The sequence below is a fragment of the Leptolyngbya sp. CCY15150 genome (assembly GCF_016888135.1).
Taxonomy (GTDB): Bacteria; Cyanobacteriota; Cyanobacteriia; order RECH01; family RECH01; genus RECH01.
This window is the reverse complement of the sequence record NZ_JACSWB010000157.1, coordinates 1-115,343: the sequence shown is the minus strand read 5'-3', so window position 1 is coordinate 115,343 and position 115,343 is coordinate 1. Positions and strand designations below refer to the sequence as shown.

Genomic DNA, 115,343 nt, shown 5'->3' with positions numbered 1-115,343 from the left:
TTGGGGCAAAATGCCAAATCCGCCCAAGCTCCACACCGTCAGCAGGGCAATTAGGGCACCCAGAAAAATCGAGACGCCGCCAAGGCGCACCATGGGTTGATTGTGAACCTTACGTCCGCCGGGCAAATCAACCTGACCACATTTCAGCCCGATCGCTTTGACAATAGGCGTGCTAATCAGCACAATAACAGCCGAAATGATGAATGCAGCGAGATGGTAAAACTGGGGAGACATCTAAACTCGGTGGGTGCAAACGTAATGGGCGTTTTGGATGGCCACTTGGCCAAGGCTACTATGAACTATACACGCTGAAGACAGTTTCATACCCTAGCAGGTTTATCCTCAGCCGATCTATTCAGCTAACCTTGCCCGGTCATGACATAGGATGCTAGACGCATCCCTTTACCCTACACAGATGATGGAGCTAAGCCGGAAAGACTGTGGGACATTTCCAGCCCCCTATACAAGAGGCGCACGGCTCCTCCCAGAAGAGCGGTGCGCCCCGTAACCTAGTCGCGTCTGAGTCAGTCGCGATCGCCTTGACGTTACACCAACGCCGGTGCGGGCTGGGTGGCCTGCAGGTGGGGGTAGAGGGGGAAGCGATCGCAGAGGGATGCTACGCGCTGACGGCATTGCTCCGCTACGGCTTCATCGTCGGGATTCAGGAGGCGATCGGCGATGATGTTCGCGATTTCGGTGAATTCCGGGACACCCATGCCACGGGTGGTCATGGCGGGGGAGCCAAGCCGTAGTCCGCTGGTCACGAAGGGAGATTCGGGATCGAAGGGTACGGTGTTTTTGTTGGCGGTGATGTTGACGCCGCTCACCAGTTGGTCGGCGCGCTTGCCGGTCATGCCAATAGAGCGCAAGTCTAAAAGCATGAGGTGGTTATCGGTGCCATCAGAGACAATCTTGATGCCACGAGCCTGGAGCTGAGTGGCCATGGCCTGGGCATTTTGGATGACCTGGGCAGAGTAGGTCTTGAAGGCGGGCTGGAGGGCTTCGCCAAAGGCCACGGCTTTGCCGGCAATCACATGTTCTAGGGGGCCACCTTGGGTACCAGGGAACACGGCTTTGTCAAACTGTTTGCCCAGTTCGGGATCGCGGGTGAGAATTAGACCGCCCCGAGGGCCACGCAGGGTCTTGTGGGTGGTGGTGGTGACGACATCACAATAGGGAAGAGGGTTGGGATGGTGACCGCTGGCTACGAGCCCGGCAATGTGGGCAATATCTGCAAGCAGGTAGGCACCGACTTCGTCGGCGATCGCCCGGAAGCGATCGAAGTGGATGATGCGGGGATAGGCGGAGTAGCCGCAGATGATCAGCTTGGGCTTGTGCTGCAGGGCTAGCTCGCGAATGTTGTCGTAGTCGAGTTGCTCGGTTTCGGGGCTGACGCCGTAGTGGCAAACCTTGAACCATTTACCCGATACATTCACGGGCGAGCCATGGGTGAGGTGGCCGCCATGGGATAGATCCATGCCCATGATTGTGTCGCCGGGCTGCAAAAGCGCTAGGAAGACAGCGAAGTTGGCTTGTGCGCCAGAGTGGGGCTGGACGTTGGCATGGGCTGCACCAAAGAGTTCCTTGGCGCGATCGATAGCAACTTGCTCAACGCGATCGATAAATTCACAGCCGCCATAGTAGCGTTTACGGGGTAGCCCTTCAGCATATTTGTTGGTTAAAACCGAGCCTTGGGCTGCTAGGACGGCAGCAGAGGTAAAGTTTTCGCTAGCAATTAGCTCTAGGTGTTCGCGCTGGCGCTGTAGCTCCTGCTGAAGAATTTCTGCTACAACTGGGTCGGACTGGTTCAAAAAATCTGCGTTAGTCTGAGTCACAAGTAAGCTCTCCGAAACTCTTGGTCACAATGATTAGGCGTAGCCGATCTCTCCCTATAGGCGGTGGGTGATAGGCAGATGACGATATCGGGGTGGCATGGGGGTTTTAGGGATGCATCTTGCCTTGGAGGTGCCATGTAAGCTAGGGGCGATCGCCAATGTCAGGTAGGAGAACCCTAGGTTTAGACTGGCTCACCCAACCTTGGCAGTACATGGTGCGATCGCTCAAGTCTTTCATTGTAGCGTCATTTTTTCAGGGCACAGCGGCTATTTTTGGTCGGAAGGATCGGTTTTATGCAGCAGAATCGATCTCTAATTGGTGACCTGATCGTGATCTAGGTTACGACAGCGATCGCCTTCCCATGGAATGCTGAAAGACCTTAGCTGATGGCTTCAAGTCCTTGCAAACCTATTGTAAATGTATGGATATGTATGGATTGCCCAGTGTTCCTTGATCCCCTCCCATACAATAGGAAGAGAATGCTACTGCAGGTGGCACTCTCAAGACACGTTATCGACATAGGGAATGGAGGTGGCTGATGTTAGTCATTCTCACCGAACGTCAATTACTCTCACCGCAGCATGTGTGTCAAGGATGCTTGATGGCAGATCAAAGCGGGCAGCCCCGCTGGCACGATGGGCGATTGATGTGTGGTCGGGCGCTGGGGAAAGGGGGTGGCCCTGCCAACCAGTATGAATGCCAGATGGGTTTCCGGGTTGCCAATATTGATTAGCCGGTTGATGAGTTGTTGCGCTGATGGACGAACAACACTCCTGCAATTCTGCTTCTCTGATCAATTGGGTTAGCGTTAGACGTTAGCGTGCCCCAACAGAATCTAAACGGAATCTGAGCTGGTGCTGGGTTGAGCCCCGTGAAACCCAGTCTCCATAAAACGATGGGTCAGTCAACCGGGTCGGTTAGATGAGTCGGCAACCAACCCGCGATCGCCCCTACCGCAAGTCAGCTATTCAAGACGGTTCTCGGGAATCCGCCCATCGGCCGTTTGGGGAAACCTGTTAGATTAAGCCTAGGGCGCTGTGCTGTAACGCATGTCACGAAGAGCAGTACGGCCGCCTCATAACCCTTTGTTTTAGAGGAGCTTGAACGCATGACGTGGCGTAGTTCAACAACCACCGTGAGCGATCGCATTTTTGCTTGCCTACCCTACCTTCTACCGTTGATTGAAGGGCTGATGCTAGGGCGCTTCATCTTCGCTCAGTTTCCAGCGCTGCAGGTGGTGCTCATTCCCATTTTCCCGATCCTGCAACTGTATAGCAGCATTCCCTTTGCGGGGCTGATCATCTTCTTCGCCCTACTGCTGTTGGTGGTGCGTAACCCGTCCATTAGCCACTTCATTCGCTTCAATACCATGCAGGCGATCATGATTGATATCATCATCATCGTCAGCAGCTTGATTCTCAACTTGCTGGGCAATGGTCTGAGTACCGGGTTGATTGGCGAAACCGTCAACAACGTCCTGTTCCTAGGCATGATTGCGGCAGTGGGCTATTCGGTGGTGCAGTCGGCCCTGGGTCGCTATGCCGAAATCCCAACGATTTCCGATGCGGTTAATCTTCAGGTGCGCTAGCGGCATCGGGTTCAGCCGGGGGCATGGTGTAGCTCATGAGGGCGCGATGGAAGACCACACCCCCGCGAGTCACGGTTTCCGTGGCATCGGTGCGGAACCCGAACTTGGCAAACAGGGGGCGACTTAGTTCGCTAGCTTCGGCGCGCAGGTTAAGGAGATGGTGCTGTTGAGCCCAGGCTATGGCCGTAGACAGCAGGCGTGATCCAATCCCTTGCCGTCCATAATCGCCATGGACAAAGAGAGCACTCACCAAGCCGTCGTCCATAAGCCCCACAAACCCTAGGATGCGATCGCCCTCCTGCGCCACCCATATCCGGCCGTCTTGCAGCCAATGCTGAAAGCGATCGCTGTCTTGGGGAGGGGCGGCCCAGGCTTGAACTTGCTCGGGACTATAGTACTCGGGAGCCAAGGTCGTCACGGCGTGGACGAAGATTGCTTCGAGCTTAGGGCTATCGTCGATAGTGGCGGTGCGAATGATCATGACAGGCGATCGCGATGGATTACTGCAGGGTGATAAATCGTCGGAGGGCATCCACCATGGTGGGCGGCCAGCGGCGAGTGGTCTCTACCCACTGAATATCTTTATAGCGACGATCAAGACCGATGGCAGCCACCCAATTGCTCTCGGCTTCGCCTAGTTGCCCGGTAACCCAAAGGGCAGCGGTGAGAGCAGCGCGCATGTCGGCAAAACGGGGATATTTGCGTACCAGATTGCGCATTTGCCGCAGGGCGTCTTCGGTTTCGCCCACTTGGTACAGGGCAAGGGCGTGATTCGCTTGGGCAAACGCGTATTCAGGGGCGAGGTCGGCGGCAATTTTGTAGTCGGCGATCGCTTCTTGCCAGTTGCCCAGACCCGCTTGGGCATTACCGCGATTGTTGTAAGCGGCGGGATCGTTGGGTTCGAGTTCTAGAACGCGGTTATAGTCAGCGATCGCCTCTTGGAATTTGCCCAACCCTTCTAGGGCCGTACCGCGATTCAGGTAGGGATCCGGGGCGCTGGGGGCCAGGCGAATGGCTTGGTTATAGTCGGCGATCGCCTCTTCGAGTTTATTTTGGCTCACCCGAGCATTGCCGCGATTGCTCCATAGGGCAGGATTATCGGGCAGTTGCTCTAGTAGGTCTGTCCAATAGGCTTCGGCGGTGGCAAAGTCGCCAGCATTAGTGGCGGTGAAGGCCTGATCGCGGAGTTGTTCAACAGCGTCTTGGTCGGCGCTGGGTAGCTCTTCGGGAATGGCCTGCCCCCAAGCAGCGCCTGGCATCAGCCACAGGAGGCAGGCGAGCAGCAGGGGTAAAACGGTGGGTAGAAATCCCAGATTGGGGCGTTTGATTAGCATCGTTTCTTAACGTGGAATGAGCGGTAGGTTGGGATCGCAGTCAGTCGGGCGATCGCTACTATGATTGTAAGAAGATTGTAAGACCTGTGCTGGTTGGAGCTAGGGTAAACCAGGGCGATCGCGTGAGGAGTTGGGAACCGTTGATCGATTCATCGCAAAACTGGGCAGCATCTGGAGATTCGGCGGATGATCTGCATGATTTGGATGCGGTCATTGACGATGTGCAGTCCCTCCAGCATGACCTCAGCTACCAGCTCGCCCAAGATACATTACGGCAGCTTGTGCAGCAGCTTGACCTGACACCCCGAGAGCAGGCGGGGTTGAGCCACGAGATTGAACAACTCACAGCGATGCAGACCAAGCTAGAACAGCAGGTAGTGCATATTGCCGTATTTGGCATGGTGGGGCGGGGGAAGTCATCGTTGCTGAATGCGCTGCTGGGGCAGGAGGTGTTTGCCACGGGTGCCGTCCATGGAGTAACGAAGACGGTGCAGGGAGCAGCTTGGCAGGTATCCCAAGAGGCGATCGCCGGCTGTGATCAGGATCTATGGACAGTCTCCCTACCGGGGGTTGGTGGATCCCGGATTGAGCTGCTGGATACGCCGGGTCTGGATGAAGTGGGCGGCGAAGCGCGGGAGGTTTTGGCGCGGCAAATTGCCCAACAGGCGGATCTGATTTTGTTTGTGGTGGCCGGGGATATTACCCAGGTAGAATATCAGGCCCTGTCGCAGTTGCGGGAGGCCAGTAAGCCGATGCTGCTGGTGTTCAACAAGGTGGATCACTACCCACCGGGCGATCGCCAAGCTATTTATGAAACGATTCGCGATCGCCGCGTGCGAGACTTGCTATCGCCCGAAGAAATTGTCATGGCGGCGGCGGCTCCAGTGGTGACCCAAGCAACGCGGCGAGCAGATGGCAGTCTGGCCATGCATCAAACCCAGGGCACACCACAGGTGGATGACCTGAAGCTGACGATTCTCAACCTGCTGCATCGGGAGGGGCGATCGCTGGTAGCGCTGAATACGCTGCTCTATGCCGATACGCTGAATGACCAGCTCGTGCGTCGTAAGCTGGAGATCCGCGATCGCAGTGCGGAAGATATGATCTGGAGTGCGTCGATTGCTAAGGCAATGGCGATCGCCCTCAATCCAGTCACGGCGCTGGATCTCCTGGGGGGAGCAGCAGTGGATTTGACGATGATCTTGGTGCTCTCGAAACTCTACGGCATTCCCATGACGGAGCACGGAGCCCTGAATCTGTTGAAAACCATTGCCCTAGGCATGGGGGGAATTCCCTTGAGTGAGCTACTGGCCACCTTGGGACTCAGTTCCCTCAAGGGGCTGCTTGGCCTCGCCGCTCCAGCCACCGCCGGGCTGTCTCTGGGGCCCTATATTCCCGTGGCGATCGCCCAAGGCAGTGTGGCGGGAGTCGCGTCCTACAGCATTGGCCAAGTAGCGAAGGTGTATTTAGCCCAAGGGGCAACCTGGAGCGACACGGGGCCCAAGGCGGTGGTGCAGGATATTTTGGAAACCCTGGATGAAACGTCGATTCTCAACCGGATCAAAACGGAACTAGCGGCTAAGCTGGGGCAGCCTCGGGCAAGGTCTGATGGATGAAATTATGAATGAAATTGGGGCTTCGACTAGCTCAGCCCGAACGGGGTTGGGTGCGTGAGCTGGCTGGGGCGATCGCTGTAGTATCCTTCGGCGAGTCAAGCTTACCGACGATGATCCAGAGGCGATCGCTCCTAGGACTCTCTATCCTGTCTAGCAGGATCTAGCCATTCAGCACCTTAGCCGCAGCGCTGACCCCGGCACCGGGGGTGAAGCCTTCAGCATGGAGGGCTTGCAGGGCTGCTTCGATGGCGGCGATCGCGGTTAAGATATCGCGATCGCTGACAAAGCCGAGGTGACCAATGCGGAAAATCTTGCCTTTGAGGTGATCCTGACCACCGGCCAGGGCAATGTCAAACTGCTTGCGCACGATCGAGCGAAGCTGTTCGGCATCCACGCCGCTGGGCATGACAGCCGTAACCGCTGGGCTAGCGTGGGAATCTGGGGCAAAGAGGGGCAAATTGAGGGCAGCGATCGCGGCACGGGTGGCGGCACGCTGACGGGCGTGGCGGGCAAAGATGGTCTCCAATCCTTCGGCTTTCATCATCCGCAGGGCGGCTTGCAGGGCCACGATCAGATTGATGGCGGGGGTGAAGGGATTGGTGTTTTTAACCGCTGATTTACGATATTTGCCAAGATCTAAGTAGTAGCGGGGGAGCTTGGCGGTTTCGTAGGCGGTCCAAGCCTTAGGGCTAACGGCGACAAAGCTGAGCCCTGGGGGAATCATGTAGCCTTTTTGGGAACCGGAGCCAACAATATCCAAGCCCCATTCATCGATGGGCAAGGAGCAGGCTCCAAGGCTGGTGACCGCATCAACGATAATCAGCGCTCCATGGGCTTTCACGACTTGGTTAATGGCTTCAAGATCATTCAGCACGCCGGTGGAGGTTTCGCTGTGGGTGAGAATGACGGCCTTAATCGTTTTCTCGGTATCCGCTTCTAGCAGGGTGCGGAACTGCTCTGGATCAAGAGGCTTGCCCCATTCCGCAGACACCCGCTCGACGTTGAGACCATAGGCTTCGCATACTTCGGCCCAGCGATCGCCAAATTTACCATTGCAGCCCGCCAAGACGCGATCGCCAGGGCTGAGAACGTTAATAATACCGGCTTCCATGGCTCCGGTACCGCTGGCGGTGAGCACCAGTACATCATTTTGGGTTTGGTGCAGCCATTTCAATCCCTCCGTCACCTCCGCCATAATGGCGGAAAAGTCGCCGCTGCGATGACCAATAGGATGTTTACCCAGGGCTTGCAAAACTTGTTCCGGAACGGGTGTGGGCCCCGGAATCATCAACATCAACTTATCGTCCATCTGTCCATCCTACTTCTAAGCAAACAGTCTATGCCTTCTGCCGTAGCGCGTGACGCTGGGCTGGCGATCGCCCCCTCGGGTGACTGGAAGGCAAGCGAGTATGGGTACCTTTCCTATCCTCTCGCCCCTTGTCCTCGGTTGGCATACTTCAGGATGCCATAAGTTAGGAAGTCCATAAAGATTCTTCCCGAAAGAATTTATGCTACGGCGATTTGGCTAGACCTGAATAGATGGGATCAGGCACTGCTAACTGGGGTCTGCGTCGCTCTGATCGGCGGGAGGAATGGAGTCAGAGGAGGCTGGGGGCGCTGGGGGGCGGGAACTCGGCCGCCGCAGGCGTCGCCGAATCAAGAAATCGGGAACAGCTAGGGTACCAAAATGGGAGCTGAGGGTGGCGTCTTCCGCATCATCACCATCACTGACGGGCAGGGTTTGCATGGCGTCGAGCAAGTCTGCCAGAGCCGGAATGATATCGGGGTTGGGCGTGCCGCTGTCGGTGAGGGTCTGCTGCAAAGCATCCCGTAGTTGGCGCATCTGACGCTGACTGACCGTATAGCGATCTTTCCAGTGCTGAACCGCGGCTTCATATTCGCTGGCCTGCTTAGCCTGTTTCAAAATCTGCTCTTGCATTTCCGCATTTTGGCGATCGCGCTCTGTCAGGCAAGCATGTTGGCGATCGCGTTCACTTTCCAGCTCTTGGCACTGCTGCTGGAGTTTAGCAATTTGGCGGGCTTGCTGCTCCATGTGCTGTTCCAGGCTTTGGCGCTGCAGCTTTGCACGGGCCAGTTTTTGAATCGGCGTTTGCCCATCCTCATCGGCCGGGGATGGATCTGGAGCACCTAGCCAATGTTCGGCAGCGGCATCAGAGCTGGTGGCGGCTTGGGAAGGAGTAGGATCCGCCTCGGTTTGCAGCGATCGCTCTTCTAGACGCAGGTACAGTTCCCGAATGCGCTGATGGCAGGCGCTGATTTCCATCTCCAGTTCCACCACGCGGGAATGGGCGGTGAGGGCTTCGGCTTCAAGGTCGAGAATCTGCCGCTGACGTGCTTCTAGGGCGGTTTGCAGATCCTTAATGGTGGTATCGAGGCGCTGGTAGTGGGCGCGGGTTTCATCCCGGTCGGTCTCAAGGCGATCGTGGAGACCTTCGAGGACGGTGTGGTGATCATCCGCGAGGGTATTGATGCGCTCTAAGAGCTGGAGGAAAAATTGATCGCGATCGCCCATACCGGCCCGATACATCTCGATGGCCTGCTGCTGGCGTTCGAGCTGCATTTTCAACTGGGCGATCGCCTGCCGTTGGATACTGGCATAGGCTTCGGTGGTCGCCAACTGGGTTTCTAAAATGCCCTGGTCTCGTACTTTCAGCCGCAGTTCATCCAAGTACAGGAGCGCTTGGTCGAGGGCTTGCTCTAGGTGATAAATGCGCGAAAGCTGTTCATCATTGAGGGAACAAACCTGGGCAATTTCATGCACGAGGGTCTGCTGATCCACTCCAGCGCTAGAAAGCTGCAGCAAGGCTTGGCTAGCCACACGGCTCCACTGATAGCGCGACTGGTCGTCCACAGACCAAAAACCATGAGGGCGAGATACCTCTGGTTGCGACACTCAGAACCTCCGAAACGTTGCTAATACTAGTTAGGGCGTGATAGGGCAAGGTCTGGACTTGTCTGCTCAATCCAGCTAGCTCTAAGATCCATGGTCGGCGATGGTTATAAGCCTACAAGCACCCCGCGCCTTCATGGTTAGAACCAAATGATCAGAATCGCATGGTCAGAATCGCATGGTCAGAACCGATACAGCTACCCCTAGGGGATATGACCATGCTGTAAGCTTACTATACTCTCTCCCTAGAGCTACAGGCATGTGTTTGCTAAACTACATTTCCCACCGTTGCCAGAGCATTTTGCTCAGGATCGGCTGGGGACTGGGAGAACCCTGGTTGACGAACCCACCTTGAAGCCCCTCACCCCAAACCCTTCTCCCAGTCGGCTGCTAAGGACATACCAATCGATCTCTGACTCATGGTCTCAAAACCCCATACTCTAGGGTCTTGATTTCTCACTAGTAGCCTGCCTATGACCTGCAACATGGCTTCCGCATCCAGTCGTCACAAGGCGGTGCATTACGGCTTCAAGCACCCTACCAGGCAAGGATTTCAGGACTTGTGGTCACCCAACCGGGAAAACAATGCGTCAGCCCATCCGGGAAGAACCTTGCTCACCGAGAACCTGGTTTAGAGTAGTTCGATTTTGGAGAGGCATGTTTTTTCCGAGGCGGACGCTGATAGCGGGATGCCTTATTATTACGGCGACGCTCCCTGCGCCACTGGGATAGGCGTTTCTGGGCCCGGGCCAGGGGAGAAAGGTGATCGCTATCCGGGGGCGGGAGTTGAGTATCTTTGGTCTGCCACCAAGCGCCAGCCAGCCCCCCGGCTGCTCCACCAATTACCCCCAAAAGCAAGGTTAAAACCGGATTGTAGCCTAAAATTCCAAATCCCAGAATGAATACAATTGCAAATTTAATGCCTGTACTAACAGCGGTTCTGGTCATGCTGTCGCTAGTGATCGGTTGCCTTTAGTGTAGCAAGGGTTTGTTGAAGCAGGTCGGCGGGGGATTGGGCCGCATCGAGGGAGATCACATAGGGCTGTTCGTCGCTACTGAAGGGCTGGAAGGTTTGCTGGCGCAAGATATCCACGTTGGCATCGGCAATGTCGCCGGTGCGAGCTTGCAGGCGAGCTGCCAGCAGATCTAGGGGAGCGTCGCAGTGGACAAGGTGCAGGGGCAGTTGGGCGGCTTGGGCCTGGGCGATCGCTGCCTGTCGATAGTCTTGGCGATCGTACTTGGCGTCTAGAATCACGGTATAGCCATCCTGGGCCAGCTTAATGCCCAGGGATAGGAGGCGATCGTAGGTTTGGGCGGTCATGGCGGGGGTATAGAGATCGTCGCCACCGCGTTCGTAGAGCGGTACGCCACCCAGATGTTTGCGCACGGCGTCGGAACGAATGTGGATACCCTCTAGGGCGGTGGCGATCGCTCGTCCGAGGGTGGTTTTTCCCGATCCCGATAGCCCAGACATGATGATCAACCGGCCAGTTCGGGGTTGGCTGAGCTGCCAGGCCAGGCGATAGTAGAGCGCGGCTGTCTCAGAGATAGATTGCTTGTCTTCTGATGGGATACCCGGATCGTTGAGCAGGAAGGAGGTCACCTTGGCGCGAACGTAGGACTGGCGGCTGACGTAGAGGGGAAGAATGTGCAGTCCGTCCCAATCGCCAGAGGCTTCTGCATAGGCATTTAAGAAACAGGTGCTGAGATCGGGGCGCTCTCGGGCCAGCAAGTCCATGACAATGTAGGCAATGTCGAACATGACATCGACAAAGCGGAAGGGTTCGTTGAATTCAATGCAGTCGAACAGCCAAAGCCGTCCTTGCCAGTCGCAAATATTCCGCAGGTGTAGGTCGCCGTGGCATTCTCGGATGCGATCGCTCTCCATCCGGTCTTGAAACAGGTCTTGCCGTTCAGCAAAGAAGCGATCGGTGTAGTGGCGGGTTTCGTCAAACTGCTGCTGGGTTTGGGGGCCGCCGATGTACTGTTCGGTTTGGTCGTAGTTTTCGTCGATGGATTGGCGGACGCTGGCAATCTCCCCAAAGCTGCGAATGTAGTCGCTGGTGACGGTGGTTTGGTGGAAGGCAGCGATCGCTTGGGCCAGTGCTTGCAGACGGCTCTCGGTGAGTTCGCCGCGATCAAAGCAGGCGGTGAGCAGGGCGTCTTGAGGAAACTGCCGCATTTGTACGGCATAGTCGATGATGGACTCGGTGGGCGGGTTGGGCTGGCTAGCAAGCTGGAAGCGATCGCCCGCTTGGACAATCGGCAGCACCGCTAGGTAAAGCTCAGCGGCGGTGCGTTGATTCAGCCGCAGTTCTTCTTGGCAAAAGTGACGACGCTTGTCCAGGGTGGCATAGTTGAGAAACCCAAAGTCCACCGGCTTTTTCACCTTGTAGGCATAGTCTCCAGTCAGCAGCACGTAGGACACGTGGGTCTGGATGAGCTGGATGGGTTCCTGCACGGGATGGGGGTAAAATCCGGGCTGGAGCATCTGTTGAATGAAGACTGGCAGCGTCGTCTCGGTCATGGGTTACAGGCCACGAAGTTAGCGAGACGATTGTAGCGAATTATCGGTTACCCAAGGCCAGCACAAGGCTAATAGCGGCGATCGCCCCCAGCAAAACCCAACCGCCCCGTTGACCGATCCAACCCCGGAAGCGATTACCCCAGCTAGGCCGGTAGGCGATCGCCTCTGGGCTCTGCTCCGTGGAAGTATAGAGGGTGCAGCTTTCAGCATAGGGGCGCTGGGGGAAGGTGCAGGTATCGTCGGCGTGGTAGAGGCAGGTGGCGCAAAGAGAGCCGCTGGGGGATTGGTACAGCGGAATACCAGGATGACCAAAGGCCTTGAGGGGAGCACGGCAGAAGGGGCAGGCGATCGCCTCCTCTGGAACGGACTGGTGACAGTGGGGACAGTCTGGCATGGGCTGGGTTGGTATCAGCAGAACTGTCTTTATCCTAGCGGTTACCCAAAGATAGACACGCTCCCAGAGATCCATTAGTCCCACAGATCCATTGGAGTCCATTGGAGATGTATAGCCCAGGGATGGCCTTCAGGAATTGCTCTCCCAGGAATTGTTCTCCCAGGAATTGCTCTCCCAGGAATTGCTCTCCCAGGGATCGATGCAGGGATGGATGAGGGGATCGATGATCAGGTGGGGCCTACTCTTGGGCAGGCGGCACGGCTACGGGAGCAGGGCGATCATGTCTGAGAGATTTGCTCAGAAGATATTTGACAGCGAAGACCATGCCCACTCCCGATAGCCAGTAGGGACTGAACACCAGCAGCCAGATGATCAGCTGAACAAGGTCTACAGTCAGGTCACCGACCGCAACTTTGGCCTGCTGCCAGGTGCGGCTAATTTGCGTGCCTGCGGATGGATCACCCGAGGCGATCGCTCCTTCCGTTTGCAGGGTGAGGCGAATGGTGGAATAGCTGACCTGGTTGCGCAGGGCGCTGAGCTGGGCGTCAATTTGTTCGATGGAGGCGCGAATGGTATCCAGTTCGCGAGCCACGGTGAGCACGTCGTTCATATCGCCCGATCGCTCCATGATGCCGAGGACAAGCTCCTCGGACTTGCGCAGGTTCCGCAAGCGAGCGTCATAGTCTACCAGTTGTGCCGATACGTCTTGGGCGGAGAGGCTTTGCTGCTGAATGTCACCTAGTTCAGACAGGGCGGCGATCGCTCCATCCAGTTGGGCTTGGGGCACCCGTAGTTCTAGAGAAGCAGAGCGGGGCTGTTGCTCATCCCGAGGGCGTGTGGTGTTCAGGGAGAGGAGATCGCCTTGGTATTGGCGGGCGATGGCATTGACGGTAGCCAGACTATCATCGATGGACTCGACTTGGATGATCAGGTCAGCCTGCTTGATCAATTGGGGCTGCGATCGCGGCACGGTGGTAGCGGCGGCGAGGGACGGGGCACCGGCTTGGTTCTCTGCACCGGGAACGGCCTCGGGGCTGCTGGGAGCCACCATGTCTCCACTAGCGGGCGCTGCAGACTCCGCCATCTGGCTCTCGTTGGAGGGAGCTGCCGCACAACTGACCATGAGGGTACCGCTAGCTAGTATGAGACCTAGGAGCGATCGCCCTTGCCGCTGAATTGAATAAACCATGACTCTCATCCTCTGCTTGTAAACCATCGGTGTTAATAGCTACAGCTATTCTGGCTGGTTTGCCGAAGAGATGGAGTTAGGTTACAAAAATGGAAACCTAGGCCAGGGGCTGGGCTGATGGACTGGGCTGATGGACTGGGCTGATGGACTGCCCCATCGTTTCCCCTTATGAGTCCCACCAAGACGAGCAAGTACAACTCTCTCAAAGCCCCTCTACCGACCTAGGAGAAGGCTTTGGGGTGAGGGTCTAGGTTTGCTTAGCACAACCTCTAGTTCAACCTTGCTCAGGCTAGCGGGGATATCAGCTAGGGATGCAGTTGTCTGAGGATCACCTGCAGGCGATCGTAGTCGTCTTTCAGCAAAATGCTCAGGGTGCGGCCAACCTGCACCAGCCAGTCGCGATCGGCTTGACGGACGCTATAAATCTGCCGGATGGACGCGGCAATCAGGGCATCGACGGGGGTGTTGTTGAGGTCGAGGAGCGATCGCAAAAAGTCGAGGCGATCGGTGAAGCTGATGATCTCCTCGGGTTGGCAGTAGTACACCGCTTGGTGAACTTGCGGCGGGCGCGGCGGTAGATATTGGTAGGTGACGGTGGCGGGGCGCTTGCCGTTGGCGGTCTGGGGCGGTTGGAAGCCAACTAAGGCAGCGTTAAACTCGGTTTTGAGCATGGCAAAAATCTGGGGCTGCTGCTCTCGTAGTTCTTGCAGCGATAGCCCCAAGGCCCGAGCCCGATGGACAGAGTCGATGGGGCTGGTGGTGGCATGGTAGACCACGGCGTAGATTTGGTTGCCGGATTCTTCGTCCATAGCTTTCACCCAACTACCGAAAGGTGGCATGGCGGGGAAGCTGAGGTCATCCGGATCTAGGCACTGGGCCAGGAATTGCGTGGTTGACGTTTCGACCACTTCTGCAAAGTGACCCGGTGTGCGGCGCTGGGTGGCAAATTGGGGGAGAGGCAGTCGCATGGTGGGGAATGTTGAGGGGCGATCGCCTCCTCTTGCCTCTTACCTTGGGCCATGGGGGCGATCGCTCAGACCACCCCAATCATACTGAATGGCTAGACATTTGGCGATTTTTGCCGATTCCCCTAAATTCACCTAGACCGGTCTATTTCTTACGTCCGGCGGTTGCGTCCACAGCTTCAAGCTCAGACAGGGTAAACGTTACGAGTTTGTCCCAGTTGCCACCTTCAAAGAGTACAGCGGCTTTGCCATCGCTGATGCGCTGCACTAAGCCTTGAAATCCATAGTAGGTATCATCAAGATTGGTGACCCGAACGGCTGATCCAGGGAAAATCATGGTGTGTCTAAACCTTTAAGCTAGCGTTTCCATAGTTCAATGTAGACGATTCTAGGACGAGAGCGATCGCTGGGAGACATGGGATCGCTCCTAGCATGATCAGTGGGTAGACTCAATGCAATGCACCTAGGTTGCCGAGTTTCGACGTCGCTCAACCCTCGTCTTGCAAGAGTTTGAGCTACATTGCCGGGTTTTGACTTCGCTCAACTCTCTTCTTATAAGAGTTTGAGCTACATTGCCGGGTTTCGACTTCGCTCAACCCTCGTCTCATCAGGGTTGGAGCATTGAGCGACGTCGAAATGAGTGACGTCGAAAGGCTTGCCAATAGCTACCTTCTCCCACTTCGTCAAAATCGTAGACGCTGACTGCGATAGTTGGCAATGGATTCCACGATGCCTAGAGCTATAAAGTTCGTCAGCAGCGCCGATCGCCCATAGCTAACCCACGGGAGCGGAATGCCGGTGACAGGCGCTAGACCAATGGTCATGCCCACGTTGACGAGCACCTGAAAAATGAGCATGGATAAGACGCCAATGGCAATCAAGGAGCCGAAGTTATCCTTGGCATTTTGAGCAATAATCACCAATCGCAGGCAAATCAGCCAAAAGGCAACCAGCATGACCATGCAGCCAATAAAGCCGAGTTCTTCACCGACGGCAGAGAAAATGAAGTCGGTGTGTTGTTCTGGAATGAAGCTGAGCTGGGTTTGGGTTCCCTGGTTCAACCCACGTCCCCATAGCTGCCCAGAGCCAATGGCAATGCGCGATTGAATGAGGTGATAGCCACCGCCTAGGGGGTCTTTATCGGGATCCAGAAACAGGATGAGCCGATCTTTTTGATAATCTTTCAACAATCCCCAGAGCACCTGCCCCAAGCCACCAGAGACAAGGTTGACGACGGTGGCTCCCAATGCCCCAAAGAAAGCCCAAGGCAGGGTACGCCAGCCAATGACACCCATAGCCACAACCCAGATGACCCAGACTGGAAAGGACATGTTGAACAGAATGGCGGCAGCTAGGGGAGAAACGAGCAGCACCAGCCAGCCTGGATTGGCATTGCCCCAGTAGAGCATGCCCAGGGTGATGGCTCCAAAGACAAGGGACGTCCCGAGGTCGGGCTGGATGAACACAATGCCCCAAGGAACAGCGATCACGGCCAGAGCCTTGATCATCATGGGCAGCGTAGAGGCAGTACGTTCATGCAGAACGCCTGCCAAGGTGATAATGGCTCCGATTTTGGCAAATTCGGAGGGCTGGATATTGAAGCCGCCGATGGTAATCCAGCGCTGCGCACCCAGGGCCTCGGTACCCATGAACATCACGGCTAACAAGGAAATATTGGTGATCAGATAGATCAGCCAGTACCACTGGATGAGGTTGTCATAGCGCCAGCGGGCCAGGATCATAACGACCAGTAACCCAATTCCACCAATCACCCAATGTTGCCACCAGTCTGTTAAGCCTTCGCTCAACTCGGTGCTGCGGATGATGATCCCAGCAAAAAGGGTCATGCTAGTCACAATCATCAGCAACAGCCAGTCCATGTCCTGCCAAGGCTGGACGATGCCTCGTAGACTGAAGCGCTTTGAGATGGATTTATACGTCATAAAGGGTTGAGAGCGTGGGAGGAGCAGGGAAGCGATCGCGTTGTTGATCGCTCAGAATAGTCTTCACGGTCTAGGCTAGGCACTCAGGGCAGCTACAGAAACTCGGGCGGCAACCTGTTGAGTGATGGCGGTCAAGGCCTTGGCGGAAGCGGACTCAGGAGCTGCGAGCACAATGGGAATGCCGCGATCGCCCCCTTCGCGAACAGCAGGTTCGAGGGGCACACAACCCAGTAGGGGCACTCCTAGCTCTTGGGCCGTTTTTTCGCCGCCACCGGAGCCAAAGATGTCATATTGGCGATCGGGTAGGTCAGGGGGAATGAAATAGCTCATGTTTTCCACGATACCAATCACCGGCACGTTGAGCTGTTGGAACATTTTCAGACCGCGCCGGGCATCGCTGAGGGCCACGGATTGGGGGGTGGTGACAATGACGACACCGGCCATGGGAACGGCTTGGGCCAGGGTAAGCTGGGCATCGCCGGTGCCAGGGGGTAGATCAACAATGAGGTAGTCCAACTCGCCCCACTGCACTTGGTAGAGGAATTGACGGATGATGCCGTTGAGCATGGGGCCGCGCCACACCACGGGCTGATCGCGATCGATCAGGAAGCCCATGGAGGCGACTTTGATGCCGTGGTTGAACGCAGGCGCGAGGACGTCACCCTGGGGGCTGGCCTGCACCATCACTTTAGCGTCAGATAGACCCAGCATGATCGGGGCATTGGGGCCATAGATATCAGCATCTAGGAGACCGACCGTAGCTCCGGCAGCGGATAGGGCAGCAGCGATGTTGACAGCGACGGTACTTTTCCCGACGCCACCTTTGCCACTGGAGACGGCGATGATGTTGCGAACGCCGTCGATGCCTTGGCGATCGGGGAGGGATTTTTGTTGGGGGGTTTCAGCGGTGACGTCTACGTCGATGGTCTCCACACCGGGCAGGGTTTTAATCGCGGCTTTGCATTCGTCTACGATAAATTCTCGGAGGGGGCAGGCGGGGGTGGTGAGCACCAAGGTAAATTTCACCTGTCCTTGGTCGATGGCAACATTGCGGATCATGTTGAGTTCGACCAGGCTCTTTTGTAGTTCGGGGTCTTGTACGGGGCGCAAAACCTCTAAAACAGACTGAGCATCAAGCGTTTCAGGCATTGTGTTCTCCAAGCTCGGCGGGCGATCGCCCTTAGCTAGCAATCACCCCATGATACGGTTCTTAATGATCAATCTTAACGCTAGGGGCGATCGCTCTCTCAAGGGACTGTCGATGGTTAGCATATGGCTTCGTCCCATGGCGGATCTTGGCGTAGCTAGATCCGGTTACTGCACCCTGATGGAGCGATCGGATGAGCGATTAGATCAGGGTGCTTAGCCTTGACTCCTGCGCTGGGTGAGGATGAGTTCGGCGATCGCCAAGTCAACCGGGGTAGTGACTTTGAGGTTCGTATCTTCGCCCATGACAATCTTCACCGCTCGTCCGCATTGCTCGAAGAGTGCCGCATCATCGGTGACGTCCCAGCCGTTGCGCTGACCCTCGGCATGGCAAGCTTTCAGGTCATCCACGTGGAAACCTTGGGGTGTTTGGGCGGCCCAGAGCTGGCGGCGATCGGGTGTGTCGAGGATGAGCTGAGAGCCGGGGTCAACCACCTTGATCGTATCCTTGACCGGGATGGCAGCAATTAGCCCGGCATGGACTTGCAGGGCCTCTGCACAGCGATCAAACAGGTCGGGGGTGGCCAGGCAGCGGGCCCCATCGTGGATGAGAACGCGGTCGGCGATCGCGGGTAGAGCTTTGAGGCCGTTGTAGACCGACTCTTGGCGCGTGCTGCCGCCGGGGATGAAATGGACGAGTTTGATGATGTCGAGCCGGGTGGCGATCGCCTTAAACTCTTGCCAATCATGGGGTTGACCAATAATGCCAATCCAGTGAATAGAGCGAGCGGCAACAGCGGCCTTCAGAGTCCAAGCAAGAATTGGGTCTCCCAAGAGCGGTAGGAGTAATTTGTTGCGATCGCTGCCCATGCGCCGCCCTGATCCGGCGGCCGGAATGAGTAAATACACGGCTTGTGTTCAGTCCTCCCATGACGACGAGACGTATAACGTGAAGCTGCAAAATCCGTTGCAAAATTCCTACAAGCCAGCCCCCTCTAAAGAAGTTTTCTAAGGATGGAGCAGGATTGAGCAATATTCCCCCCTATCTTCCCCTAAAATAATGAGCGGAATAAGCGTCATGAAACATTCTTATGCGAGTAGTAGCTCTTGTCCCTGGCGGGATTGGCGATCAGATTTTGTTTTTCCCGACCTTGGACAGCCTCAAGCGAACCTACCCCCATGCCGTGATTGACGTGGTGGTTGAACCCCGCGCCAAGGCAGCATACCGGGTTTGCAAGTCTGTGAACGATGTATTGCTGTTTGACTTCAAAGATCGAAACAGTCCGGCTGACTGGGCAAATTTGCTCGGTGTGATTCGCGATCGCTACTACGATGTTGCTATTTCCTTAGGGCAACGCTGGGGAGTTGGTTTTCTCCTCTGGCTGACTGGGGTGCCCAGACGCCTCAGTTATGAAAGTACGGCCTCTTGGCTGCTGACCGATCCAGTACCGCTCAACGAAGAGCAGTATGCAGCTCATATGTACCATGATCTGCTCCAAGGCTTGGGAATTGACACCCCCTGCCCTCCCCTGTCAGTTCAATTGCCGAAGGCGGATATTGAATGGGCAGAAGCGGAGCAAAAACGCCTAGGTCTTGGTTCTGGCTATGTGATGATCCACGGTGGATCGAGCAAGCTGGCGCTGACGAAGGGCATCGACAAGATCTATCCGGTGGCAAGATGGCAGCAGGTGATCCAAGATGTGCGGAAACGACAGCCCGATCTACCAATCGTGATTGTGCGCGGCCCAGAAGATCAGGACTGGGTGGATGCTTTGCTGAGTGGCTTCCCAGACCTGAAGGTGACGGCTCCAGCAGACATTGGCAAACTAGCGGCGATGATTGCCGGAGCCAACCTGATGCTCTGCACGGATAGTGGGCCCATGCACTTGGCGATCGCTCTCCAGGTTTATACGCTGGCACTATTCGGCCCAACGGATCCAGCCAAGCTAATGCCCAAGAGTGATAAGTTCAAGAGCATCAAGTCGCCGACGGGTAAAATGTCTGACATTACTCCAGAGGCGGTGCTCAAGCTACTCTGGGGCGAGTAGGAGCTAGCGTAGTTCAACCTAGTGAGTGGATCGGTGCCTTGAAGTCCATCTTGAAGTCCAATATGTCGTCGTTACGTCCGGCGGTGTTTTTAGATCGCGATGGCGTTCTCAACATCGAAGCGGGCTATATTCATCTCCTCGAAGATTTGAACCTTGTACCAGGGGCGGCCCAAGCGGTGCGGCGGTTGAATGATCGAGGTCTGTTTTGCTGTCTAGTGTCCAACCAGTCTGGCCCCTCACGGGACTATTACCCGCGCAGTCATGTAGAGGCGTTGCACGATCGCCTCTGTCGGCTGTTGCGGGACGAGGCAGGGGCGAAGCTAGATGCGCTCTACTATTGCCCTGACCTCAGCCCGCCGGAAGGGGGAACGGTGGTGGAATTTACGCGCTGGACGACGTGGCGCAAGCCAAATACGGGAATGCTGGTGGCAGCGGCCTGGGAGCATGGGTTGGATATTAGCCGCAGTTTTATGGTGGGAGACAAGGCGACGGATGTGGATCTGGCGCACAATGCCGGATGTACAGGCATTTTGGTGCAAACAGGCTATGGCGATCGCGTTCTCCGAGGCGAGTATCAACACGAGACGCAGCCGGATTACATTGCCGATGATCTCCCCATGGCGGCAGACTGGATTTTGCAACAGGGGGGCGATCGCTAACGGCCCATCCTAGGCGATCGTTTAACCTAGGTTTATCTCTGATAAATCAAAGTTGAGAAATCAAGTTGAGAATGGCCATACAAAAACAGCCGCTATCTTGCAGATTTTAGCCTAATTGCCTCCTAGGAACATGAGTGCCTACTTTAGTCTGGAAAGACTGGGCTGAAACGTTTTATCTAATCACTACATCGGGATGCTAGGAAGCCTGAGTTAGATAAGACTTCAGCCTGCAAAAGGAAGAACTGGAAGCATCCAGGCTAGCTCCAGCTATATCTGAACTATCTATTGACATTCATAACCATCCCAGTCAAACCAACCGCTCTAGAAGAGTCAGGATCTGATGGATCTCTCTCCGCATCGATCGCATCTCTTGCTCAATGCTATCAAGACGCTGAGTTAGAACATCTTGAGCCTGCGGAGGAGGGTTCGCAGGTTGAGGCGGCATGGAGGCGGATGGGGAATGCTGTGCGTTCAGCTTATCGACCAAGGTCGTCCAGCTTGTAGCCTTAACGCCCAACTGGGTCTTGGCCTCTTTGAAGCTGGCAAACCGTTCTTTCAACACCTCCACCGTGTAAGGCGTCGCTGACGCTGCTTGGGCCGCTCGATCGAGATCATCTTCGACCATCACAACCACCTCATCGATTAAGCGATCGTGGTTTTGGGACATCTGGGCGGCAGCTCCCAAAATTCGAGATGTAGCCTTGATTTGAATCGCTTTTTCCTGGCGAAGCTGATTGGCAACCTCACGCATGCGATCGCCCAAGGTAGGTTTTCGAGGAACCAGGTCAGAGCCTGTATTATCGCTCATGGTCACCTCCTACTCCGCAATGATCTCTTGAATGGCCTGCCAAATACGCTTGAACTTTTGTACTACACCTATGGGAGTGTCATCAGCACCATCCTGCACCGAGTTGACCAAGCTCTGAATCCGATCCATACGATTAGCCAGGTCTTCCATATTCCCGATCGCCGTATCTTCGCGGGATAGAGAATCATGCAGCAAGGCCGTCATTTCTCCAATTTCTTGCTTCAAACGTTCATTTTCGCGCTTGCGGCGAGTTTCCCACCCCTTAATGCCAGCTTTAGAGCGGCGTTCAAAGGTCAACTGGGTTTGGGCCTCATTGTAAAGCGTTAGGTATTGATCGCGTTCAGACTGCACCGTTTCCAGTTGAATAACCAGTTCCTGGCTGCGCGCCTTTTCTTGATCATAGAGGGCAAGATAAGACGTCACTTGGGCTTGGGCCTCTTGATATAACGTCATTGTAGACTGGTATTTTTGCTGGACGTCTTGATAACGAGTCAGCGTAGATTGATGGTTTGTCTTTTCGTCTTGGTAGAGCGTTAGAGTTGTTTGATACTGCTCTTGTTCTTTGAGATAAAGTTGATGGGTTTGCTCTGCCTGCTGTTCCGTTTGTTGTACCTTCTGCTCTAGCTCCTGCTTCTGGACGCGCAGGGTCATCAAAAGCTGTTTGGATTCATGGGCAGAAAGGGGTTCTGACGATCGTGATGTTGGATGGTGGACAGAGTTGTCATAGGAGCTATCCCGCCGATCCCCGCGTCGCATTCCAGGCATGGTCAAACCTCATCAACAAAACAAATGTACTGATGTCAGCGATCGCTCTTACTCAGCAAACCGTGGCAGAAGAGCGCCTGGCTATAGGGTTCCCAAAATCTGGACTGCACTATCTAACCTACACTATCCCAATAGATCATGATCGCTAGGATGGCTGGAGAGCGATCGCCCTGGGATGAATCTAGGTGAGGAAGATCTAAGGTTGTTACCCGGATCTTCTAATATAGGAGTGTTACGCTAGGGTAGCATCTGGATAGAGCAGGCATATACAACGTTGGGCATCATAAAGGGCTGTTTAACAACCAAGATGGAGGTAAAGATGGATCTCAATAAAGATATCGTTACCGTGAGACCAGATAGCACAACAGACACACGTCAGAACCTTCCTAACTATGTTGGCATTTCTGGCTTAACGGCCGGCGCTGAAGGAATATCGATGAATATGGTCATCATTCCCCCCGGTGCTAAGGCAGAACCTCATTTCCATGAAGGATTTGAGACAGCAATCTATCTCTTGAAAGGACAGGTAGAGACGTTGTATGGCGAAAATCTGACAAAGTCAATTGTCAATCAGGAAGGTGATTTTATTTTCATCCCTGCGGGCGTCCCTCATCAGCCACGAAATCTTAGTGACCATGAGCCTGCGATCGCGATCGTATCTCGCAATGATCCCAATGAACAAGAAAGTGTTCAGGTATATATTCCTAATCAACATCAACCTAGTCAAGAAGCTGTCTAGAATAAAAATCTAGCCACAGCTGAAATTGCCATGGATAAAATTGAGATCGATGGTTTTTCCCATGAAGCACTAGGGCGATCGCCTGTTCAGACAACAGCCGTTGAGAGCCCTGCCCCTTATCAAAGAGCGATCGCCATGAGAGAATAGGACTTTCATGAGATGTACTGATGCCTGCAGATTATATTCAAAATGAAGCCGAATTTGATGCTCTTCTTAGTGCAGAGTCCGTCCTAGTCGTTGATTGCACGGCGACCTGGTGTGGGCCTTGCAAAATGATTGCCCCCTTGATTGATCAATTGGCCGATGACTATAGCGATCGCGCCAAGGTGCTGAAGCTAGACCTAGATGCCAACAAGGAAGTGGCCAAGCGCTATGGCATTCGCAGCATTCCTGCCGTGATGTTTTTCCAACAGGGCGAGGTGGCAGAAACGATTGTTGGCGCGAAAAAGTATGACGATTATGCTGCTGCTCTAGATAAGTATCTGAGTTGATTGACATTGCCGCTCTCTAGCCTAGTTCAACAGAGAGCGATCGCCCATAGCTTGCCGGATTGGTTCCATCCATCCGGCATTTTTTTGGCCCGTCTCTATTCATCAAGCGATCGATGAACCTAGATCATCATTCATGCACTAACCAATTCTTGCTGATCGCTGATCAAGGGTAGATTCAACTAATAGGAAAAAACCACAAAAACAACATATAAGTTGCAAAAAACAAGGCGGTCTTCGGGATACTTAGTAGTCTTAAATCACCCTAATCATAGCATTTGAAGTCTTGTTTAAGATGCGGTGTTTTACGATACAACCTTAGGTTTATGACAGAACCTTTTCCCTAGCCGTATCGGCTAGAAGTCATGAATATCAAGGGCTTTTAGCCTGAAATCACGAGTTGATTGCAAAGATCATCATTGGGTTTACCTATGAGAGACTAAATGATAGTTGAACTAAATCTATACAAACATTCACTGAAGTGAGTCCAATCCTATAGAAACATTTTTTAATTCTATAAAAATGATTCGAGATGCGATCGCCATTGATATAGTGATGGGGTGAACGGAACTGTTCGCGATCGCCTTCTCACGGGCTGAGGTGCGCATCCAATTACCTTGGCTGCCTTTGCGATGATCGATGACCTGCGATCGCTGACGCCGTTTTTCTGTGGGTAACCGTCCCTGCTTCTCGACCCTTGACGCCCTGCTAGGCTCAATGGCCAAGAACCGAGCCCACCTGCTGCCACGAGAGGAGACCACTATGCCGTCTACGTCGGTTCAAGCTGTGCCAGATGCAAAACCTGTTCAGGGGACGTCCAAATCTCCTAAGGCTGAAGGCGATCGCCGCTTCAAGAAAATCGACATCACCATGAAGCGCAACCAATATCGATCAGATGCGCTGATTGAGGTGCTGCACGTTGCCCAGGAAGCCTTTGGATACCTCGAAGAAGATACCTTAACCTACATTGCCCGTGGGCTAAAACTACCCCTCAGCCGTGTCTACGGCGTGGCAACGTTTTACCATCTCTTTTCCCTGAAGCCTAATGGGGCTCACACCTGCGTCGTTTGCATGGGTACCGCCTGCTATGTGAAGGGTGGTGGCAAGGTGGTAGAAGCGTTGGAGAAGGAGTTGGGCATTGAAGTGGGATCGACCACCGAGGATGACCAAGTATCGCTGATGGCGGCCCGTTGTTTAGGAGCCTGTGGTATTGCCCCGGCGGTGGTGTTTGATGGCAGTATTGCTGGCAAGGTGGAGCCTGAGGCAGCGATCGCCAAAATCCGGGCTTGGCAGTCGAGTTAAACACCGACTCAGTAACGATTTCAGTACCGACTTCAGTACCGATTCCCCGACGGCAAGATTTGGATGAATGGCTGGCCCTTCGATGCGGTTCATCCCTAGATAAGAGGAGATAGTATGGACTGGGCAGAACTCTTAGAGATTGCAGAGACTGAAAAGCACCGCCAGCGAGGTATTCGAGTACATTGCTGCACTTCCACCGGCTGCCGGGCGGCTAATGCGCTAGACGTGATGCGCAATATGCAAAACGCGGTGGAGGATGCCAACCTAGGCGATCGCGTTGAGGTGGTAGGCGTCGGCTGTATGGGCTTTTGCGGGCGTGGGCCCTTAGTGCAGGTGGATCCGGATGAGCTGCTCTACGAAGAGGTGACACCGGAAACCGCCAGCAGCATTATTGACGCTCTGCACGGCGGTGAGGCAACGCCGATCCAGGGAGATGTTCACCATCCCTTCTTTTCTCGCCAGATGAAAATTGTTCGGCAGCACAGCGGCAAGCTGGATCCGGAGCGAATTGAGGACTACATTGCAGCGGGTGGCTATCAAGCGCTCTATAAAGCACTCTATGACCTCACCCCGGCGGAGGTGGTGGATGAAATCACCCGTAGCGGTCTGCGAGGACGGGGCGGCGGTGGCTATCCCACGGGTCTCAAATGGGCCACGGTGGGTAAAATGCCCGGCGATCAAAAGTATGTGATCTGCAATGGCGATGAGGGCGATCCGGGGGCCTTCATGGATCGCAGTGTGCTGGAAAGTGATCCCCATCTGATCTTGGAAGGGATGGCGATCGCTGGCTATGCTATCGGCGCAAACCACGGCTATATCTACGTGCGGGCGGAATATCCCCTGGCGATCCAGCGGCTGCAGAAAGCTATTCAGCAGGCTAAGAAATATGGCCTCTTAGGCAGCCAGATCTTTGACTCTGCCTTTGACTTTAAGATCGACATTCGCATTGGAGCTGGAGCCTTTGTCTGCGGTGAAGAAACGGCGTTGATCCATTCCATTGAAGGAGCCAGGGGCAATCCGCGCCCGCGACCGCCCTATCCGGCGGAGTCGGGGCTATGGCACTGTCCAACGCTGATTAACAATGTGGAAACCTTAGCCAATATCAGCGCGATCATTAAAGGCGGCGCAGATTGGTATGCCGGCATTGGTACAGAAACCAGCAAGGGTACCAAGATCTTTGCCCTCACCGGCAAAATCCGCAACAACGGCTTGATTGAGGTGCCCATGGGCATCACGCTGCGGGAAATTGTGGAAGAGATGGGGGGCGGGGTGCCCGATGGCATGGTGAAGGCCGTGCAAACGGGGGGGCCATCGGGCGGCTGTATTCCAGCCACGCTGCTCGATACCCCGGTGGACTACGATTCTCTGATGAAGGTCGGCTCGATGATGGGATCGGGGGGGATGGTGGTCATGGATCACGAAACTAGCATGGTGGAGGTAGCCCGGTTTTACATGGAATTTTGTCGGGGGGAAACCTGTGGCAAATGTGTTCCCTGTCGCACCGGTACGGTACAACTCTATGCGCTGTTGAATAAGCTCGTCAATCGCCAAGCCACCCAGGCCGATCTAGATACGATGGAGGCACTGTGCTACATGGTGAAAGAGACCAGCCTTTGCGGGCTAGGGATGACGGCTCCTAACCCTGTGCTCAGTACGCTGCGCTATTTCAAGGAAGAATATGATGCTCTCTTGCAAACGCCAGCCTATTTGAACGGACATTCGGTACAGTCCGATGCGATCGCCTCCTCTGTATCCCCTTAATTCCCAGAGATAACCATGAGCGCCAGTTGCCAGTGAGGAACATCCATGTCTGTAAAAACATTAACCATTGACGGAACGGCGATCGCCATTGAAGAAGGCGCAACGATTCTGCAGGCTGCCAAGGAGGCAGGAGTGCCCATTCCCACCCTCTGTCATCTAGAGGGCGTATCGGATGTGGGAGCTTGTCGCCTTTGTCTTGTCGAAGTAAAGGGTATCAATAAGTTACTGCCTGCCTGCGTCACGGAAGTGGCGGAGGGAATGGATATTCAAACCAATACGGAAAAACTCCAGACCTATCGCCGCATGACCGTGGAGCTGCTGTTTGCCGAAGGCAACCATGTATGCTCGGTCTGTGTTGCCAATAACAACTGTGAATTGCAGGATGTGGCGGTGCAGGTGGGCATGGATCACTCCCGGTTTACCTATCGCTTTCCCGATCGCGGCGTTGATATTTCCCACAAACAGTTTGGCATCGACCACAACCGCTGTATCCTCTGTACGCGCTGCGTCCGGGTCTGCGATGAAGTGGAAGGAGCCCATGTGTGGGATGTGGCTCAGCGGGGCGCGGCTTGCTACATTGTGTCGGGGCTAAATCAACCCTGGGGTGAGGTAGATGCCTGTACCTCCTGCGGCAAATGTGTTGATGCCTGCCCCACAGGAGCCATTTTCCGCAAAGGCGATACCACGGCAGAAAAGGTAGGCGATCGCGCTAAGTTAGAGTTTTTGGTGACTGCACGGGAGCAACAACAATGGACAAGATAAAATTTGCCACAGTTTGGCTGGCGGGCTGTTCTGGCTGCCATATGTCATTTCTCGATCTTGACGAATGGCTGATTGATCTAGCTGCCGCCGTTGATGTGGTATTTAGTCCCGTGGGCTGTGATCTCAAAACCTATCCTGAGGGAGTGGATGTATGCCTGGTGGAAGGGGCGATCGCCAACCAGGAGAACCTAGAGCTAATCTACGACGTGCGGCGTAAAACTAAACTGCTGATTTCCTTTGGCGACTGCGCTGTGACGGCTAACGTACCTGCCATGCGCAATATGCTGGGGAGTTCTAGTGCTGTCCTCAAGCGGGCCTATCTGGAACTAGGCGACGTGACGCCCCAATTACCCGATGAACCGGGGATTGTGCCGGAATTACTCGACCGAGTTGTTCCAGTGCATGAGGTAGTGCCGGTGGATATCTTTATGCCCGGCTGTCCCCCCTCTGCCGATCGCATTCGGGCGACCCTAGAACCGTTGCTGAAGGGCGAAATGCCGGTGATGGAAGGGCGATCGATGATTAAGTTTGGCTAGGACTGCGATATCGAAGCGATGCGTCGATTACGTCGATCGCGTACAAAGAGATTGGGAGAGGAAGAATGTCCAAAACAGTTGTCATTGATCCGGTCACTCGCATTGAGGGCCATGCCAAGATATCTATTTTCCTCAACGATGCGGGGGAAGTGGATGACGCTCGGTTTCACGTGGTGGAATATCGAGGGTTTGAAAAGTTCTGTGAGGGACGGCCCTTTACAGAAATGGCCGGCATTACGGCGCGCATCTGCGGCATATGTCCCGTCAGCCACTTACTGGCTGCTGCCAAAACCGGCGATAAGATCCTAGCCGTGAAAATTCCCGTGGCGGCGGAAAAGCTGCGGCGGATGATGAACCTAGCTCAGATCACCCAATCCCATGCCCTATCTTTTTTCCACCTCAGCAGTCCTGATTTTCTGCTGGGTTGGGATAGCGACCCAGCTAAGCGCAATGTCTTTGGTTTAATTGCTGCCGATCCAGACCTAGCGCGGGCCGGCATTCGTCTGCGTCAGTTTGGGCAAACGATTATTGAATTGCTGGGAGCACGCAAAATCCATGCCGCTTGGGCGGTACCCGGTGGGGTGCGATCGCCCCTGTCGGAAGAGGGTCGTACCTGGATTCGCGATCGCCTTCCAGAATCCTTTGAAACAATCACCACCGCGCTGAACCTCTTCAAAACCTTGATCGATCAGCAACTGAAGGATGAGATCGGCATTTTTGGCGAATTTCCCTCCTTATTTATGGGACTGGTCGGCGAAGATGGTAAGTGGGATCACTACGGTGGACATCTACGCTTTGTCGATAGCAACGGCTCCGTTATTGCCGATGGTCTCAGTGAAGATGACTACGCTAGCTTCCTTGGCGAAGCGGTGGAAAAATGGTCGTACCTAAAATTCCCCTATTACAAACCCTTGGGCTATCCCGCCGGCATCTATCGAGTGGGGCCCCTAGCACGGCTCAATGTCTGCCGCTACATCGGCACCCCTAAAGCCGACCAGGAACTGAAAGAATTCCGCGATCGCGCCGGTGGCGTACCCACCTCGTCGTTCCTCTACCACTATGCTCGCCTGATTGAAATCCTAGCCTGCTTGGAACATATCCAAGATCTCGTCAACGATCCTGATATTGTCTCCACCCGTGTTCGTGCCGAGGGTGGGGTGAATGAGCTGGAAGCGATCGGCGTCAGCGAAGCTCCCCGAGGTACTCTATTCCACCACTACAAGGTTGATGAACATGGTCTGATTCAAAAGGTGAATCTGATTATTGCCACCGGTCAAAATAACTTAGCTATGAATAAAACCGTGGCGCAAATTGCCAAACACTATATTCATAACTCAGATATTCCCGAAGGATTTCTCAACCGTGTGGAAGCCGGCATCCGCTGCTTCGATCCCTGTCTATCTTGCTCCACCCACGCTGCCGGACAGATGCCCCTCCATGTGCAGCTTCTGGGCTCCGATGGTCACGTGATTCAGGAGGTATTTCGTGATTAGATGATGTTCATGTCATGCTCTATGATCGAACGGCAGCTCCTAGGAGACAGCGAGGTGAATGATGACCAAGGAAAACTTATTTCTCTGCATGGGATCCGCCTGTCACCAGCTAGGGGTCTATGAAGTTTTACCCAAGCTGCAGTCCTTAATCCAAGCCCATGAGCTTGAAAACGTTGTCGAACTCAAAGGATCCTTTTGTCTAGAAACCTGTAGTCACGGTATCGTCATGAAGCTGGGCGATCGCTGCTTTGTCGATATTAGCCCTCAAAACGTAGAAACCATCTTCACCCAAGATATTCTACCGGAAATTCAAGCAACCCTGGCGCGATCGCCCTAGGTCTCATATCTTTCCTAACCTGCGGGTTGGGTTAAGGGCTGCCAACCAAAGACGCTGACTCGATTGATGACGTACCATTCCTCAAAATTATCCACCAGAGACTATCATGTCTGACCCCCATTCCAATCATCTCTGGCGACTGCTGTGGGACTATGATCCCAACGGTTTAATTGTGGTGGACGCCAATTTCTACGTCAAACTGGTGAATCCTGCTTTCTGCACCATGTTCCAGGTCAATGGCGACGACATCATCGGACAGCCTGCCTCCACCATCCTAGATAGCATGGACGATTTTCAGCAAGCCTGGGACAAGGATAGGGTTGTACGTCAGACTCGGGAATATCCTTCCTATAATCTATTTGTGAAGCAGATGGTCTTTTCCATTGAGGAAGAAGGGGTGATCGCCTGCATTATGGTAGATTTCAGCCACGAACTAAGCCAGCGGCGCGAGTTGCAAAAGCTGAAGCGAGATACGATTCGCAAAGTTAATGAAGTCGTTGATCATCAAATGAAGGTGGTGCAGGAAATTGCTGGATTACTGGGAGAAACCACAGCGGAAACAAAGGTGAGTCTGCTGAAAATTATTCAGATGCTGGAAAAAGAGGTTCTTTAGGGGCGATCGCACAATAGGATAGGACATGACCGTTGATAACTTCCTCGATATCTATCCCTTCAGCCTGAACAAGAAAGGCGAAGAGCTATGTGGCGACAAGGTGAAGTTTCTAAAAACTGATAAAGCCGCCACGATTGTGCTGTCTGATGGACTGGGAAGCGGTGTCAAGGCCAATATTCTGGCTACCCTGACGACGGAAATCCTGTTGACTATGTTGACAGCGGAGGTGCCGTTGGAGGAGGTGCTGAAAACTATTATCGCCACCTTACCCATTTGCCAGGTAAGAAATATTGCCTACTCAACCTTTACCATCATCCAGGTCAACTGCGAAACCAACAGCTTTACCGTCATCAACTTTGATAATCCTGCCGTCATCTACATCCGCAACGGCCGGCGCATGGAACTCAAAACCCACATGGAGGAAATCCTAGGGCGCAAAATTTCTCTATCTGAAGGCACCCTAGAGCGAGGTGATTTTCTGGGAGCCATCAGTGACGGCGTGCTTTATGCCGGTATGGGCGTAGCGCTCAACTTTGGCTGGGGTTGGGATAATATCACCACTCATATCGAACAGGTGCTAGACCAAAAGCCGCGCACCGCCCGCACCATTGTCCACGACGTCATTGAAAAAACCTACTCTCTTTATCAAGGGGAAATCGGCGATGATGCATCCTTTGTCGGCATCTATGTCCGTCGCCGCAATCCCCTGATGATCTTCACCGGCCCACCCCTCGACGAAGAGCGCGATGAAGACTACGTTAACCGCTTGCTCAGCTTTGAGGGACGCAAGGTGATTTGTGGTGGCACCACCGGAAATATCGTCGCCACCTATCTGGGCGAAACCATCGACATGGACTTATCTACCATTCGTAAAGAGCTGCCGCCCATTGGTCTTCTAAGCTGTATTGATTTGGTCACAGAAGGTATTTTAACCCTTTCTAAGGCTACCGAATACATCAAAGCCTGTCACTGTGATATCACCCGACTTAAGTTTGATAATAATGGAGCCTATTTATTAGCGCGGGAAATCCTGCAGGCGGATTCAATTCTATTTTTGGTAGGTCAACAAATTAATGAATTCTATCAAAATCCGCTTCTGCCTAAAAACATTTCCATTCGCCGTAGTCTCATTGAAGACTTGGTGCAATTTCTGCGTCAGCATCAAAAGGAAGTCTCTATTGACTATTGCTAAAGGGGAACACGTATCGATTGGCAAATTTCGACGTCGATCAATGCTCTGATGCTTACCAGACAAGGGTTAAGCATCGTCGAAACCCAGAAACGTAGCCTCGTTGAATTAGAGTCCACCTACGTAAGGAGCGATCGCCCCTTGGATCTTAAACCCACCGCTATCCTCATCATCGGCTACGGCAACACCCTGCGTGGGGATGACGGCGCAGGCTACTACATCGCTGAGCAGATGGCGGATCAGATTGCCACCCATGCCTGGACAGGGGTGCGATCGCTCTCGGTGCATCAACTGCTTCCCGAACTCGCGGCCGAGATAGCTGACGCTCAAACCGTGATCTTTGTCGATGCGGCTATGCCCGGAGAACTCCTGACCCAACCTAGATTAGAGCGCTTAGTAGCTAAGGCAACTGCACCCACCTTAGGACATCACCTCGATATGCGATTGCTCCTCGACCTCGCCCGCCAGCTCTATGGCGCAACGCCCACCGCCTATCGTTTGCTCATACCCACCCAAACCTTTGATATCGGCATTACCGTTTCCCCCCTCACCCAAGCCGCGATCGCCCAAGCTATGTCAACACTTCTTGAATTTGTAACTCATTCTATCGAGACTGAAGCATCACTCTAGGAAGCTAGGGGCCAATTCTGAAAACAATGTAGCAAATTGTTATAAAACAATCCTAATTGTTGAGATTTAAGGGCGATCGCTGAGGTAATCTGAAGAAAATTGTAAGGCTACTCTTGATAGGTTTTATGGGGGTAGTATAGAGGTATGGGAACTAATCCAAGGTAGCAAACTGTTAACTTCATTCCATATCACTAGAGGATGAAACCTGAATGTTTTAGTTAGTTAGACACCATGTCTTCCTCGACAAAAGTAACAGACTCGTTGCAAAAGTCTGGCAAGCAATCTAACAGCTTTAACCTCATTCAATCTTTCCTAAATGAGTGATCGAAGGAGTGATCGACCATCAGCAAGCTACTAGAAATCAAGATGATTGGATTGGTACTTACACGATTTCTATTCTGTAAGGCCCAGGTGTCTTTAAGAGGGCTTTAACCATGACAGAGAGAACATTTGCAACCATTGATGGCAACGAAGCCGTTGCTCGGGTGGCCTACCGCCTGAGTGAAGTGATCGCCATTTATCCCATTACCCCGGCCTCGCCCATGGGTGAGTGGTCGGATGCTTGGGCATCAGCAGAGCAGCCCAATCTTTGGGGCACCGTCCCCTCTGTCGTTGAGATGCAAAGTGAAGCAGGGGCAGCCGGAGCGGTGCATGGGGCACTGCAAGCAGGCTCTCTCACCACCACGTTTACCGCATCTCAAGGTCTGCTGTTGATGTTGCCCAACCTGTATAAAATCGCCGGGGAGCTGACCCCGGCGGTGCTGCATGTGGCGGCGCGATCGCTGGCGGCCCAGGGGCTATCGATCTTTGGGGATCACAGTGATGTGATGGCGGCACGGGCCACGGGCTGTGGATTGCTCTGTTCTGCTTCGGTGCAGGAAGCTCAGGATATGGCGGCGATCGCCACCCGGGCCAGTTTAGAATCGCGCATTCCGTTCCTGCATTTCTTTGATGGTTTCCGCACCTCCCACGAGATCCAAAAAGTGGAGCTGTTAGCGGATGACACCTTGGTGGACTTTATTCCCCAATCCCTGATTGTTGAACATCGCCACCGGGCCCTCACGCCCGATCGCCCTGTCATTCGCGGCACGGCCCAAAATCCTGATGTATATTTCCAAGCTAGGGAAACCGTCAATACGTTCTACAATGCCTGTCCAAGCATTGTGCAACAGGCGATGGATGATTTCGCCGCGCTCACCGGCCGGCAGTATCAACTCTATGAGTATTACGGCGCACCGGATGCCGATCGGGTGGTGGTGCTCATGGGATCGGGCTGTGAAACGGCTCAGGAAGCGGTGGATGCCTTGGTGGCCCAGGGGGAAAAGGTGGGCGTGCTCAAGGTGCGGCTCTATCGCCCCTTTGAGATGGTGGACTTCATTGCAGCCCTCCCAGCAACAGTCACCCATCTGGCAGTTCTCGATCGCACCAAAGAACCGGGTAGTGCTGGCGAACCACTGTATCTTGATGTCCTGTGCGCTGTGCGAGAGCTAAACCGCTCCATCCATGTCGTCGGCGGTCGCTATGGACTGTCGTCGAAGGAATTTACCCCCGCCATGGTGCGGTCGGTTTTGGATACCTTAGCGGTTGATGAACCGCGTAATCACTTCACAGTGGGCATCATCGACGATGTCACTCTGACGTCCTTGGACGTAGATCCCAGCTTCTCCACCGAGCCTGATAACGTCGTCCGGGCTATTTTCTATGGCTTAGGCTCCGACGGCACCGTAGGCGCAAATAAGAACTCGATTAAGATTATTGGCGAAGAAACAGATAACTATGCCCAGGGTTATTTTGTCTATGACTCCAAAAAATCCGGCTCGGTCACCGTATCCCACCTGCGTTTTGGCCCCGATCCTATTCACTCCACCTATCTGATTACCAGCGCCAACTTTATTGCCTGCCACCAGTGGGAATTTGTCGAAAAATTTGACTTACTCAAAGAGGCAGAGCCCGGCGCAACTTTCCTGGTGAGCAGCATCTACGATCCGGAAGAAACCTGGGCAAGACTGCCGCGATCGCTGCAAGACGCTATTGTCGCCAAGCAAGTTAAACCCTACTGCATCAATGCGCTGCAAGTGGCTCGGGAGGCGGGCATGGGCGGACGGATTAATACCGTCATGCAGGTCTGTTTCTTTGCCCTTTCCGGTGTCTTACCTCGGGAAGAAGCGATCGCTCAAATCAAAAAAGCGATTCGCAAAACCTACGGCAAGAAGGGTGAGGAAGTGGTGCAGATGAACATCAAAGCCGTCGATCAAACCCTAGAACATCTCTACGAGATTCCGGTGGGTGCCATTCCTGATGCCGCTGCCGAGCCCCATTCCTGGGTGCCCGATACCGCTCCCGCCTTTGTGCGCAATGTGTTGGGACAGATGATGGCTCGCCAAGGCGACGACCTGCCGGTGAGCGCCCTACCCGTAGACGGTACCTATCCTAGCGGCACCTCCCAGTGGGAAAAGCGCAATGTGGGCCATGAGGTGCCGGTGTGGGATCCAGATGTTTGCGTCCAGTGTGGCAAATGCGTCATGGTCTGTCCCCATGCGGTGATTCGCTCCAAGGTGTATGAGCCCCAAATGCTGGACGACGCACCGGAAACCTTTAAGAGTATCGATGCCAAAGATAAAGCTTGGTCGGATTTGAAGTTTACCATTCAGGTCTCGACGGAAGACTGTACGGGCTGCGCTCTTTGTGTTGATGTTTGCCCTGCCAAAAATAAGGCAGAGCCCCGCAAGAAAGCGATCAATATGGCTCCCCAATTACCGCTGCGAGAGCAAGAGCGGGATAACTGGGACTTTTTCCTCAAGGTTCCCAATCCCGATCGCTTAGCATTAAACCTGCATAAGATCGCCCAGCAACAGATGCAGGAGCCCCTGTTTGAGTTCTCCGGAGCCTGTGCGGGCTGTGGTGAAACTCCCTACATTAAGCTGGCGACGCAACTCTTTGGCGATCGCATGTTGGTTGCCAACGCCACCGGCTGTTCATCGATCTACGGCGGTAACTTACCGACAACGCCTTGGACGCACAATGCCGAGGGTCGTGGCCCCGCTTGGTCAAACTCGCTGTTTGAAGATAACGCGGAATTTGGCCTCGGCTTCCGGGTCTCCGTCGATAAGCAAGCCCAGTATGCTCGGGAATTGCTCCACGACCTCGCCATTGACCTGCAAGATTCGCCCATCGCCGTTGATCTAGCCACGGCAATTCTCAACAATTCCCAACGGGACGAAGCCGATATTGCCGAACAGCGGCAGCAAGTAGCCCAAGTGAAGGAGGCGATCGCCGCTTGGCTGGCCCAAATTGGCGACCATGGCGGCCGGGTGCCGGTGAACGTCAGCGGTGGCTCATCGGTAGAGTCCACCACCCAAACCACCGTCCAGCTCCGGGCCAAGTTGCTGAATCTCCAGTCCCTGGCCGACTACCTGGTGAAGAAAAGCGTCTGGATCATCGGCGGCGACGGCTGGGCCTACGACATCGGCTACGGCGGCTTAGATCACGTCCTGGCTAGCGGTCGCAATGTCAATATCCTGGTGCTCGACACCGAAGTCTATTCCAACACCGGCGGACAAATGTCCAAAGCCACGCCTCGGGCAGCCGTGGCCAAATTTGCTGCCGGCGGTAAACCGGCTCCCAAGAAAGACCTCGGTCTCATGGCCATGACCTACGGCAACGCCTATGTGGCTAGCGTCGCCATGGGAGCCAGGGATGAACATACCCTGCGGGTGTTCCTGGAAGCCGAAGCCTACGACGGCCCCTCGCTGATCATCTGCTACTCCCACTGCATCGCCCATGGCATCAACATGACCGAAGGCATGCAGCAGCAAAAGGCCCTGGTGGATTCTGGGCGCTGGTTGCTCTACCGCTACGACCCACGCCGCGCCGATGCTGGACAAAATCCCCTACAGCTAGACTCGCGATCGCCCAAGGCCACCGTGGAACAGTCCATGTACCGCGAAAATCGCTTCAAGATGCTGACCCGCACCAAACCTGATGATGCCAAACGCCTCCTGAAAGCTGCCCAAGGCGACGTCAACACCCGCTGGCATCTCTACCAATCCATGGCAGAACGGCAGATGAACGGGCAAACCAGCCCTCCCTCGGAGCCCACAGCCCCATAGCCTCACCGGCTAGGTGCCAACCAGCACCTAGCCCACTTTGTCAGACCGTCCAAGCAGGAGACACGATTATGGACTTGACTACAACCTACCTAGGCTTAGAGCTGCGATCGCCCTTGGTAGTAGGCGCTGCCGCCCCCCTCACCGAAGACATCCAGCACCTGCGGCAGATGGAAGATGCTGGCGCTGCTGCCGTTGTTCTCCACTCACTCTTTGAAGAACAGCTACGGAGCGATCGCCTAGAACTCCACCATCATTTGGAATACGGCACCGAAAGCTTCGCCGAAGCCCTCACCTACTTCCCCGAACCCGACCTGTTCCACGTGGGCACTGACATCTACCTCGACCACATCCGCGCCGCCAAAGACATGGTCGATATTCCCATCATCGCCAGCCTCAACGGCTCTACCCTAGGCGGCTGGACAGACTATGCCCGCCAGATCCAAGCGGCCGGAGCCGATGCCCTGGAAATCAACATCTACGCCATTCCCACCGATCTCCACACCAGCGCCGCCGATATTGAGCAGCAATACCTCGACATCCTCAAAGCTGTCAAGTCAGTGGTGCAAATCCCCGTGGCGGTGAAGCTCAGCCCCTATTTCAGCAACATGGCCTCCATGGCCCACCAACTGTATGAGGCGGGTACCGATGGTCTGGTGTTGTTCAACCGCTTTTATCAACCCGATATCGATATCGAAGACCTAGAAGTGCGTCCCCACGTACTGCTCAGCACCCCCCAAGATATGCGCCTACCCATGCGCTGGATTGCGCTGCTCTACGGACGCATCCCCGTAGACTTTGCCGCCACCAGCGGCATTCATAAAGGACAAGATGTGGTACGAATGCTCATGGCCGGTGCAACGGTCACCCAACTGGTCAGCGTTCTGCTCCGCCACGGCATCGGACATTTGAAGAATATCGAACAAGAGTTGCAGACTTGGCTCCAAGAGCATGATTATGAATCAGTACAGCAACTGCGAGGCAGCATGAGCCAGCTACGGTGTCCCAACCCTAGCGAGTTTGAGCGGGCTCAATACATGAAAGCCATCCAAACCTATCAACCGGATTGGATGAGTTCAGTGGATCTGGTGCGGTAGCAGACGAGCTGTCCCTCCAGTCGTCTAAGGGTCTAGTCCATGCGGAGAATATCTATGGAACGTCGTAAACGAATTGGTATCTTAACCAGCGGGGGTGATTGCCCCGGCTTGAATGCAGTGATCCGCTCGGTGGTGAAATGCGCCAGCCGGCAAGGATGGGATGTCTATGGCATTCCCTACGGCACAGACGGCTTCATTCGGGTTACTCAGGGGCTTTGTTCTCCCGAAGAACTCAAGCTATCTGACCATGGTTACGATATTCCTGGACTTTTGCATGGTCTAGATGTCCTGCAGTTTCTCAGCGGCAGTATCCTCGGTTCTCTCAGTCGCGGCAATCCCCGTGATCCCCATGTGCAGGCAGAGATTCTAGCGGGCTACGAACGTTTGGGTCTTGATGCCCTGATTGCCATTGGCGGCGATGGCAGTTTAGAGATTATTTGCCAACTGGCTGAAAAAGGCAACTGGAATGTCATCGGCATCCCCAAAACCATCGATAACGATGTGCCCTTCACGGAGCAATCGGTGGGCTACAACACCGCCGTTGATACGGTCACCAAGATGCTCTACGACCTCACCTTCACCGCCGCCAGCCACGATCGCGTCATGGTGGTGCAGGTGATGGGGCGGGATGCCGGACACCTAGCGCTAAATGCCGGTATTGCCGGGGGCGCGGATGTGATCCTCATTCCCGAACTAGTGCCTATCCTCAACAGCATGGTCGTGGATCAGATCTGCCAGCGCTTGGAAAGCCTGCGCCACAATCGCCGTAAGTTTGCCCTGGTAGTCATCTCTGAGGGTGTGAAAAACCAAGATGGCGAAAAAGAAAAATATATTGGCGATCGCCTCGCTGAACAAATTCATCAGCGTAGCCGAGAACTATGCGGCGTCCATGACGAATCGGCCTGCGAACTCACCCAAGTGGATACCCGCTCCAACGTGTTAGGCCATATCCAGCGCAGCGGCACCCCCAATGCCTTCGATCGCTTACTGGGTACTGCCTTTGGTAAAAAAGCCATCGACTTGATTGCCGAAGGCACCTACAACCAGCTCGTAGTCTGGCGAAACGGTCAGGTGCAGGCCTGCTCCCTAGATGACGTCATGCCGATCATTCGCCAATGCCACCAGGAAAATCGCTGCCCTGGCCCAGTCCAGCTCGATAGCTGCATGGTGCAGGTGGCCGAATCTCTAGGCATCTACATCGGCATTGATATTGCTAACCAAAATGCCTCCTCCTTGCCCCGCTCAACCGCCATCCCTGTCATCGATTAGCCAAGGCTCGAAGCGAGTCCAACTCAGCACTGTAGCGGATGGGATCGATGGTTGATCCTATCCGCTTTGTCTTGGAGAGCGATCGCCTCCTGAACATAGCTCCCCAATCTCCTTTCACAACAACAACCGACGACCGTAGACTAGATCTAAACTGAATTGTATAAGCATCCAGTCCCCAGGTTCGTGGCGGATGTTGTGGCTATTTCACCCCTGTTTGGAGTACCTCTGTGAACTTGTCCTCTCTTCCGTCCCTATCCTCCTTGGGCTTTTTCCGTAATCTGCGTGGTTTAGGCAACCGTCAATTTGCTGTGATTGGTCTAGGACGATTTGGGCGCGCCGTCTGCTCTACGCTCCACGGCTTGGGCTATGAGGTGCTCGGCATCGACTCCGACGAACGGCTGGTGGCCCACGTGATGACCCAGCATTTAGCCGCCCATGCCATCCAGCTCGATTCTACAGAGCCCACGGCTCTCAAAGAGGCCGGCATCTTCGACTTTGATACGGTGATTGTCGCCATCGGCAACTATATTCAAGAAAGCATCATCACCACCCTAAATGTTAAAGAAGCCGGGGTGCCCTACGTGGTGGCTAAGGCATCATCAGAAATCCACGGTAAGTTACTGCACCGAGTCGGAGCCGACCAAGTTGTCTTTCCTGAGCATGAAATGGGCTGCGCTCTGGCGCGATCGCTTACCCGCCCAGGTCTCCTCGATCGCTTCGAACTTGACCCCGATCACAGTATCGTCGAAGTCTCGATTCCGCCAGAATTTGATGGCAAAACTATTGTGGAACTAGAATTGCGATCGCGCTATGGGCTAACGCTGTTGGCGGTGGGAGAAGATGAGAAGTTTGAGATCAATCCTAGTCCCGTGATGCGTTTAACAGAAGGTAAGGTGATGGTGGTGGTGGGTTCTAATAAAGATATTGATCGCCTGCCGCTGTGATCATGTTGGTGTGAAGGGGGTGGGGAGAGCGATCGCTCAAGCTTTGATCTCCCCACAGACCATGAAGATTTACTTAAGCTATCTGCTTAGACCTTCAACATATGTAGTATCGTGGGGAAGTTCTGTATAATTGACTTGGCTAGGTTTTGATCAAGAGCTTAGTCGTTATTTTAATTATTTCTTATGAAATGACTTATGATTTGCATTCGGAGGTTTTGTCAAGATGATACCAGTAAGCTATAAGGTGCGTTCCCAAATACAACTTCTACGACTACTCAGTCAATAGTTTTTGAGAACACACTATGCTCATACATGCTCATAAATTCCTTGAAGCGAGCGATTGCAAGCTAGCAATACCTATAATGCCGACCGCCAAGAGTTAATCAGTGATGTTGTCGCTAAGATTACCTGTAAACAGATGACGGACAATGCTAGCTTCCCGGGACGCCTAAAACCCATAAGATAAGAATCTCAATGAAAAAGCCTGAACTAAACCCAACATCACTGAAAATTGACAAACTTATTAATCGCATAGATAACGGTGAGATCAAGATTCCAGCCTTTCAACGGGGCTATGTTTGGAAGCAGAATCAAATTATTGAGCTACTTGAAAGTTTAGTGAAGCAGTACCCAATTGGCAGCATTTTGCTATGGGAGGCATCTGAAAAAGACAAGCTAAAATCAGCAAGAAATATTGTAGGTTATCGAATTCCTGACAGAGACGAGAATTGGCCGGTAAATTATGTGTTGGATGGACAGCAAAGACTATCTTCCATATATGCAGTATTAAGCGAAAATGTAGAACAAGAAGAAGCGAGCTTGAAATACAATCCAAATCCGGATATTTTTGAAATCTACTATGATTTTTCAAGAGAAACGTTTCTTCCTAAGAGCGAGGCCAAGAAAGGAACAGATTCCATAGTTCTCCTGCGTAACATTATTAATCCAATAAAACTGATTGACGAACTATCAAATCTAAATAAGCAATATCATCCTCTTGCAAAAAATCTGTCCTCTATATTTCTAAATTATGAAGTGCCTGTTGTTCAGATAAAAAATCGAACGAGAGAAGAAGTTGGCGTAATATTCGAGAGAATTAACAATACAGGAACCAAGCTAGGCATGCTTGACCTTATGACAGCTTGGACATGGACGGAAGACTTTCATCTTCTTGATTCTATTGATGGACTACTAGAGGAGCTTGACGAGAAATCATTTGGGACAATAGATCATAAGCTAGTACTTCAAATAGTATCCGCAATAATAATTGGCTCTACTCAAACGAGTAATATTCTACGTTTAACGGGCGAACGCGTTAGAGATAACTGGCAAAATGTTGAAGAAGCTATCAGATCTACAGTTGATTTCCTGTTTACAGAAATTAAGTGCTCCAATATAGAATTTCTTCCTTTTCATCAACAACTCATTCCTCTTTGTAGATTTTTCTCAAAAAATAAAAGGCAGACATTCGAGCAGGTTGAAGCTTTAAAGCAATATTTCTGGAGAACATCGTTTTCTGATAGATACTCCACTGGTCAAACGACCGCAAAAATGGATGCTGATATTGAGTTCATTGATAAAGTCTTGGACTATGATTTTTCTGATATTGAAAAATACAAAGCCTCTGTATCTTCTGATGATTTACTGCAAGCTCAGTTTTCCAAGTCAAATCCGATTACGAGAGCTTTTTTACTTCTAAGTGCTCAGCATTCACCTCTCGATCTAACAAATGGAAAAATAATAGATCTAGGAGCAGCCCTTTCTTCATTTAATAGAAAGCAATACCATCATGTTTTTCCTAATTCATATCTGAGCAAAAAAGGGACGTCAAAGAATAAAAGATTTTCAGTGGTGAATTTTTGCTTCTTACCTGCTGATTCAAACAAGAAAATTTCAAGCAAGTCGCCCTCTGACTATTTCGCAAATATTGTTCCTTCGGCTAAAAAGATTGAAATTCTAAAAAGCAATCTTTTACCAGAAGATCAAGAGATATACAACAGCGATGACTATGATAGTTTCTTAGAAAAAAGGGCGGCTTTACTATTATCTACCATATCTAGCTTGGGGCGTTAGGTTTCCCTACCTTGGTAAGTAGACATACAAGGGCGATCGCCCCTCTCGTAGAATGCCTTGCATTAAGCCAAAGCGCCACGTTTAACACTGGCATATTGCCTCGAAGCGATGCGTCCCCCTTAATGTGATTGGGAGAAGGCGAAGCAAAGCGACAAGCTCAGCCTGTTGTGATAGGCTGTTATAAGATCATTTGTTCGTATGAGACGATGGCAAACCTCCCTCACCTTGTTCAGTATCAAGGCAGCAAGAGAAATTTGGCAAAGCAAATTCTCCAATTTTTTCCTACGAAAATGACTAGACTCGTAGAGCCTTTTGCTGGAACTGGTGCAATTAGCGTTGCTAGCTCTGCACATCAGATCGCCCATAGCTTTTGGCTCAACGACCTAAATAAACCATTGATTAAGCTCTTAGAACTAGCGATAGAAACCCCTCATGAACTAGCAGACTTTTACCAAAAACTATGGAATGAACAACATGATGACTCCATAGCTCACTATTTTGAAGTGAGGTCAAGATTTAATGAGACAAACGATCCAAGACTATTCCTTTACTTACTAGCCAGATGTGTCAAAGGCTCAGTCCGCTACAACTCCGACGGATTCTTCAACCAGAGTCTGGATAAGAGGCGGAAAGGGACAAGACCTGAGACCATGAAGAAAAACATAGTCGGTGTATCTAACCTTCTTAACGGAAAATGTAAGTTCACAAGTCTAGATTATCGAGACGTATTAGAACAAACTCAATCGGGCGATTTCATCTACATGGATCCTCCCTATCAAGGTGTTTGTGGAAATAGAGATTCCAGATATCTATCCGGAATAGATTTTGACGAGTTTGTTTCGACACTTAAACACCTCAATCGAAAAAACGCCGTATTTGCTATTAGCTACGACGGCAAATTAGGTGATAAGAGTTTTGGTAAAGTTCTCCCAGAAAGCTTAAATCTTCAGAGGCTTGAACTTGAAGTTGGCCGATCTTCACAGTCTACGTTACTTGGTAAAGAGGAAACCACCATTGAGTCTTTATACTTGTCACCAAGTCTCTCTGAAAGCTTAGTAGACATTCCCATCAAAGATTTCATCTATAGTTGCAAGAAACCAAAACAGTTGACGCTCTTAGAAAAACATGGAGAATTCACCACAACTACCAGATGAATTCTTGGAACTCTGCCGATCAATTACTGCCAAGAGGCCAAAAGCAGTCATTGACCACCTTTTGCAGCATGGTTTTATCACAACCGAGGAGTTGAAAGAAACCTACGGCTATAATCATCCTCCAAGAGCAGCCAGAGACGTTAGAGAAAGTGGCATTCCATTAGAAACGTTTCGCATGACTGGAGGTGATGGCAGAAAAATAGCTGCCTATCGATTCGGCGACATTAGCAAGGCAAGATTAACCCGCTTTTCCGGAAGAACTAGCTTATCCAAGCGGCTTAAAGAAGCACTGATCAGCAGACATGGATGCAAGTGTTTCATTTATCTTGAAGAAGTAGACAAACGTAATCTACAGATTGATCACCGTATACCTTTTGAAGTTGGTGGTGAACCAGATCCAGAGCCGGAAAACTTTATGCTGCTGTGTGGCTCTGCCAACCGTGCTAAATCTTGGTCATGCGAACATTGCGACAACTGGAGCAACATGAAAGACAAGTCAATTTGCTTATCTTGCTACTGGGCATATCCAGAGAATTATGAGCATATAGCAATGCGACAAGTCAGAAGATTAGATCTGCTTTGGGAAGGCGATGACATTGAGACGTATGAAAAACTCAAGCAAAGAGCTGCTAGTCTAGATAAGGAAATTCCCATGTTTGTCAAAGAGATGATTGAGCGCGAGATAGAACGTCATAGCTCTGATTAGTCAGCAGCGATCGCTCTGTTGGATGCTGTGTGCATCGTATTCGCCCTACTTCGCCTCCATCCAATTCTTCCCAGAGCGAATCTCCGCCACCAGCGGCACCTTCAGATCGACTGCCGACTCCATAATGCTCTGAATTTGGGGCGATACCTCCTCCCATTCCTGGGGCGGCACTTCAAACACCAGTTCGTCATGCACCTGCAGCAGCATCTGGGTTTGATAAGGCTTTAGATAGTCATGGAGCCGTACCATGGCAATTTTAATAATATCCGCGCTCGATCCTTGAATCGGTGCATTGGCAGCCGCTCGAAGCTGCTGGGCATCATACATACCAGGAGACTTGATGCCATTGAGATCAATGGCACTGGGATCACTACCCCGTAGACTGTTCAGGTGTCGATTATCAAAGTCGAAGTAGCGCCGTCGTCCTAGGATTGTTTTTACATAACCATGGGCGATCGCTTCTTGCTGCATTTGTTGAAGGTAAGCAAAGACTAAAGGATAGCGATCGTTGAAGCGATCGATAAATAACTTCGCCTCCGTACGGCTCACGCCAGCTTCACGGGCAAAGCGAGTAGCCCCCATCCCGTAGATGACGCCAAAGTTAATGATTTTACCTAACCGCCGTTCTTCCGATGAAATCGTCTCCTTCTCTAGCAGCAGTTGTGCTGTTAGGGTATGCACATCCTGACGGTTTCGGTAGGCATCGATTAACACTGGTTCACCGCTGAGATGCGCTAGGATACGTAGCTCAATTTGGGAATAGTCAGCAGCGGCTAAGATCCAACCCGGCTCAGGGATAAATGCGGCCCGAATTTTGCGACTGAAGGCCGTACGAATCGGAATATTTTGCAGGTTGGGATGGGACGATGAGAGGCGACCCGTGGCGGTAATCGCTTGGTTAAAATCAGTATGCACCCGTTGCGTATCGGCATTGACAAGGGCAGGTAGAGCATCTACGTAGGTAGATTTAAGCTTAGACAAGGTACGATGTTCGAGGATACAGTCGATGATGGGATCTTCGCCCTGAAGTTTTTCTAATGTCGCAGCATCGGTAGAATAGCCAGTCTTAATTTTGCGAGATTTCTTGGTACTCAGCCCTCGCTTTTCAAATAACAGTTCACTGAGCTGTTTGGGAGAGCCGAGATTGAATTGATATCCAGCTATCTTGTAGGCTTGTCGTTCAATGGCAGCTAGATCTTGTTCAAGCTGTTGGGAAAAAATATGTAGATACTCTTGATCAATGTGAATACCTCGATCTTCCATCTCAGCCAGAACAGATTCTAGCGGCACTTCTACGGTGCGCAGCAAAGTTTCCAGATCCGGCGTTTCCTTAAGGTGCGATCGCAAAATATCTGTCAGACGAAACGTGGTGAGCACATCGGTACCGCAGTAATTGGCCACCGATTGGATGGCAATATCTGCAATCGTCTTGCCTTTAGGAACGAGATCTTTGTAGCTTTGGGCGGTGCTGTCGAGATAGCGGAGGGTGAGGTCACTCAGGTTGTGGCTATGCTCTGGATTGATCACATAGCTCGCCAGCATCGTGTCAAACACTACACCAGATAAGTTAATACCCTGGTGCTTCAGAATTAGCCGATCGAACTTAGCATTTTGCAGAACTTTAGGATAGGCAGGATCTTCTAAAATGGGTCGCAGAGCATTCAGGGTTGCCGTAAGGTCTAAATTATCGCCCTGGGTATGACCTAGGGGAATGTAGGCCACATCAGAAGGGCGATCGCCCCAGCAACAGCCAATACCCACCAGTTTGGCCAAGCGTGGATCCAAGTCGGTGGTTTCCGTATCCCAAGCCACAGGGCGATCGGGGTCAGTACAGGTTTTCAGGTGATTGATCAGGGCATTGAGCGTCGCGGGGGCGCTAATGACTTGGGGCAACACCACAACCTGCTGGATCTGCTGGCTTTCCTGGGTCTCGGCGGCGCTAAAAAACCAGGTATCGCCATCATCCGCTGTGGGACTGGTGTTGAGACGATCGTCGGAACTATCAGCCGTGACCTCGGGGTATGCCAAATCATCGGTTCCCCCCAGCACCTGCTGTAGGGCGGGCAGATCGCGCAGAATATGGCGCAGCTCTAACCGCTCTAGGAGTGGACGGATGCGATCGCTCTTAAAGCCCGTTAGTTGGCAGTCGTCTAAGCCATGGTCAATGGGCACATTGAGATGAATCTGCGCCATAAACTGGGAATGCTGCGCCGCCTCTCGTCCTTCTTCCAGCTTCTTGCGAGTTGCGCCCTTAATTTGGTCGAGGTTGGCATAGACCTGTTCTAGGGTGCCAAATTCTTCTAGCAGCTTCACCGCCGTCTTCGCCCCAATGCCGCGCACACCAGGAATATTGTCCGACGAATCACCGCAAAGGGCTTTGTAATCCACTACTTGCTCGGGCGTCACGCCCAATTTTTCCATCACCTGGGTGGGGCCATATTCCGTTCCGCCAGCCGGGGTATTGCGGGCAAAGGCATTGCTCAAATACAGCACGCTCACGCCTTGCTCATCACTGCGCTCGGCAGATACCAACTGAAAGAGATCGCGATCGCCACTGAGAATCTTCACCCGGTAGCCGGCCTCTTTGCCTTGGATAGCTAAGGTACCAATCACATCATCAGCTTCGTAGCCGGTCGCCGTGACAATCGTCAGGTTCATCGCCGCTAGGATCTCTTGCAAATTGGCGATATCGGGAATGAAGTCGTCAGGGGTTTCTGCCCGCCCAGCTTTGTAGGTATCGTCGGCTTCATGGCGGAAGGTGGGGGTGCTCAAGTCAAAGGCGATCGCGACGTGGGTGGGCTGCTGAGCTTTGAGCATATCGATCAACGATTTGAGAAAGCCAAAGCACACACTGGTGGGGATGCCGGTGGAGGTGCGCAGACCGCCATCGCGCCCGTTGGCATGGGCATAGTACGACCGAAACGCCAGGGAATGACCATCAACCAAGATTAAGAGCGGGGTGGAGCGATCGCTGGACATAGAACCTTTACTCGAAAAAACCAAGATACCAGAGGTTGGGCGGATACAAGCTGTCTGTGACCGATGCTAGTGCTGTCATCCTGAAGGATGCTAACAGATTTGACCGGCAATTGATCGTATAGTACAATTGAACCATGCCATGGGAATTAATGAACCCGATTCAATGTAAAAATAATCTATCCCCAAGGTTGAACCCCATTCACCCTTGGGGGAACCGATCCTCTCTGATGGAAGACGTCGCTAAGCTCACATCAGGAAATCTGTAGCTAAACCATTGAACCACCGCGTTGCCCCCAGGCATGGCCCTAAACTGGAGCTAGTTTATTGCCGGTGGTGCCCTAATCCCATGTCAGCCCTTGCCTCCGATCTCCAATCAACGTCTTTACCGGATGCCTCCGATATCCGGTTGCTCGTGCTCGATATTGACGGGACGATCTCCGGTGAATCCAACACCATTCGCCCCGCTGTCCTAGAAGCGATCCGCGCCGTTCAAGCCAAGGGCATTCAAGTGGCGATCGCTACAGGACGGATGTATTGTGCCGCCCTGCGGTTCTACGAAGCCGTGGGATCGACCCTGCCGCTGCTGTCCTACCAAGGCGCTTATGTTAAAGAACCCAAGACCGGCGTGGTTCACCATCACTGGCCCGTCGCTCGCCATACCGCTGAGCAATTGCTGGACTACTTCGAGGATGTAGAACGCCAGGCTGATCTCAACACCCCCCTTTCCATTCACTTCTACATCAACGATCGCCTCTACGTGCGGGACATGACCCCCGAAACGGCCGCCTATGCTGAACGAAGTGGGGTGACGCCCAATGTTGTGGGCGATCTGCGCCAAGTTCTGACCGACGACCCCACCAAGGTGCTAGCCCTCAGCCATGATCCCTTGCTGATCGACCAACTGCTCGATTCCCTGCGCCAGCGCTACACCCCCGCCGAACTCTATTTCACCAAGTCTGTGGCCACCTTTTTTGAGGCGGCCAATCCCCAAGTGAACAAGGGCGTGGCCGTGCGCTACCTGGCCGAGCAACTGCTGGGCCTTTCTGCCGCCCAGGTGATGACCATTGGCGATAATTTCAACGATGTGGAAATGCTGGACTATGCGCAGATTGGCATCGCCATGGGCAATGCTCCAGAAGCTGTGCAGGCTTTTGCTGATTGGACAACCGCCGATGTTGAAGAGGACGGAGTGGCGATCGCCCTAGAGAAATTTCTATTGTGAGGATGCTGGAATCCTAAAGATTCCTAGAAAACAGAAAGGGCATCGACGACTGACCGTGTTTCGTCTCGATGCCCTCGCTGGTTCGCTCCTCACACATTAGTGAGTGTACAAGACTTGTTTAGATTTGTCACTCATGCGTCGATAATATGACAATGTTATGACATTTTCACGGGGCTGGGATCGCCACAGAGTAGGTATTCTAGCCCAATGTAAAAATCTTTTGAATCACCTTGAAGCGCCTGGATAGAAGCCGATCATGGATGTAGCCTGTCGTGTCTTTGTCTATGGAACCCTGAAACCGGGGGGATATTACTACGCGGACTACTGTGCTCCTAGCGTCATCGCCGTCCAGGCAGCGATCGCTTGGGGCAGGCTCTACCATCTGCCCATGGGCTACCCGGCACTCACGGAGGGCGATCGCCCTGTTCAAGGTTCCCTACTGACCTTTGCCAGTGCCGAGATTTTAGACCAATTAGACGATCTAGAGGGCTATGATCCCCAGCGATCGCCCTTGGAGAATGAGTATGAACGTCGGACAACAGAAGTCTTTGGCAGCAATCGTCAATCCTTGGGGCTAGCCTGGAGCTATTGGATGACCGAGGCGCAGGTGCAGCAGTGGCGCGGTGTCCTCTGTGAGGACAATGTCTGGAATGGTAATCAGGCACCTGATTGACGGACAAAACTCCTGCGATCTTGATTCTCTCGTCGTTTGGGTTAGCGTCAGCGTAACCCAACGGAATCTAAGCTGGTACTGGGTTTGACATGGGTCAACCTAGCCTAGACAAAAAGATGGGTCAGTCAACCCGGTAACCCGCCTATGTGCTGAGACGGGTTACCGGGTGTGTCCTGGAATTCCTTTTCGTTTTTCTGTCTTCGTTCTTCTGTCTTGCGATACTAGGTAGACATAATTGATATTAATTTATGCTTAATTTTTTATGGAATGAAGGATTGAGAGAGGCGATCGCTGCAAGTCTTTAATTACCATAAAAGAGTTCGGCAACTAGAGGATAGCAAACTTATAATAGAGGGCGTAATTGACATCATGAGGTCATCAATCCTTGAACGTCCTCGCATCGTAGATCTAGGATCTTCTATGCCATACTGCGGATTCTTTATATGCTTGAAATTCTAACAGAAACAGTGGCGCTAAACCATAGACATAAAGCGGCTTTGAAGCAATGTCTGGATGATAAGCACAGGGAGTTCTAAGCCATGATTGTGAGAAAAGTCTGTTCTAGAATTAAGCTCTGAAACATTGTAAAACTCTAGATTTTTCCATAGATCATCGCATGTCCGTGAGTACGTTGTTAATTCTTTCTTAACTGTTGTTCAGAGCACATGTTTACGCTGGTTCTTGCGGTTAACTAAGGGCGATCGCTGCATGATTTAACACCACGCTAACCTCAACCACCATTTCCCAGACGATACCTGGAGAGCCTTTATGACGATCTCGAATCTACTTGCAACCCCCATGTCCGTTACGAACTCAGACGAGCTGGAAACATTGGTTCAGTCCGTCAAGGCGGCTCAAGAAACCTACTCCAAGTTTACGCAGGAGCAGGTCGATGTCATCTTCAAGCAAGCGGCTCTGGCTGCCAACACCGCCCGCATCCCCCTAGCCAAGCTAGCGGTGGAGGAAACCGGCATGGGCGTTGTGGAAGACAAGGTGATCAAAAATCACTTTGCTTCGGAGATGATTTACAACAAGTACAAGAACGAAAGAACCTGCGGTGTGATCGAATCAGATCCGTCCTTTGGCTTTCAGCGCATTGCTGAGCCCGTGGGCATCCTAGCCGGCATTGTCCCCACCACCAACCCCACCTCTACGGCGATCTTTAAGGCCCTGCTAGCCCTCAAAACCCGCAACGCCATTATCTTCTCGCCCCATCCTCGCGCTAAAGGCTGCACCATTGCCGCCGCCCGAATTGTCCTAGAAGCAGCCGTGAAAGCCGGAGCCCCAGAGCATATCATCGGCTGGATTGATGAACCAACCGTTCCCCTCTCGCAACAGTTGATGCAGCATCCCGATGTGAAGCTGATCTTGGCGACCGGCGGGCCGGGTATGGTCAAGGCAGCCTACTCTTCGGGCAATCCATCTCTCGGCGTGGGAGCCGGCAACACCCCAGCGGTGATTGATGAAACCTGTCATATCAAGATGGCGGTCAGCTCTATTCTGATCAGCAAGACCTTCGATAACGGCATGATCTGCGCCAGTGAGCAGTCCGTCGTGGTGGTGGATTCGGTCTATGATCAGGTGCGCCAAGAGTTTCTCGAACGCGGTGCCTATATTCTCAATGAAGAGGAACGGCAGAAGGTTGGCAACATTATCTTGGTGAATGGTCGTTTGAATGCGGCGATCGTGGGGCAGCCCGTTGATGTCCTGGCAGATCTAGCCGGCATCGAGCAAGCCAAGGGAGCTCGGGTTTTGATTGGTGAAGTGGAAGCGATCGCCCCCGAGGAACCCTTTGCCTATGAAAAACTATCGCCGATCCTCGCCATGTATCGGGCGTCAGACTTTTCGGAAGCGGTCACCAAGGCGGAAGCGCTGATTGCCTTTGGGGGGCATGGCCATACCTCCGTTCTCTACACCCATCCCAACAACGAAGACCGAATTCGCCAGTTTAAGTCTCATCTGGAAACCGCGCGGGTTTTGATCAATACGCCAGCCTCCCAAGGGGCGATCGGTGATCTGTATAACTTCCAGCTCGATCCATCCTTGACCCTAGGATGCGGCACCTGGGGCGGAAACTCTGTTTCCGAAAACGTTGCGCCCCACCATTTGCTCAACATTAAAACCGTGACGGAACGTCGGGAGAATATGTTGTGGTTCCGTGTGCCGCCCAAGGTGTACTTCCGCTGTGGAGCCTTACCCGTTGCCCTCAAGGAACTCGCGGGCAAAAAGCGAGCCTTCATCATCACCGATAAACCTCTCTACAACCTAGGCATCACAGAAAGTGTGACGGAAGTATTGGAGGAAATTGGGCTGAAGCACCAAACCTTCTATGATGTTGAGCCTGATCCATCCCTATCGACTGTCATGAAAGGGGTGGCGGTGATGAATAGCTTCCAGCCCGATGTGATTATTGCCATTGGCGGTGGATCACCGATGGATGCGGCTAAGGTGATGTGGCTGATGTATGAACATCCGGAAATCCAGTTTGATGGACTGGCCATGCGGTTTATGGATATCCGCAAACGCGTCTATGAACTGCCGCCCTTGGGTGATAGAGCCATGCTAATTGCCGTGCCCACCACCTCCGGAACTGGATCTGAAGTGACGCCCTTTGCGGTGGTCACCGATGACAGCACCGGCATTAAATACCCCTTAGCGGACTATGCCCTCACCCCCAACATGGCCATCGTCGATCCGTCCTTGGTGATGCACATGCCCAAGACGCTCACGGCCTACGGTGGTGTGGATGCTCTCACCCACGCCCTAGAAGCCTATGTCTCGGTTCTAGCAACCGAGTTCACCAATGGCTTGGCCCTAGAAGCCATTCGCCTGTTGTTTAAGTACCTACCCAGCGCCTACAAAAATGGTGCCAATGATCCCAAGGCCAGGGAAAAGGTGCATTATGCAGCCACCATGGCCGGCATGGCCTTTGCCAATGCCTTTCTAGGCGTCTGCCACTCCCTAGCCCACAAGCTTGGCTCGACCTTCCATGTGCCCCATGGCTTAGCCAACGCCCTGATGATCTCCCACGTGATCCGCTATAACTCCACCGATATTCCCTTCAAGCAAGCGATCTTTCCTCAATACAAATACCCCAATGCCAAGTGGCGCTATGCCCGCATTGCCGACCATCTGCAACTAGGGGGCACCACCGAGGATGAAAAGGTTGACTTGCTGGTCAATGCTATCGAAAACCTGAAGAAAGAGCTCGATATGCCCATGACCATTAAGGAAGTCTTATCTGAGGACGAGCAGGCTTTCTATGAGCAGCTTGAAGAGATGGCCGACCAGGCCTTCGATGACCAATGTACAGGGGCCAACCCTCGCTATCCCCTGATTCGGGATATGAAGGAACTCTACGTCCTCGCTTACAAAGGCTGTCGTCTAGACTCAGTCTTGTATAACAAAGACGTCACCCCTGCCTATGCCACAGAGATGGCCGACAGAGCCACCGATCTCCAGCCAGACGTGGCGATCGCCACCTCCTAACCCAAATCTCCTAGTCTGAACGTCCTAGGCTAAGCATCGATAACCAGCGATCGCTCCTTATCTTATTCAAGGAGCGATCGCCTATTTTATAGCAGGCTCTATCAACAGCTCCCCGTCTGCATTCCTTCGGGCAGCTCTAGGGTATCGCCGATCGCATCGCCGTTATGGTAGGCCGCTAGGAGAATTTCGCTGGTTTTTCCCCAAGCGATCGCCCCTGATTGCGCTACCCCAATCGCACCGAGGTCACGCTGATGCTGCTGAGATTCCACAAACGAACGATGGAACGCATCCTCCAAAGACGCCCCGTCGGTGACCCGCACCACAATGCGCGCCGCTAAGCATTCGTCAATAATATCTTCGCCGATCCCCGTGCAGCTAATGCCAGCCCAGGCGTTGGCATAGTTGCCCGCAGGCATAGCCGAATCACTCACCCGACCAATGCGCTCAAAGCCTTTCCCACCCGTAGATGTACCTGCTGCAACATGTCCATCTTGGTCAAGGGCCACTACACCGATGGTGCCTCGTCCAGCAGAATCTTCCAGATCTGCTTCGGCAATCACCCCAGCCATATCTCTATTAAAGTTACCTGCTCGTTCCTGAATCCATTCCTGAAGGCGCAGATCGGTGAGCGGATCATGGGTAGGAATATTCAGCTCCCGCAACAGTTGAGCAGCGCCATAGTCAGACAGAACGCGATCGGCAGAATCTTGCAAAAATTGAGCTAGATAAATCGGATTTTTCAGCCGCGAAACGTTGATGACGCCGCTAAAGCTTTGGCTTGCGCCATCCATCAAGGACGCACTCATCCTTACCTGCCCATCCGACTGCAGCACCGAGCCGGTGCCAGCATTAAACCGTGGTTCATCTTCTAGAAGCTGACAGCCTAGGATCACGGCGTCCTTGGCGCTGCTTCCTCGCAGCAACTGGTCATAAACGGTTTCGACAATGTGATAGAGGGATTTACGGACAGCTTCAGCGCCGCCCTTGCCCTTGAGAGAACTGCCCGCTCCGCCATGGATAATCAGTTTGGGCTGCACCGGATGGTTTGACATAACTAGATACGTTAATTAGATACGCTGATGGGTTGACTTAGGGTTGGTCGGGAGCAGGTGGGGGAGACGGCGGGGGAGCTTGGCGGAAGAATTTGAATTTCGCGATCGCCCAGCTTGCGGCTTTGACCACTTGCGGGTGAGAATCCCGACGCGATCGCTCCAGGATAGGAATTACCTGTTCTGAGCGAATTTGCCCCAGCGATTCGACGGCAGCACAGCGCACATGAACCTGAGGATCGCGACTGAGCCGGTCTAAAACAGGAATGATGCGACGGACATCGGTGCCTACCATGCGCGAGGCCACCAATTGTCCCAGAGAGACCGCTACTTGCTCACGAATAGCAGGATCCGGTGAACTAGCATGGCAAGCGATCGAGGAACTATTGGCAAGCTGTCCCGACTGACCAAGGGCTACGAGCCGCTGTTGCAGATCGACCGCTGGGGAAACAGGGGGTGGCGTCGGTACCCTATCGACCGGTGGGTTAGCTAGCTCCGGTGGCGGACTATCACCGTTGGCGATCGCTTCGGACGGAGCCTCGGAGGTTGCCTCGGACGGTGCCTCGGGAAGTGCCTCAGGAGGTGCTGGCGCGGCGGGAGGTGCAGCTGATAGGTTTTCTAGTTGAGCCGTGAGGTGGGCAATTTCTGCCTGCAGCGATCGCACCTGGGCGTCGTGGGTCTGGGTAAGCGCTTGGATCTGGTCATCTCGCTGTTTTTGGGATTCGACCGCGAGGGCATTGACCTTGGCTTGATGGCCTTGGGTGAGCGTTTGCGCCTGGGCATCCAACTGCTTTTGATAGTCGGCCTGCAGCGATCGCACCAAATCTTGGCGACGGGCCTCCTGCTCGCGGGACACTTCCTCAAGCACCCGGTGGCTTTGCTGCAATTCCTTGGTTTTGCGATCGAGCTGGGCCTTCAGCCACAGATAGACAAGACCGGCTCCCACCAGCAGTCCGATAATGATCCCGAGAATCAATCCCATCAATCTCTCCCTTGTTCGGTTGCAATGAATTGGGGCGCGATCGCCCAACCGTACCCTAGGCGTTCCTGGGTACCCTCTTCTCAGTCTAGCTATCAGGCGGCGTCTCTAGGGTAGACCGACGACGGCGGCAGCGTTCGGAGCAATACTTCACCTCATCCCAACAGTCTGCCCACTTCTTGCGCCAGGTGAAGGGGCGTTGGCACACCGGACATACTTTGGTGGGGAGGTCTGACTTGGCACGGTTGCGTCCCATCAGCGTTGTACAGCGATCTAGATCGAGATAGGGTGGAAAGAGCTGACGTCATGATCCTAGCTTGATATCATCTCTTGTTACCGAGCTGTCTAGCCTTAGACCATGCAGGACGCCAGTTTAAATCCTAACATTGCAGAGACTCTAGACTTACCATGAAAGAGCCGGAAGATCGCTTAGCGGCGATCCGTCTTGTGCTGGTGGAACCATCGGGAGCGCTGAATATCGGCTCGATCGCCCGCGTGATGAAAAATATGGGTTTGTCGCAGTGGGTGGTGGTGCAGCCCCATTGTGACGTTCGGGGCGAGGATGCCCAACGGATGGCGGTTCATGCCTGGGATCTGCTCGATCAACTACAGGTGGTTGCCACGTTGCCAGAAGCCTTGGTGGGATGCCAGCGGGCGATCGCCACCACGGGACGAGATGACTATACCGATGTCAGCCGCTTAGAACATCCGCGCCAGGCCTTGCCTTGGCTGCTAGAGGGCGCAGACCAGATGCCGCCGGTACAGTCGGCGTTAATTTTTGGGCCGGAGGATCGAGGTCTGAGCAATACCGAACTCAACTACGCCCAGCGATGGGTGCAAATTCCCTCTAGCGATCGCTACCGATCCTTGAACCTAGCTCAGTCCGTGGCGGTCTGTTGCTATGAGCTGTATCAACTGGCGGGCTCACCGGAAACCTCGCTGGGTTCTAGGGAAGCGATCGCTGAACCGGCTGCCTCCCTGGATGCCCTCGAACGCTATTACCAAACCTTAGAAGATCTGCTGTTACGGATTGGCTATCTCTATCCCCACACCGCCGAAAGCCGCATGGCCAAAGTGCGGCGCTTGTTAAACCGTGCCTATCCATCCAGCCACGAGGTTTCCATGCTGCATGGCGTCCTGCGACAAGTTCACTGGGCGATCGCCCAAGCGGCAATACAATCTGCAGAAAAAAAGTCAGACTAGCGATCGCATTTCTAGTGTCACCCCTTATTCTTATGAGAGCGAAACGCTAAGGATGGGTGATCCTGTACCCTGTCTATAGCGCTATCTAATCCCTGCGATCGAGGAGATATTCATGGTGGAGTCTGGTCATCAATCCCGTTCATCCCGCCGCCGTCGGGTCGCGCCGCCATCAGGACAACGTTCTGCCCCAGCGGCCGGATCGGGAACAGTGGTGCCGCTACGTCGCCCGCGCCCCTCTGAACCCAGCTCGACCCGGCGAGCTGCTGCTCCTGCTGGAACCCGTCGGATGCCAGACTCTGCCCGCTCCCGCACCGCGCCCCCCAAGCGACGATCCAGGGGATGGTTATGGCGTTTGTTAGGCGGAGCATCCTCTCCTCAGCCATCCTCGTCCCAGGCCATGTCTTCTCGAACAGCGTCTTCTCGAACAGCATCTTCTCGGACATCGTCCCCTCGAACAACCTCTCCTCAGGCATCCTCCCGCTCAGCTTCCCGGACAGCGCCGCCGCGATCGCCCCGGCCAGGGTCTCCAGACCGCAACCCCACCACCGATCCACGTATGCGGCGGGTGCCGGCTCCTCAAGCCATGGCTCGAACAGCAGGAGGGCGATCGCCCCAACCGGGTCGCCCTGTGCGGCGGCGAAGCCGGCCCAATCCTGTCCTGCTTTACCTCGTGCGGCTGTTGATTCTCGTGGTAGGCATTGGCGCAATTGTCGGCACGCTGCTGTCTGTGTTTAACCCCACGGTGAACTATGCCGAGGGACAGGACACCCCAGCAGCCATGGCCGATCCTGCGGATGCATCGAGCACTAGTCTGGGGGCAACCAATCTAGCCTCGACCCTCATGCCCCTTGATCTCAATCAATCGATGATGGATCTAGAGCAGCAAGTGCGTGACCTAACGACCCCCTACCCAGACCTCACCCCCGGTGTGTTTGTTCTAGACTTCGAGACCGGCAACTACCTAGATATCAACGGACGCCAAGTCATTCCGGCCGCTAGCATCATTAAAATACCTATCCTGGTTGCTTTCTTCCAAGATGTGGATGCTGGCACCATTCAGATGACGGAAACCCTGACGCTGACAGAAGCAGACGTAGCTGAGGGATCAGGGGATCTACAATTTCACAGCGTAGGTTCCGAGTACAGCGCCCTGGAAACGGCCTCTTTGATGATTGTGATTAGCGACAATACCGCCACCAATATGCTGATTCGTCGCATGGGTGGCGCAGAAGCCCTCAACCAACGCTTCCAATCCTGGGGGCTAGAAAATACTATCCTGCGCGACTGGTTACCGGATCTAGAGGGCACCAATACCACCACCCCCTACGAAATGGTGGAACTCATGACCCGCCTGAGCCGAGGCGAATTGCTGTCCCTGCGATCGCGCGATCGCCTGTTTGACATCATGCGCCGTACCTACACCGACACCCTCATTCCTGCTGGAGTAAACGATCCCAGTGCCACCATTGCCCACAAAACGGGTGATATTGGTGCCATGGTTGGAGATGTGGGTACGGTAGACACGCCCCGTGGTACTCGCTATGGCGTTGCCGTCATGATGAGCCGTCCCCACAACGATAGTCGTGCCCAGGAACTGATTCGGTTGATCAATGGATCGATCTATGAGTACCTAACGCGATCGCCCCAGACCACCATCAATCTTGATTCCCAAACCGAAGCCACCCAGGGCGGTCAAGCCCTTCCTTCAGAAGGCGATGCCCAAATTTCTACCACGGAACCCAACCCTAATTGACCCTGATGGGTGATGAGTCTAGCGGACTGCTTCGGTTTACCCGCAATGCTCTTGGGCAAACTTCCGCACTTGATAGTGGCGAGATTCGAGCAGTTCATAGGTCGAGCCCATCGCCTGGGAAAACTCTGCCTCGACTCCCGTAAGCACAGCCTCAGGAATAGCCTGCCATTCGTCAAAGCTATTCCAGCGAATGATAGTCACCACCTCAGTGACGTCATTGGGGTTGATCAAGACGTCTTTCCCTAAAAAACCAGGATACTGAGCCAGGGTACGCGTCCAGATGGCATGATCTTGCTGTACAAATCGTTCTCGTTCACTATCGTTGACCCGGAAGCGTAACCATTCAATCTCCATGCTCACGCAGTTGATCCTTCCTATGTACTAGACAATAGTACGATAGCAATCAGGGGTGAGGAATCAGGATTATTTGGGATTCTTGGATACAGAGATAGAGGCGAGGGCTAGTATGAAGTGGGATAGGTCAGCCATCGCCCCAGCGATCGCTAACCGCTATCTCATCACATCAGCAGAGCGCACGGTTGGTTGAGAGGACCCTAGCATGGACAACAATAATCTGATTCAGCAGCTTTTAATGATCGGCATCGGGACGACGTCCTTAGTTGCTGAAAAGCTTCGAGATGTCAGCAATCAATGGGTAAAAGACGGTAAGCTAGACCCCGAGCAGGCGTCTAGTTTTGTCAATGACCTCATGCAGCAGCTTCGTTCGGAGCAGACCAATGTCGAAGCCCAGTTTGAGCGGCAGCTTCGCAATGTTCTACAAGACTTGGGCGTCCCCCGGCAGGCAGAGATGGACGAACTGCGCGGCCGCCTCGATCGCTTAGAGCGCCAGGTGCGGGATCTAGAAAATAAGCTGTGGCGTTGATGGTTCATCAGGTTGGCCGGACTGCGCCGCTCACCCTCAACACGTTGAACGACTTAAAACGGAGGAAACTCTTTTGCGCGAGATACTAATTAGCTTTGGAGTCATCGTGGCCTGCTGCCTCGTGCTTTTGGTTGCCCAGATTCGAGGCACAGGGGATGCGATCGCTGCTCCATCTCCCACACCAGAGGTGACCGTTGCCGATAGCAGCCCATCCGTTCCGGCTGAACTTAACATCGCCCAAGCTCCTAGCACCGAAGCTAGTGACTTGATGAATCCAGCAGAATCCCCCTCAGAGGTCGCCCCTGTGGCAGATAACCTAGTTACCACTGAATCTGGTCTACAGTACGTTGAACTAGTGGAAGGCACCGGTGCTATTCCCCAAACGGGTCAAACCGTGGTCGTACACTACGTTGGCACCCTAGAAGACGGTACCCAGTTTGATAGCTCCCGCGATCGCAACCGTCCCTTCTCTTTTCGGCTAGGCACCGGTCAGGTCATTCGTGGCTGGGATGAAGGTCTTTCCACCATGAGGGTTGGCGGACGTCGGCAGTTGATTATTCCTTCAGACTTAGGCTATGGAGCTCGGGGTGCTGGTGGCGTCATTCCGCCCAATGCAACCCTAGTGTTTGATGTGGAATTATTGCGGATTAGCTAGGCTGATCATCCTACTAGAATGGGGCGATCGCAAGGGGCGCGATCGCCCTAGGATATTACATTCTTTGAAGTTTTGTAGGGTTTTGCAGATTCCGCCTAGAGCCCTGCTGTACACTGAAACTCGATTGTAAAACCATCGACGTCAGCCAGATTGTATTCCAACGAATGGATCTGGTCAGACTGTTAACAGCCAATCGTTTGGAGCCTGTATATCAATGTCGCATTCCGTTAAGATCTACGACACTTGTATTGGGTGTACGCAGTGCGTCCGTGCTTGTCCTCTAGATGTTCTTGAAATGGTGCCCTGGGATGGCTGCAAAGCTGGGCAGATCGCTTCGTCTCCACGGACGGAAGACTGTGTAGGCTGTAAGCGTTGTGAAACGGCTTGCCCCACTGATTTCTTGAGCATCCGTGTTTACCTCGGCGCTGAAACGACCCGCAGTATGGGTCTGGCCTACTAATTTGTACATCTTAACTCGGGCGGATGGTTCATCCGTTTTGAGGTTTTATCACTCAACCTATAACGAATGCGGGGCACAGTCCCCGTTTTTTTTGCCTTAGGATCATGGTGAGACTAGGGTGAGCGATCGCCCACCCTGATCTACGACTACGGCAAGACCGCCTCGGTGTCTAAGCCTGCAGCAACTAGAAACTAGGGCACCAGAGAGCGATCCCTAGCGGAACATGCTGCTCACCGACGTATCTTCATGAATCCGCCACACCGTCTCTCCCAAGAGGTTGGCCACCGACAGCACCGTAAGCTGCTCGAAGTAGCGCTCTGGAGACACTGGAATGGTGTTGGTGACAATCACCTCTTCAAAAATTCCGCTGGAGAGCCGCTGAACCGCTGGTGGGGAAAACACCGCATGGGTGGCGCAGGCGTAGACCCGACGCGCTCCCTCATGGCGCAACATCCGACCAGCTTCACAGATGGTGCCAGCGGTGTCGATCATGTCATCCACCAAAATGGCCGTTTTGCCCGCCACATCACCAATGATATTCATCACCTCCGCCACGTTATGGGCCTGCCGGCGTTTATCGACGATGGCAAGGGGAGCATCATTGAGCTTCTTGGCAAAAGCCCGAGCCCGAGCCACCCCACCCACATCGGGCGAGACCACCACCACATCGGACAGATCTTTCCGAGCCAGATACTCCAAGATCACCGGAGAACCATAGACATGGTCAAAGGGAATATCAAAGTAGCCTTGGATCTGGGCAGAGTGTAGATCCATGGCCAAAATGCGCCCTGCTCCCGCCTTGGTAATCAAGTTGGCGACGAGCTTCGCGGTAATCGATTCTCGTCCGGCGGTTTTGCGGTCGGCGCGGGCATAGCCATAGTAGGGGATCACGGCGGTAATTTGCCGGGCGGATGCCCGACGGCAGGCGTCAATCATGATCAACAGCTCCATCAAATGGTCATTGACCGGATGGCAGGTGGGCTGGATCAGATAGACATCACACCCTCGGATCGATTCCTGAATTTGGACATACAGTTCGCCATCGGCAAACTGTTTTCTCACCATGGGGCCTAAGTCCATGCCCAGATAGCGGGCAACTTCTTCGGCAAGCAGCACATTCGATGAGCCAGCAAACAGACGCAGTCGGCTGTTCTCAGAGAAGGTGTGCAACGAGGTCTGAAGGGGAAGAGTAGCAGAGTGAATCACGATGAGCCCTCGAAGTGTCAGAGTCAGTGCAGGACAGTACGTTGGAGATGGGGAGGGCCGCAGTCAGCGATCGCCGCCCCCACCGCGTTGGATCTCAGCGGCATGTCCCATACTTGGGGCATCTAGCCGCTTGGGCTGTGGATAGGCTTACGAGTGCCAGAGTGAACAGTGACTGTCCTGATGGCATTTGAGGTTAGGCTATGCAAGCCTACCATTCCTAAGGAATGGCACGAAATAGGGTTTTCACGAGATTATTTAAGAACAGCTTTAGCGTTTTATAAATACATGGAACCTAGAGGCGCTGGTTAGGCTAGAGTTGAGCACAGTCCAGCATCAATAACTGGGGTAGTGAGATGGCAATGGGTCACTGGCTTGTAACCTTAGCGTTTAAACTCAGTTACCTGGTACAGATTATACTGTGCGATCGCTAGGATCCAACAGGCTCTTACTCCGTCAACTGGCTGAACATGGCGGATCAAATCTGAGAGGAATGACCGATCTTAAGTCTGCACCTAGGCTTGCGCTAAACGGCCGTTTGATGCTGGCTCGGACTTCAAATTTTCTTATCGTAGAGTTTCGCGGCTGCCCTCAAGAGCACGGAATTGCCGAGACGCAAATTCAAGATAGGGAAGCGCTCGCTGCGGAGCATGACGGTCTAAAAAATAGAGCGCCTGCTCCATGGCGGCATGGGCTAGAGCAACTTGTTGCTGCTGAGTGGATGGCATATGATCCTCCGTCCTGATGTCCTAATCTCAATGGATATAGATGGGTGCCCCAATTCAGCGATCGCTGAATCTTGGTATCCAAGGGGCTATGTCAAGTCACCACTGGGGAGGGTCGTGAAATGGCTAGGGCGACCCGTTGTAGGTCGCGATGTGCCCATGCCTCTAAACGGGGGAATGCATAGGGTAGGGCTGCATTTAGTATGTCGTGTTCCAGCCGTTGAACCCGTGATCGCGGCGGTGGTTCTAGGTGATTCTTCTAGAGCAGTATCGTGACGGATCGACGTTCAACGGGTGAGCCATCTAGGCAGAAAGATGTGATCTAAACTATAACTAGGCTGTGAGATGTATCACATTTGGCGGATGTTTAATCAGAATGGCATTGATACACTTGGGATGTTCCATTGGGAACACTAGGGAAGTTCGCCCCTTGCCTCTCTTAAGATTTGCCATCAAACGCTATTTGAGTTCATCCAACGGTGCTGGGATTGCGTCTCAGGGATGCACTGGGCTCTTCTATTACTCCTCCACGTTGCTATGTCTGCACATCAAACGCTGGTTTCGGATCAGGCATCACTGCTGTCCACCTTGCTCAATAGCTTGCCCACAGCGGCGGCCCTGCTAGACATTGAGATGAACTACCTAGCGGTCAATCGACATTGGCTACGGCTGGTGGCGATCGCCCCTGAGGTCAAGAACGATTGGGTGGGGCAGTCCCACAGGCGGTATTTCCCAGACCATGCCAAGCGCTGGGAGCAGATTTTGGCGACCTGTCAGACGGATGGTTCCTATCAATGGCAAGACGATCAACCTGGCTTCACCCAGGGAGGTCTATGCTGGACAGCGCGCGCTTGGAGCGATGGAGCAGGCTCAGCAGTTCTACTCGATCGTCCAGCCGGTCTCTTGCTGATGGCGGATGAGGTGACCTTCTGTCCTTTGCCTCAGGGGCGATCGCCCCGCCAGATCCAAAAGGAGCAGATTATTCATTCACTATCATCGCAAATTCATCAACTTCTTGACTTGCAGCAAATCTTACAGACCACCGTTAAAGAAGTACGGCAATTCCTAGATACAGATCGGGTCTTGATCTATCAATTTGCCCCAGACTGGAGCGGCACCATTGTGGTGGAATCGGTGGTCGAGGAATGCCCGTCCGTCTTAGGAACATCCCTGCACGATCCCTGTTTTTCCGAGAAATACATCGAGCCCTATCGCCACGGCCGCATCCATGTGGTGAACAATGTGCAACACGCCAACCTAGTGCCCTGCTACGTTGATTTCCTCAAGCAATTTCAGGTGCAGGCGAATCTCGTTGCTCCCATCATCTGCAACGGCATTCTCTGGGGATTAATTTGCGTTCATGAGTGCCAGGCTGCCCGAGCGTGGCAACCCATTGAAATGAACCTCGTGGAGCAACTGGCCACCCATGTGGGGATCGCCATCCAGCAGGCCGAGCTATATCAGCAACAGCAACAGCAGCTTGCAGAACAAGAGATGACCCTAGAACAAGCCATGGCCGATCGCTTCTCTAAAGAGGCGGCCCTGCGTCGGTCAGAACAGCGGCGATCGCTCCTGTTTGAACAAACCCCCATTGCCGTTGTCGAGCTAGACCGCCAACTACGGGTCACGGCCTGGAACCGAGCGGCGGAGCGCGTCTTTGGCTATAGTGCCAGCGAAGCCGTGGGCCAGTTGATTCAAGACCTGATTGTGCCCTCTAACGAGCATCAGTTTGTGGAAGATGTTCTGCTGTCGCTTATGGATAGTGGCACCAGTTACCAGAGTGAAAATACCAACGTTACTAAGTCAGGAGACTACATTCTTTGTGAATGGCACGATGTGCGCTTAGTGGACGAACATGGCAACCTCGTGGGCATTGCCTCCCTCGCCATCGATATTACCCAGCGCAAACATGCTGAATATGCTTTACGGCAGTCGGAAGCCGCCCTGCGGGTTCAAGCTCAGCAGCTAGAATGCACCATCAATGAACTAAAACGTACTCAGATGCAACTGGTACAAAGTGAGAAAATGTCTAGCCTCGGGCAGCTCGTGGCGGGGGTAGCCCATGAGGTCAATAATCCCGTGAATTTTATCTATGGCAATCTCAACCATGCCCATCGGTATCTAGCAGATATGATAGAGGTTCTCAATCTCTATCGTTTGCATTATCCAGAGCCAGTTGCTCCAGTGCAGGCAGCGATCGATCATGTGGAATTAGATTACCTGATTGAGGATTTTCCAAAAACCTTAGATTCTATGCAGGTCGGCACGGAGCGTATTCGTCAGATTATCAGCAGTTTGCGTAACTTCTCGCGCCTAGATGAAGCTGCTTTAAAACAGGCAGACATCCATGAAGGTATGGAAAGTACGCTGATGATTTTACAGAGTCGGCTGAAGCCAAAAGTCCATCAGGCTGGAATTACCATCAAAAAAACCTACGGAACATTGCCGTGGGTGGAATGTTTTCCTGGCCCTCTAAACCAGGTTTTTATGAATATCTTATCGAATGCCATTGATGCCCTCGATGACATTCGATCGCTTCCTGATACAGAGCCTACCATCTATATCACCACCCAGCAGGTTCATGACAATCTTATTCAAATTCAGATTCGGGACAATGGCCCCGGCATTGCCGCCAATCTCCACCATCGTATCTTCGATCCATTTTTCACCACTAAAGAGCCTGGCAAAGGTACGGGTCTGGGGCTGTCGATCTGCTATCAAATCATCACCGATCGCCATAGCGGTCAGCTACGCTGCTTGTCGGAACCCAATCAGGGAACGGAATTTATCATTGAGATCCCTGTGATTCAACCGCGATCGCCCTCCTAATCGACCCTACGTTCGAGATAAGCTAAGACCCTCATTCTTTTATGGCCTGAGCATGAGCAGGTTGAACACTTGTGTCAAATCGAACATTCGCGGCACCGCAGCCCCTTCCATCGTCTGATGAACGGCGACTAGCGGCACGATGGCGCACCATCGTGCATGGAACATCAGACGTTGCTGCATGACGCTATGCCATTGAAATGAAAGCAAGCTGCTCACCGTACCTTGATGATGAATAGCTTGGATGCTGCTGAAGTGTGAGTGTCATCGCCTCGCCCACGGCTCGCTAGCGCATATCATCGGTTCAGCACCGCCAAATTTCAGATCCCCTTGCTAGAGGTTCAGCTTCTGGTTCATCGGGTACCAATGAACTTGGTCTCAGGTTTGATTGCCTACGCCCACCATTCGCATCAGCCCCGGTTGGGCATTCCAGATCACGCGCTGAAAGCCCTTTCCCAAGCCGCTTTTTAACGGTCAAACTCGTGCAGAAGCAACGGTTTTATGCTAAATAGAGAATTGTTCTCAATAGCGTCGGGTTGTTGCAAATATTGTCAGGATCGTTTAAGATTCACATTAAGGCTATGCTATTGAGAATTTTCAGGTACTCTAAGTCCTATGTATACTGCATCCTCACTCAAGGCCGAACTCAATCACCGAGGATGGCGCATGACTCCCCAGCGGGAGACCATCCTCCAAGCCTTTCAAAATCTGGCCAAGGGAAAACACCTTAGTGCAGAAGATCTTTACAATCGTTTGCACGCTCAGGGCGAAAATATTAGCCTAGCGACGATTTATCGCACGCTGAAGCTGATGGCCCGCATGGGTATTTTGCGAGAGTTAGAGCTAGCTGAAGGGCATAAGCACTACGAACTCAACCAGCCCGCTCCCTACCACCACCACCACCTGATCTGCGTACGCTGCAATCAAACCATTGAGTTTAAAAACGACTCCATCCTGCGGTCGGGGGTGAAAACGGCTGATAAAAACGGCTACCACCTGCTAGACTGCCAACTCACGATTCACGCCATTTGTCCCGCTTGCCAGCGATCGCTCATTCCTGTCTAAGCGTTGCTGAATATCGGCATGGTTCCGCAACCTTTCGCTTGGCGTTTCAGATCTTGTCGCTAGAGGTTCCCCCTTAATTCCGCAGCACCCCTGTCTAACCTCCATGGAAAGCTGGGTTTATGGATCCACGGGGATGAGCGCATCTAGAGAGAGCGCCGCGCGGATTTTTTCAATATTCCATTCAGCTAATCCCGTACGATCGCTGCTGGAGCGTGCTTCAAAAGGGCAGGTGCTCACCAACTGCAGCTTAGGATTTTCTGCGGCCCAAGCCTTAGCGATCGCCGAGAAGCCATCTTCAATCCACACAATCCGATGGGGCCATCGACGGCTACACCAGCGGGCCGCCAAGCATTTGGCGTCCTGTTTCGCGCTGGGAAAGGCCGCGGCGGCTTGGGCTGATTGCTGATCCGAGAGGGGATAGGCGATCGCCCACCGCTGGGTTTTGGCCCAATCATTCCACAGCAGCGCCTGGGAACCAAAGGATGAAATCCACAGGGGGGCAATCCACTCAGCCCAAGCGATCGCTGAAATGAGTTCCTTTGATCCACGCACTGCCCCCCAGGGAGCCGCTACATCCTGGGCATAGGGCTGCGCTACGGGCTGGTTTGGAATGCTCAGAACTCCTTGAATGTCAAGAAATAATAATGTTTGTTCGGCTAGCATCAGGCGTGATTGGGTCGTAACAATGGTGGTATGGATAGCTCAAGGGAGATTTAGAACCCTAAACAAGGCGCGTACACCCAAGGTTACATGTAACATTATCCCGTTGAGCAACTCAACCGATAACGAGATAGATGGCGGAAATTTTTTCTGAAACTTTTATCCTGATGACACGTCAAACCACCTATAGGAATAGACCCAAGCTATTTTAGAGCGTTCGTCGTCCAACCATGAACCTCTTGGGCTGTGCGTAACCAACCATACCTCACACTGTTTATATCCGCTGGAGAAATCACCTGTCATGCTACCGCCAACCTCTCAAGAATCTAGCCAACGCCGTATGGGCATCCGCGCGGGTGCCGTTGTCATGGGAGCCGTGTTATCCCTAGGTGGAGCTATGGCCCTACCGACTGTCGCTCAGACAGAGACTGTTTCCCCCGCCCCCGCCGATGCCCGCTTCGCCTGTCAATATATAGACGGGGAATATGTGGTCATGTATTACCCCCAAAGCCAGCCGGGTGAAGCATATCCCTGGGCAAAGCCAACCACCCTGGGCGGTGGCTGGACGCCCGAACGCCGCTGCACCGAAATCAGCCGTCGGCTAGAGTCCTACCGTCCCGATGGTTTGCTGGAAATGCGCACCAGCGTTGAAAATGACTACGACATCGTCTGCGTCACCACGCAGCAAAATTCCGACTGTCGGATTGTGCTGACGGTGCCCCCTGGGCAGGATGCTCGGGTCACCCGCGATCGCGTGTTTGAGAGCTTGACGGTAGCCGATAGCGGTCAACAAACCGATGCCGTGACGACGTTCACCGGCAACGACCTTGATGTGCTGGGCGATCTGGCCAATGAGCTGAATCTGCCATCGATCCCTGGCATCAATATGCCATCTCGGCGCTCCTCGGATGCCATTAACCTGCGTCCTTTCTTGGATCCCTCGGATGGCGGCACCGGCAACCAATTGGTGCCTAGCAACGCCCCTAGCCTAAACCCCGATCAGTTTCGCTAGATTGCGTAGTCCAAGGCCTAGGGCAAGAGTCCTAGCTTGACCGATACGTTGCTAGCCATAACGTCACGATTGTCCTTGGTGCTACCTGCTTCTTTTTGAATTTTTTTGAACAGATGCACCATCCAAGACCAAGTTCACCTATCAGGAGCGATCGCTCCTGATTTTTTTTGCCTGCCTGGATCGTGCCCCCTATCCACCATGACGTTACGTTCCGTGATGTCGAGCAAGTAGCTACTCATTCCATGAAGTCATGACATTTTTGAGGGCGATCGCTGAGGGTATATCAGGGGCGATCGCCCTCAAATCTTGATATAACAAGCAATTTGCGAGCTACACCATACACCATTTCCAGAAAGAATCGTCCAGATCTACGGAAAGACAATAGAAAACTCTAAATATTCCAACATTCAAGTTTAATTAACTTAACAAAAAAGGGTATTATATCGATAGGTAGAAATTCTCACTCTTCAACTTAGCGAGATGCCTGCTACGGACTGCCCAGTCCACCTAGCCAACCTTCTATCTAGGCACTGCTTACAAGGCTCTGATATTGGTATTTACCAGCCCCGTAGAGCTTCCCAACCTGGAAAGCCCGCGATCGCAGCTACACCCCAGAGTCTTGCAGCTTGAGAAACCGCCTCTTCTGTGATGGTTCAACATAGAACGTTGCGCGACAAGTCCATTCAACTGCTTTTAGGGACGCTCTCACAATGACGACACAATTTCCCTGGCTAACTGCCTTAATTCTCTTTCCGCTGATAGCGGCCCTGCCGATTCCTATCATCCCGGATCAAAATGGTAAAACTCTGCGTTGGTACACGCTAGGCGTTGGTCTGGCCGAGTTCGCCCTCATGCTCTACACCTTTTGGGCACACTACGACCTGCACAATCCCGAGTACCAACTGGTGGAAAGCTACACCTGGGTTTCCCAAGTGGGTCTGAACTGGTCTGTGGCGGTGGATGGTTTATCCATGCCTCTGGTTATTTTGTCGGGTTTGGTGACGACGCTAGCTATCCTGGCGTCATGGAATGTGACCCACAAACCTCGTTTATATTTTGTTTCCTTATTAGTGGTTTTTAGCGCCCAGATTGGGGTGTTCGTGGCTCAAGACATGTTGATGTTCTTCATCATGTGGGAGCTGGAACTGGTGCCGGTCTATTTGCTGATTGCAATTTGGGGTGGAAAGCGTCGCCTCTACGCCGCTACCAAGTTTATTCTTTACACCGCTGTCGGCTCTCTATTCATTCTCATGGCAGCGTTCGCCATGGCCTTCTACGGTGATGTCACCAGCTTCGATCTGCAAACCCTAGCGGCAAAGGACTACTCCCTACCCTTTGAGCTCTCGCTCTATGCCGCCTTGCTGATTGCCTTTGGCGTCAAGCTACCGATCTTCCCCTTCCACACCTGGTTGCCCGATGCTCACAGTGAAGCACCTGCACCCGTTTCGATGATTCTGGCTGGGGTCTTATTGAAAATGGCTGGCTATGGTCTCATCCGCATGAACATGGAGATGTTGCCCAATGCCCACACCTACTTCGCTCCCTTCCTAGCCATCTTAGGCGTCATTAGCATCATCTACGCCTCACTCACCGCCTTTGCTCAGACCAATCTCAAGCGCCGCATGGCTTACTCATCCATCGCTCACATGGGATTTGTCTTGATTGGTATCGCCTCCTTCAACACCTTGGGCTTGAGCGGTGCGGTTCTGCAAATGGTGTCCCATGGTTTGATTGCTGCGACCCTCTTCTTCCTGTCGGGTGTTGCCTACGATCGCACCCACACCTTGGCAATGGACGAAATGGGTGGCATGGCCAAGCAAATGCCCACCGTCTTTGCCCTGTTCACCGCTGGTTCTCTAGCTTCCCTTGCCCTACCGGGTATGAGTGGATTTGTGGGAGAACTGACCGTGTTCCTAGGTTTCACCACCAGCGATGCCTATGGCGTCACCTTTAAGGCAGCGATCGTCCTCCTAGCTGCAGTAGGCGTGATTCTGTCTCCCATCTACCTGCTCTCCATGCTGCGTCAGGTGTTCTACGGTGAGGAAAGCGTCAAGCTGGCAGATATGAAGCTGTTTGACATCAAGCCTCGGGAAGCCTTCATCGCCGCTTGTTTGCTGGTGCCCATCATTGGTATTGGCGTCTATCCTAAGCTGGCAACCCAAACCTATGACGTGAAAACGGAAGCTGTGATGGCTCAACTGCGTGGCAATCTGCCCACCGTTGCGGAACAACCCTTCCAGTTGCAAGCACCTCGGTTTGTGGCTCCGCCCATCTTTGGTGCAGAAACCAAAGAGTTAGCAACCCTCAGCCGCTAGGGCTCTGGGATAGACTCTCCAACTATCTGGGTTCTCGATACTATCTGCCCGGATACGCATTCAACTAAAGATCATCAAAAGGGGAGCGGGCCATGGGCCTACTCCCCTTTTAATTGCGCTGGTTGTGACGATCTAGAGCCATCCACACCCTCAGACTAGGGTGAGTGGCGGGAACCTTATCCCGCGATCGCTAGCTGACATTCCACGCCGTAGCTGCTGGTGAGGTTGCAGGTTTCGTGGTCAACAATATTGGTGTCGCTGAGTTCTAGGTTGTAGAAATCCACCGTCGGCGCTTGGAAATAGGGCCCCGCATGCCACGTACCCACATGCAGCTTGATAAAACAGTTGCCTGGAATTTGAAAGGCTTGGATATCAGCGATCGCTGGGCGCTGGGCCGCTCCAGGAGGAGCCACTGCCATCATCCAGGATTTCCCTTCGAGGGATCCCAAACATTGCGTGCAGCCTTGGTGGCGAGTGATGCGCGAAAACGTGAGCCCCCGATGCTCTAGCCGCATGATATAAAACCGGGGAATGCCGTTGCTGAGGTGCAGTTGCGCATCATCTGCATCAAAGGGTTTACCGTCTTCAGTGGGCAAAATGAGTTGGCCAAAGGGGGCAAAGTTGTCGGACGTAATGGTCTGGACGGGTAGCTGTACCAGATTCGAGGACTGAGGCATGGATGTTCCTTAAGTAGCGTTGTTTGCCGGAGGGATGGGCAGGAAGGGGCGATCGCTTTCCTCAATCGCATCTTCTAAGTCTTAATGTTAGCTAAGGATTCTAGCCCGTTGATCAAGAGCGATCGCCGCTAGGATGAAACTAGTCGGTTGACCTACATTGATGAACGTTTCCGTGGCTCAGCCAAGACAGGAACGTCTCAGTGTGTCAACAGTATGAGGTCAATCATGGAGATTGGGCGGCGCTTCTGCCACCATGTTGAGACTCCCGCCCCCCACAATGGCGGATTTGGTGTATCGCTCTGATTGTTCAGCCAAAGCTAGTCCTCACCTAGGAATGTATGATGGTTCACTCCAGCGACAGGTCATCTCAAACAGTGTTAGACATGGCATCCCAGCACGATGTTCGTCAATATTTGGCCTATTGGTTCCAACTAGGCAAAAAGGTCTGGATCCGTAATGGACAGGAATCTGTACTGCCTGTGTCGGTGATCCAGGGCGATCGCTACAGCGATGATTTTGAACAATGCTGGCAGCGGATCATGGCTGCCGATAGCGGCGACTGCTATCTCGATGGCACCACGCAAACGATCCATCAACTCTTGAGCGATCGCTGGGATATCGTACCCTGTGCCCGTTGTCAGATGCCGGTTCCCATGGCCGCAGTAGGCACGACCGCCGATCTGTCCTGCCCCTGCAACGATCTACCGATGTGGCCAAACACCGAGATTCCTGCCCCCCGGCATCCCATTAATAATCACAATCATCTGCAAGGAATCTGCGATCGCCTCATGCATAACGATCTACCGATGCGGCCAAACACCGAGATTCCTGCCCCTCGGCGTCCCGTCAATAATCACGACCATCTGCAAGGGATTTGCGATCGCCTCATGCATGATGAGCAGGCCAGTTAGTCTCCAAAGACATAATTAGCCCAAAATCTAACCCGTATTCCAGGATCTAAGCTGGCTGAGCGAAGTCGTTTGTCTTGAGGACAGGCTGCGCCAACGGGAAACGTCTCCTTCGGAAGAAAGCCATAACCCCACCCGCGCGTTCCCTAGCCCCTTTGGGGCGGCTACGCCAAGGACTTCGCTCAAGGAACGCCAGTGCAGGGAACGCTAAGGAACCACGGGTGACCCACTCAGGGTAAATTTTTGCTGCAGAACCCTAGGAACGCACGGAGTACAGGTGCCCATCCCGCAGTTGCACCACCGGATGGTTCGACATTCTCACCAACTGTTCGTTGTGAGTAGTTACGACGACGGTAATGCCGATGGAATTCAACTTTTTCAAGATCTTGATCACTTGCCAAGAATTATCTGGATCAAGATTTCCCGTGGGTTCATCGGCTAGGAGCAGCGGTGGCGTGCCAACAATGGCGCGGGCAATACTCACCCGCTGCTGCTCGCCTCCCGAGAGTTCGTCTGGGAAACATTGAGCCTTGTCCTGCAGTCCTACCATCTTAAGAGTGGGGATGAGTCGCCGGTGGATCTCTTTGCGGGTGAACCCCTGCGCCCACAGCACGAAGGCAACATTTTCCGATACGGTGCGTCGAGGAATCAGCTTGTAGTCTTGGAAAACCACCCCAATGCGCCGCCGCAGTTGAGAGAGATGATTGCCATGGACGTTGAGCAAGTTATGGTTCTCGACAAAGACTTGTCCACTCGATGGACGCTCTGCCCCGTAGAGCAATTTGAGGAGTGTAGATTTCCCAGACCCTGAAGGGCCGGTGACAAACAGGAAATCGCCGGGGCGAATCTGTAAGCTCACATCTCGCAGGGCGCGGCTACCGTTGGCGTAGACCTTGGTCACTTGCTGTAGTTCTACCAACGGCTTAGCTCGGTTGGGAGCTTGCCGTGGAGGTGGGGTCACTGGAGAGGCGGAAGCATGAGGTGTCGCGGTTGGAATCGGTGCCGCACTAGGACGCTCAACAGAGACATGAACCATAACGTTACTCTTGATAGGCGGATTGTACGCGAATGAGACAACTCAAGCAGAAAGATGTGAAGGTCGTCAACTAGAGCACCCGGTTAAACCCTACAGGTAGAGTTGGCGGCTCATCTATGCCCCCCTCCCTATTGAAGGCTAGACTAGCGTAGTTTGAAAGGCGATCGCTAGATTATTTAATGAATGGCATGATGAATGGCATAGAGGAGGTAGAGTTTTGGCCCCAGAAGCTGCTTTGTTTTTCACCTTCCAACGCTTGATATCGGCATAGATTGCGGCGCTGTGAGTGAAGAATTCTCTGACTTAGACCAGAGCTAGTTTGGATAGGCCGGGTTTCTCTCCAAAGAATAGCCTACTATTTCTCTCCTGCATCCCAAAGTCACACTCCTATACTAGAAGTAGTTGTGCTGAATAACTGCGTTTTCGGTGAAAAACAGTACAGGTTTTCCGGCAGTTGTCAGCAACATCCATAGACTATAGCAAGGGGAACGCGCATGGCCTTAGATTCTGCTGTCATGCAGGCAGTTGAAAAACTGGAATATCGCGCCACGGTGGGAGATATCGCCTCTCAGGCTGGGATTAATATTTCAACGGCAGAGCGCGGTCTGTTGGCTCTGGCCTCAGAAACGGGGGGGCACCTGCAAGTATCCGATGCGGGAGAGGTGGCCTATCAGTTTCCTAAAAACTTTCGCACCGTTTTGCGAAACAAATACTGGCGGCTGCGGGTTCAAGAACTCTGGGACAAGATTTGGGGTGTCTTGTTCTACCTAATTCGTATTTCCTTTGGCGTCTTACTCATCGTTTCGATTGTCTTAATTGCGTTGACCATCTTGGTCATCGTGCTGGCAATCACCTTCTCCAATCGTGAGGGCGAAAACAACAACAGCCGCCGTGGCGGATCCGGTGGAGGGCTGCTCTTTCTACCCTTCCGACTGTTCTATTTCCCCGATCTATTTTGGGTCTTCAGTCCTGGCTATGGCCGGCAGCGTCATTATCGCCAGACCCAACTATCGCAACCGGGGCGATCGCGATCGCCCAAGTCAGACTCCGAGATGAACTTTCTGGAGTCGGTGTTTTCCTTCTTGTTTGGCGATGGAGATCCCAATGCAGACTTGGAGGAACGTCGCTGGCAGGCGATCGCCACCGTGATTCGCAACAACCAAGGGGCTGTGGTTGCGGAGCAAATTGCGCCCTACCTAGATGACGTGGGCGAGGGCTACGATCGCGAGTATGAAAGCTACATGCTGCCTGTCCTCACCCGCTATAACGGCAGACCTCAGGTGAGTCCTGAAGGGCATATCGTCTACCACTTCCCCGATCTACAGGTGAGTGCAGAAAAGCGCAGCTCAAAAGCTGTCCCTGCCTACCTAAAGGAATTGCCCTGGAAGTTTAGTGCTGCCACCCAAGGGCAACTGACCATGGCGGCTGGATTGGGTGGACTGAACTTTGTGTTGGCCATCGTGCTGGCAGTCCTGCTGCAAGATCAGGCCCTAGTGGCAGAACTGGGGGGATTGGTGGTGCTGGTGAATGGCCTCTTTCCCTTCTTGTTTGCCTACGGAACGGCGTTTCTGGGCATTCCTCTGATTCGCTACTTGTGGCTCAAGGGGAGAAATAGCAAGGTTGAAGCCCGTAATGAACGCCGGCAACAGCAAGCGATCGCCCTCAACCAAGGTGGTGGTGAGCTGCAGCAAAAGATGGACTACGCCCGCCAGTTTGCAGCCCAGAGCATTGTCAGCCGCGATAACCTGGCCTACACCACAGAGCAAGACTTGCTTGATCAAGAGGCAGACAACAGTGCCAAGCTGGATGCGGAGTGGCAAAAGCGCCTAGACCAGTCAGACTCCTAATCTTTGGCAGGCCTTCAGGATCGCCATGGGGGCAGCCGCCCCCTGCTGGAGCCGAGACCCTGCTGATTAGCCAACAGCAAGCATCCCAAAAAAGCGGTGCTGAATGACGCTATGACACCGAACTGGGAGCAAGATGCTCATCCTGCCGTGAGTGGGTGCGTCTCGCTCCTGGTGCGTTAGCACCCATCCTTTTGCAATTCAGCAACGCCCAATAAAAAACCCCAGCCTTGCGACTGAGGGTCAATATTTAGGGAGATTTCACCTTCACGATGAGGTTGAATTTAGTTCAAAATAACGAGCTTATAGCAAGCCCATTTGAGCGAGAAGACCTTGCCCCGTTAGCAACTCGCCTGCAATAGCGAGAACAAAACCCAACATAGCCAGACGACCATTCCAGGTTTCTGCGAACGTGGTGAAGCCAAACTTTGGTTCTTGGTTTTCCATTGCGGGTACCCCTCTGTAAAGCTTTGTATCTTAATATTACAGTCTATTTACATTTTTGGGGGGGATTTGAGGAATCTTTTTGCTCTATGAATTCCTTGGGCAATCATAGAGCGTCCCCAGGATGGGGGGTAGACAAAGAGTGACGTGGTGATCCTGCCAGATACCCTTGGTTTGCTTAAGCAATACGAGAGGTGATGATGGCATAGAACGGATCGCCTCCCGGCATTCCCAACAGTTGCAGCAGCATGGGCAAGTTGGACGAACGGGTGATCACCTCTGGGGGGCTAAAGCCAGGAATAGCGTTCACGTAGTGCTGCACGAGGTCAACCCGACTTTCTTCGGTGCCATCGCGCCAGGCCTGGATAGCTTTTTGGTAGAACATGCGGTTAGAAAAACTGATGATGCATAGCCCGCCGGGTTTGAGAATGCGGTAGATGTCCGCAAAGATGGCTTCGGGGTATTGCAAATACTGCACGGAGACGGTGTTCAAAACGGCGTCAAACGACTGGTCGGGCAGCGGCAGGTGTTGATTTTGGTTGAGATTTTGCAGGAAGTAATGGTTGAGGCGAGGATTGCGATCGAGTTCTTGGGCATTCATGCCATGCCCTTCCACATGCTCGAACTGCATCTCATCCGGCAGATGGGAGACCCAACTGCTCATCAAATCCAAAATGCGGGTGTTGGGCTGAAGGCGATCGCGATATAGATCCGTCAGTTGCTGGATAAACCCTTCGTCAACATGGGTGACTAGGCGGGGTTGTTCGTAAAACAGCCTGTCGTCGGATGGATCGAGCTTGGCTCGCTGATCGGTATTGAGCAGCATGGTTCAGGTGTGGGTGTAAGGAGTTAAGAATTATTTTCTCCAGTCTACAGAAAATTACAAAATATAAAGGGGGCGATCGCAAACCCTTGGAACTCAATTCATGCTTTCTTCATCAATGAGTTTAGGAGCCTGGAACATCATCTATCATCACCATTGGCTTCAAGGTAGATTGAAGCCCGATCATGACTAGTTCCTGCCAGACGCTGATCGTTCGGTTAACGGCAGGAATAAAAGACTGAAGGCATCACGGTTGGTTGTGTTCACAGAATCGGTTGAGTTTAAAGGTAAATCACGATGACCGACGCTCATCAATCTCTCAATCCATCTCAGCTCGTCCCACTGGCTAGGCAAAATCAAGATGTGCGGAGCGTGCTGCGGCCGAATGCATCCCATGATCTCTACCGTTTTCGGTTGCCTAAAACTCGCTTTCGGGCAAGCTTGGGAGGGCTGCAGGCCAATGCTGATTTGGAACTCATTCGCGATCGCAACCGCAATGGCAGTATCGATCCAGGGGAAGTAGTCGCTAGTTCCCGAGCTACAGGTCGCCAAGTCGATCGAATCACGATTGTTGGACTAGAGCCCGGAGTTTACTACCTGAGGGTGGTGCCGGATGGTCAACGTACGCGCTATCGCCTGCTGCTCTCGGCTCAAGCCACGAACCGCACCAGCCAGCAGTACCAGGTCGTACAAAAGACCAATGCCTATCGAATTCAGCAGGGACAGCTTCCCTTAGCCGTGAATACTCAACTCAGCAGAGCGGCCCAGCAGTATGCCCGCCACATGGCCGTCAACGATGTATTTAGTCACGAAGGCGCGGATGGTTCTTCCCCCTGGGATCGCATTCGGGCAGCGGATTATGACTATTCTGAGGCAGCGGAAAATCTGGCTGGCGGCTACAACACTGCCGCTGGGGCTTTACAAGGGTGGATTAGTAGCCCAGGGCATCGGGCGAATTTATTGGCCTATCAGGTGCAGGAAATTGGCGTAGGCTACATTTACCAACGCAATGATCCAGGGCGTTATACCTTCCAGCATTACTGGTCTCAATCCTTTGGTACCCCAGCCAGCGTTTCGGTCAATCCCTCCATTCCTTCATCCCGATACCCCGAACGCTAAGTGTTACGCATCTGGTTCGTCGGCACAGTAAACAATTAGGTCAATCTCCACGCTGCCCTGACCTGCTAGCCCTAAAACCCCTACGGTGGTGCGGCAGGGAAGGCGATCGCTCTTGAAGTAGGAGGCGTAGATCTCGTTGACAATCGGATAGTCGCGCATGTCGGTGAGAAAAATACGCGCCGAGACCACGCGATCAAATCCGGTTTGGGCATGGGTCAACACCAGCTTCAGGTTTTCCATGACCCGGCGGGTTTGATCTTCAATGGGCCCACGGCTGATGTCGCCGCTGACCGGATCTTCGGCTAACTGTCCGGTCACAAACAAAAAATCGCCGGCGCGAACGGCGTGGGAGTAGGGAGCGGGTGGCGGCAGTTGATGATCGGGAAGCGTGATGAATTCGAGCATAGATCTCTCATTGACCATGGCAAGTGGATGGGGGCGATCGCTTCATCCCACCAATGACCCTGTTGATGTACTCCCAGGGTATGGATTAGACGATTTAAATCTGCCCTGTTGCACTGTAGCAGGCTAGCAGCGTTTTCCTGTAGACCCTAAAACCCCTAGGGGTAGGCGATCGCTGATTGCAACCTAGGCGATCGCTTGATGCTGGGCAAGGCATACTAAAGTTAAGCTGGAAAGATTGTGTCGTTGAGTTAACCAAGTTCAGTTGTACAAGTAGAGACGCCGTGTTTTTTAGCATCGTAATTCCCACCTATAACCGCCAGCCCATTCTTGCCAAGTGTCTCTTGGCGCTGGAAAGCCAACGGCTAACGCCTGAATCTGGTATTCAGGGCTATGAGGTGGTGGTGGTAGATGATGGATCAACGGATGCAACGATTGATTGGATGACCCAGCAATCGGATCAACTGCCCCATGTGCGCTTAGTGCAGCAGCAGCACCAAGGGCCGGCCGCCGCTCGCAACCTAGGCGTTGCCCATGCCAAGGGCGATACGATTATTTTTATTGATAGTGATTTAGTGGTCACCGATCGCTTTTTGCTAGCTCACGCTCGGGGATTGCAGCAAGGCTATCGAGATCTGGGCAGCGATCGCCTGTTTACCTACGGCGCGGTGATTAATACCTGCAACTTTGAGCAGCCCACCTCAGCCTCCTATAAGGTCACAGACTTTTCCAATGCCTACTTTGCCACCGGCAACGTGGCGATCGCCCGCCATTGGTTAGAAACCGCAGGGCTATTTGATACCGAGTTTCAGCTCTATGGCTGGGAAGACCTAGAACTAGGAGTGCGGCTGAAAAAGCTTGGTCTGCGGCTGATCAAATGTCCGGATGCGGTGGGCTATCACTGGCACCCTCCCTTCTCCCTGGAAGAGGTACCGGCGTTGATTGATCGAGAAATTCAGCGCGGACGCATGGGGGTGGTGTTTTATCGCAAGCATCCCACCTGGAATGTGCGCATGATGATCCAGATGACCCTTTTACATCGGATTCTGTGGGGATTACTGTCCCTCGGCGGTTTATTGAATGAACGCACCCTGGCTCCGCTGCTGTCGTGGCTGATCCGTCGAGGCAAGTCCCAGCTCGCTTTAGAAATTGCGCGGATTTTTCTCAACTGGTACAACGTCCAAGGCGTGTACTCTGCCTATGCGGATCTGCGCCCCCATCGTTAATGACCAGATCAGCGCGATCAATAAGAAGCTTAAGCAATTGTCTCTGCCTTAAATTCCCGTGATAGCCTAGGCCCATAGGTCTATGGCAGCCATGCTGACCCCTGTTTAGGGGATTGAGATATTGGATCGTTGTCCATAGATCATTGGGATGTCGATCATACATTTGGGAGAATACCTATGCCTTTACAACCCCCACCACCGCCGCCCATTACGCCTCGTCAAATGAATATTCTCCGCATTGCGGCATCCATGGCTTGGTCTGATGGCAGCTTGGCCCAGGAGGAAGTGGAGATCATGCTGGATCAACTCAGCGGTATTTTTGCTGATGATGCGCCCCAGCAGCGCCAGCTTCGCCAAGAACTCCAGGAATATGTCACCCAAAATATTCCCTTGGCTGAATTAACGCCCAAAATCCAGACCGATGAGGATAAAGAACTGGTGCTGCGGTTGGGCTATGAGGTGATTCGCTGCAGTTCCCGATCGCCTGGGGAAGACAAGATCAATGAAGCAGAGGCGATCGCCTATCAAAAATTGGTCGAGTTATTGGGAGTGTCGGATGAAACCGTGAAGCGGGTTGAAGCAGCCGTAGATCAAACCTTCAATGCTGATGAAAGCATGGTGGATGGCATCACTCGCCACCTAGAGGATTATGCCCAAGGGTAAATAGCCTTGAGGTAAGCGATCGGGTTGTTTTGATCGGGCTGCGGCGCGGGAGAAACAACCCATTTTTATGCCTACGTCTGAAGGCGATGCATACCGCAAACGTCCATAGGAACGTGAGTCTCCAAGAGAGGAGGTGCGTTGCTGAATGAGTCCATGAAATCAGAACGGGAGCAAGATGCTCACACCCCCAACTCAGTTACCATCAAGGTCGTGTGAGCATCTCACTCAGGGTTCCTTAGCACCAATCATCTTGCGATTCAGCAACGTCCCTAACCATGGTCAGCGAAGGGCAAGGTTGACGGTGGAGCCGTGATTTTCATAGACCTTATCGGTCATGAGTTGCTCGACAGCCAAAGGGATGTGATAACCATACGATCAATCGGTTTCAGGCTAAGACTTGATTTCCTTTCCTGATTCCGATTAAGTCTAATAGCTTCCGAAGTTCTGTGTCCAGTAGTGGCTATAGTTCACAGAGCCCGTGTCACTGCTGAGATAGCGATAACCTACCCCAATTTCGGTGTAGTTCACGCTTAGAATATTAGCCCGGTGCCCAGAGCTATTCATCCATTGATTCATCGTATCCAGCGCCGTTGAATTGCCCGCCGCAATGTTCTCGCCCGAATACCAGGGACTATAGCGCGCCGCTTCAATGCGATCGCGCGACCCACGACCAAGGTGATCGGTGTGATCAAAAAAGTCCTGAACGGCCATATTGTTGGAATGAAGCTGAGCAGAGGAATTGAGCTGCGTGTTGAGAGCCAGTGCAGGCAAGCCCTGCCCCTGCCGTCGCTGATTGACAATGTTCCAAATCTGCTCCGCCTGAGTGAGCCGTCTTGCCTGAGCCACCGATGCGGTCAGCCGATAGTTTGAGGAACCCGTACCGTCTGAGGTCACCCGAAGATAGTAGACACCTGCATTAAGGCGATTGAGCTGGATCCGCTCTGCAGTGAGCCCTGTTGCCCGAGAGCTGGCCAAAATTTCGCCTGGATCCAGACGCCTGTTGTTGTTCTTATCTTGAATAATCTCCACATCTGCCCGAGAGCGATTGAGGCTCAGGATCATGCGCTGGGGATTCCTGAGGTTGATTCTTAGAAAGTCATCGCTATCTGTGCCACCAATACTATTGGAAAACGTATTGGATCCATTGCGCACTCTAACCCGAGTAGCAGAGTTTAAGGTATTGCCAAAGTCTGTCATTGCAGTTGTCCTTTACAGTGAAGCGGCGATCGCTCTCGCCGTCGTGGATGAGCTGAAGGGCAAGGTCAATGTGGTCAATGTAGAGTACATGGGTAGAAAATGGATGGCCCACCGATCCCTGATGGATGCCCTGTGCTAACCCTGAATGGCTTTATACAAATACAACGTTGTGAGTCGCAATTCAGAACTAGACGACTCAAGATCTCTATGGGTTCAAGATGATGGGCTCAAGATCTATTCGGTCTGATGGGTGTCACGTTATGCGATCGCTCCCATGTCGTTACGGAACGTTATGCGATCGCCCCCATAGCCAGGATGTCTTACTCCAGACCAAAAAGCGTCCGAGATTACCCCATATCGATCAAGGCGATACCCCAGGGTACTAAGCCCAAACATCCGTAAAGACCGATCAACCAAACCTGGGCGGCGGGTTCTAGCCATCGTGCTACGCCTGGATGCGCCAAAAATCGCCATGCCATGCCGACTGCCCCCAGCAAACCCAGGGCTACCACCAGCGCCACCGGGGAGACAAAGGCGATCGCCCTTGCGGCCATCAAGCCACTGAAGGCCGTCAGCCACAGCACCGTCAACCAAGCGATCGCCCCTGATTGTCCTGTCCAGATCGATTCAGTGGGCGCGTCGATGGCAGAGCGATCGCCCTCCGGAATGCCAAGAAGTTGCCCAAGTTCTAGCACCATGCCAGCAAAGAAACTCATAAATAGCAACCAGTGCAGCGGCTCGGATGCCGCTGTGAAGGGTCGCCATCCCTCAAATGCTGCCCCATAGGCCACCATCAACGGCATGATCATCTGATGGCTGCCAAGCTGCAGTAGGGGGCGATCGCCCAACCATTGAGGCGCAAAAAAGTCGTAGCGCATCAGTCCTAAATAGACCCAAATGCCGATGAGAAACCCAACCATCGGGCCGCCAGAAGCGATCGCCAGCCCGAGCTGAATGCAGCCGCTACCCACCCCCAGCATTTCCAGTTCCCGCCGAGTTAGCACCCCCTCGGGCCGCCAGCGCTTCTCCCGCAGATCGGTGGCAATCTGGCCTTGAAGGAACAGCAGCACCGTGGATATCCCCGCCATAATAAAAGCGGCGACCTGGAGGTCTGCCACCTCAATCCGCGATCGCAGAAGGGCCGCATAGCCCACGGCGGCTAACCCCATCACTCCGCTTAAGCTGATATGGGGCACGACGGGATACTGCTGCCGATACTGCCGCCAGCGCTGTAACGATGATGGACTCATATCCGAATCACCCAATCTAAGGGAATGGTGATGGGATCTCGTTCAAAACCTTTGACTAGAATCGACCCTAGACTCAAATAATGATGTTGCTCCATGCCCCATGTACGATGAATTAGACTGCTGAAATCGACGCCCATCCTAAGCTTTCCGCTCCGCCACCCTGCCCTGATGTTAGACATCTTTACATTATGCCCATGCCCTCTCCCCCCGCCTCTTGGATGCCTCGCCTCGGTCGCCAGCGCGATTGGATCTGGCGCGGTTGGCAAGTGCGCTACACCTATGCCCCCTCGGCTCAAGCCAACGCTCTCCCCATTCTGCTGATCCACGGCTTCGGCTCCTCCCTCACCCAATGGCACTGCAATATCATGCCTCTAGCGGAGCATCACCCCGTCTATGCCGTAGATATGCTGGGTTTTGGGGCATCGCGCAAGGCGGCCGCTCCCTATAAGGTGCAGCTCTGGGTTGATCAAGTCTATGACCTGTGGCGATCGCTCCTGGGGCGTCCGGTTCTACTGGTGGGGCATTCCCTAGGAGCCTTGGTGGCCCTGAGCGCCGCTGCCCAACATCCCGAGATGGTGCAAGGGCTGACGTTGATGACCCTGCCCGCCTCCCGCCAAGAGCTTATTCCGCCTTGGGTGCAGCCCATTGCCGGTACCCTCGAACGCCTGTTTGCCAATCCCTTGGTGGTGCTGCCGCTATTTGAGCTAGCCCGTCGCCCTGGGTTCATCCGTGCTGGTCTGGGGCTAGCCTATGCCCAAAAAGCCTGTATTACCCAAGACTTAATTGAAAGTTACGTTGCCCCCACCCGCGATCGCGGCGCAGGGCAAACCCTTTGCCGGCTTTCCAGCGCTTCTACCCATTACGACTATGCCCCCGATAGCCATTCGTTGATCAGCCAGCTTCGCTGTCCGACCTTGCTCCTGTGGGGGCAGCAGGATCGGGTAATTCCCCTCAAACGCGGGCGGCAACTGGTGCAGCAGCATCCCTCCCTCAACCTGATCGAACTTCCCCAAGCAGGGCACTGTGCCTATGAAGAACAGCCCGATCGCGTCAATCACGAACTGCTGCAGTGGGCAGTTCAGGTCGGCACCTCAGCGACAGACTAAGCAACGGGATGATCATTTTGCTGGAAGGAGGAAGAATGACCTTCCTGCAGCCGTCGAGCCCGCCAGTTGCGAATAGCGGCGGCTTTGCGGGCAATGGGCGATTGGTAGCCCGTGGGTTCTGGCTCTGGTTCCGTCGGCTTCGGCAAGCGGGAACTCATGGTCATACAGTGGGACAGTTGATCGAAGTGGGATTCTAGATCCAGCGCCCGCAGCACATCATCGGCAGACTGATAGCGATCGCGGGGTGAGATTTTCAGCATCTTGTCGAGAATTTTGCCGAAATGTTCACTGAGATCCACCATCTCCCGCCAGTTGATATCGCCGGTGTGGGTATCGTAGTCAAAGGCCAGGGGCGGATGCCCGGTGAGCAAAAAGAGACAGGTGACGCCGATGGCGTAGATATCGCTGGCGTAGCTAGGACGCAGGGCCAACTGTTCGGGGGGCGCAAAGCCTACGGTGCCCACAAAGCTGGTGCTGGGCGCTTTTTGGGTATCCTCATCCGTGATTTCGGCGATTCCTTCTTTGACGGCCCCAAAGTCAATCAACACCAAACGCCCGTCATCGTCACAGCGAATGATATTCGGCGGCTTGATGTCGCGGTGGATGACCTGGCGGCTGTGGATATAGCTGAGCACTGGCAGGATTTCCACCAAAAACTTGCGCACCTTTTCTTCTGAAAGGGGGCCGTTTTTCCGCACCTCTTTCACCAAGGTTGACCCACGCACATACTCTTGGACGAGGTAAAACTCTCCATTGATCTGGAAATAGTCTAAAAGGCGCGGTATTTGGGAATGGCTGCCCAACTGGCTGAGGGTAGTGGCTTCCCGTTCAAAGCGCTCACTGGCTTTACTCAGGGCCACAGGATTGTTCACCTTAGGGCAAAGCTGCTTGATCACACAGGGAGGATAGCCGGGCAGGGCCATATCTTTGGCCAAAAACGTCACGCCAAACCCGCCACGACCCAATGTCTTCAAAACCTTATAGCGATCGCGAAATAAATGTTTTGAGCCACAAAACTGCCCCAGCCGTGTTTGATGCTGCGGAGAAGCGCGTCGTGTGGACAAGGTGGGAATCGTAGAATCCATCAATGTGGAGGCCTATGCACGCATAAGAATCAGAACAAACTAGTGCTAGATGCTCACCCCTATCCTAACGGTAGGGAGCTACGTCAGTGAACAAGATCGTTGAAACTTGCTGGCTCAGGGAGGGCGATCGCCTACCCTATGGACATGTTCATGAACAGATGATGAACCTTAGAGACGTTAAAACCAACACCGTAGCACCCTTGGATGACTAGTCATTAGACTAAGCGGTTCTCATGGAGCCGTTCGTATCGTTCATCACAGGGGTAGGGTTGAAATCTATCGTTTGCTCTAAGTTGAATGGGGATCCATGAAGACGTTCATCCGCCGGACGGGAGCGATCGCCCACTCAGTTCAAACTATCTTCATTTTCCAGGGTGATACCAGAAATCGCATCCGTAGTTCTCATGATAACCACGGAGAAAGCGGGGCAACAGCGAGCTGAATGCTGCCCTGGGACAGAGTGACCTCCGTAATTTCCCTATGCCTTGAACATGAACCAATCTTTACCGTCGGCTACTTGAAGCGGCGGTAGGCAGCTTGTTGCACCTGGCGCAGGGAAGAACCACTGTAGCCCGTCGTCACCCACAAAATGGAGCGGGCCGCATCGCGCAAGACCTTGTCGATCGATTCTGGCGATTGATCCGACGGAACAGCGATCGCTTCAAAGGAAATACCCCGACTACCCAACACAATCTCGCCAATAATGCGCGCTCGTCGCATGTGATAGTCCGAGGTGATCAGGTAAATGCGATCAATGCCCTGGGACTTGAAATCATCCACCAAGGTGGTAAAGTTGCTGACCGTATCCACGGCTCGGTAGTCTAGATGCACGCGCTCTAGGTCAATATTGGCTTCCTCAAATACCCACTGGGCATATTCCGGATTGCTGCCCGACGAAACCCAAATGGGTAGATCCGGGTAGGTATGGGCAAAATCTGCCGCAAATTGCTCACGATCTAAGGAGCCACCCAAGACTAGAACCGCCTCCGGTGAATGGAACGATGCCGTGAGCCGTTGATACCCCCAAGCGCCCAAAAGGACGAACAGGAGTAGCCAAACCAACGACCCAACTCCCCGACGAGATGCACGAGATGAATGGTGGCGATCGCAAGACGACATACTTCAGAATTTCACTAGCATCAAGATCACAGATATCATGCCCTAAAGCTCAGCAGTGTTCCACCTTTTAGACCTCACATCAGGACAAAGATCCTTAGGTCTAGCGCAGAACCCGTTCCATATAATCACCCCACACTTGGGCTGCCTGGGAACTGCTGCCGAAGGTTGCGGCATTGTCATCATTGCCCAACCATACGCCGCTGACGAGGTTTTGGCGGGGCACATAGCCCACAAACCATAGGTCCACGTTGTCATTGGTGGTACCGGTTTTACCCGCTTCTCCTGCCCCTAGGTAGGCTGCTCGTCCAGTGCCGCTTTGCACCACACTTTGCAGCATTCCAGTCATGGTAGTGGCGATCGCTGGATCAAGAACCTGTATATTAGCCTGGGCATCTTGACGATAATCAAAAATCACGCGACAGGTCTGTAAATCAGCATTGTCTTCACAATCGCTGCTGTCTAAAATGCGGCGAATCGTGTGGGGCGGATTGCGTACACCTTCATTGGCAAAAACGCCAAAAGCACCGGTCAGCTCCACCAAGGTCACTTCGCTCTGGCCAAGGATCAGCCCAGGCACTGGATTGAGCTCAGATTCAATCCCCAGCCGCTGGGCATTGCGCACCACTCGGTCTAGCCCCGCTTCCTGGGCAATCCGCAGCGCCACCACATTTTCCGACAGGGCCATGCCGGTATACATATCCATGCTGCCGCCCCCCGACCGACAGCCATCAAAGGATTGCCCCTGCCAGGTCAGCGGCGCACAGGAGTAGGAGGTGCCCGGCGAGATGCCCAATTCCAAAGCTGCCGCATAGGCAAACACCTTAAAGGTCGATCCGGGTTGACGCAGGGCCTGGGTAGCGCGGTTGAACTGGCTGGCTTGGTAGTCTGTGCCGCCGACGAGGGCCAAGATCTCTCCCGTTGCCGAATCCAGGGTGACGATCGCCCCTTGGGTATAACCATAGGTAACGCCATCGGAAGCAACCGCGCTCTGTAGGGATGATTCAGCCTGGGTTTGGGTTGCCAAATCCACCGTACTTTCGATGACAAAGTTGCCCTCTCGGGCTAGCTCGGCCCCTAGCAAGTCCTCCAGCTCAAAAAAAACCTGCCCATAGAAATAGGGCGCGAGGGTGCTTTGCAACTCTTCCACCGCAGCCGGATTGAGCTCAATGCGCGATCGCCGGGCCCGCTGCGCCTCTTCCGAGGTAATCATGCCAAGGGCTGCCATGCGGTTGATGACTCGGTTGCGCAGCTCAACCGCCGTATCGTAGCTTTGCACGGGGTTGAAGCTGTTGGGCGCTGGCAAGATGCCCACCAAGGTTGCGGCTTCCGAAATCGTCAACTCTTGAGCTGGTTTAGCAAAGTAAAACTGGGAGGCATCCTCAAATCCTGATAAACCACTGCCTAGATAGACCCGGTTGAGGTACATCAACATCAGGTCATCTTTGCTGTAGACCAGCTCCAGCTTCAGCGATACAACCGCTTCTCGGATCTTCCGCCCTAGGGAATCATCCGTGCCAACATAGCTGCGAAAGACACTGCGGGCAAGCTGTTGGGTAATACTGCTGCCGCCCTCCCGCAGTTCACCACCGCTAACGTTCACCCACAGGGCGCGAATGGTACCAATGGGATCGACGCCCAAGTGCCAATAAAACCGTGAATCCTCTGACGCCATCACCGCATTAGGCAAATGGGGCGAATAGTCCGACAGCCGCCGCAACTCGCGATGGGCCTGGCTGCGGGGTTGGCGGAGCGGCGTACGTCCATCCTGGGAATAGACAATAACCGGGCCGTCTACGGATCCGGGAAAAGGGCGCACATTGAACTTTTGCCACTCTAGACCAATCCACAGGGCTACCAAGGCAGACACCCCAGTCATGCCATAGATCCCATAGCGCAAGGCGGTGATGTACCAAGGTGGCGGGTTTTGAAAATCTACCTGCACCGCCGAGGCCAGCTCTGGCGGCCCGAGGGTGAAGCGATCGCCATGGTAAAGCGTAGCTCGTTCAATCCGGCGGCGGCCGATATAAGTACCGTTGGTCGATCGCTCATCTTTGGCGACAAAGGCGGCATGGGGACTGCGGCTATCGCGAGACAGGGTTAAATGGGTTTGGCTGACCACAGGGTTGCGCACCACAATGTCGCAGCCCTTAGAACTGCGGCCCAAAATGTAGCGATCGCCAATCAGCGGATAGATATTGACTTCATCCGTCTCCAGGTTATGCACCCGCAGTTTTGGCACCCGCGCCTTAGGATCTACCGCCAGTTTGGAAAAATCGATACGCGCATGTACCGTCTGCACCAGATTGGTGATCGTTCCCAAAAGAGTTTTAGATGGCGTTGGGGGTTTTTGGGGAGAAGTCATGCGTCAATATCGCGCTCGGCATAGAGAGAAATCAGAACAGGAGTCTACGATTCCGCATAGTCCGCGCGGGTAATCTGAGACAAGGGCTGACAAGCCACGCCCTGGGAAAGCCGATGGCAAGGATCCTGCTCGATAGGGTATCAGTTCTGATGATAGTCTACTCACTCCTAGAAGTTCCCGCGGCAAACCTAGGACTGAGTAGCCACTGTCAAACAAAGTTCAGGAAAACCCCTGAGGGATAGGTCTTCCATCGTTCGTTACAACTAGATAGCGAGTTGTGCTTGCCAGCTTCAATTCACAGGGTTCTACCAGACTGATCCATCCCTTTTCCGCGTCTGTTAGGAGACATGTGAATGCTATCTAGTCAGAATTTGTCCCATGGGGCGATCGCCGCTCCGTTTTCCGTTGAATCCAGCAGCTTCGATCCGCTACAACCCGATCGCCCTCCAGTTCCTGAAACAGCGATCGCCTCATCAAGCCCTCGCGTCCTAGGGGTGCGCACCAGCCAAACCATGCATCGCATCGTCGGTACCGGGGGAAGCGATCGCTTGGTTGCCCCCCATCGCGATACCCTGATCCATGGTCAAGGCGGCAACGATCGGGTGTTGGGCGGCAACGGCAACGATATCCTCAACGGCGGGGCCGGCAATGATCTGCTCAACGGTGGACGGGGCAGCGATCGCCTCAATGGAGACAACGGTAACGATCGGCTCCTCGGCGGTGCGGGCAATGACATCCTCACCGGCGGTGCGGGCAAAAATATCCTCACCGGCGGTGCGGGTCGCGATACCTTCGTGCTGTCCCTGAACCATAGCGGTTCCCTCAGGCAAGCCGATGAAATTACAGACTTCTCCCCCGGCAGCGATCGCCTCAAACTCCAAGGACGGCTGCAGTTTGAAGACCTTGAATTGATCAACGGTCGGGGCAACTACACCGGCAGCACCCTGGTGCGCCACAAAAACAGCGGCAATTACCTGGCCATCCTCACAGGCGTGACCGCGAAACAGTTGCAAACCAGAGATGCTGCCCTGCAGAGGTCTTCCTTGCCGGGGTTTCCTGGGCGCTTTAGCTTCACCACGCCTCGCTATACGGTGAATGAAGGCGCTGGCACCGTCACCATCACCGTCACCCGCACCGGCGGCAGCACCGGCCCAGCCCAAGTTGCCTATCGCACCATTGGTCGAGGCACCGCCACACCCGGGGAAGACTACAATGTCGCCTCCGGTGTCCTCTCGTTCGCAGATGGACAAACCAACCGCCGATTTACCCTGCAAATCCTCGACGACAACCTAGACGAGCCCAATGAAACGGTTCGCATTGAACTCATCAACCCCAGCGAAGGCGCAGAATTGGGCACCAAGGTGGCGACTCTCACCATCTTGGATGACGACGTGGCGGGCAGCATCCCGCCTGCGGTCTCGATTCAAACCAGCGATGTCACCAAATTTTCGCCCACCAGCAGCCAAGCGGCGATCGCTGCCCTCAATGGCCCCTCCGTCACCCTCGGCACCCAAACCATCTACATGGGCACCTGGCAGCGCACCAGCATCAACCAAGACCCGATCATCGCCAGCTTTGACAGCGCCAACTCTGCCAACAACTGGGTGCGCACCAACTATGAAAGCACCGGGGCCGATGGGCGCGGCTATGGTCTCTTTTGGGATGGCACCTATCTCTACGGCGTTTTCAGCGTAGACGGCACCCAAGGCACCCCCAGCGAAGACTTCCGGCGTGTCGCCAATACGGCCACCCAAGCTTGGCTGCGCAGCTATGGGCAGGGCGGCGGCGCAAAAATTGGCGTGTTGGCGAGAATCAACCCTACCACGGGCGAGATGACCACCGCGGCCCATCTATCTGCCCGGCTTGGCAATGGCAACTCCAACAGCTTGGTGATTAAAGACATGTTCATCAACAGCAACAATAACCTGGTGGTGCGGGCAGATTCCTGGTTTTCGCCCCGCAATCCCGATGGATCGGCCATGACCCAAACCGGCTCCGGTGGTTCGCCCCACGACTACACCGTGGAACTAACCCGCGATCTGCGCACGGTCATCAGCACCTCAGCCGTCGGCTGGGTGGCGTAACATCCTCCCACGCTGCCCCGATGAGTCAGCGCAGGCGTCCCAATCTCACCCTTGGGCAGCCCCCACGTCACGCATCTCGTAAACGTCTTCCCTATCCTGCCCAGTTAAGTCACGATTTCTTGACTAGCCGGGGTTCTGTTTGGATCAATACAGAACTGCTGGCTGGGGTGTCAAGGATTTTCAGATAACTGCGTGGCATTCTTGAGCAACGACGATCTAGATAGCGATCGCCCTCTCCCCTTTTGAAAGGCGATCGCTGTCTAGTTTCGTAAGAATTTGTCGATCTTCGGCGCAATTAGTGATGAAGCAAGAGAGCCTCTCCCCTTACAATAGGAGTTCAAAACTGCTGTATTGCCACGCATTATGTGAGGAGTTGGACGTGCCGAAGTCCGCAAAGTATTTACTCATTGGGTCTACCGAAGCCTATAGCGGAAAATCTGCCGCCACCCTAGGCATTGCCCATCAGCTTCGTCATAAGGGGCTAGACATCAGCTACGGCAAGCCTCTTGGCACCTGCCCCAGCGAATCTAGCATGGATCAAATCGACGAAGATGTGCGGTTTATTGGCGAGGCTCTCCAGCTACCCAGCGATCGCCTCCTGCCCACCCTATTGCGGTTGGATGATGCCAGCATTACCCAGCGCTTGCATGGCCATGATGCCAAGGATTATCAGCAGGACCTCAAACACTACACGCAAGCTGCCGTGGGCGATCTAGTGCTCTTGGAGGGAGCCGGCAGCCTGCATGAAGGACACTTGTTTGATGTATCCCTAGCCCAAACGGCCCAAGTTCTCGGTGCCGCCGTTGTTTTGACCGCGCGCTTTCATTCGGTGCTGGCCATCGATGCCATCCTCGCGGCCCAGCAGCATCTAGGCGAGGCCCTAGCAGGCGTGATTCTCAACGATGTGCCTGCGGATCAAATCGAGATGGTAGACAGCCAAGTTAAGCCTTTTCTAGAAGCCAATGGCATTGCTGTGTTTGGCATCTTGCCCCACAGCGAACTCCTGCGCAGCGTCAGCGTGGGAGAACTTACCCATCGCCTGAATGCGGAGGTGCTGTGCTGCCGCGATCGCCTTGACCTCATGGTAGAAAGTCTGACCATCGGAGCGATGAACGTCAACTCCGCCCTCAAGTACTTCCGTAAAGCGCGGAATATGGCCGTTGTCACCGGGGGCGATCGCACCGATCTCCAGCTTGCCGCCCTAGAAACCTCCACCCAATGCCTGATCTTGACCGGTCATCTCCCACCCGCCCCCAGCATCCTCAGCCGCGCAGAAGATCTAGAGATTCCGATCCTATCGGTAGACCTTGATACCCTCACCACGGTGGAAATCATCGATCATGCATTTGGGCAAGTGCGCCTCCATGAAACCATCAAGGTGAAATGTGTCTTCGACCTGATGGACAAGCACTTCGACGTCGATCGCTTGATTCAAACCCTCGGATTAGAACCAGCCATCCCCGCCTAGGGTGGGTTGATCAACCGATCGCATGGGGCACCTAGTGGCATGACAGAAACTAGTGCCCGCTATGGACTCAACTCACACCCTACCTTGGGACTGGATGTGCCATGAATCACCAAGATATTAAGACCTTTCTGGACGACCTAAAAAGCACCCAGGAAGCCACCCGCACCCGCGCTACGCAATCGCTGTGGCAATGTTGGTTTCGCCAAAAGGGAATCCAAGGGCTGCAGCAGCTCGAAGAAAGCCAGGGGCTGTTGATTGCCGGCAAGCATCAGCAGGCGGAAGCCATGCTCACCGAAATTATCACGGCCCAGCCTGACTTTGTGGAAGCCTGGAACCGGCGGGCTGTGCTCTACTACGTGATCGGCGACTATCAGAAATCGCTCCTCGACTGCGATCGCGTCATAGAACTCATGCCCGTCCACTTTGGCGCACTGCATGGCAAAGGTCTAAGTCATATGGCCTTGGGTAACTACATCGCCGCCATTCAGGCCTTTCGCCAGGCCCTAGCGGTGCAGCCCTATGCCCTCATCAACCAAAAGCTGATTCTAGAATGCACTGCCAAGCTGAGCTAGGGGTATCCACCCTCCCGTCTGGGCATTCAGCCTGGCATAATGGATGGTCACAGGATAGTGACCGACCCTTTCACTCAGCTAGGATGACTCTACCAATCCGCAACGCTCGTATTCGCCTGCCCCAAGGCCAGCTCTTTTGGAAGGAAGTGGGCACGGGCCCCACCATCATATTTCTACATGGAGCCTGGAGCGATAGTGGTGAATGGACTCCTTTGCTGGATCGCTTGGGCGATCGCTTCCACTGTATTGCGCCTGACCTATTGGGATTTGGTGAATCAGAACGGCTAGGTAACTACTCCATTGCTTTAGAAACTGAATGCTTGGCCGACTATCTGGATACCCTGCGCATCTCCCAGGTCTATCTCGTCGGTCATTCCATTGGGGCATGGGTTGCGGCTAATTATGCCCTGCAGTATGCCCATCAGGTGAGCGGCTTGGTGCTGATTGACCCCGAAGGCGTTGAGCTAGACAATCATGGCTATCCCTGGCGACGAGCCCGGGGATGGGTCGGTTCCTTTCCCATCTGGACGTTGCTCCTATGGCTGCTGCGTCCCTTGGCTTGGCTGCTAGGCAAGCAGTCGCAATGGCGATCGCACCACCGAACCTACCAAAAACTGAAGCGATCGCCCGCCGCCTGTCGCCTCCTGTTCCAGCGCCGCTGGGCAGAACTGCAGGCAGAACTGCTCACCGAGCGGCTTCCCTGGCTGAAGCAGCCCCTGTTGGTGGTGCAGAGTCCAACAGCCAGCGCTGCCCAACAGGAGATGGCCCAGCGCTACGCCACGGCTCCCCAGGCCTATCTCCAGCCCAAGCCTGCCGAGATCAGCGACTTAGCCGACGCCATCTGCGCCATGATCGCTGGGGAAACCGGTGAGCACCCGGATGAATCTAGGGATGATCGAGGAATGATCTAGGGTAGAAACTGTAGACTGTAGAGCCGCGATAGCTCATGGTCTAAGGTTTTGAGCACCTTGGTGTTCGATCGCTTCAGCAGCGCCTGCCACTCCCCTAGCTCTGTTAACAGCACCTCCGCCCCCAAGTAGGTTTCCAAAATAGCCCAATTTTCTGCCAGGGCCGATTCTGGGTTCACCACATCAAACACCAGGGTGCCGCCGGGCTTCAGCACTCGCCGCATCTCGGTTAAAACCGCTTCCCAATAGTCCAAGGGGTAGTAGCAACTGAAGCCAGTGGCGATCGCGAGATCAAACTGCTGATCCTCGTATTGCAACTGATGGGCCGGCCCTTTAGCCGCCCCCTTAAACAGCTTGGAATTCAGCTGGGGAGCGCGGGAGTTTAGGCTATCGCAAGCGATGTCGCTGATATCTTGCCCATAGAAAAAAGCATTCCAGTCGCGCCATGGGTAGATTAAAAAACTGACGCCACAGCCCACATCGAGGCAACGCTGACTTTTCTTGGGCTGCGCCAGCTTCCAAAAAGGGGCAGCAATTCGAGACGTGAGCCCTCCAGACGTCCAGTCGCGAAAAATGGGCATCGCCTCTACTTCGTCCGGTAGCTCAAAGGGCTGACCTTGATATTCGCGATTGAACCGCTCCGCCACCGCATCAATTTGGTTATACCAGGACGAGCGATCGCCCATATCCCCCAACGCGCCGGCCAATGAAGAATCATCCCAGGGCATCCTGCTGCTTCCACCTCAGTAAGAAAATTCAAGCTCTGCCACAATCCAAGACCTTGAGCTTGGTTGTCTTGGAACAAGCAGCACGTCTGCCCCTGCCCGTTGGTTTCGGGAGGTCTAGGATGACCAGCCCTAGGCCAAGGCACCAGTGCCAATCAGGGCTTAGCCTTTGAGAGCCTTTGTAAAATTTTGGCGATAGGACTTGTTGGCCACCACCAGCACTGGCCACATCAGGGATAGGTAGAGACGGCCACCGCTAAAGTTGGTGCGGTTAAACCCAGCCCAGAATTTCCAGATGCCGCCTACATAAACAACGGCTAGCGCAACAATCAGAAGGTTTACCATAGGTACCACTCAACAATTCCAACTAAAACTTGAGACTAGACGCAGGCATACCTCTTAACTCTATCATTTTGCCCTGAATCGGCGGCAGAACAGCCAAGTCAGGAGAGCGGAGAGTGTAGGACAGCCAACAAAATTCTAGCGTCTCTTCACGATATGCTGAGCAAGATAAGCCCGCTTTCACCATGCTCAGCATCCCAAACAGAATGGAATAGCTAGGAAATAAATCAGCCAGAACATGCCCTGTTCTCAATCCATCTATTGGTACATCTATTGGTCTCGATCGAGCGATCAACAGACGACCATCCTAGAGAAAAATGCCGTAAATGCTGAATTCTTCGCTATGCTCAAGGTGATGCAACGATAGTAAAATCAATATTTTTTAATTGTTATTTACAAAATGTAATAACAAATGGATATGACCAATCTTGCCTACCTGCAAATCAGATTGCTTGGCATATCCAACAAGGCAGACTCAGGACCCATCGTCTTCCCTAGGGCTGCGTAGTAAGCGATCGCTCCATTGGATGGAAGGTTCGAGATGTGTCACCTTAGAGGCTGGTCTTGGATGTAAGCAGTGCTGAAGCAGCATGGTGTAGCGAATTAAGGAGGGTATATGCGAGCAGTGCTCATGGCTGGCGGATCAGGAACGCGGTTACGGCCGCTGACCAGCGATGTTCCCAAACCAATGGTGCCGATTCTCAATCGTCCTATTGCCGAACATATCGTCAACCTGCTCAAGCGCCACGACATCACCGAAATTATCGCGACGCTTCACTATCTTCCCGATGTTATGCGCGATTACTTCCAAGACGGTAGTGATTTCGGGGTGCAGATGACCTATGCCGTGGAGGAAGATCAGCCCCTTGGGACTGCCGGCTGTGTCAAAAATGTGTCGGAATTGCTGGATGAAACCTTCGTGGTGATCAGCGGCGATAGCATTACCGACTTCGACCTCAGTGCAGCGATCGCCTTCCACAAAGCTCGTCGCGCTAAAGCCACGCTGGTGCTCACCCATGTCCCAAATCCGGTAGATTTTGGCGTGGTGATTACCGATGACCAGCAGCGTATCCGCCGCTTTTTAGAAAAACCCTCCAGCAGCGAAATTTTTTCCGACACGGTCAACACCGGCATTTATATCCTAGAACCCGAGGTGCTGCGCTACTTACCCGCCAATCAAGAGGCTGATTTCTCCAAAGACCTCTTTCCCACCTTGCTGGAGCAAGGTGAACCCATGTATGGCTACATCGCTGAGGGCTATTGGTGTGACGTCGGTCATTTGGAAGCCTACCGCGAAGCTCAGTATGATGCTCTCTACCGGCGAGTGTATGTGGAGTATGGCTATGAAGAGCGATCGCCCGGTCTGTGGATAGGACAAAATACCCGCATTGACCCCAGCGCCAAGATTCAAACTCCCGTGATGATTGGCACCAACTGCCGCATCGGTCCCCGGGTATCGATCGGCTCCGGCACTATTATTGGCGACAACGTCACCATCGGAGCTGATGCCGAGATTAAGCGTTCCATCATTTGGAATGGCGCTATTTTGGGCGAAGAATCTCGGCTTTTAGCCTGTGTTGCGGCTCGGGGTGTACGGGTCGATCGCCGTGCCCATGTGCTGGAAGGAGCCGTGGTGGGGTCGCTCTCCAGCGTGGGTGAAGAAGCGCAGGTCAACCAAAGTGTGCGCATCTGGCCCAGCAAAATCATCGAACCCGGTGCCATTCTCAACATGAACCTGATCTGGGGACATGTGGCCCATCGCAACCTCTTTGGCCAGCGTGGGGTATCCGGCCTAGCCAATATTGACATCACGCCAGAATTTGCTGTGCGCCTTGGGGCAGCCTATGGTTCTACCCTAAAACCCGGCTCCCACGTCACCGTCTCCCGCGACCAGCGCAGTATTTCGCGCATGGTGTCGCGATCGCTGATTGCGGGGCTGATGTCCGTCGGCATCAATGTGCAAAACCTAGAAGCCACCGCCATTCCCCTAGCCCGGGCCGTGGTGCCCACCCTAGCTGTGGTTGGGGGGCTGCACATCCGCCTACATCCCGAACGCTGCGATCACATGCTCATCGAGTTTTTTGATGAACATGGCATCAACCTCTCCAAGGCCCACGAAAAGAAAATTGAAGGCGCTTATTTCAAGGAAGACTTCCGTCGGGCCCAGGTCGCCGAGATCGGTCAGGTGGTCTATCCCACCCAGGTGGTTGACCTCTACAGCATTGTCTTTGAACGCCATCTCGACATCAACACCATCCGCACCAGCAACTCCAAGGTGGTGATCGACTACGCCTACGCCGTATCGGGCGCTATCCTACCCCAGCTTCTGGCCAAGTTCGGCTGCGATGCCGTGGTGCTCAATGCCAGCCTCAGTCAGCTAGCTCCCTCCACCGCCGATCGCGAAGTCCTGTTGGATCAGCTAGGCCACGTGGTAGAAGCCCTCAAGGCCAATTTGGGCGTGCAGGTTTCCGCCAATGGTGAACAGCTCATTCTGGTAGACGAGTCTGGCAGCGCCATCCGGGGCGAACAGCTCACCGCCTTGATTATTCACATGCTGCTCACCGATAATCCTCGCAGTACCGTGGTGGTGCCCGTGAATGCCTCCAGCGCCGTGGAGCAGATTGCCCGCCGCCACGATAGTACCGTTGTGCGTACTAAGGCTAACCCCACCGCCCTCATGGAAGCCTGCCATTCTAACCGTAATGTGGTGGTCGGCGGCAGCGGTGAGATGGGCTTCATCTTTCCCCAGCTTCACCCTGGGTTTGACGCCATGTTCTGCATTGCTAAACTCATGGAAATGCTCACCCTCCAGGATCGCTCCCTCGGGCAAATCCGCGCCGACCTCCCCCGCGTCTGCCATCGATCGATTACCGTGCGCTGCCCTTGGACGGTGAAGGGAGCTCTGATGCGTCGCTTAGTCGAAAGCCATCCTGCAGAGACTTTAGATTTAACCGATGGCGTGAAAATTCTCAATTCCCAGCAGCCCGATAGCTGGATTCTCATCTTGCCTGACGCTGGGGAACCCCTCGTACACCTGGCAGCCAACAGCAACGATCGCGGCTGGGTAGACGAAACCTTGCGGGAGTATCGCTCCTATGTCCAAGATTTTGTTAATCATGAGTTGGGCATGGAAGAATTAGATCACGATCAAAGTTTAGAAAGTGTATTACTGTAGCTGCTGAGGGAAACCTAGAAGCGATCGCCACTCACTGCTTCAGCAGGGTGCTTGTAATCTTGAGGACGAAGGAATGAATAACTTTATTTTGATGGCGGAAATTGTCAAAGATCCTGAATTGCGCTATACCCCAGACGGGCAAACCGCGATCGCAGAATTGGTCGTGCAATTTCCGGGGCTCCGCGATAACGACCCCATGGAAACCATTAAGGCTGTGGGCTGGGGCAACTTGGCTCAGAGCATCCAGGCTCAATATCACCAGGGCGATCGCGTTGTCCTCGAAGGACGGTTGGGCATGAATACCGTCGAGCGTCCTGAAGGTTTTAAGGAAAAGCTGGCCGAGATGACCATTCAGCGCATTTACCCCCTCGGCGCGGATACCCTACTAACCACCTCGATCCAAACGAGTTCCGACGCAGCATCCAGCTCATCGCCTGCGACACCGGCCCCTCGCCCCGTTGCCGCGCCCCCCGTTGCCCATACAGCCCCAGCTCCCTACGCGCCCCCTGCGGCTCCGCCAGCCCCGGCCTATCAACCCCCGGCCTATCAGCCTCCCGCTGACCCCGAACCTAACTACGACGACATTCCCTTCTAGCCCTGGTTAGCTGCCCCATCGTTTCCCCTCATCCCCCAACCCCTTCTCCCACAAGGGGAGAAGGGGAGTCAGAGAGTGTGGTATTAGGTGCTTTCACAGATTCTCTAGCGCCCTGGAAGACGGTTGGGATGAGGGTCTTCAGGCTAAGTGCATAGAACATTTGGTGCAGCGGTGTCCTCTGGGATGCCGCTGTTGGCGTTTGAGATCTGAATCGATAAGATGCTCGATATGAATCCTCGTTATGGATCATTGATCACGGATTTTGCCAAACTTTGCTAGGTTAATGGGTAAGAGATTTTAGATTTTCATAACAACTCACGTTAACGATTCATGTTTGCCCAATCCTACGAGCCCTTGCCTCAGATCAGCGTAGAAGACTTTGCGGAGTATCTCGCCCAGCGGCAAGACCATCCAGGGGTCGTCGCGCCCCTCCAGTTACTTGACGTGCGGGAGCCTCAAGAGGTAGCGATCGCTCATCTAGAGGGCTTTGTGAATTTACCCTTGAGTCAGTTTGAAGCTTGGTCTGGCCAAGTTCTAGCGCAGCTTGACCCAGACACAGAGACCATTGTCATGTGTCATCACGGGATACGATCGGCACATATGTGTCAGTGGTTGGCACATCAAGGCTTCACGCACGTCAAGAACCTAGCAGGGGGCATTGCCGCCTACGCGATCCGCGTCGATCCCAGTATTCCCCAGTATTAACCTGATGGAATTTAGGATCCCCCGTAGTTCTTGCTACGATCGCGGTGTCATTGAGAACGCTACAGTCTTACGTAGCATCTCTATCCATTTTTGTTTTCACTTAGCTTTAAGATTTTATCGGCTATGCATATTAAGCTAAGCGATCGCCAACAGCAGGTTCTTTGGGCCACCGTGCGTCACTATGTGGCAACGGCCAAGCCGGTTGGATCTGGGGCGTTAATTGAAGAATTTAATCTCAACGTCAGTTCGGCGACGGTGCGCAATGCCATGGGGCGGTTGGAGAAGGCAGGTTTGCTTTATCAACCCCACACCTCTGCCGGCCGGGTGCCGTCGGATTCCGGCTATCGCATCTATGTCGATCATTTGATTAAGCCATCCGACACGATCGCCCGTCAGGTAGATCAACTCCTGTCCGATCAGCTACAGGCAGAAACCTACAGCGTGGATGTCCTACTGCGCCATGCGGCCCAGATTTTGTCGAACATCAGTGGCTACATTGCCCTGGTTACCCTACCCCAGTCGCGCACGGCCCATCTGCGCCACGTGCAGCTCGTGCAGGTGGATACGCGGCGGATCATGCTGGTGGTGGTGCTCGATTGCTACGAAACCCAGTCGGTGTTGATCACCCTGCCGCAGTTAGACACGCCCACCGATCCAGAAAGCCTTGACCGGGAGTTGCAAATTCTCTCCAATTTCCTGACCCAGCAACTGCGAGAGCGATCGCTGAGTGACTTGTCTACCCTAGACTGGACAGAACTGGGACGGGAGTTTGAACAGTATGCCAGCCTGTTGCAACAATCCCTAAACCAGCTCAGCCGTCGTAGCCAAACTCCCATACCCACCCAGATTTTGGTCAGCGGCGTGGCGGAAGTGCTGCGGCGACAGCCAGAATTTTCTGAGTTGCAACAAGTGCAGACGTTGATGCAGCTTTTAGAAGAGGAGCAAGATCAGCTTTGGCCGCTGATTTTTGAAACGACGGATCCGGGAACGCCGCGCAAACGGGTGGTGGTGCGCATTGGTTCAGAAAATCCCATTAAGCCCATGAATGCCTGTGCCTTGGTTTCTGCGACCTATCAACGGGATAATGTGCCCGTGGGCAGTGTTGGCATGTTGGGGCCCACGCGCATGGTCTACGAAGATGCGATCGCCTTGGTGGAAGCGGCGGCGGATCATTTATCGGATGTCATGAGCCAGGCTACCTAACCGGTGGACGCCATTCCATGAAGCGAAGGTACCGGGTTTCAACTCCGCTCACCCCTCGTCTCATCCGGATGTGAGCATAGAGCACCGTCGAAATGCTCACCCACAGGTACGTCCTCCTACTGACACCTACTACCCCTACAATCAGAGAGTTCCATGGTTGATAGAGAATCCCCAGTGATGGCCGGGTTACTCGGCGTTTGTGTGGCTGATGCCCTCGGCGTCCCCGTGGAGTTCACCAGTCGGGCAGAGCGGCGACAGGATCCAGTGACCGATATGCGCGGCTATGGCACCTGGAACCAGCCACCGGGCACCTGGTCAGACGATAGTTCGCTGATGCTGTGCTTGGCAGAAAGCCTATGCACTGGGTTTGATCCGGAGGATATCGGCGATCGCTTTCGGCGTTGGTATGAAGATGCCTACTGGACGCCCCACGGCAATGTTTTTGATATTGGTGGTACCACTCAGCAAGCGATCGCTCAGCTGCAGCGCGGTGTACCGGCAGTTGAGGCTGGGGGCAAGAGTGAGAGCAACAATGGCAATGGCTCGTTGATGCGCATTTTGCCGATGGCCTTCTGTGCCTCACGGTGGGAATTAGCGCAGGTGATTCAGCAGACCCATGCGGTGTCTTGTATTACCCATGCCCATCCGCGATCGCAAATCGCCTGTGGCCTATACATCAGCATTGCGGTGCGGCTGCTACAGGGCGATGATCTAGCGACGGCCTACCAGACGGGCGTGCAGCAGGTGACGTCGTTCTACCAAGTGCCGCCCTTTGTGGCAGAGTGGCCAGAGTTTGCCCGGATCGCGACGGGTCAGATTGACCAGTTGCCTGAAGATGCCATCACCTCTGGAGGCTATGTCATTCACACCCTGGAAGCATCTCTCTGGTGTCTATTAACCACTCAATCCTATCGGGATGCGGTGCTGAAGGCGGTGAATTTGGGGGGCGATACGGATACGACAGCGGCGGTGACCGGCGGACTGGCAGGGTTGGCCTATGGTCTGGCGGGATTGCCTAGGGAGTGGCTGGGGGCGATCGCTCGCTATGACGATATTGTGGATTTGGCGAAGCGGCTGGAGCAAGCTTGGCCTGTTGGAGGCTAGGGCAGGACTGGATCGGCCGCATAGAGTACGTCTTCTTGCTGGATCGTATAGGTGGGATCGACCCAGGCGATCGCTGCCCTGGTCACCACTCCGTTCTCCAGGGTTACCAACGACATATTGCGTAGCCAGCCCGAGTCTGTGGCAACGATCCGGGGCACGCTGGCGGCATTGAGATAAACGGTGTTGTCCTGCTGCACCAACCGTTCGCGCAACCGTTTTTTGGTATGGCGTAGGCTGTGGTGCATATGCCCAAAGGTGACCAGGGGAACAGATTTACCCCATTGCTTAGCCTGGGCGATCGCTCCGGTAAAATCCGGGTCACCATAGTCGCCGCCCATGGGCAGCCAATCACGACCACAGGGCGATTCAGGGCGATCGCCTAATCCTGCTGGGCCGCAGTGACCTATAAAAATGACCACCTCTTCACTGGTTTGCTGGGTGGCCGCTCCAATTTTTTCGATGGAAGCGGCAAAACTTTCCACGCCGTAGCGATCGCGATAGAAAGACTTGTTGCGCCAGTCTGGGCCACCCCAGCTAAAGGGTCGGCTACCGACAATGCTCAGCCCTAAGTCTGGAAAGTCGAGCTTGCCATAGCCCACGTGGGCCGCGCCTAAAAGATCAAGCTGTTGCTGCACCCGATCTTCAAGCTTGCGATCGTAGGGACATTTGCGCCGCCCCCAAGCTGTGGCCGTATGCCAAGCATCATGGTTCCCCAAAATGACCGCCTTGGGCAAGGCCATCTCCGCCACCGACCGCACCACAGATACAGCTTCGTTGCCAAAGTCGCCGACCAGCAGCACCAGATCAACCCCGAGGTGGCGCAGGGCTTGTTCGTCGTGGATGTCCCATTGATCATGGACATCGCCAATGACCGCGAGGGTGAGCGATCGCCCCTTATTCGGCAAGGGCGATCGGGAGAGGGGAGGCGTTAGAGAGTCAGTCATTCACTTGCTTAGCACAGTGGGCATGGCGGCATTCCCTCACCGCCGCGCGGGCTAGAGAACTGCGCCATTCCTATCCTAACCTTCCCCCTTGGCATCTCAGGCAGTCTTGCCTTAATAGGCAGGTTCGCTGCGCATGGACTTGGCCTTGGATTTCGCCCGAGCGGCGCTCTTTTTCAGGGCATCTAGGCGAGATTGATATTTACGGCGAGCGCGTTTTTTCGGCGTTTGCTCCACCAACACCTTGAGGGCGCTTCCCAGGCTCTTGTAGGCATTGGGCAGGGTATAGCCAAACCGAGTGGCCAGGGCGATCGCTTTTTCATCGGCATCAATGGCTTCCCGCAACACCTTACTGCCGTTGTTGCGTTGATAGAGACGGAATCCTGAGAAGCCGCAGAGCGCTAGGGCTAGGACAAGGAGGAGGCCATCCTGCACCCACAGTTCTCCCACCGCACCCCCAAGACCAATGGCAAGGGCCGCCATTTCCCAGCCATCCCGAGGAATGGTGTCGTTTTGGATGCGGGCAACTTCATGCCAAAACAGTAAATTACGCTGATCAATGGCTAGGGCATCCCACTTTTCTAAGTCGATCTGCACCTCAACCTGATCTTTACCAATTTCTTCGGAGGTGATCAGCGGTGGTGTCACATCAATGGCGGCTTCAACGGTGACCCAACTCCGCAGCTCAGGGGGGAGGAGGCCTTTGAGGCGACGTAACTCGCTTAGATCTGACCGGGCAGTGGAACTGGCAAATGAGGTCATATACCTAACCTTCGACTATGAGATAACCGGGTTCGGTGTGCATCATAACGATCGCACCTTACCCCAACTGTAGCCCTGCATACGAGACGAGGATTCCTGCCAACGTTCAGGAGCATCTGGGGAGCGATCGCCCTCACCCTATGTCTATCCTATCGTATGAACTCGCCACTCAGGAGGGCGACGGCGCTGGAGCGTTTGGCCGCAGGGCTTGCCGGAGATCGTCGGCTTGCCGGAAGGCCTGCTGGGCGGCATCTTCCTGACCGGCAAAGCGCAGGGCAGAGCCGCGGCCTGTCCAGGCTTGAATGCTCTTGGGATCCAGAGCGATCGCGTAGTCATAGGCAGCGATCGCCTCGGCATGACGGTTGAGGGATAGCAACACCATGCCCTGAATGTGCCATCCCTCAAGGGACGTGGGATCGAGGTTGAGCACCTCCTGGGTTGTGGCTAGGGCTGCGTCGAACTGACCCAAGCGCCACAGGACGCGACTGCGTTGGGTCAACAGATCCAGTTTCAGGGAACGGGACGGGTTGTGGCTGAGCGCTTGGTCATAGGCAGCGATCGCTTCTGCTTCCTGCCCGGTCAGGCTAAGAATCTGCCCCTGCTGTAACCAAAGATCGGGGGATTGGGGCTGAACCTCTAGGGCTTGGCTGATGGCCGCTAGGGCCTCTCCCGTCCGCCCCAACTGCCCCAGAGCCACGGCTCGATGGCCCCAGGCTGGCCCATGGCTGGGCTGGTGGCTGATCACCTGATCGGCAGCAGCGATCGCTTCCTCGTAGCGCTGCAGACCGACATAGGCTTGGGCCTGGGCCGTCCAGGCCTCGGTGATGTCCTGATCACCCCATTGCCCATCGCCCTGCAGGGACTGCTCAACGGCCACCAAGGCGGACTGCGGCTGGTCGAGACGATTCAGCACCGTGGCCTGATGCAGCCAGGCCAGGGAAGACTTGGGAGCTAGCTGGGTGGCTTGCTGGAGAGAGATGAGGGCCGCATCGAACCGATCCAAGCGTTCTAGGAGCAAGCCGCGATGCGTCCATAACGACGCCTGACCGGGTTCGAGGGCGATCGCTTGGTCGTAGGCGGCAAGGGCATCGGTGGGACGTTCAAGCTGAGTGAGCACCAACCCGCGATGGTACCAAGCCAAGGCGGGGGAGGTATCGCCCCACTGGCGATCCAGCTCCAGGGCGCGATCGCAGGAGGCTAAGGCCGTTTCGGTTTGCCCCAGCCCCAGCTCCCCTCGACAGCGATAGGTCAAGGCTAGGGAATGGTCGGGGTCTTGGGCCAGGATCTGATTAAAGTCGGCGATCGCTTGGTCGTAATCGCCTGCTTGTAAATAGAGTAAACCTCGATGTTGGTAGGCCAACGCTGGGGAGCGATCGCCCCACTCTTGATTCAGTTCCAAAGCGCGATCGCAGTCCCGCACAGCGCTGATCACATTGCCATGGCGGGCATAGGCACTGCAGCGATCGGTGAGCACCTGAGACGAGTTCGGCTCATGGTGCAGCACATAGGTGAGGGCAGCGATCGCTTCTGGATAACGCCCCAAGGACATCAGCAGTCGCCCGCGACTCAGCCAGGCTTCGGCATTGCGCGGATTGATGGAGATGGCGCGATCGCAGGTGGCCAAGGCCTGACCATAGTCACCCTGATCGATCAAGGCCTGACAGTCCTCTAGCCAGCCGACAAAAGATTGGGAATCCCGATCTGCCAAGGGCTGGGGCGCTTGGGAGAGTTCCACTACCGGCGTAGTGGAGGGCAGGAAAGGCCCATCGGGCACCTCCGGCAGGGGTGGCAAACTGGGCAGGGCAACGGCCTGCAAGGTGGGCGCTTCTCCGCAGGAGTCTTTGCAAGGAGCTAGGCTCGTGGGCGTAGCGGCGACCCGCACGGTGGGCAGGGCCTGCACCGCTGCATCCATACCCGACGTAGCCGCAGCCAAGACCACGGTTTCCGACCCTGGTAGTTCTACACCATCGGCACTATCGGCCCCCAAAGGCTCCACCGCCACCCACTGGTGATCCAACAAGCGACGCTGCTCAAAATGCAGGTGGGGCCCAGTGGAATTACCCGTACTGCCCACCTGCCCCAGCAAGGCACCACCCTCAACGCGCTGCCCTGGCTCCACCACAATCTTAGACAAGTGGGCATAGAGCGTCTGCTGGGAAGAGCCGTGGTCTACCACCACCGTCAGCCCATAGCCTCCCATCCAGCCCGCCGACTGCACCTGTCCGGCTGCCGCAGCTAACACGGGTGTACCCTCCGGTGCGCCAAAGTCTACGCCGTCATGGAAGCGGCGATCGCCCGAGATGGGGTGAATCCGCCAACCAAACGACGAGGTAACCGGCGCGTCGATGGACAAGGGAAATCGCCAGGTTCCTGCCGCCAGACGCCCAAGGGGAGAGGTGGGGGCGATCGCTCCTGATCCATTGGCCTTAGCAGCGGGATAGAGAACTTTGGTAGTGGTGAATTTGGGAAAAGGGCAATCGGCTGCCGAACCGTTATCCCGCCGATTGCGCTGCAGACGTTCCGCCATGCGCTGGGCCAGGCTAGGAATGGGTACCGCCTGAGGCGATCGCCCGCAGGTATTTTGGGTGCGCACCATGGGTTCCGAGTCGGGGACGCGATCGCCCCCATGGGCCACAACCTTAGCCAAACCACTGCCCTGCCGCCACTGATCCACCGGTTGGGTTGCAGGCATGGCCACAGGGCGATCGTAGGATGAAACAACCGGAGCGGGTTCCGAGACCGGCAACGGGGCCGGCGGTTCCTTGGGTTCCTCAACAGTCGGGAGGGGCGATCGCTCCTGCCGATCCTGGATGGGCTCATCCTCCACAGGATCCTCTACCTCAACCGCCGGCTCCTCAGCCTGCTCCTGAACCTCCGCCTCCAGCTTCTCCACGGGGGAAAATTCTTGATACACCTCTCCCTCAGGGGGCACGATCCCCGTTCCCATCGACTCGAACTCTGATGTCTGCCCCGGATAAACGGGAACGGGCTCTGGGGGAGCCTCTGGTACGCTCTGACCGTGGGCCGTTGCCCCTTGTCCTACGCCCCAAGCGATCGCGGTCAACGTGCAAGCCGTAACCTGTGAAGCACGCATATCCTCGTCTATCTCCGATGCAAGCTGCTTCCTTCCTACATTCCATGCAGCTCATGATCAGGATGAGAGAGCAGAAGACCCTCACCCCAAACCCATCTCCCAGAACGGTAGAGGGGCTTTGAAAGCAACCCATTCTCTGCACTCTTGCTCCCCTTCTACCCTTGTGGGAGAAGGGGCTGGGGGATGAGGGGGAAAGGGTGGCGCAGCTTATCAAGGGCGATCGCTCCCGAACAAACGCAACTCCAAGACCCTCACCCCAAACTCCTTTCCCAGGTCGGTAGAGGGGCTTTGAAAACCCTACACCGGACGGGTGAATTTCAGTTTAATGCCGCCGCTATTGCCCAGCTTGCCACCATTGCCGATGATGCTGATCTGACCCTCGGCACTAATATCCACCGACAATTCCACTTCATCGAGGCGCAATCCCGTGGTGGTCTCCGCTTGGCTGAAGAGGTCATTGACGATCGCCAGCATACTTTCCATCTGAGTTTTCACAAGCTGAGCATCAATCGATACCCGCTTGCGGCGCGTGACGGTGGTGGTTTGCTCCACGGTGTCGACTGGATCAAAGCCGCCTCCCGTATCCCGCCGACCCGATCGCTGCCCTTCAATGATCACGGTTTCGTCGATGTCTTCAATCTCGGTCAAAATCCAAAGCTGATCGCCGTCTGCCATGGTCTATCGCCTCGTTTTACCCATCATTATTTCAGATCCCGATCGGGGACAATCAAATCTAACTCGTCAGCAGTAGCGCTCTTCTACATCACCCAAATCGCAAAAAAAATCGATCGCGCACAGCGCGAAACCATGAAGAAGTGTAAAGGGAAAGAGTTAAAAAGTGTAAAGGGCTATGAAAGAGCCCACGCCGAGGAGACGACAACCCGAAACCCGACGTAGTTGTACCTGCCGCCCGGACCGAACCAACCACGATTCGCCGAGCGGCAGTTCCTCGGATTGCCGCTCCACGAACCGCCCCGCAGCACTCTCAAAGCATTATCGCCACCCGCCACCCAAGCACTGCCGTCAGTTGGAGCATCTTGATACGTATCATGCCAGTGATCGAGGCACCACTCCCAAACATTGCCATGCATATCGTACAGGCCAAAGGCGTTAGCCGGGAAGCTGCCGACCTCGGTTGTTTCTTCTCGATAGATTCCCGTCGAACCATTGCTATAGGTATAGTTGCCGTTATAATTCGCTAAATCTGTGGTGATCGTTGGGCCAACATAAAATGGCGTTGTAGTCCCAGCCCGACAGGCATATTCCCACTCGGCTTCACTGGGCAGGCGATACTCTCGCTCCGTATGCTTTGACAGTCTCTGGCAAAATTCCACCGCATCATACCAGCTCACTTTCTCCACCGGGCGATTGTCCCCCTTAAAGCTGGCTGGATCGACATCAAGATCACGTTCGATCCTAGGCAGGGCTGAGACAGTACGCCATTGACTCTGGGTCACGGGATATTTGCCCATCCAAAAGGACGCAATAGTGACTGAATGCTGGGGCTGTTCGTCCTTGTATCCCTCACCATCAGGAGAACCCATAGTAAACGTACCGCTAGGCATCAACATCAGATCTAGCGTCACCCCTTGACCTAACGATTCTTGACGGTACTCAGTGCGACCCTGACGAGTCTGGCGGACTAGCTTAGTTCCCAAGCCAAACAATCCTGGAGCAATTTCGAGCGTTGCTACCTCAAATTCAACCACGGGGGTAGAAGCACGCTCTTGGCTACGCTGTCCGGCTACTGAGGAAGTTGGCTTGGGAGAACTGAATTCACGAACCCGCTTTAGAGCAATTCGCTCTAGTGCAGTAATAGCTTGAAGATCTGCCCTTGATGCTCCCAGCACCCGAATCCAAAGCTGTTTCGCCAAGTCAAGCTGATTATTCAGCTCCGCATCCTGCGCTTCCGATTTCAGCGTCAGCACATCCTGCACCGTCGCCTGCTCTGGCAGCAAGATTAGATAATTCTTCGACAGCGGCTCCACGGCCGTATAGGGCGTCTGCTTTGGCTTGCCATGCCGGGCATTCAGGTTCGGCACCTGATACCGCAGATGCAGGTTCAACCGTTCCACCGTGGCGCAATTGTTCGCCCCTTGAAGCGTCAGTCCCTCTAGCAGCGCATGGGTAAAGGAACCGTGCCCCAGCGCCTCAAGTTCATAGGACGCTTCCCGAGGGCTACAGCTATAGATCGTCACCATCCCCTGCTGCTCCTCCGTTCCCAGACCCGTCCCCTGACGGCGACCCTGGCTGCGGCAGGCATCCAACAGCAAAATTGTATTATCCGCTCCGCAGTTGCGCAGACAGGCGGTCACATCACTCACCCGCAGAGCCGTTTCGGCAATATTGCCCGGATCCACATCAATGGGCATCAGGTAGTCGTGGCCCTCATGCAGTTCGCCATGGCCGGCAAAGAAAAACCAAAAATTGTCCCCCGTCTCCAAAAACGGTTGCTGAAACCGTTCCCGAAAAAAGCGCTTCAGGTTGCCAAACGTGGGCAGCGATCGCATCTCTCCCCGAGGCGTCTGGATGGGCGGCGAATCATCGGCAAAGTAAAAGACCTGCTCGAACTTGACCGTGGTGAGAAAAAAATCTCGCACAGCGATCGCATCCTGCACCGCATACTGAAGCGGCTGGAGGTTGTAGTAATCGTTAATACCAATGCAGATGGCCCAGTTTCTGGTCATGGAGCAGCGATCGTCAGGGGTGCCGCCTTAGTTTAAACCAGGTTACGGGTGGTGTTCCGTATTCTTTATGAAGCAGAAATCCTTATGGATCGGTAGGATGCTATAGCCTGCGACATGGCTTCGCTAAAGCGCCAGCGTAACGCGTTAAACCTCTAGCGATCGCTCCATGCGGGATGTTTCATCAACGCTGCCATCACCCGCACACCGCGCAACTGGTTCGTGAGCGGCAAGTGGCCGCGGGGGGCAGATAGATCCCAGGTGAATTCATTGGGATAGCGCGTCCAGAGTTTCTCCGTACGCCAGCCAATTTTTGACCAGAGAACATCCCAGTTTTTGCCGCTGCCCAGCCATAGCTCTCGCTGCACCGAGAAGCCAAATTTACCTTGGGAATGGGCCAGCCACAGGCGATCGATGGTGCAAAGATCGCTGATCGGGAAACCATCCACTTCGGTGAAATAGAGCCATTTACGGGCGATCGCTGTTTCGCCTGATAGTTCACACATTTTTTGCAGCGTCACCCGATCGGCTTCTTCAAAGTCTTGCTGGGCCAGAAGCTGTTGCAGAGGACGGTAGTCGATGGAGCGATCGCTCTCTAGGGCCACGACGCCGTCGGGCAAGTGCTGCTGAAGGAAAGCTTGGGTGGTGTCGCGGCGATCGGCCACCAGGTATTGATACATGGTGCCTCGGATGATCACTTCAGAGGGGCGATCGCTGGGAGGGCGATCGCGCAAAAAGTCCATAAACAGCGACAACCCTGGCTCACCGGCGGCGGCAATATCGCTGAGCTGTTGCAGTTGCTTGGGTAGGCTGGAAGACTCTAGCTGAGCCTGGAGTTCGTCTATGGAGGTGGGAAGATGATCTTGCACAGCAGTCATAAAAAACAGAGTTAGGGCACGGGATATATGGGAACAGTGGGGCTATGAACCGGCATGACTGTTGCCTAGGGTTCATAGGAGTGTCCAACCAAGACCGAACCTATACTCAACGTCGGTAGGGCAAGGCAGTAGCCCTTGGTGTGAAACTCAGGTAGGATTTTCATCCTCAACTCTCTACTTTAACGGCTCACCTAAGGTTTCGGATACCCATTTCCAGACAGAATGCGATCGCAACCACAAAAGAAGGGGGCGAGACGAACGCAGTTCATCCTCACCCCCTTCCATGGTTGGGAAAATTTTAAGTAAGTCCCCCACAACGCCGTCTTACCTCAGTTTTTGACCTGGAAAATCCAGGTGGGAACGTAAGCCCGATTTTAAGTTTCCGGGTCATGCCCGGTTTACTGCCATCGAACGTGATTAAGCTCCCTTATTCAAAAGGCATAGATCATAAAACACTATTGGCAGTCACCAACGCCGTAGTAGAACTTGTCTCCCATTCTAGAGGGTCTACCCAGGCGATCGCAACCGGGGCCACCCATTTTGCTCATACTGCGTGAGTGAATAGTGACTATCGAGCGGCTGTTGCCTAACGTGACATGGATCGGAAGCCGCCTCTAGACTCTGATGCCGTTCCTCGCCGGAGTAGCGATCGCTAGCGCTCTGTCTGGACTAGTCTTGGCAATGCTTTCTAGGGCCATCGGTTATGCTGAGATAAATTTTTGTCCCTTGGATGACTCATCCCTGCCAATCCAAGATCTCACACCCTAGCGATCGCTCGCATTGATTCAGCTACCCTCTTACCCTATGCCCTCTCTAGCCCCCTGGGTCGCAAATCAACGATTTTGGCTGCGGTGGACGCTAGTCACGATCGCCAGCGTTTTGTGGATGCTGGTGGTCAACATGGGGTTGATGATCACCATCCAAGGGCCCAGCATCGCTGGGTTATTGCTGAGCAGTTGGATGGTGGGACTGGGGCAAGGGTGGGTGCTGCGTCCCCATATGCGTCATGGCAATCGGTGGCTATGGGCAACCACGCTAGGGTTAGTCATCAGTTTCTACACCGGGATGATTTTAGGCTGGATGCTGATTGCTTCTTTGACCCAGGCTCAAGCAGCGATCGCTGTCCAATGGTTCAGTGGATTGATGAGTGGTTTATGGGTGGGAGGCGTCATGGGCCTGGCCCAGTGGTGGGTGCTGCGTCGCCACTGCCGCCATAGCTGGATATGGGTGCCAGGATCAGCCTTGGCTTGGGGCTTGGGGCTGACGGTGGGCTTCCTGCCCTGGCCCATCGAGCGGCTGTTGCCTAACGTGACACCGATCGGGAGCCGCCTCTTGACCCTGATGCCTCTCCTCGCCGGAGTAGCGATCGCTAGCAGCCTGTCTGGACTGGTCTTAGCAACGCTTTTAGGATTACCCAAACGCCATGGGGAGATGACATCCTAGGGCGGGCTATGTTCACCGCCTTAACGAGGACAACGTACTTTGAGCAGATGTCTTCTCTTTCATGACACTTTCCTCTCCCTTCGCTGAAGGGAGAGGTCTCTTTCCACACCGCTGGTTGTTCCCCTGAACAATGCAGGCTAGGACTCTCTGGGTACTTACCGTCACTTAAATCATTCTCTACTGCGCAACGCCTAAAGTTTTGCTACTACAGTGAAGTTTTATAAGCTTTACAGGGAACTAATAACATACAGTTAACCATGGGCTCATCCCACTGGTGTCACCATCGCCCTCCATATTCCTCCATAGATTGAGAGAGGAATATGGAGGGCAGATTCTCTTATTCCACAACGGGAGAAGTGGGGTAGGGGAGTAGCTTGGTTCCCCTTGGGTGAGCCTTACATAGCCGGGATACACCCGTTAACGATGAACCATCTAAGGGGAGCATCATGAATGACGCAGTCGGGTTCCAAAAGCCTTGTACGACAAGCCCAGGATGCTCTACGTGTGTTCGTACCTTCGAGACCTGTCTCTCCTGGGATCACCTGGTTAACGCGGTTGCCCTGCGCATCCGTCAGACCCTAGAGCTGAGGGCAATCCTGCAGACGACGGTGGATGAAGTGCATCAGCTGCTGGGGTGCGATCGCGTCTTACTCTACCGGTTCGAACCCGATTGGAGCGGTCGTGTGGTGGTCGAGTCTGTCTCTGAGCCCCAGTGGTCGGTGGTTGATCGGGTAGTTCACGATCCCTGCTTTGAATCCAGCTGGCTAGAACCCTACCAGGAGAAACGCTATTTCGCTGTCGAAGATATTGCTAAAGCCAACCTCACCCCCTGCCATGCCGAGTTTTTAGCCAGCTTTCAGGTGCAGGCCAATCTGGTGATTCCCATCCTAAAGGAGAATACTCTCTGGGGCCTGCTAATTGCCCACCACTGTCAGGCTCCCCGCCCCTGGCAGGATGTGGAGATCGAAGGGCTACAACTGCTGGCGATGCAGGTGGGCATTGCCATTCACCAGGCAGCATTGATTGACCAACTGAAAATTGCAAACACCACCCTAGAAGCCGACGTCGCGGCTCGCACCCGCGAACTGGCCCAGGTCAACCAGGCTCTGGAAGCAGCCAATCAAAAGTTGGAAGACGCCAACCGTACCCTGCGAGCGGTGAATCAAAAGCTGATTGCCAAGATTCAAGAGCGTAATCAGGTGGCGGCTGAGGTGATTCAGCGTGAAGCCTTTTTACAACAGGTGCTCAACAGTCTGTTTGCCTTTGTGGGGGTGATGACCCCCGACGGTATTTTAGTGGAATCCAACCAGGCTCTCCTAGACATGGCTGGTCTCACCCGCGACGATGTGATTGGTAAACCCTTTGCCGACGCCTACTGGTGGGCCTACTCTTCCGAAGCCCAGGCCACCATTCGATCGGCTATTGAAGCTGCGAACCAGGGAACCATGACGCACTTTGATATTCCGGTGCAGATGCAGGGCGGTCAGCTCATCACCATCGACTTCGCCCTGAAGCCGCTACGACACCCCAGGACAGGAGAAATTACCCACCTGATTCCCTCTGGGGTGGATATTAGCGATCGCCTCCAGGCCGAGGGCGATCGCACCCGCCTGCTCAACATGCTCGAAGCCAGCCTGAACGAAATTTACCTGTTCAATGCCGACACGTTGAAATTTGAGTACGTCAACCAGGGGGGGCTGCGCAACCTGGGCTACAGCCTAGAGCAACTGCAGCAGATGACCGCCGTTGATATCAAACCAGACCTGACGTTGCCAGAGTTTGAAACCCTGATCACCCCCCTGCGCCGCCAGGAAGTCGCCAAAATGAACTTCGAAAGCGTCCATCAACGGTCAGACGGCAGCCGTTACCCGGTGGATGTGCACCTGCAGTTAACCCATCACGGGGCTGAGTCACGCTTTTTAGCCGTGATTCTGGACATAACCGAGCGCCAGCAGGCCACCGCCGACCGCTTACGAGACCAGGCTCGGCTGCAACAGCTTGGGGCGATCGTGGCGTCGTCGCAAGATGCCATTATCAGCAAAACGTCCGATGGCATCGTCACCAGTTGGAACCACGCCGCCGAAGCCATCTTTGGCTACACCGCCGCAGAGATAATCGGCCAGCCAATTACCGCCATCATTCCCCCTGATCATCGGGATGAGGCCGCCCAAATTCTGGCGCGGATTCGCCAGGGTCAGCGAGTCAAAACCTACGAAACCCAGCGGCGACACCAAGATGGGCACCTCGTGGATGTCTCCCTCACCGTCTCGCCGATTTATGGCGAAAACGGTGCAGTCGTCGGGGCCTCAAAAATTGCCCGCGACATTACCGCCCAAAAGCGCGATGAACGCCTGCGCCAGCAAGCTGAAAGCGCCCTGAGAGCTAGCCAGGATCGTTTTCAGCGCTTTATGGACAATGCCCCCCTGCTGAGCTGGATCGTCAGCCGCGAGGGGCGGGTTGAATACGGCAACGAGGCCTGGTTTACCTTTGTGGGGCAGAGCAAAACAGCGGCCCTGGGTCAGGTCATTGCCGATCTATTCCCGCCCGAGTTTGCCCAGACCTATCGGCAGGCCAACCAACAGGTATTAGACACTGGGCAGGTGGTTGAAACCATCGAACCGGGCACAGCCCCCGATGGCACCCTCCATACTTTTCTGGTGCGGAAGTTCCCGGTGTATACCGAGGGGCAAGTCACCGCAGTTGGCGGGATCGCCATCGACATTACTGACCAGCAACAGGCCGAAACCCTGATTCGTGACCAGGCCGAAACCCTGCGAATTTTTTACGACACCTCGCCGCTGCTGATGGGGCTGGTGGAAATTTCCGATCATGACATTCTCCATCTGTCCGACAATCCGGCAGCGCTTTCCTTTTTTGGACTGACCGCCGCCGCCTTGGCCAACCATTGGGCCAGCGAGGTAGGGTTACCGGCTGAGGTGATCCAACTTTGGCTGACACACTATCGCCAGAGCCAACAGCAGCAGCGCCCGGTACAGTTCGATTACACCCACATCACGCCGGCCGATCAACACAATCTGCTGGTGACGGTGTCCTTTGTGGGTCAGGGCAACGATGACCGCCCCCGTTGCTCCTACATCGTGCAAGACCTGACGGAGAAAAAGCAGCTGGAGCGCGAAAAAGCCAAAGCCATAACACGCCTCCATGATAGTGAGCAACGCTACGCCAGCTTAGTAGCAGCGGTGCCCGTAGGCATTTTCCGTACTGATGCCAATGGCCACTGCATCTACACCAATCAACGGTGGGAACAGCTTGCCGGGTTAACCCAGCAAGAGGCCCTGGGGGAAGGATGGGCACAGGCGCTTTACCCCGATGATCGGGAAGCCGTGTTTAGTACCTGGACCCAAGCAGCCCAGCAGGGAAGACCGTTTGAACTGGAATACCGTTTCCAGTCTACGGATGGCACGGTGTCATGGGTGTATGGACAGGCCGTGGCCGAGTACAACGCCGCTGGCGATCTATTAGGCTATGTTGGCACCATCACCGATATTACCGAACACAAACAGATTGAAACCGAGCGGCAGCAGGCCCAACAGACCGAGCAAGAATTGAGCCTGCTGGAGCAAATTTTAAACATCGTGCTGGCGGGTTACTGGGACTGGCATATCGCTGATGATGAGGAATATTTGAGTCCTGGCTTTAAGCAAATGCTGGGTTACGCAGACCACGAGCTGATTAATTCTCCCCAGACCTGGCAAGACCTGATCTTTCCAGAAGATCTGCCGGTGGTACTGGAACAGTTCAACCGCCACGTCCAGAGCCACGGCACAGAGCCTTACTACAACGAGGTGCGCTATCGCCATAAAGAGGGTTCTACCGTTTGGATTCTTTGCTCAGGGCAGGTGATCGACTGGGATGACGCGGGCAACCCTCTACGGATGATTGGCTGCCATATTGATATCACCCAGCGTCAACAGGCCGAAGAATCCCTACGGCAGAGCGAAGCAACCAATCGCGCCTTAATTCAGGCCATTCCCGACTTTTTAGTCCGGATGCGGCAGGATGGCGTGCAGATCGATGTCATCAATACTGGCAATGTGCACTGCTTAGGTCTTGAAGACGAAGACCCCATTAAGGGGCACAGCGTTCTCGACATTATGCCTACTGACATCGGCCAGGAACGTATTCATCTGGCACAAATCGCCATCTCTACCGGACAGCCGCAAAAACAAGAATATTCCTTTACCCAAAACCACCAAACCTACTACGAAGAAGCCCGCATCTCGCCGCTTTCAGACAGTGAAGTGCTGGTGATGGTGCGGGACATTACTAGCCGCAAACAAGCTGAAATCCAACTGCAAAATCTATCCACCCGGCTCACACTGGCCGTACAGTCGGCCCAAATCGGCATCTGGGAGTGGGATGTTGTCACCGACACCCTGCTCTGGGATGACCGTATGCTCCAGATTTACGGCCTCGCTCCAGAGGACTTTTCTGGCCACCAACAGGACTTCAAAAACCGCCTCCATCCCGACGATGCCGCCACGGTGCAGGCCCAGAGCGAACAATGTCTAGCTGACCCGAAGAACCACAGTTGCGACATTCAGTACCGCATTGTGTGGTCTGACGGTTCAGTCCATTGGGTGCAGTCTGGTGCCAAAATTCAGCGGAACGAGCACGGAGAGGCCCAGCGGCTAATTGGTGTCAACTTCGATATCACCTCCATCAAACAATCTGCCCAGGATCTAAAACAGGCCAAAGACCAGCTAGAACTGGTGCTGCAAGCCTCCTCCGAAGGCTTCTGGGATTGGGATATCACCACCAACGACGTCTACTTCTCCCCCCGGTGGAAAGAGATGCTCGGCTATGGCGACCATGAACTTGACAATACCTTTGAGATGTGGGATTCGGTCATTTTTGAAGCAGACCGCATCGCGGCCCTACAACTGGTCGAAGACTACAACAGCGGCCAAGTAGACCAATTTAAAACGGTGCAGCGGTTCCGCCACAAAGAGGGCTCGACGGTTTTCGTTCTGTCCCGCGCCATCCACCTGAAGGATGCCGATGGCCAGGTGGTACGCATGGTGGGCAGCCATCTCGATATATCCGACAACAAACGCCAGGAACTAGCCCTGCAGGAGAGCGAGGCCCGCTACCGCAATATCATCGAAACTACCCTGGAGGGGGTCTGGATACTGGATGCTGACAGTAAGACCACCTTTGTCAACCAGCGCATGGCGGAGATGTTAGGCTATGACATCGAAACGATGCAGCACCAGTCGTTCTTAGATTTCATGACCCCTGACGATCAAGTCACGGCCCAAGACTATTTCGCGCGCCGCCAGGAGGGAATCCAGGAACAACATTCCTTCAAATTTCTCCGTCAAGACGGTTCTGATCTGTGGACCCTGATTTCGGGAACGCCTATCTTTGATCAAGAAGGTGTATGGCAAGGGGTGATTGGGCTATTAACAGATATTACGCCCCTGATTAACACCCAAGAGGCCCTAAAACAGTCGGAACTTCAGCTCAGCGGCATCTTGAATAGCTCCCTCGATGGCGTTATGGCCTTCCGTTCCCTTCGCGATGACCAGGGCCAGATTGTTGACTTTGCGTGGACGTTGAGTAACCCCACCGCCTGCCAGTCTGTCAACAAACCCCTGCATGAGTTAATCGGTCAACGAATGCTGGACGTTTTACCCGGCAACCGCACCGATGGGCTATTTGACCTTTATATTCAGGTAGTTGAAACGGGAACCCCCGTCCGGCGGCAGTTTCACTATCAGCACGATGGCCTTGATACCTGGTTTGAAAATATTGCCGTTCCGCTGGGCGATGGATTTGCCGTCACCTTCCGCGACATCTCGGCGGTTAAAGCCTCTGAGCAAGCCCTACAGCAGGTCAACAGTGCCATGGAAGTCCACCTCAGGGAGCTGCGTCAGCGCAATGATGAAATGCTGATGCTGAGCGAAACCAGCGACTTTTTGCAGGCCTGCCGCACCCTCGAAGAAGCCTGTGCGGTGATCTCAACCCTGGTACAGCCTATGTTTCCCAATTGCTCCGGCAGTTTCCATATCACCTGCGCATCTCGCAATCGCGTCGAAGCCGTAGTCCGCTGGGGAGATAGCCTCCACTCCCTTGCCGATTTTCAGCCCCACGATTGCTGGGCTCTACGACGGGGCCGGTGGCACAGCATCACTCCCGACCGGCAAGGTTTGTACTGCAACCACATTAAGGACGCACCGCCCGACCTCGTTACCCTGTGCATCCCCATGATCGCCCAGGGAGAAACCCTGGGGATGTTTTACCTCAGCACTAAGCGTCCCGAAGGGTTGCCCCTACCCAAACAGCAACTAGCCCGCACGGTAGCAGAGCAGGTGGGTCTGGCGATCGCTAACCTGAACTTGCGCGAAACTCTACAAAATCAGAGTATTCGTGATGCCCTAACGGGGCTTTTCAACCGCCGTTACCTAGAAGAATCCCTACAGGCTGAGATCGCCCGCGCCCAGCGACATCAATACCCGACCGCTGTGGTCATGATCGATGTTGACCATTTCAAGGTCTTTAATGATACCCATGGGCACGATGCCGGAGATTTCGTTTTGAAGGCAATTGCCCAGGTGATCGGAGACCACATCCGTGGGTCTGACATTGCTTGCCGCTATGGCGGTGAGGAACTCACCTTGGTCCTCCCTGAAACCTCCCTCATAGATGCCCTGGCTAAAGCCGAGAAAATTCGTGACGCCATCCATCACCTCAGCCTGTCCTATGGAGGGCGAACGTTGGAAAATCTTACGGTCTCCTTAGGAGTAGCCGTTTTCCCCGATCACGGCACAACTGGGGGAGCGGTGATTCAATCAGCTGATGCGGCCCTATACCGGGCTAAGGCAGCAGGACGAAATCAAGTGATCACGGCTGAGGGTAAGTATGAGATGCACTGATGCAAAGACCTGCCGCCCCTCAGGATGGTCATGCCCTTGGTGCCCGATGCCTCCACGACCCAGATGATGGCGGTCTTTCATCGCTGCCTGCTGCTAGAGGCAACCCAAGACCAAGCCCTGCATCAGGCCATGCTAGCCACCATGCAACCCCACTCCGACCCCGTAAACTTGGTGGCGTTTACCTTCACGGGCTTTTGGGAATAGGAACGTCACTATTTATCGATTTTTCGTTAATGCGTTCATTGCCAGCCCGGCAAAGGGGGGAGAACTCTCTTACTCTGGCTGTTCTGGCAACTGCGGGGAGCGTGGTTAGACGAACGCCCCCGGGAGCATCCCACTTTCGACAAAATAGTCAACAGGCAAGCTGCCCATTGAGGTAGGCACAACGCAAACTCAACATCGCATTGACAGAGGCCGTATT

Annotated in this window: 100 protein-coding genes and 1 other RNA gene (1 of these 101 running past the window's edge); 55 read left to right on the top strand and 46 right to left on the bottom strand. The window is 54.0% G+C overall.

Annotation, left to right across the window (positions count from 1 at the left end; all coding sequences use genetic code 11):
* Both JUJ53_RS08145 and glyA read right to left on the bottom strand, forming a co-directional pair.
* Nucleotides 1-234 carry the 5' end (the start) of an MraY family glycosyltransferase gene (locus JUJ53_RS08145; protein ID WP_204151497.1) on the bottom strand. The gene continues 825 nt to the left of window position 1, outside the view, so the window shows 234 of its 1,059 coding nt (coding positions 1-234); the start codon lies at nt 232-234; its stop codon lies off the left edge, out of view.
* A 311-nt stretch (nt 235-545) separates the two neighbouring features.
* Complete coding sequence (glyA, locus tag JUJ53_RS08140; RefSeq protein WP_204151496.1) at nt 546-1,835, bottom strand: serine hydroxymethyltransferase; 1,290 nt, start codon at nt 1,833-1,835, stop codon at nt 546-548.
* A gap of 539 nt (nt 1,836-2,374) precedes the next feature.
* On the opposite strand from glyA, the gene JUJ53_RS08135 reads away from it, so the two are divergent.
* Both JUJ53_RS08135 and JUJ53_RS08130 read left to right on the top strand, forming a co-directional pair.
* Nucleotides 2,375-2,569 carry a hypothetical protein gene (locus tag JUJ53_RS08135; protein WP_204151495.1) on the top strand — a complete coding sequence of 65 codons (195 nt, stop codon included), beginning with the start codon at nt 2,375-2,377 and terminating at the stop codon, nt 2,567-2,569.
* A gap of 375 nt (nt 2,570-2,944) precedes the next feature.
* Nucleotides 2,945-3,424, top strand: a complete 480-nt coding sequence (locus tag JUJ53_RS08130; protein WP_204151494.1) for a Tic20 family protein — start codon at nt 2,945-2,947, stop codon at nt 3,422-3,424.
* Here the strand turns inward: JUJ53_RS08130 and JUJ53_RS08125 are convergent.
* Nucleotides 3,405-3,956 carry a GNAT family N-acetyltransferase gene (locus JUJ53_RS08125; protein ID WP_204151493.1) on the bottom strand — a complete coding sequence of 184 codons (552 nt, stop codon included), beginning with the start codon at nt 3,954-3,956 and terminating at the stop codon, nt 3,405-3,407. The two genes, JUJ53_RS08130 and JUJ53_RS08125, sit on opposite strands and share 20 nt — an antisense overlap.
* Nucleotides 3,925-4,758: a tetratricopeptide repeat protein gene (locus tag JUJ53_RS08120; RefSeq protein WP_204151492.1), complete on the bottom strand. Its 834-nt coding sequence runs from the start codon at nt 4,756-4,758 to the stop codon at nt 3,925-3,927. The genes JUJ53_RS08125 and JUJ53_RS08120 overlap by 32 nt, the downstream gene beginning before the upstream one ends.
* Nucleotides 4,759-4,949: 191 nt before the next feature.
* Between JUJ53_RS08120 and JUJ53_RS08115 the strand changes: the two genes are divergently transcribed.
* Nucleotides 4,950-6,374, top strand: coding sequence for a GTP-binding protein (locus tag JUJ53_RS08115; protein ID WP_204151573.1), 1,425 nt, complete (start codon nt 4,950-4,952; stop codon nt 6,372-6,374).
* Between the two features lie 8 nt (nt 6,375-6,382).
* A complete protein-coding gene (locus JUJ53_RS08110) occupies nt 6,383-6,538 on the top strand; it encodes a hypothetical protein (protein WP_204151491.1) in 156 nt (51 codons plus the stop codon).
* Here the strand turns inward: JUJ53_RS08110 and JUJ53_RS08105 are convergent.
* From JUJ53_RS08105 to ispD, 11 genes are all read right to left on the bottom strand, one after another.
* Complete coding sequence (locus JUJ53_RS08105; protein ID WP_204151490.1) at nt 6,535-7,683, bottom strand: alanine--glyoxylate aminotransferase family protein; 1,149 nt, start codon at nt 7,681-7,683, stop codon at nt 6,535-6,537. The genes JUJ53_RS08110 and JUJ53_RS08105 overlap by 4 nt on opposite strands.
* A gap of 246 nt (nt 7,684-7,929) precedes the next feature.
* On the bottom strand, nt 7,930-9,246 hold the full coding sequence (locus JUJ53_RS08100) for a hypothetical protein (RefSeq protein WP_204151489.1): 1,317 nt from the start codon (nt 9,244-9,246) through the stop codon (nt 7,930-7,932).
* A 654-nt stretch (nt 9,247-9,900) separates the two neighbouring features.
* Nucleotides 9,901-10,233: a hypothetical protein gene (locus JUJ53_RS08095; RefSeq protein ID WP_204151488.1), complete on the bottom strand. Its 333-nt coding sequence runs from the start codon at nt 10,231-10,233 to the stop codon at nt 9,901-9,903.
* Between the two features lie 7 nt (nt 10,234-10,240).
* Entirely contained in the window at nt 10,241-11,812 is a 1,572-nt protein-coding gene (locus JUJ53_RS08090) for a bifunctional aminoglycoside phosphotransferase/ATP-binding protein (protein ID WP_204151487.1), read from the bottom strand.
* A 40-nt stretch (nt 11,813-11,852) separates the two neighbouring features.
* Nucleotides 11,853-12,206 (bottom strand): hypothetical protein, encoded by a 354-nt coding sequence (locus JUJ53_RS08085; protein WP_204151486.1) that lies wholly within the window; start codon nt 12,204-12,206, stop codon nt 11,853-11,855.
* A gap of 238 nt (nt 12,207-12,444) precedes the next feature.
* The gene (locus JUJ53_RS08080; RefSeq protein WP_204151485.1) at nt 12,445-13,395 is read right to left on the bottom strand and encodes a DUF4349 domain-containing protein; all 951 of its coding nucleotides are present in this window, start codon (nt 13,393-13,395) and stop codon (nt 12,445-12,447) included.
* A gap of 305 nt (nt 13,396-13,700) precedes the next feature.
* Nucleotides 13,701-14,363, bottom strand: a complete 663-nt coding sequence (locus tag JUJ53_RS08075; RefSeq protein WP_204151484.1) for an HAS-barrel domain-containing protein — start codon at nt 14,361-14,363, stop codon at nt 13,701-13,703.
* Between the two features lie 142 nt (nt 14,364-14,505).
* Nucleotides 14,506-14,697, bottom strand: coding sequence for an NAD(P)H dehydrogenase subunit NdhS (locus JUJ53_RS08070; protein WP_204151483.1), 192 nt, complete (start codon nt 14,695-14,697; stop codon nt 14,506-14,508).
* 346 nt (nt 14,698-15,043) lie between these two features.
* Nucleotides 15,044-16,303, bottom strand: a complete 1,260-nt coding sequence (rodA, locus tag JUJ53_RS08065; RefSeq protein ID WP_204151482.1) for a rod shape-determining protein RodA — start codon at nt 16,301-16,303, stop codon at nt 15,044-15,046.
* Between the two features lie 75 nt (nt 16,304-16,378).
* On the bottom strand, nt 16,379-17,452 hold the full coding sequence (locus tag JUJ53_RS08060; protein ID WP_204151481.1) for an Mrp/NBP35 family ATP-binding protein: 1,074 nt from the start codon (nt 17,450-17,452) through the stop codon (nt 16,379-16,381).
* 213 nt (nt 17,453-17,665) lie between these two features.
* Complete coding sequence (gene ispD / locus JUJ53_RS08055; RefSeq protein WP_204151480.1) at nt 17,666-18,358, bottom strand: 2-C-methyl-D-erythritol 4-phosphate cytidylyltransferase; 693 nt, start codon at nt 18,356-18,358, stop codon at nt 17,666-17,668.
* Nucleotides 18,359-18,540: 182 nt separating this feature from the next.
* Here ispD and JUJ53_RS08050 point away from each other — a divergent pair, with 182 nt between their 5' ends.
* Together JUJ53_RS08050 and JUJ53_RS08045 are read left to right on the top strand one after the other, a co-directional pair.
* Entirely contained in the window at nt 18,541-19,497 is a 957-nt protein-coding gene (locus JUJ53_RS08050; protein ID WP_204151479.1) for a glycosyltransferase family 9 protein, read from the top strand.
* Between the two features lie 62 nt (nt 19,498-19,559).
* On the top strand, nt 19,560-20,156 hold the full coding sequence (locus JUJ53_RS08045) for an HAD family hydrolase (RefSeq protein ID WP_204151572.1): 597 nt from the start codon (nt 19,560-19,562) through the stop codon (nt 20,154-20,156).
* A 307-nt stretch (nt 20,157-20,463) separates the two neighbouring features.
* On the opposite strand, the gene JUJ53_RS08040 is transcribed toward JUJ53_RS08045, so the two are convergent.
* Together JUJ53_RS08040 and JUJ53_RS08035 are read right to left on the bottom strand one after the other, a co-directional pair.
* A complete protein-coding gene (locus JUJ53_RS08040) occupies nt 20,464-20,964 on the bottom strand; it encodes a hypothetical protein (protein WP_204151478.1) in 501 nt (166 codons plus the stop codon).
* Between the two features lie 9 nt (nt 20,965-20,973).
* A complete protein-coding gene (locus tag JUJ53_RS08035) occupies nt 20,974-21,729 on the bottom strand; it encodes a hypothetical protein (RefSeq protein ID WP_239124873.1) in 756 nt (251 codons plus the stop codon).
* A gap of 319 nt (nt 21,730-22,048) precedes the next feature.
* On the opposite strand from JUJ53_RS08035, the gene JUJ53_RS08030 reads away from it, so the two are divergent.
* From JUJ53_RS08030 to JUJ53_RS07945, 18 genes are all read left to right on the top strand, one after another.
* Nucleotides 22,049-22,468, top strand: coding sequence for a cupin domain-containing protein (locus JUJ53_RS08030; protein ID WP_204151477.1), 420 nt, complete (start codon nt 22,049-22,051; stop codon nt 22,466-22,468).
* Nucleotides 22,469-22,632: 164 nt separating this feature from the next.
* Complete coding sequence (trxA, locus tag JUJ53_RS08025) at nt 22,633-22,959, top strand: thioredoxin (protein ID WP_343327919.1); 327 nt, start codon at nt 22,633-22,635, stop codon at nt 22,957-22,959.
* Nucleotides 22,960-23,718: 759 nt separating this feature from the next.
* Complete coding sequence (gene hoxE / locus JUJ53_RS08020; protein ID WP_204151475.1) at nt 23,719-24,258, top strand: bidirectional hydrogenase complex protein HoxE; 540 nt, start codon at nt 23,719-23,721, stop codon at nt 24,256-24,258.
* A gap of 114 nt (nt 24,259-24,372) precedes the next feature.
* Nucleotides 24,373-26,019 (top strand): NuoF family protein, encoded by a 1,647-nt coding sequence (locus tag JUJ53_RS08015; RefSeq protein WP_204151474.1) that lies wholly within the window; start codon nt 24,373-24,375, stop codon nt 26,017-26,019.
* Nucleotides 26,020-26,064: 45 nt separating this feature from the next.
* Nucleotides 26,065-26,781, top strand: coding sequence for a bidirectional hydrogenase complex protein HoxU (gene hoxU, locus JUJ53_RS08010; RefSeq protein WP_204151473.1), 717 nt, complete (start codon nt 26,065-26,067; stop codon nt 26,779-26,781).
* Nucleotides 26,769-27,317, top strand: coding sequence for an oxidoreductase (locus JUJ53_RS08005; RefSeq protein WP_204151472.1), 549 nt, complete (start codon nt 26,769-26,771; stop codon nt 27,315-27,317). The genes hoxU and JUJ53_RS08005 overlap by 13 nt, the downstream gene beginning before the upstream one ends.
* 65 nt (nt 27,318-27,382) lie before the next feature.
* A complete protein-coding gene (locus JUJ53_RS08000) occupies nt 27,383-28,810 on the top strand; it encodes a Ni/Fe hydrogenase subunit alpha (protein ID WP_204151471.1) in 1,428 nt (475 codons plus the stop codon).
* A 61-nt stretch (nt 28,811-28,871) separates the two neighbouring features.
* On the top strand, nt 28,872-29,147 hold the full coding sequence (locus tag JUJ53_RS07995) for a (2Fe-2S) ferredoxin domain-containing protein (RefSeq protein WP_204151470.1): 276 nt from the start codon (nt 28,872-28,874) through the stop codon (nt 29,145-29,147).
* 106 nt (nt 29,148-29,253) lie between these two features.
* Nucleotides 29,254-29,760, top strand: a complete 507-nt coding sequence (locus tag JUJ53_RS07990) for a PAS domain-containing protein (RefSeq protein WP_204151469.1) — start codon at nt 29,254-29,256, stop codon at nt 29,758-29,760.
* Between the two features lie 25 nt (nt 29,761-29,785).
* Nucleotides 29,786-30,952 carry a SpoIIE family protein phosphatase gene (locus JUJ53_RS07985; protein ID WP_204151468.1) on the top strand — a complete coding sequence of 389 codons (1,167 nt, stop codon included), beginning with the start codon at nt 29,786-29,788 and terminating at the stop codon, nt 30,950-30,952.
* 48 nt (nt 30,953-31,000) lie between these two features.
* Nucleotides 31,001-31,579: a hydrogenase maturation protease gene (locus JUJ53_RS07980; protein ID WP_204151467.1), complete on the top strand. Its 579-nt coding sequence runs from the start codon at nt 31,001-31,003 to the stop codon at nt 31,577-31,579.
* Nucleotides 31,580-32,013: 434 nt separating this feature from the next.
* Nucleotides 32,014-35,688 carry a pyruvate:ferredoxin (flavodoxin) oxidoreductase gene (nifJ, locus tag JUJ53_RS07975; RefSeq protein ID WP_204151466.1) on the top strand — a complete coding sequence of 1,225 codons (3,675 nt, stop codon included), beginning with the start codon at nt 32,014-32,016 and terminating at the stop codon, nt 35,686-35,688.
* Nucleotides 35,689-35,756: 68 nt separating this feature from the next.
* Nucleotides 35,757-36,782, top strand: coding sequence for a dihydroorotate dehydrogenase-like protein (locus JUJ53_RS07970; RefSeq protein WP_204151465.1), 1,026 nt, complete (start codon nt 35,757-35,759; stop codon nt 36,780-36,782).
* A gap of 54 nt (nt 36,783-36,836) precedes the next feature.
* Complete coding sequence (locus JUJ53_RS07965) at nt 36,837-38,051, top strand: ATP-dependent 6-phosphofructokinase (RefSeq protein WP_204151464.1); 1,215 nt, start codon at nt 36,837-36,839, stop codon at nt 38,049-38,051.
* A gap of 233 nt (nt 38,052-38,284) precedes the next feature.
* Entirely contained in the window at nt 38,285-38,995 is a 711-nt protein-coding gene (locus JUJ53_RS07960) for a TrkA family potassium uptake protein (protein WP_204151570.1), read from the top strand.
* 474 nt (nt 38,996-39,469) lie between these two features.
* Nucleotides 39,470-41,068 carry a DUF262 domain-containing protein gene (locus JUJ53_RS07955; protein ID WP_204151463.1) on the top strand — a complete coding sequence of 533 codons (1,599 nt, stop codon included), beginning with the start codon at nt 39,470-39,472 and terminating at the stop codon, nt 41,066-41,068.
* Nucleotides 41,069-41,274: 206 nt separating this feature from the next.
* Nucleotides 41,275-42,222: a DNA adenine methylase gene (locus tag JUJ53_RS07950; RefSeq protein WP_204151462.1), complete on the top strand. Its 948-nt coding sequence runs from the start codon at nt 41,275-41,277 to the stop codon at nt 42,220-42,222.
* Nucleotides 42,194-42,928 carry an HNH endonuclease signature motif containing protein gene (locus JUJ53_RS07945; protein ID WP_204151461.1) on the top strand — a complete coding sequence of 245 codons (735 nt, stop codon included), beginning with the start codon at nt 42,194-42,196 and terminating at the stop codon, nt 42,926-42,928. The genes JUJ53_RS07950 and JUJ53_RS07945 overlap by 29 nt, the downstream gene beginning before the upstream one ends.
* A 45-nt stretch (nt 42,929-42,973) precedes the next feature.
* On the opposite strand, the gene polA is transcribed toward JUJ53_RS07945, so the two are convergent.
* Complete coding sequence (gene polA, locus JUJ53_RS07940; RefSeq protein ID WP_204151460.1) at nt 42,974-45,907, bottom strand: DNA polymerase I; 2,934 nt, start codon at nt 45,905-45,907, stop codon at nt 42,974-42,976.
* 346 nt (nt 45,908-46,253) lie between these two features.
* Here polA and JUJ53_RS07935 point away from each other — a divergent pair, with 346 nt between their 5' ends.
* The 3 genes from JUJ53_RS07935 to adhE all read left to right on the top strand — a co-directional run bounded on the left by JUJ53_RS07935 (nt 46,254) and on the right by adhE (nt 51,291).
* Complete coding sequence (locus tag JUJ53_RS07935) at nt 46,254-47,129, top strand: Cof-type HAD-IIB family hydrolase (protein ID WP_204151459.1); 876 nt, start codon at nt 46,254-46,256, stop codon at nt 47,127-47,129.
* Nucleotides 47,130-47,385: 256 nt separating this feature from the next.
* Nucleotides 47,386-47,802: a gamma-glutamylcyclotransferase family protein gene (locus tag JUJ53_RS07930; protein WP_204151458.1), complete on the top strand. Its 417-nt coding sequence runs from the start codon at nt 47,386-47,388 to the stop codon at nt 47,800-47,802.
* A 798-nt stretch (nt 47,803-48,600) separates the two neighbouring features.
* Nucleotides 48,601-51,291, top strand: coding sequence for a bifunctional acetaldehyde-CoA/alcohol dehydrogenase (gene adhE / locus JUJ53_RS07925; RefSeq protein ID WP_204151457.1), 2,691 nt, complete (start codon nt 48,601-48,603; stop codon nt 51,289-51,291).
* Between the two features lie 101 nt (nt 51,292-51,392).
* Here adhE and JUJ53_RS07920 read toward each other — a convergent pair whose 3' ends face one another.
* The 3 genes from JUJ53_RS07920 to JUJ53_RS07910 form a co-directional block, all read right to left on the bottom strand.
* Nucleotides 51,393-52,343, bottom strand: a complete 951-nt coding sequence (locus JUJ53_RS07920; RefSeq protein WP_239124872.1) for an isoaspartyl peptidase/L-asparaginase — start codon at nt 52,341-52,343, stop codon at nt 51,393-51,395.
* Between the two features lie 37 nt (nt 52,344-52,380).
* Nucleotides 52,381-53,322 (bottom strand): HEAT repeat domain-containing protein, encoded by a 942-nt coding sequence (locus tag JUJ53_RS07915; RefSeq protein WP_204151456.1) that lies wholly within the window; start codon nt 53,320-53,322, stop codon nt 52,381-52,383.
* Between the two features lie 85 nt (nt 53,323-53,407).
* A complete protein-coding gene (locus tag JUJ53_RS07910; RefSeq protein ID WP_204151455.1) occupies nt 53,408-53,575 on the bottom strand; it encodes a DUF2256 domain-containing protein in 168 nt (55 codons plus the stop codon).
* A gap of 152 nt (nt 53,576-53,727) precedes the next feature.
* On the opposite strand from JUJ53_RS07910, the gene JUJ53_RS07905 reads away from it, so the two are divergent.
* On the top strand, nt 53,728-54,522 hold the full coding sequence (locus JUJ53_RS07905) for an RNA methyltransferase (RefSeq protein WP_204151454.1): 795 nt from the start codon (nt 53,728-53,730) through the stop codon (nt 54,520-54,522).
* 129 nt (nt 54,523-54,651) lie between these two features.
* On the opposite strand, the gene JUJ53_RS07900 is transcribed toward JUJ53_RS07905, so the two are convergent.
* The gene (locus JUJ53_RS07900; protein WP_204151453.1) at nt 54,652-54,846 is read right to left on the bottom strand and encodes a hypothetical protein; all 195 of its coding nucleotides are present in this window, start codon (nt 54,844-54,846) and stop codon (nt 54,652-54,654) included.
* A 73-nt stretch (nt 54,847-54,919) separates the two neighbouring features.
* Here JUJ53_RS07900 and JUJ53_RS07895 point away from each other — a divergent pair, with 73 nt between their 5' ends.
* Nucleotides 54,920-56,275: a serine hydrolase gene (locus tag JUJ53_RS07895; protein ID WP_204151452.1), complete on the top strand. Its 1,356-nt coding sequence runs from the start codon at nt 54,920-54,922 to the stop codon at nt 56,273-56,275.
* A gap of 36 nt (nt 56,276-56,311) precedes the next feature.
* On the opposite strand, the gene JUJ53_RS07890 is transcribed toward JUJ53_RS07895, so the two are convergent.
* On the bottom strand, nt 56,312-56,629 hold the full coding sequence (locus tag JUJ53_RS07890; RefSeq protein WP_204151568.1) for a TIGR03792 family protein: 318 nt from the start codon (nt 56,627-56,629) through the stop codon (nt 56,312-56,314).
* A 205-nt stretch (nt 56,630-56,834) separates the two neighbouring features.
* Between JUJ53_RS07890 and JUJ53_RS07885 the strand changes: the two genes are divergently transcribed.
* The 3 genes from JUJ53_RS07885 to psaC all read left to right on the top strand — a co-directional run bounded on the left by JUJ53_RS07885 (nt 56,835) and on the right by psaC (nt 58,273).
* Nucleotides 56,835-57,158: a phasin family protein gene (locus tag JUJ53_RS07885; protein WP_204151451.1), complete on the top strand. Its 324-nt coding sequence runs from the start codon at nt 56,835-56,837 to the stop codon at nt 57,156-57,158.
* A gap of 73 nt (nt 57,159-57,231) precedes the next feature.
* On the top strand, nt 57,232-57,813 hold the full coding sequence (locus JUJ53_RS07880) for an FKBP-type peptidyl-prolyl cis-trans isomerase (RefSeq protein ID WP_204151450.1): 582 nt from the start codon (nt 57,232-57,234) through the stop codon (nt 57,811-57,813).
* A gap of 214 nt (nt 57,814-58,027) precedes the next feature.
* Nucleotides 58,028-58,273 carry a photosystem I iron-sulfur center protein PsaC gene (psaC, locus tag JUJ53_RS07875; protein WP_012307203.1) on the top strand — a complete coding sequence of 82 codons (246 nt, stop codon included), beginning with the start codon at nt 58,028-58,030 and terminating at the stop codon, nt 58,271-58,273.
* A 213-nt stretch (nt 58,274-58,486) separates the two neighbouring features.
* Here the strand turns inward: psaC and JUJ53_RS07870 are convergent, their stop codons facing one another.
* Nucleotides 58,487-59,479, bottom strand: a complete 993-nt coding sequence (locus JUJ53_RS07870) for a ribose-phosphate pyrophosphokinase (RefSeq protein WP_204151449.1) — start codon at nt 59,477-59,479, stop codon at nt 58,487-58,489.
* 563 nt (nt 59,480-60,042) lie between these two features.
* Complete coding sequence (locus tag JUJ53_RS07865; protein WP_204151448.1) at nt 60,043-60,204, bottom strand: hypothetical protein; 162 nt, start codon at nt 60,202-60,204, stop codon at nt 60,043-60,045.
* A gap of 534 nt (nt 60,205-60,738) precedes the next feature.
* Here JUJ53_RS07865 and JUJ53_RS07860 point away from each other — a divergent pair.
* On the top strand, nt 60,739-63,030 hold the full coding sequence (locus JUJ53_RS07860; RefSeq protein ID WP_204151447.1) for a PAS domain S-box protein: 2,292 nt from the start codon (nt 60,739-60,741) through the stop codon (nt 63,028-63,030).
* A gap of 39 nt (nt 63,031-63,069) precedes the next feature.
* On the opposite strand, the gene JUJ53_RS07855 is transcribed toward JUJ53_RS07860, so the two are convergent.
* Entirely contained in the window at nt 63,070-63,210 is a 141-nt protein-coding gene (locus JUJ53_RS07855) for a hypothetical protein (RefSeq protein WP_204151446.1), read from the bottom strand.
* 432 nt (nt 63,211-63,642) lie between these two features.
* Here JUJ53_RS07855 and JUJ53_RS07850 point away from each other — a divergent pair, with 432 nt between their 5' ends.
* Nucleotides 63,643-64,092 (top strand): transcriptional repressor, encoded by a 450-nt coding sequence (locus JUJ53_RS07850; RefSeq protein ID WP_204151445.1) that lies wholly within the window; start codon nt 63,643-63,645, stop codon nt 64,090-64,092.
* A 117-nt stretch (nt 64,093-64,209) separates the two neighbouring features.
* Here the strand turns inward: JUJ53_RS07850 and JUJ53_RS07845 are convergent, their stop codons facing one another.
* Nucleotides 64,210-64,755, bottom strand: coding sequence for a hypothetical protein (locus tag JUJ53_RS07845; protein WP_204151444.1), 546 nt, complete (start codon nt 64,753-64,755; stop codon nt 64,210-64,212).
* A 298-nt stretch (nt 64,756-65,053) separates the two neighbouring features.
* On the opposite strand from JUJ53_RS07845, the gene JUJ53_RS07840 reads away from it, so the two are divergent.
* The gene (locus JUJ53_RS07840; protein WP_239124871.1) at nt 65,054-65,764 is read left to right on the top strand and encodes a COP23 domain-containing protein; all 711 of its coding nucleotides are present in this window, start codon (nt 65,054-65,056) and stop codon (nt 65,762-65,764) included.
* Between the two features lie 710 nt (nt 65,765-66,474).
* Nucleotides 66,475-68,079 (top strand): NAD(P)H-quinone oxidoreductase subunit 4, encoded by a 1,605-nt coding sequence (locus tag JUJ53_RS07835; RefSeq protein WP_204151443.1) that lies wholly within the window; start codon nt 66,475-66,477, stop codon nt 68,077-68,079.
* Between the two features lie 176 nt (nt 68,080-68,255).
* Here JUJ53_RS07835 and JUJ53_RS07830 read toward each other — a convergent pair whose 3' ends face one another.
* A complete protein-coding gene (locus tag JUJ53_RS07830; protein WP_204151442.1) occupies nt 68,256-68,756 on the bottom strand; it encodes an ureidoglycolate lyase in 501 nt (166 codons plus the stop codon).
* Nucleotides 68,757-69,139: 383 nt separating this feature from the next.
* Between JUJ53_RS07830 and JUJ53_RS07825 the strand changes: the two genes are divergently transcribed.
* Nucleotides 69,140-69,667 carry a hypothetical protein gene (locus tag JUJ53_RS07825; RefSeq protein WP_204151441.1) on the top strand — a complete coding sequence of 176 codons (528 nt, stop codon included), beginning with the start codon at nt 69,140-69,142 and terminating at the stop codon, nt 69,665-69,667.
* A 253-nt stretch (nt 69,668-69,920) separates the two neighbouring features.
* Here the strand turns inward: JUJ53_RS07825 and ftsE are convergent, their stop codons facing one another.
* Nucleotides 69,921-70,700, bottom strand: a complete 780-nt coding sequence (gene ftsE, locus JUJ53_RS07820; protein WP_204151440.1) for a cell division ATP-binding protein FtsE — start codon at nt 70,698-70,700, stop codon at nt 69,921-69,923.
* A 494-nt stretch (nt 70,701-71,194) separates the two neighbouring features.
* On the opposite strand from ftsE, the gene JUJ53_RS07815 reads away from it, so the two are divergent.
* Nucleotides 71,195-72,547, top strand: coding sequence for a hypothetical protein (locus JUJ53_RS07815; RefSeq protein WP_204151439.1), 1,353 nt, complete (start codon nt 71,195-71,197; stop codon nt 72,545-72,547).
* 300 nt (nt 72,548-72,847) lie between these two features.
* On the opposite strand, the gene JUJ53_RS07810 is transcribed toward JUJ53_RS07815, so the two are convergent.
* Together JUJ53_RS07810 and JUJ53_RS07805 are read right to left on the bottom strand one after the other, a co-directional pair.
* Nucleotides 72,848-72,991, bottom strand: a complete 144-nt coding sequence (locus JUJ53_RS07810; RefSeq protein ID WP_204151438.1) for a chlorophyll a/b-binding protein — start codon at nt 72,989-72,991, stop codon at nt 72,848-72,850.
* A 175-nt stretch (nt 72,992-73,166) separates the two neighbouring features.
* Entirely contained in the window at nt 73,167-73,814 is a 648-nt protein-coding gene (locus JUJ53_RS07805) for a class I SAM-dependent methyltransferase (RefSeq protein WP_204151437.1), read from the bottom strand.
* A 294-nt stretch (nt 73,815-74,108) separates the two neighbouring features.
* Between JUJ53_RS07805 and JUJ53_RS07800 the strand changes: the two genes are divergently transcribed.
* The gene (locus JUJ53_RS07800) at nt 74,109-74,930 is read left to right on the top strand and encodes a CAP domain-containing protein (protein ID WP_204151436.1); all 822 of its coding nucleotides are present in this window, start codon (nt 74,109-74,111) and stop codon (nt 74,928-74,930) included.
* A gap of 3 nt (nt 74,931-74,933) precedes the next feature.
* Here the strand turns inward: JUJ53_RS07800 and JUJ53_RS07795 are convergent, their stop codons facing one another.
* Complete coding sequence (locus JUJ53_RS07795; RefSeq protein ID WP_204151435.1) at nt 74,934-75,335, bottom strand: RidA family protein; 402 nt, start codon at nt 75,333-75,335, stop codon at nt 74,934-74,936.
* Between the two features lie 281 nt (nt 75,336-75,616).
* On the opposite strand from JUJ53_RS07795, the gene JUJ53_RS07790 reads away from it, so the two are divergent.
* Both JUJ53_RS07790 and JUJ53_RS07785 read left to right on the top strand, forming a co-directional pair.
* Nucleotides 75,617-76,558 (top strand): glycosyltransferase, encoded by a 942-nt coding sequence (locus JUJ53_RS07790; protein ID WP_204151434.1) that lies wholly within the window; start codon nt 75,617-75,619, stop codon nt 76,556-76,558.
* Nucleotides 76,559-76,735: 177 nt separating this feature from the next.
* Nucleotides 76,736-77,221, top strand: a complete 486-nt coding sequence (locus tag JUJ53_RS07785; RefSeq protein WP_204151433.1) for a TerB family tellurite resistance protein — start codon at nt 76,736-76,738, stop codon at nt 77,219-77,221.
* Between the two features lie 426 nt (nt 77,222-77,647).
* On the opposite strand, the gene JUJ53_RS07780 is transcribed toward JUJ53_RS07785, so the two are convergent.
* On the bottom strand, nt 77,648-78,418 hold the full coding sequence (locus JUJ53_RS07780; protein WP_204151432.1) for a CAP domain-containing protein: 771 nt from the start codon (nt 78,416-78,418) through the stop codon (nt 77,648-77,650).
* Between JUJ53_RS07780 and JUJ53_RS07775 the strand changes: the two genes are divergently transcribed.
* A complete protein-coding gene (locus tag JUJ53_RS07775) occupies nt 78,402-78,557 on the top strand; it encodes a hypothetical protein (RefSeq protein WP_204151431.1) in 156 nt (51 codons plus the stop codon). The two genes, JUJ53_RS07780 and JUJ53_RS07775, sit on opposite strands and share 17 nt — an antisense overlap.
* Nucleotides 78,558-78,765: 208 nt before the next feature.
* On the opposite strand, the gene JUJ53_RS07770 is transcribed toward JUJ53_RS07775, so the two are convergent.
* Nucleotides 78,766-79,668 (bottom strand): hypothetical protein, encoded by a 903-nt coding sequence (locus tag JUJ53_RS07770; protein WP_204151430.1) that lies wholly within the window; start codon nt 79,666-79,668, stop codon nt 78,766-78,768.
* A gap of 194 nt (nt 79,669-79,862) precedes the next feature.
* Here JUJ53_RS07770 and JUJ53_RS07765 point away from each other — a divergent pair, with 194 nt between their 5' ends.
* Entirely contained in the window at nt 79,863-80,774 is a 912-nt protein-coding gene (locus JUJ53_RS07765) for an alpha/beta fold hydrolase (RefSeq protein WP_239124870.1), read from the top strand.
* On the opposite strand, the gene JUJ53_RS07760 is transcribed toward JUJ53_RS07765, so the two are convergent.
* From JUJ53_RS07760 to JUJ53_RS07750, 3 genes are all read right to left on the bottom strand, one after another.
* The gene (locus JUJ53_RS07760) at nt 80,771-81,859 is read right to left on the bottom strand and encodes a serine/threonine-protein kinase (RefSeq protein WP_204151428.1); all 1,089 of its coding nucleotides are present in this window, start codon (nt 81,857-81,859) and stop codon (nt 80,771-80,773) included. The genes JUJ53_RS07765 and JUJ53_RS07760 overlap by 4 nt on opposite strands.
* Before the next feature lie 513 nt (nt 81,860-82,372).
* Entirely contained in the window at nt 82,373-82,921 is a 549-nt protein-coding gene (locus JUJ53_RS07755) for a YdcF family protein (RefSeq protein ID WP_239124869.1), read from the bottom strand.
* A 157-nt stretch (nt 82,922-83,078) separates the two neighbouring features.
* Entirely contained in the window at nt 83,079-85,340 is a 2,262-nt protein-coding gene (locus JUJ53_RS07750) for a transglycosylase domain-containing protein (RefSeq protein ID WP_204151426.1), read from the bottom strand.
* A gap of 353 nt (nt 85,341-85,693) precedes the next feature.
* Here JUJ53_RS07750 and JUJ53_RS07745 point away from each other — a divergent pair, with 353 nt between their 5' ends.
* The 4 genes from JUJ53_RS07745 (at nt 85,694) to JUJ53_RS07730 (ending at nt 90,375) form a co-directional block, all read left to right on the top strand.
* Nucleotides 85,694-87,424 (top strand): Calx-beta domain-containing protein, encoded by a 1,731-nt coding sequence (locus tag JUJ53_RS07745; protein ID WP_204151425.1) that lies wholly within the window; start codon nt 85,694-85,696, stop codon nt 87,422-87,424.
* 379 nt (nt 87,425-87,803) lie between these two features.
* Nucleotides 87,804-88,892 carry a phosphotransacetylase family protein gene (locus JUJ53_RS07740; protein ID WP_204151424.1) on the top strand — a complete coding sequence of 363 codons (1,089 nt, stop codon included), beginning with the start codon at nt 87,804-87,806 and terminating at the stop codon, nt 88,890-88,892.
* A gap of 101 nt (nt 88,893-88,993) precedes the next feature.
* Nucleotides 88,994-89,464, top strand: coding sequence for a tetratricopeptide repeat protein (locus JUJ53_RS07735; protein WP_204151423.1), 471 nt, complete (start codon nt 88,994-88,996; stop codon nt 89,462-89,464).
* 83 nt (nt 89,465-89,547) lie between these two features.
* Nucleotides 89,548-90,375 (top strand): alpha/beta hydrolase, encoded by an 828-nt coding sequence (locus tag JUJ53_RS07730; RefSeq protein ID WP_204151422.1) that lies wholly within the window; start codon nt 89,548-89,550, stop codon nt 90,373-90,375.
* Here the strand turns inward: JUJ53_RS07730 and JUJ53_RS07725 are convergent.
* Together JUJ53_RS07725 and JUJ53_RS07720 are read right to left on the bottom strand one after the other, a co-directional pair.
* Nucleotides 90,372-91,058, bottom strand: a complete 687-nt coding sequence (locus tag JUJ53_RS07725) for a class I SAM-dependent methyltransferase (protein ID WP_204151566.1) — start codon at nt 91,056-91,058, stop codon at nt 90,372-90,374. The two genes, JUJ53_RS07730 and JUJ53_RS07725, sit on opposite strands and share 4 nt — an antisense overlap.
* 201 nt (nt 91,059-91,259) lie before the next feature.
* Nucleotides 91,260-91,442, bottom strand: coding sequence for a hypothetical protein (locus JUJ53_RS07720; RefSeq protein ID WP_204151421.1), 183 nt, complete (start codon nt 91,440-91,442; stop codon nt 91,260-91,262).
* Nucleotides 91,443-92,055: 613 nt separating this feature from the next.
* On the opposite strand from JUJ53_RS07720, the gene JUJ53_RS07715 reads away from it, so the two are divergent.
* The 5 genes from JUJ53_RS07715 (at nt 92,056) to JUJ53_RS07695 (ending at nt 98,221) form a co-directional block, all read left to right on the top strand.
* On the top strand, nt 92,056-94,614 hold the full coding sequence (locus JUJ53_RS07715) for a mannose-1-phosphate guanyltransferase (protein ID WP_204151420.1): 2,559 nt from the start codon (nt 92,056-92,058) through the stop codon (nt 94,612-94,614).
* A gap of 73 nt (nt 94,615-94,687) precedes the next feature.
* Nucleotides 94,688-95,209, top strand: a complete 522-nt coding sequence (locus JUJ53_RS07710) for a single-stranded DNA-binding protein (protein ID WP_204151419.1) — start codon at nt 94,688-94,690, stop codon at nt 95,207-95,209.
* A gap of 330 nt (nt 95,210-95,539) precedes the next feature.
* Nucleotides 95,540-95,914, top strand: coding sequence for a rhodanese-like domain-containing protein (locus tag JUJ53_RS07705; RefSeq protein WP_204151418.1), 375 nt, complete (start codon nt 95,540-95,542; stop codon nt 95,912-95,914).
* 123 nt (nt 95,915-96,037) lie between these two features.
* Entirely contained in the window at nt 96,038-97,117 is a 1,080-nt protein-coding gene (gene hrcA, locus JUJ53_RS07700; protein ID WP_204151417.1) for a heat-inducible transcriptional repressor HrcA, read from the top strand.
* Nucleotides 97,118-97,270: 153 nt separating this feature from the next.
* Entirely contained in the window at nt 97,271-98,221 is a 951-nt protein-coding gene (locus JUJ53_RS07695; RefSeq protein WP_204151416.1) for an ADP-ribosylglycohydrolase family protein, read from the top strand.
* Here the strand turns inward: JUJ53_RS07695 and JUJ53_RS07690 are convergent.
* The 7 genes from JUJ53_RS07690 to ssrS all read right to left on the bottom strand — a co-directional run bounded on the left by JUJ53_RS07690 (nt 98,218) and on the right by ssrS (nt 107,066).
* On the bottom strand, nt 98,218-99,165 hold the full coding sequence (locus JUJ53_RS07690; RefSeq protein WP_204151415.1) for a TIGR04168 family protein: 948 nt from the start codon (nt 99,163-99,165) through the stop codon (nt 98,218-98,220). The genes JUJ53_RS07695 and JUJ53_RS07690 overlap by 4 nt on opposite strands.
* A gap of 111 nt (nt 99,166-99,276) precedes the next feature.
* Nucleotides 99,277-99,924: a DUF3318 domain-containing protein gene (locus JUJ53_RS07685; RefSeq protein ID WP_204151414.1), complete on the bottom strand. Its 648-nt coding sequence runs from the start codon at nt 99,922-99,924 to the stop codon at nt 99,277-99,279.
* 169 nt (nt 99,925-100,093) lie between these two features.
* Nucleotides 100,094-103,018 (bottom strand): tetratricopeptide repeat protein, encoded by a 2,925-nt coding sequence (locus JUJ53_RS07680; protein ID WP_204151413.1) that lies wholly within the window; start codon nt 103,016-103,018, stop codon nt 100,094-100,096.
* 297 nt (nt 103,019-103,315) lie between these two features.
* On the bottom strand, nt 103,316-103,693 hold the full coding sequence (locus tag JUJ53_RS07675) for a hypothetical protein (protein ID WP_204151412.1): 378 nt from the start codon (nt 103,691-103,693) through the stop codon (nt 103,316-103,318).
* A 173-nt stretch (nt 103,694-103,866) separates the two neighbouring features.
* Nucleotides 103,867-105,705 carry an SUMF1/EgtB/PvdO family nonheme iron enzyme gene (locus JUJ53_RS25455; protein WP_204151411.1) on the bottom strand — a complete coding sequence of 613 codons (1,839 nt, stop codon included), beginning with the start codon at nt 105,703-105,705 and terminating at the stop codon, nt 103,867-103,869.
* Between the two features lie 152 nt (nt 105,706-105,857).
* Nucleotides 105,858-106,580, bottom strand: a complete 723-nt coding sequence (locus JUJ53_RS07665; RefSeq protein WP_204151410.1) for a GUN4 domain-containing protein — start codon at nt 106,578-106,580, stop codon at nt 105,858-105,860.
* A 304-nt stretch (nt 106,581-106,884) separates the two neighbouring features.
* Nucleotides 106,885-107,066: non-coding RNA, 6S RNA (gene ssrS, locus JUJ53_RS07660), on the bottom strand.
* Nucleotides 107,067-107,384: 318 nt separating this feature from the next.
* Here ssrS and JUJ53_RS07655 point away from each other — a divergent pair.
* From JUJ53_RS07655 to JUJ53_RS07645, 3 genes are all read left to right on the top strand, one after another.
* Complete coding sequence (locus JUJ53_RS07655) at nt 107,385-108,023, top strand: hypothetical protein (protein ID WP_204151409.1); 639 nt, start codon at nt 107,385-107,387, stop codon at nt 108,021-108,023.
* Nucleotides 108,024-108,469: 446 nt separating this feature from the next.
* The gene (locus tag JUJ53_RS07650) at nt 108,470-114,922 is read left to right on the top strand and encodes a PAS domain S-box protein (RefSeq protein WP_204151408.1); all 6,453 of its coding nucleotides are present in this window, start codon (nt 108,470-108,472) and stop codon (nt 114,920-114,922) included.
* Nucleotides 114,923-114,952: 30 nt separating this feature from the next.
* On the top strand, nt 114,953-115,126 hold the full coding sequence (locus JUJ53_RS07645) for a hypothetical protein (protein WP_204151407.1): 174 nt from the start codon (nt 114,953-114,955) through the stop codon (nt 115,124-115,126).
* Nucleotides 115,127-115,343 lie beyond the last annotated feature (217 nt).

Bases quoted from the DNA above. Each gene is read 5' to 3' on its own strand.
- psaC (WP_012307203.1), top strand. From the start codon at position 58,028: ATGTCGCATTCCGTTAAGATCTACGACACTTGTATTGGGTGTACGCAG.
- JUJ53_RS08045 (WP_204151572.1), top strand. From the start codon at position 19,560: ATGTCGTCGTTACGTCCGGCGGTGTTTTTAGATCGCGATGGCGTTCTC.
- JUJ53_RS07950 (WP_204151462.1), top strand. From the start codon at position 41,275: ATGGCAAACCTCCCTCACCTTGTTCAGTATCAAGGCAGCAAGAGAAAT.
- JUJ53_RS07795 (WP_204151435.1), bottom strand. From the start codon at position 75,335: ATGCTCGAATTCATCACGCTTCCCGATCATCAACTGCCGCCACCCGCT.
- JUJ53_RS07945 (WP_204151461.1), top strand. From the start codon at position 42,194: ATGGAGAATTCACCACAACTACCAGATGAATTCTTGGAACTCTGCCGA.
- JUJ53_RS07890 (WP_204151568.1), bottom strand. From the start codon at position 56,629: ATGGAGATTGAATGGTTACGCTTCCGGGTCAACGATAGTGAACGAGAA.
- JUJ53_RS08095 (WP_204151488.1), bottom strand. From the start codon at position 10,233: ATGACCAGAACCGCTGTTAGTACAGGCATTAAATTTGCAATTGTATTC.
- JUJ53_RS07825 (WP_204151441.1), top strand. From the start codon at position 69,140: ATGGCATCCCAGCACGATGTTCGTCAATATTTGGCCTATTGGTTCCAA.
- JUJ53_RS07935 (WP_204151459.1), top strand. From the start codon at position 46,254: ATGTCAGCCCTTGCCTCCGATCTCCAATCAACGTCTTTACCGGATGCC.
- JUJ53_RS07835 (WP_204151443.1), top strand. From the start codon at position 66,475: ATGACGACACAATTTCCCTGGCTAACTGCCTTAATTCTCTTTCCGCTG.
- JUJ53_RS08000 (WP_204151471.1), top strand. From the start codon at position 27,383: ATGTCCAAAACAGTTGTCATTGATCCGGTCACTCGCATTGAGGGCCAT.
- JUJ53_RS08120 (WP_204151492.1), bottom strand. From the start codon at position 4,758: ATGCTAATCAAACGCCCCAATCTGGGATTTCTACCCACCGTTTTACCC.
- JUJ53_RS07650 (WP_204151408.1), top strand. From the start codon at position 108,470: ATGAATGACGCAGTCGGGTTCCAAAAGCCTTGTACGACAAGCCCAGGA.
- JUJ53_RS08075 (WP_204151484.1), bottom strand. From the start codon at position 14,363: ATGCGACTGCCTCTCCCCCAATTTGCCACCCAGCGCCGCACACCGGGT.
- JUJ53_RS07720 (WP_204151421.1), bottom strand. From the start codon at position 91,442: ATGGTAAACCTTCTGATTGTTGCGCTAGCCGTTGTTTATGTAGGCGGC.
- JUJ53_RS07690 (WP_204151415.1), bottom strand. From the start codon at position 99,165: ATGACTGACTCTCTAACGCCTCCCCTCTCCCGATCGCCCTTGCCGAAT.
- JUJ53_RS08040 (WP_204151478.1), bottom strand. From the start codon at position 20,964: ATGAGCGATAATACAGGCTCTGACCTGGTTCCTCGAAAACCTACCTTG.
- JUJ53_RS08135 (WP_204151495.1), top strand. From the start codon at position 2,375: ATGTTAGTCATTCTCACCGAACGTCAATTACTCTCACCGCAGCATGTG.
- JUJ53_RS07645 (WP_204151407.1), top strand. From the start codon at position 114,953: ATGCCCTTGGTGCCCGATGCCTCCACGACCCAGATGATGGCGGTCTTT.
- JUJ53_RS07830 (WP_204151442.1), bottom strand. From the start codon at position 68,756: ATGCCTCAGTCCTCGAATCTGGTACAGCTACCCGTCCAGACCATTACG.
- JUJ53_RS08130 (WP_204151494.1), top strand. From the start codon at position 2,945: ATGACGTGGCGTAGTTCAACAACCACCGTGAGCGATCGCATTTTTGCT.
- JUJ53_RS07915 (WP_204151456.1), bottom strand. From the start codon at position 53,322: ATGGGATTGATTCTCGGGATCATTATCGGACTGCTGGTGGGAGCCGGT.
- JUJ53_RS07895 (WP_204151452.1), top strand. From the start codon at position 54,920: ATGTCTTCTCGAACAGCGTCTTCTCGAACAGCATCTTCTCGGACATCG.
- JUJ53_RS07705 (WP_204151418.1), top strand. From the start codon at position 95,540: ATGTTTGCCCAATCCTACGAGCCCTTGCCTCAGATCAGCGTAGAAGAC.
- JUJ53_RS07810 (WP_204151438.1), bottom strand. From the start codon at position 72,991: ATGGAAAACCAAGAACCAAAGTTTGGCTTCACCACGTTCGCAGAAACC.
- JUJ53_RS07955 (WP_204151463.1), top strand. From the start codon at position 39,470: ATGAAAAAGCCTGAACTAAACCCAACATCACTGAAAATTGACAAACTT.
- JUJ53_RS07745 (WP_204151425.1), top strand. From the start codon at position 85,694: ATGCTATCTAGTCAGAATTTGTCCCATGGGGCGATCGCCGCTCCGTTT.
- JUJ53_RS07695 (WP_204151416.1), top strand. From the start codon at position 97,271: ATGGTTGATAGAGAATCCCCAGTGATGGCCGGGTTACTCGGCGTTTGT.
- hrcA (WP_204151417.1), top strand. From the start codon at position 96,038: ATGCATATTAAGCTAAGCGATCGCCAACAGCAGGTTCTTTGGGCCACC.
- JUJ53_RS07990 (WP_204151469.1), top strand. From the start codon at position 29,254: ATGTCTGACCCCCATTCCAATCATCTCTGGCGACTGCTGTGGGACTAT.
- JUJ53_RS07995 (WP_204151470.1), top strand. From the start codon at position 28,872: ATGACCAAGGAAAACTTATTTCTCTGCATGGGATCCGCCTGTCACCAG.
- JUJ53_RS07665 (WP_204151410.1), bottom strand. From the start codon at position 106,580: ATGACTGCTGTGCAAGATCATCTTCCCACCTCCATAGACGAACTCCAG.
- JUJ53_RS07730 (WP_204151422.1), top strand. From the start codon at position 89,548: ATGACTCTACCAATCCGCAACGCTCGTATTCGCCTGCCCCAAGGCCAG.
- JUJ53_RS08060 (WP_204151481.1), bottom strand. From the start codon at position 17,452: ATGCCTGAAACGCTTGATGCTCAGTCTGTTTTAGAGGTTTTGCGCCCC.
- polA (WP_204151460.1), bottom strand. From the start codon at position 45,907: ATGTCCAGCGATCGCTCCACCCCGCTCTTAATCTTGGTTGATGGTCAT.
- JUJ53_RS07850 (WP_204151445.1), top strand. From the start codon at position 63,643: ATGTATACTGCATCCTCACTCAAGGCCGAACTCAATCACCGAGGATGG.
- JUJ53_RS07680 (WP_204151413.1), bottom strand. From the start codon at position 103,018: ATGCGTGCTTCACAGGTTACGGCTTGCACGTTGACCGCGATCGCTTGG.
- JUJ53_RS07805 (WP_204151437.1), bottom strand. From the start codon at position 73,814: ATGCTGCTCAATACCGATCAGCGAGCCAAGCTCGATCCATCCGACGAC.
- JUJ53_RS07725 (WP_204151566.1), bottom strand. From the start codon at position 91,058: ATGGGCGATCGCTCGTCCTGGTATAACCAAATTGATGCGGTGGCGGAG.
- ftsE (WP_204151440.1), bottom strand. From the start codon at position 70,700: ATGGTTCATGTCTCTGTTGAGCGTCCTAGTGCGGCACCGATTCCAACC.
- JUJ53_RS08035 (WP_239124873.1), bottom strand. From the start codon at position 21,729: ATGCCTGGAATGCGACGCGGGGATCGGCGGGATAGCTCCTATGACAAC.
- JUJ53_RS07860 (WP_204151447.1), top strand. From the start codon at position 60,739: ATGTCTGCACATCAAACGCTGGTTTCGGATCAGGCATCACTGCTGTCC.
- JUJ53_RS08125 (WP_204151493.1), bottom strand. From the start codon at position 3,956: ATGCCCTCCGACGATTTATCACCCTGCAGTAATCCATCGCGATCGCCT.
- JUJ53_RS08080 (WP_204151485.1), bottom strand. From the start codon at position 13,395: ATGGTTTATTCAATTCAGCGGCAAGGGCGATCGCTCCTAGGTCTCATA.
- JUJ53_RS08110 (WP_204151491.1), top strand. From the start codon at position 6,383: ATGAAATTGGGGCTTCGACTAGCTCAGCCCGAACGGGGTTGGGTGCGT.
- JUJ53_RS07865 (WP_204151448.1), bottom strand. From the start codon at position 60,204: ATGCCATCCACTCAGCAGCAACAAGTTGCTCTAGCCCATGCCGCCATG.
- JUJ53_RS07920 (WP_239124872.1), bottom strand. From the start codon at position 52,343: ATGTCAAACCATCCGGTGCAGCCCAAACTGATTATCCATGGCGGAGCG.
- JUJ53_RS08070 (WP_204151483.1), bottom strand. From the start codon at position 14,697: ATGATTTTCCCTGGATCAGCCGTTCGGGTCACCAATCTTGATGATACC.
- JUJ53_RS07780 (WP_204151432.1), bottom strand. From the start codon at position 78,418: ATGACAGACTTTGGCAATACCTTAAACTCTGCTACTCGGGTTAGAGTG.
- JUJ53_RS07655 (WP_204151409.1), top strand. From the start codon at position 107,385: ATGCCCTCTCTAGCCCCCTGGGTCGCAAATCAACGATTTTGGCTGCGG.
- JUJ53_RS07965 (WP_204151464.1), top strand. From the start codon at position 36,837: ATGGAACGTCGTAAACGAATTGGTATCTTAACCAGCGGGGGTGATTGC.
- JUJ53_RS08085 (WP_204151486.1), bottom strand. From the start codon at position 12,206: ATGCCAGACTGTCCCCACTGTCACCAGTCCGTTCCAGAGGAGGCGATC.
- nifJ (WP_204151466.1), top strand. From the start codon at position 32,014: ATGACAGAGAGAACATTTGCAACCATTGATGGCAACGAAGCCGTTGCT.
- JUJ53_RS07855 (WP_204151446.1), bottom strand. From the start codon at position 63,210: ATGCAGCAACGTCTGATGTTCCATGCACGATGGTGCGCCATCGTGCCG.
- JUJ53_RS07905 (WP_204151454.1), top strand. From the start codon at position 53,728: ATGAAAGAGCCGGAAGATCGCTTAGCGGCGATCCGTCTTGTGCTGGTG.
- JUJ53_RS07735 (WP_204151423.1), top strand. From the start codon at position 88,994: ATGAATCACCAAGATATTAAGACCTTTCTGGACGACCTAAAAAGCACC.
- JUJ53_RS07750 (WP_204151426.1), bottom strand. From the start codon at position 85,340: ATGACTTCTCCCCAAAAACCCCCAACGCCATCTAAAACTCTTTTGGGA.
- JUJ53_RS07840 (WP_239124871.1), top strand. From the start codon at position 65,054: ATGCTACCGCCAACCTCTCAAGAATCTAGCCAACGCCGTATGGGCATC.
- JUJ53_RS07760 (WP_204151428.1), bottom strand. From the start codon at position 81,859: ATGGATTCTACGATTCCCACCTTGTCCACACGACGCGCTTCTCCGCAG.
- hoxU (WP_204151473.1), top strand. From the start codon at position 26,065: ATGTCTGTAAAAACATTAACCATTGACGGAACGGCGATCGCCATTGAA.
- JUJ53_RS08030 (WP_204151477.1), top strand. From the start codon at position 22,049: ATGGATCTCAATAAAGATATCGTTACCGTGAGACCAGATAGCACAACA.
- JUJ53_RS07980 (WP_204151467.1), top strand. From the start codon at position 31,001: ATGCTTACCAGACAAGGGTTAAGCATCGTCGAAACCCAGAAACGTAGC.
- JUJ53_RS07815 (WP_204151439.1), top strand. From the start codon at position 71,195: ATGGCCTTAGATTCTGCTGTCATGCAGGCAGTTGAAAAACTGGAATAT.
- JUJ53_RS07970 (WP_204151465.1), top strand. From the start codon at position 35,757: ATGGACTTGACTACAACCTACCTAGGCTTAGAGCTGCGATCGCCCTTG.
- hoxE (WP_204151475.1), top strand. From the start codon at position 23,719: ATGCCGTCTACGTCGGTTCAAGCTGTGCCAGATGCAAAACCTGTTCAG.
- JUJ53_RS08005 (WP_204151472.1), top strand. From the start codon at position 26,769: ATGGACAAGATAAAATTTGCCACAGTTTGGCTGGCGGGCTGTTCTGGC.
- JUJ53_RS08105 (WP_204151490.1), bottom strand. From the start codon at position 7,683: ATGGACGATAAGTTGATGTTGATGATTCCGGGGCCCACACCCGTTCCG.
- JUJ53_RS25455 (WP_204151411.1), bottom strand. From the start codon at position 105,705: ATGACCAGAAACTGGGCCATCTGCATTGGTATTAACGATTACTACAAC.
- JUJ53_RS07845 (WP_204151444.1), bottom strand. From the start codon at position 64,755: ATGCTAGCCGAACAAACATTATTATTTCTTGACATTCAAGGAGTTCTG.
- JUJ53_RS08090 (WP_204151487.1), bottom strand. From the start codon at position 11,812: ATGACCGAGACGACGCTGCCAGTCTTCATTCAACAGATGCTCCAGCCC.
- JUJ53_RS07800 (WP_204151436.1), top strand. From the start codon at position 74,109: ATGACCGACGCTCATCAATCTCTCAATCCATCTCAGCTCGTCCCACTG.
- JUJ53_RS07930 (WP_204151458.1), top strand. From the start codon at position 47,386: ATGGATGTAGCCTGTCGTGTCTTTGTCTATGGAACCCTGAAACCGGGG.
- JUJ53_RS07685 (WP_204151414.1), bottom strand. From the start codon at position 99,924: ATGACCTCATTTGCCAGTTCCACTGCCCGGTCAGATCTAAGCGAGTTA.
- JUJ53_RS07710 (WP_204151419.1), top strand. From the start codon at position 94,688: ATGAATAACTTTATTTTGATGGCGGAAATTGTCAAAGATCCTGAATTG.
- JUJ53_RS07785 (WP_204151433.1), top strand. From the start codon at position 76,736: ATGCCTTTACAACCCCCACCACCGCCGCCCATTACGCCTCGTCAAATG.
- JUJ53_RS07910 (WP_204151455.1), bottom strand. From the start codon at position 53,575: ATGGGACGCAACCGTGCCAAGTCAGACCTCCCCACCAAAGTATGTCCG.
- JUJ53_RS07985 (WP_204151468.1), top strand. From the start codon at position 29,786: ATGACCGTTGATAACTTCCTCGATATCTATCCCTTCAGCCTGAACAAG.
- adhE (WP_204151457.1), top strand. From the start codon at position 48,601: ATGTCCGTTACGAACTCAGACGAGCTGGAAACATTGGTTCAGTCCGTC.
- JUJ53_RS08015 (WP_204151474.1), top strand. From the start codon at position 24,373: ATGGACTGGGCAGAACTCTTAGAGATTGCAGAGACTGAAAAGCACCGC.
- rodA (WP_204151482.1), bottom strand. From the start codon at position 16,303: ATGACGTATAAATCCATCTCAAAGCGCTTCAGTCTACGAGGCATCGTC.
- JUJ53_RS08050 (WP_204151479.1), top strand. From the start codon at position 18,541: ATGCGAGTAGTAGCTCTTGTCCCTGGCGGGATTGGCGATCAGATTTTG.
- JUJ53_RS07765 (WP_239124870.1), top strand. From the start codon at position 79,863: ATGCCCTCTCCCCCCGCCTCTTGGATGCCTCGCCTCGGTCGCCAGCGC.
- JUJ53_RS07715 (WP_204151420.1), top strand. From the start codon at position 92,056: ATGCGAGCAGTGCTCATGGCTGGCGGATCAGGAACGCGGTTACGGCCG.
- JUJ53_RS07770 (WP_204151430.1), bottom strand. From the start codon at position 79,668: ATGAGTCCATCATCGTTACAGCGCTGGCGGCAGTATCGGCAGCAGTAT.
- JUJ53_RS07675 (WP_204151412.1), bottom strand. From the start codon at position 103,693: ATGGCAGACGGCGATCAGCTTTGGATTTTGACCGAGATTGAAGACATC.
- JUJ53_RS07885 (WP_204151451.1), top strand. From the start codon at position 56,835: ATGGACAACAATAATCTGATTCAGCAGCTTTTAATGATCGGCATCGGG.